The organism is Longimicrobium sp. (assembly GCF_036388275.1).
Lineage (GTDB): Bacteria > Gemmatimonadota > Gemmatimonadetes > Longimicrobiales > Longimicrobiaceae > Longimicrobium.
This window is the reverse complement of record NZ_DASVSF010000103.1, coordinates 1-97,150: the sequence shown is the minus strand read 5'-3', so window position 1 is coordinate 97,150 and position 97,150 is coordinate 1. Positions and strand designations below refer to the sequence as shown.

Genomic DNA, 97,150 nt, shown 5'->3' with positions numbered 1-97,150 from the left:
AGCCTTGTCGATGTTGTCGAAGCTGATGAAGTCGGCGAGCCCCTGGGCCGCCTGGATCCGCGTGATCGCGGCCGTCAGCGTGGTCTTGCCGTGGTCCACGTGCCCGATGGTGCCCACGTTCACGTGCGGCTTGTTGCGCTCGAACTTAGCCTTGGCCATTTCCCTTGTCGGTCCGATCCGGATGGTTGAATCGAGTGGGAGCGCGGCAGCGGGCTGCGCGAAGAGCTCCCCCGGTTTCGGGCCATCAGGGCCCGAACGCCGAACCGCGAGCCGTCGCGCTACTCCCCCCGCGAAGGCTCGCCAGTTGTCTCCTCCCGCCGTGCGCCCGCGCGACCCAAGGTCGTGCGAATACACTACTCCCGGCAGAAGGCAAGACGAGCAATGTATCGCAGGTGCCGCGGGGAGTCAACCCCCGGGCGCCCTCGCCGCCGCTGTTCCCCACCCCGCCCCCCATGGGCGGAGCGGACCCAATACTGCCCCGTCCGCCGCCAGCCGCAAGCCCCATTTTTCTCCCGCCACGGGCCGCACGAATGGGCACAACTGTCCAACGATACAACAGCGAGAGTACAGACATACAGAGAACAGCCAGAAACACAGAGGAAGACGGGTGTCCTCCGTATCTCTGGCTGTTCTCTGTTCCTCTGTACCCCTGCGCCGTTGACGAGCTTTCAGGGGCGCGGCATCGCGCCTGCCTGCGCCGCGGCCGAGGTGAGCAGCTGCATGATCTCCGTCTCGTTCGCGGCGATGAACTCCACGTTGGCCTCGTTGGCCTGCACCGGCGGGTTCATGCCGCGCTTGCGCATCTGGTGCACGATCACGCCCTGCATCAGCGCGCCCATGCCGATCGTGTAGTCGCGCGTGGACATCCCGGAGCGCTCCACCGCGGCGCGCGCCTGGGGAATGCTGTTCAGGCGTTCGTACATGCGGTTGGGGTCAGGCGGCCCCTCCATCTGCATCTGCCCGCGCAGTTCGGGATGCTCCCGCTGCAGCGCGGCCAGGTTGAGCCCCGCCTGCCGCATCTGCCGGATCTTGTCCATGCTCAGCCGGTAGCCGCTGATGGCCTCGGGGCTGACGGGCCCCTTCACCTCGACGTTGGGCGGCGGCGGGGCCGGCGCCTGGATGCGCTCCTTGGGCACAGCCTTGGGGGCCTCCGCCGCGGGCTGGGGCGCCGTGCCCGCGGGCGGCGCGCCGGACTGGGGCACGAACACCGGCGATGCACCGGTCGATCCGGTCGGCGCGCCGACGAGACCGCCGGCCGAGTCGGCGGTGATGGCGGGCGCGGGCGAGGTCACGGCTGGCGCCGCCGAGTCGGATGCGGGCTTCGCGGTGGCCTCGCCGCCGTCGCCGCCGCACGCGGCCAGCAGCAGCACGGCCGTCGCGGACAGCATCGGGTTGCGCATATGGGTCAGGTTCACGGGATTTCGCGGCGTTGGACGGTTCCTCGTCGCCAGGGACGGCGGCGGACTGGATGATAGCGGTCCGCCGAACGCGCTGAAAGGCGGCCGTAGGCTCGCGAAGGTACGCTGATGCAGGGAGGAAGGTTTCGGCCCGAGGGAACGCTCCCGCGTCCGCTCAGCGCGCCCGGGTCCAGATTGCGATCACGCCGCAGGCCGCGCCCATGGACGAGTTGAACTGCGCGGGGACGGCGCCGTTGGTGTAGATCTCGATCCCCTCGATCTCCGTGGGGTCCAGGTTCTGCACCGATTCCGACTCCACCCGCATTCCGTTCAGGTAGAAGATGCTCCAGCAGTCTCGAAAGCTGAGCGCCTGGCGAAGCCGCACCCGCATCAGCCGCGAGTCGCTGAAATTCGGCCGCGGGCCGATCTGCACCTCCAGGCCCGGCACCTGGCGCAGGATGTCCTGCACCTGCCCGTACCGCTGGCGCTCGATCTGCTCGTGGGTGATGAACCGGCCGCCCTGGTTCTCACCCCGCCGCTGGTGGAATCCCCCGTACCACAGCCGGTCCTCCACCCCCGGCGCCACGGCCGTCACCGTGTCCAGCCCGATCATCGGCCGCCCGATCATGAACCTCACCCGCGCGCCGGCCGCGCCGACGGCGAACACGTCCGTCTCCGACGCCTGGAATCCGGGTGCGGTTGCCAGCAGCCAGTAGTTTCCCGGGCGCGGTGCCTGCAGCGCGAACGCGCCCGCCGAGTCCGTTTGCGCCTGCGCCACCACCTGCGAATCCGCCATCAGGTGCACCGTCCCGCCGCGCACCGGCTCGTCCGTTTCGCGCGCGATCAGCCGCCCCTGCACTGGCTGGGCGGATGCCAGGGCGGGCGCCAGGAGGATCGCGGCGGCCACGAGAAGGGGTGAGAGCTTCATCTGCGCTCCTGTTCGCGAGGGAACGCGCGTGGGAACCCCGCGGTGGCGGGGTTCCCATCCCTGGCCTCAGTCGGCCAGGCGCTTCAGCAGGTAGGTGTAGGTGATGGCCAGGGTGCGCGCGCGCTGCTCGCTGGTGACCCCGGAGCCGTGGCCGCCCTCCGTGTTTTCGAAGTAGTACACGGGGTAGCCCATGGATTCCATCAGCGCGGCCATCTTGCGGGCATGTCCCGGGTGCACGCGGTCGTCGCGCGTGGTGGTGGTGAACAGCACGCGGGGGTAGCGCTGCCCGGCGCGCACGTTCTGGTAGGGCGAGTACCGGCTGATGTACGCCCACTCCTCCGGCACGTCGGGGTTGCCGTATTCCGCCATCCAGCTGGCGCCCGCCAGCAGCTTGTTGTAGCGCCGCATGTCGAGCAGCGGCACCTGCACCACGACGGCGTTGAACAGCTCGGGGCGCTGCGTGAGCGCCACGCCCACCAGGAGCCCGCCGTTGCTGCCGCCCATGATCCCCAGCCGCCGGGGCGTGGTGATGCGCCGCGTGACCAGGTCCTCGGCGACGGCGATGAAGTCGTCGTACACGCGCTGGCGGTTCTCCTTCAGCCCGGCGCGGTGCCACGCCGGCCCGAACTCGCCGCCGCCGCGGATGTTGGCCAGCACGTACACGCCCCCGCGCTCCAGCCAGGCCGCGCCCACCGTGGCGTTGTAGCTCGGCGTCTGCGCCGCCTCGAAGCCGCCGTACGCGTACAGCAGCGTGGGATTGGTGCCGTCCAGCGCCACGCCTTCCTTCCGGACCACGAAGTACGGAACGCGGGTGCCGTCCTTGGAGGTGGCCTCAAACTGCTCGGTCACCAGGCCGGCGGCGTTGAACATGGCCGGCAGGCGCCGCACCTCGCGCACGCCGCGCTCGTCGGAAAGGAAGAGCGTGGTGGGCTGGGTAAAGCCGGTGAAGGAAAAGAAGAAGCGGTTGTGGTCGGGCGACGTCGACGCCACGCCCACGCTTCCCACCCCCGACGCGGGCACCGTTTCGCCCGTCCAGCGGCCGTCGCGGAGCGAGAACTTGCGCAGCTCGCCGCGCACGTTGTTCAGCATGCTCACCAGCAGGAAGTCGCGCGTGGCAGAAACGTCCTGGATGGTGGAGCGCTCACCGGGCTGCACCACCACCTGGAAGTTGCGCTGCCCGGCGAGGAATCGGTCGATGGGCATGGCGATGAGCGACCCGGCGGGGTGGGTGGTGCCCCCCGCCTGCCAGGGCGAGCGCAGGTACACGGCCATCTGGTCGCGCACCAGCGACACGTCGGCGTCCAGCGGCAGGTCCAGCTTCACCAGCCGGTCGCCCTGCAGCAGGTGCATGGTTCCCTCGAAGAAGCTGGGCCGGTGCGAAACCGCGTACCAGGTGCGGTCGGCGGTGCGGATGGACGTGGCCCACACGCCCATGTCCGTGGCCGGCACCTCCATCAGCGTGGTGGCGGACTGCAGCGGCGTGCCGCGGCGCCACAGGCGTACGCTGCGCGGATAGCCGGAGGTGGTCATGGTTCCCTCGCCGAAGTCGCGCCCCACGATCAGCGCGTCGGCGCCGCGCCAGGCGATGCTCTGCTTGGCCTCGGGAAGGAAGAAGCCGCCCTCCACGAAGCGCCTGGCCTGCGTGTCGAACTCGCGCACCTGCACGGCGTCGGCACCGCCGCGCGACAGGCGCACCAGGCACAGGCGCTCCTGCGGCTCCAGGCAGCTGGCGCCGGCCCATGACCAGGCCACCGACTCGGCACGGGAGAGCGAGTCCACGTCCAGCACCGTTTCCCACTGCGGCGTGGCGCTCAGGTAGCTGTCCCAGCGGGTTCGGCGCCACACGCCGCGCGGCTTCTCCTGGTCCTGCCAAAAGTTGTAGATCCACTCGCCGCGCACGTCGGGAAAGGCGATGCGCTCGCGCGAGTTCAGGATCTGCAGCGTGCGGTCGTAGATGGGGCGGTAGGCGGGGTGCGCCTCCAGCTCGTCGGTCGTGGCGCGGTTGTGGGCCTGCACCCACTCCATCGAGCGTGCGCCCTCCACGTCTTCCAGCCACTGGAACGGGTCTTCGGGCTGCTGGGCCACAAGCGGGGCGGCGGGAAGCAGCAGGCCGAGCACGAGTGCGTTGCGCAACTTCATGATGCGATTCTCCGGGGTGACGGTCCCTGGTCCGGATGGGATCGCTCGCAATATGAAGCGGGCAGGCCCATGGGTGCCAGTGGTTACCGTCCAGGCGCGCGGACGCCACCGATGCGGGGATTGATTGACACCGGCTGGCGCGCCATCCTAACGTGCCGGACCGCCCCCCATCCTGGCCTGCAGACTCTCGCCACACCCCCGACGTGAATCTCTACATCTTCGTTCTGATGCTGGTCGCGGGCATCGCGGTCGCTGTTCGGATCGCCGGGTGGATTCGCGAGCGCCGCGCCCAGTCCAGGGTAGACGCGCAGAGAGCCCGGCACCACGCCAAACACGAGGCGGAGAACCCCGACCAGTCACCGGTGAGGCCCGAGGAAATCGAGGAATTCAAGGTTTGGTTCGCCTCGCTCGCTCTGCCGGCCGTGGAGCTGCTGCCTGCATCGGAGCGGCCGGTGAAGGCGGGGGGCACGCGCCTCGGCGGGCCCGTCTGGCTGAAGGACGACGAGGCGTGGCCGACGGATGAAAGCGGCGCTCCGCTGGAATTCGTGGCGCAGATGGATTTCGCGGAGCTGCCGCCGCTGCCCGACTTTCCGGAGGCGGGGCTGCTGCAGTTCTTCATCGGCGGTGACGACGTGTATGGCGCCGACTACGACGATCTCACCCGCGGCCGGGTTCGGGTCATCTGGCGCCCGGACGGGCTGGAGGGTGGGCGCCTCTGCCCTCCGCCAGCGCGGACCGACGATCTTGCCCCATGGCGGCGAATGGAGATCCGCGAATCGGGACTGCCGCTGGCCGGGCGAGCGGCGGTACACCGGCCGGATCCCACCGATTGGCGCATCGGCGAGCACCTGAAGGGCCAGCTTCGGCGGCCAGGGATCGACGAGATCGATGATCTCGCGTACGAACACAACCCGACACCGGAAGTGCACCACGTAGGCGGCCACCCGGTCTACACGCAATACGACTTCCGCGGACCCGGCCGGTTCGACGACTTCGATCGGACGCTGCTGCGGCTCACATCGGACCCCAACCTGATGTGGGGCGACCTCGGCGAGGCGGTGTTCATGATCCGCCGCCGCGATCTGCTGATGCGCGACTTCTCGAACGTCATCTTCCACTGGGACTGCACGTAGCCTCCGCTCTTTCTGCCACCCAGCGCTATGCCTCCCGATAGGGCTGCGACCTGATTGCTGCTGGCCTGCCCTTACGCCTCAATTGCAGTAGGAACGGTCTACGTACCGCTTGCGTCCGGAGGCGCTGTAGGTGTAGCAGCCGCCCCGCGGGCCGGTGTAGTAGCCGCGCGACTCGGCGCTCGATCGGCGGGAGTATCCGTTGGTTGCCGCGGACCGCACGGCGGGCGCCTGGGTTCGCACCAGGTCGCTGGCCCGGTAGACATATCCCGTCTGCCGGCCTGCGTAGTCGAACAGCGGCGCCCAGCCGTTCGCATCCTTGGCCCCAAGCGTAACCTGATCGCCCCGGGAGAGCGTGCGGACCACGGCGGCATGCTTGTTCGGCTGCGACCGTACGTTCATCGAGCCGTGGACGTAGAAGTCGTCGCGTGAGCCTGTGTATGCCCCTTCGTTGTCGCTGCCCGAGTAGGCCGAGGATGATTGGCGGTACGCGGGCGTGTAGCCGGGGTACGGCGCGTGGGGTGGAGTGGCGTCGCCGCACATGCCGGCGAGCACCAGCAGGAAGAACCCCGCGACGCCGGCTCCCACGCAGCCGCAGCCGCTCGCCTTGCCCTCGTCACCGCCGCCCGTGAGCGAGTCGCCGCCGCCGAGCCGGCCACGCGTGCTCACCCCAGTCCCCGGAATCCCCGCGTTCAGGAAGGTGCCGCGCTTTCCCTTGGTGACGCTCATCCCGCGGGGGCCCAGCGTGGTGCTCAGCCCCGACGTCGACACGTTGATGCGCACGCCCGGCGCGATCCTGAAGCTTTTTCTGAATCGGAATGCCATAAAGCCGCCGTGTTGGAAGGGGTGCTCCGATCCAACCGTACCGCGCCTGCCTCAGCCCATCTCCTCGACGCGGCGGCGGAACGTGGAGAGGAGGTGCGCGTCGATGTCGGCGAGGTTGTCGGTTTCGACGCTCACGTTGCCATCCGCAGCCGGGAACTCGAACCGGTATGGCGCGGGACCGCGGTTTTCCCAGAAGTTGAAGATCCGGCCCTTCCGCTCCTGCTTGTAGAAGACGCAGTAGACCGTCTTGTAATCCACGCTCGATATGTTGCCCAGCTTCGCGAACAGCTCTTCATCTCCCGCGATCAGGAACGGCAGGCGGGTGCGCACGTAGTCCCTCACCCGCACCTCCACGTCCGTGGTGACGACGCCAGTGCTGTTCGTGGCGGCTGGGGCAGGCTCCCCCGGTTCCGCCGCTGGCACGGGCGCGGCGACTACGTCGGGCACGCGCACCAGGTCCGTCCGTTCGGCGAAGCCCACGCGGGCGAGGATCTTCCGGTCCAGCAGGGCCTGCGCGGCTTCGCGGACGATTGGCGCGTGCTCCTCCACCATCTTCGTGGTGCGCCGGCCCTCGATGTTGGCCATGTCCAGCAGGGTGCGCACGAAGCGCTCGTCCGGGTCCGACAGCGCCTTGTCGAGCGCGTCCATGTACGCGCCCACGTAGATCTTGCGGCGAGCATCGGACCCCACGTTGGCGGGGTTGAAGGTGCCCTTCCGCACGCGGAGCAGCGCGTCGAGCTCGGTATCGCTCACCCGCTCTTCCGCCACGTCCGCCAGGTTCAGGATGGCGAACGGCTGGTCGTCCATCATGTTCTCCAGCCCCGTGTCGGTATAGAGCTGGTAGACCAAGCCATCCGTCAGGATCCCGAGCTTCACCGTAGGCACGGCGTTGAAGTAGCCCTTCAGCTCCCCGCGGTTGGCCTCGCTCAACGCGCCGACCTTCTTGCACTCGATCGCGATCACCGGCGTTCCGGCCTGGCAGATCGCGTAGTCCACCCGGTTCTTGAACTTGTCGGAGAACGACGCGTGCGACTCGGGCACCACCTCGTCGGGGTCCAGCGGATCGTATCCCAGGAACTGGATGAAGGGGAGGACGAGATACTGGTTCGTGGCGGCTTCTGTCGCCGCTCGGCCGGATCGATCGATGGCGATCCTGGCGTGGGCAATCAGCGAGGCGCGGAAATCATCAGACATGCGTTGTGCGGAGGGTTCGGGGGATCGCGATCAGACGGCGGAAGGCACCCGGGAGCGCCTCCATCTCTGCAACGTTGTCGGTCCCATCGCTCGAATTTCCCCGATCGCGATAGCCCAAGAGGTCCAGCCAGGCCAGATCGGATACGACGAAGCGCCGCCGCCCCCGCGAAGGGGGCGGCGGCGCCGTTGCATTCACGTCGCGCCCGCCAGGAGCGGGAGCAATCCTAGCGCTACCGCAGCAGGGGATGCGGGTTCTGGGGCACGCCACCCCAGTACTTCTTGGGATCCGCCGTGGTCGACACTTCGAAGTGCAGGTGATAGTTGCCGGGCACGGCGTCGCCGGTATCGCCCACGTACCCCAGCACCTCGCCGCGGCGCAGCGCCCTGCCCTCCGCCATCCCCGGCGCGTAGCGGTCCAGGTGCGCGTAGTAGTAGATGGTGCGCCGGTCGGGCGCCAGCTCGTAGAGCGTGATGCCGCCGCGGACGCTCCGGAACAGCTTCATCACCACTCCGTCCGACGACGCCAGGACCGGCGTGCCGCGCGGCGCCATGATGTCGATGGCGTCGTGGCGCCGGCCCTGTCCGCGTGCCTGGTCGTACGTATTTACCAGGCTCGCGGCCAGCACGCCCTGCACGGGGATCAGCAGTTCCAGCGCGTTCCCGGGAACGGCCGCGGGCAGCACTATTTCGGCTGGCGAGGGAGGCGGTCCGGCGGGTACGGCCGGCGGGACCGCGATGGCAACGCGAGGCTCGGCGACTGGCGGAGTCGCCGCGGGCACCTTGGAGGCGGCGGCAGACGGTGGGTGCTGGTAGCCGAGGGCCGCGTGAAGGCGGTCCAGCGTGTCGGGGGCGGACCAGGTGACGGCGAGCACCAGCCCGAGCATCGAGATCGCCCCGAGTGAAAAGGGCAGCAGGAACCGGGAGCTTCGCATGATGGCACCGACCGCACGAATGGCTTGCCGGAAAGGTTTCCGGCCGGCGGGGGCACATCGCGCGCCAGGGCCGCAATCAATCTAACGCGATGCCGGGCAATAACCTACACGTGCTTCCGCGCGGCGCGGCTCAGCCGGGGAGGCCGGGCGTGGCGCGCGCGCCGGAGCGGACGCGCTTGTCGGCGTACATCTGCTCATCCGCCTGCTGGAGAAGGGCCTCCAGCGTGGCCGGCGCCTCGGGATCGAAGTGGCTGGCCCCGACGCTCATCGACAGGGTGTAGGGCCGGCGCACGGTGGCGAGGTGGTGCTCGATGGCGTCGTACAGCCGCGCGATGGCGACCTCCGCGCCCCGCGGCGACGCGTCGCCGGGCGTGCGGCCGATCACCAGCACGGCGAACTCGTCGCCGCCCAGGCGCGCCACCACGTCGGACTTTCGGAAGGTGGAGCGAAGCAGCCCGGCGGCGTCGCGCAGCGCCTGGTCGCCCTGCGCGTGGCCCAGGGTGTCGTTGATGTGCTTGAGGTGGTCCAGGTCTACGAACAGCACGTGAAAACCCACGCGCAGCCGCACCGACGTATGGATCTGCTGCTCCGCCAGCGCCAGCAGGCCGCGGCGGTTGTAGAGGCCGGTCAGCTCGTCGCGTAGTGACATGGCGCGCAGCACCTCCTCCCGCGAGGCGAACTCCGCAGCCCGTACCCGCAGCCGGTGCAGCCCGAAGATGGCAGCCGCCAGCAGGAGGATGGCCAGGGCGTAGAACCACCGCGTCTGCCAGAAGTAGGGCCGAAGACGCAGCGACACCGATGCCGTGTTCCCGCTCCAGACACCGTCCTCGTTGCGCACCTGCACGCGAAAGCGGTAGCTGCCCGGCGGCACGTTGGTGTAGAACGCGGCGCGACGCGTGCCGCCGTCCACCCACCCGCCGTCGAACCCCTCCAGTCGGTAGCGGAACCGCAGCTCGTCCGGCGACACGAAGCTGGGCGCGGTGAAGTGGATCTCCAGCCGGTGCCGGCCGGGCGCGGCGACCACGTCCCGCGCGCCGCTGGACTCGCCGTCGCTGGTGACCACGCGCTCGATCAGCGCCTGCAGCGGCACCGCGTTGCGCAGCAGCCGGCGGGGATCGATCAGCGCCACGCCGGCCGGTGTCGGAAAGTAAAGCACGCCGTCCGGAGCGCGCCACGCCCCGCCGATGGACGAGACCTCCCGCGCCGCCAGCCCGTCGCTGATGCCGAAGGCATTGCCGTTCACCATCCGCGCCCGGCCCGCGCCCACGGCTTCCAGGTCGCGCCGCGGCACCCGGGCGATCCCCCACGGCCCCGTTAGCCAGAGCGCGCCCGCATCGTCGTCCAGCGCCTGGAACACGGTATTCCCGTGAAGCCCGTTGCGCGTGGTGAAGAGCGCCACCTGACCGCCTCGGAGGCGCGCCAGCCCGCGCGAGGTTCCCACCCACAGCGTGCCGTCCGCGTCGTCCATCATGCGGAAGACCGGCTGCGCGGCGAGCGCGGCGGGGCCGGGGACAAAGCGCGCGCCATCCAGCCGAAAGAGCCCGGCGGACTGTGTGCCCACCCAGAGCGTGCCGCCCCGGTCCTGGTGAAGGGAAAGCACGTAGCCGTCGGGCAGCCCCTGCCGCGGACCGAAGTGCGTCCATTTTCCGCCCGCCAGCCGCGCGAGGCCGTTGTACGTGCCCACCCACAGCGCGCCGGCGCGGTCCTCCAGCAGCACCCGCACGCGGTCGTCGGGAAGCCCCTCGCGCACGGTGTACGTGGTCGCGCCCCCGCCCCGCAGCCGCGTGAGGCCGCTGTTGGTGGCGACCCACACGTCGCCGGCCCGGTCGCGCAGGACGTCGCGCGCCACGTCATCGCGCAGCGCCCCGCTGGCCCGGGTGTACGCGACCGAGCCCGAGGCGGACCGATGGACGACGCCGCCGCGCGTAGCGATCCACGCCCCGCCCCCGCCGTCGCCGGTGATGGCGGCGGCGAAGTCGTGGGGCAGGCCCTCGCGGCTGGTGAGCATGCGTACGGTGGGCCTGCGCAGGCGGAAGAGTCCGCCCTGGCGCGAGCCGATCCACACGTTCCCCTCGCGGTCGGCGCTCAGCCCCTCCACCTGGGTGAACGCCTCGCCGTCCGGCCGCGGCACGGGGGTAATCCGGTCGCCTTGGAGGCGGAAGAGCCCATTGTCCGCCGCCAGCCACCAGGCGCCGTCCGGGTCCTGCAGCAGGTCGTTGACGGGGGATGGACGCGCGGTGCTCGCCGCCCCCGGACGGGTGACCCGGCCTTGGTGGATCTGCGCCACACCGGCGAAAGTCCCCACCCACACCGCGCCCTCGCCATCCGTGCGCAACGCCGTCACACGATCATCCCCCAGCCCGTCGCGGCGCGTGATCCGCGTCAGCGCGCCCCCGCGGTGCCGAAGCACGCCCGACGCGACCGTGCCGATCCACAGCCCGCCCTCGCCGTCCAGCGCCAGTGCGGTGGCCGCCGGCTCCGGCTCTCCCGCAGGGAGCGCCAGCCGTGTCACCCGGTCGCCGGCGATGCGGCTGACGCCGGCGCGCGTGCCCACCCACATCGACCCGTCGGGATCGGGGAGCAGCGCGGTCACCCGGTCACTCGTCAGCCCGTCGCGGGTGGTGAACACTTTCCACTCGCCCCCCGCCCACCGGACGACGCCGCCCGTTTCGCTCGCCGCCCACAGCGCGCCCCGCCGGTCCACGGCCAGGCGCCGGAAGCTGGCGCGGGCCAGCCCCGGGATCTCGGCCTCGGCAAAGGAACGGAACGCGACGCCATCGAAGCGCACCAGCCCCTCGAACGAGGCGAGCCACAGGTAGCCGTCCGGCGTCTGGCGGATGTCGCGGGCGACGTTTGAGGGAAGGCCGTGCTCCGTACTCCACCCCGTGATGGTGAAGCGGGGTGGAGCTTCCACGGGGGAACGTGAAGGCTGCGCGGCGGCGTGGGATGCGGCGAGCAGGGCCGCGGCGAACCCGCGCGACCACGATCCGGCGGGTGGCCTCATCCAAGCGAGGGGTTTGCGGACGCGGAGGGATGGCATCCGGAGGGGCACGGGACCAGGGGGAAGAAAGCTTTGTCGCGGGTCGCATCAAAGTAGCGGATCGCGGCGCCCCGCGACACGGCGTCCGCGCAGACGAAGAAGCCCCGGCACCTGAGCGGCACCGGGGCTTCGCGTTGCCGGCAGACGCGTGTCAGCGCGAGCCGGGCTGGGCCGCCGCCGGGTTCGCGCACGTGGCCACGAGCATCTCGCCGTGCCCCACGGCCTCGCTGCTGGGCCCGTACGTGCGCGTCGCTCCGTTGATCATCTTGTAGGCCGACACGGAAACGCGGAACATGTTGGCCGCGGTGCTCACCAGCACGTAGTCGCCATCCGTGGGTCGGCCCACGCCGGGGAGCGCGGCCGCGGCGCGCTGGCCGGTGTTCGATCCGCGGAACCGGTCGAACTTGATGTATCCGTCGGCCACTCCGCCCTGGATGGGGTTGTAGCCCAGGCCAGCCATGGTCCGCATGGCGCAGTCGAGGGCGCCTGCCTGGGCCGGGGCCGAGATCACGCGCGGCGAGTTCGAGGCGCAGGCGGCCAGCGCTCCACAAGCCGCGATCATCAGCAATTTTCGCATATCCGATGTCCTCCGTGACGGTAAATCGCGGCGAAGTGCCGTGGGATTCGTAGGCGGCTGTCGAACCGTGGATTATCGCTACGCGATCTCCGGGCCGAGGTCCGTAGCGGGTCCGCGCCGGACTGCATCGCGGCTGGAACGGTGCCTACCGCGCTAACCCATCGCTCCCGCGAAACCACTCGACGATCGCCGGCTGTTCGCTTGGAATCCGGCGGGCATCCTTCCCGCCATACACAGGCCGGCACGACGCTGGCGCAGGATAGCTGGCGCGCCTATGATTCGAAGATGCCTGCGATGGACCGGGTAACGGCGGAGCCGAAACGTCGATCAGCAAAGTAGGGCCTCCAGGCTCGGACTAATAAGCACACTGAGAGCGTGACGAATCGCGATTGGCGGTGTATGATCAGACGGCGTGACAGCCGAACCCCGTCGAGAGAATAGTACATGGCAGAGTACCGGGTAGAGTTGGAGAGCTCAACGGCCCGTCACTTCGGGCTTCCTGCGACCATTACGCAGCAGTTGATTCACGCTCTCTACACGAGCGCCAAAGGGGCCGTTCGGCTCCAAGTTGAGGGGCTGAGTGTGGCCCGGGGTACCCAGCCCGCCTGGTTGAATCAAGCCGCCGATTTCTCAGTGCTCATTGCTGAGGACTTCCCCGGATTGCGGATCGTGGCCCCTACACTGGGTGAGACGAGCCCTGATCGCTTCGGGCAGTACGGATTGGACCTGACTCAGGATGATCGCCCGATCGGTGATGAGACTGCCATGTCCCTTCTGAGCCGTGGATTGGACGACGCGCTTGAGGGGCGGGCAGACAGCGACGCATTCGACGCGCCGCTGCTCCGCGTTTTCGAACGGTTCGCGCCGCTGTTTACTGCGGGAGTAGAATCGGTCCGGATCACGAATGGCCGGTCAGACAGTCCTGTCGTGGTGATCGACCCGTCGGGCCTGCATCGAGTCGAGCGGCTGCACAACCGGACCCCGCCGCCCCGACAAGCTAGGCTCGCAGGGGTTCTCGACGCGATCCGCTACAGCGATCGGGCATTCACCTTGATACTTCAGGACGCTGGCGAGACGCGGCTTCGTGGTTTCCTCGCCGATGAGGTTTCCGCCACACGCCTACCCGAGTTATGGGGCCAGTCCGTTGTCCTTACCGGGCCAGTGCATTTCCGCCCTTCGGGCGTGCCGTTGCGCGTAGAGGCCGCGCACCTTGATCTCGCGACCGTGAACGATCTGGCGATGTTCTCAAAGATTCCTCGCCCCATGGACCGGAGGCTTGATCCACGCGACCTGTTCAGGTTGCAAGGAAGCCATTCCGGGATCAATGCTATATTTGGGCAGTGGCCAGGAGAAGAATCGGCAGATGATGTAATCGCAGCGCTGGAGCAGACATGACGCCGAGCGGCGCACTGCACATTCTGGATACGCGGTTAGTGGTTCATGTGGCAAAAGGAGATGCAATCGGACAAGCGGTTGTCGCGCGATACAATCTTCGCGATAGGCCGGACCGGCCGTTGATCGCCATTACTACAGTTGGTGAACTGCGACGACTCTCGATGAGTCGGCACGTCGTCTGGACGGACACACAACGTGCTCAACTGCAGTCGCTGCTGCGGGAATTCGTGGTCGTAGATATCAACAATGAATCAGTGCTTGCAGCGTACGCAGATATCGGCGCTGCGCTGGATAACGCGCTGAACGCGATAGCGGACCGGAAGCTGTGGGTCGCGGCAGTAGCTGTGGCGGCGGGGGCCACGTTGCTGACGTACGATACCGACTATCAACTCGTTGCACGCGATCGGCTCAAGCTGGTGTTTCACGACCGCGCGGAACTAGCCGGGGACGATCTGGCCTGAGGCGAGCAGGCGCTGCGTGAAGTGGTTCCCGTGCGTGACGATAGCGAGCCGCATATAGGTAGGCCGTCCGGCGGCGTCTGCTGCTATGTCCGCCGCTCCTCGATCTTCATCTGGCATCACCCGCACCACACGACAGGGGAGTTCCAGTTACGCCCGCTGTGGCTGGTTTCGTTCATGCGAGGTGGTGAGTCTCAAATGAGTGAAGGCCCCAGCACCTGAATGGTGCCGGGGCCTTCACTTACAAGAGCGGGAGACCGGGCTCGAACCGGCGACATTCAGCTTGGAAGGCTGACGCTCTACCAACTGAGCTACTCCCGCAAACACCGGCGCTGGGGCGCCGGCGAACACAAAACTAATGAAACCCCGGCTCGTCCGCAATCCGCGGCGTTCCGTCCAGAGAGCCACCTGTCGGGATCGAACCGACGACCTTTCGATTACAAATCGAGTGCTCTACCAACTGAGCTAAGGTGGCGGACAGCGGACGAAGTTAATCGAGCCGCGCTCTTTTGACTACCCCGCACCCCGGCTACTCGGCCCTCGCGATCACGTCCACCACCGCCCCCGCGCCGGCCAGCGCCTCCACGCGCGCAGCCCGCGCCGCCACCCCGTCCAGCAGCCGCCGCGCCAGCTTTGGACGGCGTGCCGGCACCTCCACGGCGGCGGCGTCCGCCCGATCCCCCGCTCCGAGCGCGTCCGACCAGGGCAACCCACGCCCCGTGCTCCTCCGTACGACGTTCACCAGCGAACCCGCGACGGTGCCCGGCCCGTGCCACGGGTCCCACGTGGTCGTCGACAGCGGCACAAAGCCCTCGCGCCGCAGCAGTGCGGCGAGCGTCCGCGGCGAGTAGAAGTACACGTGCTGCGGAAACATCACCGATGCCCATGCGGCGCCGGTCAGCCTGCGGGTGAGCGAGCCGTGGTTGGGCACCTGCAGGTGGACGATGCCTCCCGGAGCCACCATCCGCCTGAGCGCGCGCAGCCACGCGGCGGGGTGGTACACGTGCTCCAGGACGTGGTACGCCGCGACCACATCGAACGGCGCGCCTGCCGAGGTCCCGCCCACCACGTCGCCCGCAAAGAGCTCGATGCCGTGGCGCCGGCGGACCAGCTCCACCGTACCGGGATCGTACTCCGAGCCGTGCACCTGCCACCCCTGGCCGCGCAGGTACGCCAGAAAATTGCCGTCGCCGCATCCCACCTCGAAGATGCGGCGGCGCGCCGGGGGCGTCGCCGCCTCCAGCCTCGTGCGGCGGTGCGCGAAGGTGGGATTGGCGAGCTGGCTCCGCAGTTCCTCGGGCGACGGGTCCTCGCCCGGATAGTAGCCGGCGTACAGCCGGTGCAGCTGGCTGGCCGCCACGCGGTCGTACAGCCGCACAATGCCGCACGCCCCGCAGCGGGCGAAGCGCTTTCCGCACACCTGGCCCGCCGCGCGCCAGCGGTCCGACCCGCACGCGCCGCATTCGGGGACCTCTTCCCACGTGGGGGCTCGCTCCGCGACTGCGCTGGGAATTGTCATCGGGGAGCCGGATTTCGGGGCGGGGGCGTTCGGGGCATTTAGGTTTAACCTGCTGCCGGCGCTCGGCGCGGAGTGTGTGGCGGATCCTTCAGTCGCTGCACAGTTTGGAGCGGCCACGGGTTGGGCGTGGCCGCTCCTTCAGGATGACACTCCGGACGCCGCTCACGCACTCACGCACTCACGCACTCACGCACTCACGCACTCACGCACTCACGCACTCACGCACTCATCACGCGTCCACACGCCAGCGCGGGCCCTGCGGCGTGTCTTCGAGCACGATGCCGCGCGCGACGATCTCGTCGCGGATGGCGTCGGCCTGGGCGAAGTCGCGCGCCTTGCGGGCCGCCTGCCGCGCCGCGATCCGCTCCTCCACCCATGCGGACACGTCCTCCGCCACCGCGCTCTCCGCTTCGGAGAGGGCGATGAAGCCGAACACGGAATCGATGCGCTCGAACGCCCGCAGCGCCGCGTCGCGCTCCGCGTGGCTGATGGCGACCGTCCCCAACTCGTGCAGGCGCGCGTTGACCCGGTTCACCAGTTCGTGCAACGTCGCGAGCGCCACACTGGTGTTCAGGTCCTGGTCCATGGCTGACGTGAACGCCGCCTGCGCCTCGTCGGCGGCGGTGTGCAGCGACGGCGTGTCCATGGGGTCGGGGTCGCGCGCGGCCGGGTGCTCGCGCAGGCGGTCGCGCGCGTCGCGGATGCGGCGCACCGCCTCGGCCGCGGAAGCCAGCCCCTCGAAGGTGAAGTTGAGCTTGCTGCGGTAGTGCGCCGTCAGGAACAGGTAGCGGATGGAGGACGGGCGGATTCCCCGCTCCACCAGGTCGCTCAGGTTGAAGATGTTGCCGGTGGACTTGGCCATCTTCCCGCCGTCCAGCAGCAGGAACTCGCCGTGCAGCCAGTAGCGCACGAACTCCTTGCCCGTGGCGCCCTCCGACTGGGCGATCTCGTCCTCGTGGTGGGGAAACACCAGGTCCACGCCGCCCGCGTGGATGTCGAACGTTTCGCCCAGCTCGGCGAACGACATGGCCGAGCACTCGATGTGCCACCCGGGCCGCCCCCTGCCCCACGGCGTGTCCCACACCGCGCCGACTTCCTCGTCCTCGGGCTTCACCGACTTCCACAGCACGAAGTCGCGAACGTCGTCCTTGTCGTACTCGTCCGCGGCCACGCGCTCGCCCCGGCGGCCGGCGGAAACGTCGACCTTCGACAGCTTGCCGTAGCCGGCGAACTCCGAGATGTCGAAGTACACCGAGCCCTCCGACTCGTACGCCAGCCCGCGCTCCTCCAGCCGGCGGATGATGTCGACCATCCCATCGACGTAGTGCGTGGCGCGCGGGTGCACGTCGGCCTGGCGGATGCCCAGCTGCTCGAAGTCGCGGAACAGGCTGTCGATGAACGGCTGCGTGTAGTCGTTCAGCTTCACGCCCTTCTGCATCGCCCCGCGGATCGTCTTGTCGTCGACGTCCGTCAGGTTCATCACGAAGCGCACGTCGTAGCCGCGGTACTCCAGGTACTTCCGCAGGATGTCGGAAAAGAAGAACGTGCGCAGATTGCCGATGTGCGGCGCCGCGTACACGGTGGGGCCGCACACGTACATCCCCACCTTTCCTTCCTGCAGGGGGACGAACTCTTCTTCGCGGCGGGTGAGCGTATTGTAGAACGTCAGCGGCATGGCTCTGGTCTTTCGATGGACGGCGATTGCGGGCGCACCGGTGCGCCCGCGGCAAGAAACGGTGTTCAGCGCACCGCCTGCCTACATCGCCTGCTATGGTCCATCGTCGCCATCCGTGGAGGAAGGATCGTCCGTGTCGCCCGGCGCCGAGACGCCCGCGGCCGCGAGGGCGGGGGGATTCTGCCCCTCGCCCCAGTACACCGTCTGGTGCGGGATGGGGATCTCGATCCCCTCCCGGTCGAAGCGCAGCTTGATGCGCCGCCGGAGCTCGCGCGCCACGTCCCACTGCTTCAGCGGCAGCGTCTTGGCCATCACGCGGATGCTGAGGGCAGACTCGCCGAACGTTTCGATCCCCGGCACCACCACCGGCTCCACCATCAGCGGCTTCCACTGGGGATCTTCGTACAGCTCGCGGCCGATGTCGCGAAGCACGCCCATCACGCGGTCGGGGTCTTCGCGGTACGCGATGCTCACGTCCAGCACCGCCCGCGACCAGGTGCGGGTGAGGTTGCTGACCTTCTTGATCTCGCCGTTGGGGACGATGTGGACGACGCCGTGCACGTCGCGCAGCGTCACCACGCGCAGCGTGATGGTTTCCACCGCGCCGCTGACGCCCTCGATGCGGATGACGTCGCCCACGCCGAACTGGTTCTCGAACAGCATGAACAGGCCGGTGATCACGTCCTTCACCAGCGACTGCGCACCGAACGAGAACGCCAGGCCGATGACGCCGGCGCCGGCCAGCAGCGGGCCCACGTTCACGCCCAGCGCACCGAGCACCATGACGATGGTGGCCAGGACGATCAGCACCAGGCCCACGCTGCGCATCAGGCTCAGCAGGGTGCGGGCACGCTGCTCCTGGGCCGAGATGACGCCCGGCGTCGGGGTACCGATGGCCCGTTCGACGCGCCGCAGCACCAGCACGAGCAGCGCGTACGCCAGGAAACCCACCACCAGCGCGCCCAGCACCTGCAGCCCCGTCGCGGCCAGCGCGTCCCAGCTGAAGCGCTCGGCCCACCGCTCGCGAAGTTGGCTGAGCTCTACCAGGGCTACGGTATCGGCCTGGATCATCGGCGCGCGGCGCTGCGGTTCGGGCTGGGAACGAGGGTGCTCAGGAAAGGCGAACGTAGACGAGGCGCGGTTTGCGTGTCAACCCTCGGCGGCCGCTGCCCCCCGCCCTGCGCGGCCCCGCCCATGCCCGGCCTCCGCGACCAGCCCTGTCATCCTAGGGCCCAGGCGCACTGCACCTGCCCTCACACCATCCATCGCGGGCCGAAGGATCTAGCGGCGGCCACGTACAAGCCCGGGCGCGGCAGCGGTCACCGATACCTTGGCCTCGGCTTTTCCCTGGCGGGTCAGGGAGCGCTGCGGCCGGCTCCGGGGCATGCCTCGGCCGCCCCCCATCCCCAGCCCTTCCCCCGCAAACCCCGCGGGGGAAGGGAGTCAGTCCCGTGCGCGCCGACTCGTACCGTGCCGTCGCGGGCTATCTTCATGAGTTGTGGAGCGTTTCGACCGGCTCCGGCGCATGCCTCGGCCGCCCTCTCCCCCCGGCCCCCTCTCCCGCAAGCGGGAGAGGGGGAGAATTCGATTGCGTTCCGGCGGGCCCCTCACATTCGGATGGGATGGAGCGGCCTCGGCATGGGTGACCGCTGCCGCGCCCGGAGGGAGAAGCTTCCGCGGTTAGATCCTTCGCCCCGCAAGCCGTGGTATGCGGGGAAATGTGGCGCGCCTGGGGCTCAGGATGACAGGCTTTCGTGCGCCATTTTGCTGCCGGAGCACGCCCCAGCCCGGTGTGTACACCCTCTCCCGCTTGCGGGAGAGGGTGGCACGCGTGTCAGCGCGGCCGGGTGAGGGCCCCACGGCAGCCGAGACCCACGCAACGGTGACCGCGACCGCGCCCAAGCTGGTACGTGTCCGCAGCTAGATCCTTCGCCCCGCGAACGACGGTGTGCGGGCAAGTGCGGCGCCTGGGGCTCAGGATGACAAATGGGTGCGCAGCAAAAGTTTGCAGCGCACCCGGACGCGTGTCAGCGCGGCCAATGAAAAGCAGTCCGCGAAGGCGGACTTCGGGCAGTCGTTGCCGCGAATTCATTCGCCCCAGCAGAGCCAGGGCGAGTCGACCGACCAAAGGGCGCGAGCGGAGTTCGATCCGTGAACCGCCCCTACCGCAGCACGCGGAGTTCGCGCAGCCGCCACGCGCGCCCGTCCCACACGGCCCCGATGTAGACGACGGACGCCTCGGTGTCGGTGACGCCCTTAGGCCGAGCCACCCACGTCAGCTCGCCGAAGCCGCGGAGCGGGGTGCCGCCGGAGATGGCCACCTGCGTGGTGCGGGTAGACACCGTTTCGCGAGCGCTGAACAACCGCCGCAGGGCCGCTGCGGCGTTGCGTTCCTGCACCTCGCCGGGGCCTTCCCCCGCCAGGTCCAGCACGATGCGCCCGTTCGCCGCCAGCGCCACGATGTCCTCGGCGTTTCCGTCCGCCCACAGCCGGGCGACGGCCCCCACGAAGTTCTGCAGGGGCGCGGGCGACTGCTGCGCCGCGGCCGCACGGGGCGCGAGGAGCGCCAGCAGCAGCGCGAACGCGATCGGTATCCAGCGAATGATCTTCATCTATCCCGCAATCCCTTCCGATACGGCTTCGTTCAGCTCCCGGACCGCCCGGGCGAGCGCCCCGGCAGGGTCCACCGCGGCAATGACGGACCGGCCGAGCACCACGTAGTCCGCACCCAGTCGCGCAGCCTCCGCCGGGGTGGCGACCCGGGCCTGGTCGCCCGCGTCGTCGCCCGCCAGGCGAATGCCCGGCGTCAGCGCCAGGAATCCCTCCCCCGTCACGCCGCGGACGGTCGGCAGCTCGCGGACGGAGGCGACCACGCCGTCCATCCCCGCCCGTTCCGCCAGCCGGGCCAGGCGCCCCACCTCGGCGTCGGCCGAGAGCGCATCCCGCCCCCACGCCTCGGCCACGTCGGTGTCCGAGAGCGAGGTCAGCACGGTGACACCCAACAGTTTGGGACCACCCTCGCCCGCGGCGGACCGCGCGGCCCGCATCATCCCCCCGCCGCCCGATGCGTGCACCGTCAGCAGGTCCACACCCAGGCGCGCGGCGGATTCCACCGCGTGCGCCACCGTGTTGGGGATGTCGTGAAGCTTGAGGTCCAGGAACACCCGGCATCCGCGCCCCGTCATCGCCCGCACCACGTCCGGCCCCTCCGCCGTGAACAGCTGAAGCCCCACCTTCACGAAGTCCGCCGCGGGACCCAGCCGGTCCAGCAAGGCTTCCGCGTCGCGGCGCGAGGGCACGTCCAAGGCGATGATGGGAGTCGGCGCGGTCACGGCGGAAAGCGTTTGGGTGTAAGCGGTTCCGTACGTACACGCCGCCCCGCCGCGGGGTCCACGGCGGGGCGGCGCGGATCGGTCAGGCGGACGCGAGCGCCGGGTCAGCCGCCGCCTGATTCAGCGAAGTGGCCAGGACCTCGGCCAGCTTCGCCGCGTGCACGCGCAGCTCCGGCACGGCGGTGGCCTCCCAGTCGCGCGCCTTGAGGAACGGGCCCACGTAGAACAGGACCTCGGAGTCGCGCCCCTCCGCGTCGCGCACCGCGTATCCATCGCCCACCTCGATACCCAGGCCCAGCGGGTCGCGGGCCAGCAGCCCTCGCGCGCTCATCGCCTGCAGCAGCGGCTCTTCCAGCGTGCGCGGATCGCTCGCGGGACCCGTGCAGTTGATCACCGCGCCCACCGTCAGCGTCGTCGGCTCCGCCGCGCCGCGCGGATGGAAGGTGACGTCCACGCCGCCCTCCCGCTCGGCATAGGCCAGCACGCGACCCGCCTGGGGCTGCACCTGTCCCTCCGCCACCAGCCCCGCTAGGCGGGCGGACAGCTGGGGAGCGGCGCGATGGCGGTGCACGTCCCAGTACACGCCCACGTGCCGCAGGAAACGGCGTCGCTCCGCCACCGGCAGGCGCTTCCACAGGGCCACGGTCAGCGGCCTCAGCGCGGCGATCACCTCTCGCCAGTCCAGCGCCTGCGCCGCCACGGTGCGTACGTGCCTGCGCACCGACCGCAGGTAGGCACGGGCAGTCGCGGGGCCATCCGCCAGGTCTGGCGGCAGGTGCTCGCGGGTGGGATGGGCGGTGTGCTCGCGGTGCGCCAGCGGCATCAGCCCGCGCCGGGAGATGGCGGTGACAGGGCCGCGGTGGCCGCGCGCGCGCAGGTCCAGCAGCACGTCGATCATGGTGAGCCCCGTGCCCAGCAGCAGCACCGGGCAGTCCGGCGCCACGCCGTTCAGGGCCCCGGGCCGCCACGGATCGCGCACGTAACGCGGGCTGCGGGCATAGAACGACGAATCCGCCACGCGCGGATGCGCCGGCGCGAAATTGCCGAGGGCCAGCACCACCCGGTCGGCCACGATCGTCTCGCCGCCCGCCACCCGAACCCGCGCGCCGGTCCCGTCCGGCTGCACGTCGAGCACGTGGTCAACCCGGTGCTCCAGCGTGCTTCCCGGGGCGGCGCCCGCCTCGGCTTCCTCGAGCACGGCCTCCAGGTACTCGCCATACAGCCGCCGCGCCACGAACGTGCCGCCGGTCACGGACGGATCGCGCTCGCGCGCGAAGCGAAGGAAGTGCTCGTCATCACCGGCGTAAGCGCTCATCCGACCCGCGGGGACGTTCAGCACGTGCGCTTCCGTGCGCGTTCCATACGCCACGCCGCGCGCCATCCATCCCGAGCGGTTGACGAGGATCACCCGCACGCCGGTGGCCGCGCGCAACAAGTTTGCGGCGACCAGCGTTCCGCTGAAGCCGCCACCAATGACTACGATCGTACCGCTCATCGACTCTGATCTTAGGAAAGTTCAAGCACGGCCGGATGCGACGGCCGAACGGGTCAGCTGCCCTGGCGCCGCTCTGCCACCTGGAAGAAGTCGCGAACCCCGGCCGCCAGCTGCCGCGCGATCGTCTCCTGCTGCTGCGCATCCGCCAGCATCGACTCTTCTGCGCGGTTGGAGATGAAGCCGATCTCCACCAGCACGGCCGGCATGAAGGCGCCCACGAGCACCGCGAACCCTGCCTGCTTCACCCCGCGGTTGGGGCCGGGATGCACCTCGCGCAGCCGGTTCTGGATCATCTGCGCCCAGTCGCTGCTTTCGCGCAGGTACTGGTTCTGGCGCAGGTCGCTGAGGATGAAGTCCAGCCCCGTACCCCGCGGCCGCTCCTCGTACTGCGCCGCGGCGTCTTCCATCTGCTGCACCCGCCGCGCGTCGGCGGTGCGCGCCTCGGACAGGAAGTACGTCTCGTATCCCGTCTCCGCCCGGCTCGTGTGGGCGTTGCAGTGGATGGAAAGGAAGAGCGCGGGCTGTCCCTCGTCACGCCACTGGTTGGCGAAGCGGCCGCGGTCGCGCAGGGCGATCAGCGTGTCGCGGTCGCGCGTCATCCGCACCTCGAAGCGCGGATCGTCACGCAGCAGCTCGGCCACGCGGCGGGAGACGGCCAGCGTCACCATCTTCTCGCGCGTGCCGTTCGGCCCGACGGCGCCGGGATCCACCCCACCGTGCCCGGCGTCGATCACGACGAGACGGCGCGTTTGAGCCGGCGGCGCGGGAGCAGGCGTCGCTGGAATCGCAGCCGGAGCCGGTGTGGATGCGGCACTCGCGAGCGCCGCCGCGTCCACCCGGGCGACGTGCGTCTGTGGATCGACCGAAAGCAGTCCGCCGGACGCGCCAGCGAGGATGCGCAGGAACTCCGTCGGCACGTACACCACGCCACCACGCGAGTAGACGGGGCTGCCCATCAGCAAGGTGCGCCCCTCGGCCGTCACGCCGGGAGAATCCACGCGCAGCCCCACCTCGCGCCCGCCCAGGCGAACGACGATGTCGCCGCCCGCGTACGAAACGCGCGCGCCCAGACTCAGCAGCGCAGAGACGGGGATGGCGGGGTAGCCGGCGTCGGACACCTCGGCCACGGAGGTCACGTCGGCACCCGCCTGCAGCCGCCACGGGGCGGACTGCGCGGGGAGGAAGCCGGGAAGCGTGGCGAATGTGAGGATCAGGACGAGGAGCGCTCGCATGCGGGCTTCTCCGGGAAAGGTCATGAGCTGCCCTTGATCGCGCGCTGCATGTCGCGCTGGTCGTCGCGTTCCTTGAGCGTCTGGCGCTTGTCGTGAAGCTGCTTTCCGCGCACCAGCGCCAGGTTGATCTTGGCGATCCCGCGCGAAAAGTGGATGTCGAGCGGAACGATCGTCAGCCCCTTCTGCTCCACCTGGCCAACGAGCTTGCGAAGCTCGTTGCGGTGCATCAGCAGCTTGCGGGGGCGAAGCGGGTCGTGGTTGAAGCGGTTGCCCTGCTCGTACGGCGAGATGTGGAGGTTGTAAAGCCACATTTCACCCCCGTTGATCCGGGCGAACGAGTCCTGCAGGTTGGCGCGCCCCTGCCGCAGCGACTTTACCTCGGTGCCCTGCAGGGCGATGCCGGCTTCCCACGTGTCCAAAATATGGTACTCGTGGCGCGCCTTGCGATTCTTGACGACGGTCTTGGTGCCGGCTGCTTCTGGCATGAAGGGCAGTGCGTGAGAGCGTTAGTGCGTCAGTAGATGAAGACCGGCGTGCCGACTTCTACCTCGTGGTACAACTGGCGCGCCGCTTCGTTGGTCATGCGGATGCACCCGTGCGACACGTCCTGGCCCAGCAGCTCGGGCTTGTTGGTGCCGTGCAGCGCGATGCCCTCGCCCAGGAACAGCGCCGTGGTGCCCAGCATCCCCTCTTCCCAGCGCTCCTCGGAGCCGGGGTCCGGGATGGGAACGCCGCGCTCCAGGTAGGCCCAGTCGGGCACGTACCAGCGCGGGTCCTTTTCCTTGCGCTGCACGCGGAACATGCCGCGCGGGGTGCTGAACTCCCACTTCTGCCCCGCGCCCTCCAGCCGCGTGCCCGTGCCGGTGCCCACCAGCGCCGACCAGATCACCCGCTCCTCTTCCATCAGGTACAGCCGGTGCTCGGCGAGAGACACCACAATGTACCGCCCCTCGGCACCGACCGGGGGATCGCGATAGCGGGCCGCGCCCTCGCGTTCCACGCCGTGCGCCAGGGCCAGCGGGCTCCCGGGCAGCGTCTGCGCACCGGCCTCCACCCCGCCGAAGACGAGGGCGAGCACCAGCCCCAGCGCCACGCCAAAGCCATTCCCGCACTCACGCCCCAACGCACTCACGCACTTGATCATTCCAACAGCTCCCTCTGCTTGCGCCGGATGCGCATCAGGTCGTACACCTGGGCCACTTCGCCGCCCAGCACGAACACGATGGCCGAGTAATATATCCAAAACACGAGCAGGATCAGAGAGGCCAGCGTTCCGTACGTCGTCCGCCAGTCGCTGACGTAGGTGACGTACCACGCGAAGATCCCCTTCAGCAGCTCCCACGACACCGAGGTGAACACCGCCGCCACCAGCGCGATGCGCCACGGCGTCTTCCGCTTGGGAAGATAGCGGTACATCAGCACGAACATCAGCAGGATGAAGCAGAACGCCAGGATCCGCGCCAGCGCCCGCTGAACCGACTGCACCTCGGGATAGGCCGAAAGGCCCAGCCACCGCACCCCGTACGCCTGCGCCGCCTCGACGGCGACGGTGATGCCCGTGTTGAACACGAACAGCGTTCCCGCCACCAGCACCATCTGCAGGTCGAAGAACATCCCCGCGATGATCGGCCGCTCTTCCGGCAGGTCGAAAATGTGCTTGAGCACCGAGCGAAGGCTGGCTACCAGCCGCGTGGACGACCAGATGAACAGCACCAGGCCCAGGATGCCGAACCGAGTGCGCCCCGCCACCACCTCGCCCACGAGGGAACGGGTGAGCGTAACGATGCGCTGCGAGGGCGGCAGGATGGAGAGCACGTACTCCACCGCGGCCTGCTGCGGATCGTTCACCGCCGCCTTCAGCACGTAGCCGAAGATGGCGATGAGCATCAGCAGAAACGGAACGGCCGCCACCAGCACGTTGAAGGCGATGCCGCCGGCCAGGAAGAAGATGTCGTCCTCGCCGGCCTTGATGTACACCCGCCGCCCGAACTCCGCCCAGCCGCCGAGAACGCGCGAAAGGGCCGCACGGGCGGCCCTTCGCAGTATCGCGGCGCGACTGGGGGGAACGGTGGGTTCGGCCATGCAGCCAAGCTAGGTCCGGCCGCGCCACGCCGTCAACGAACTTCGCCGCCCGCCAGGTCTCCCACGTCGGCTTCGGTGGTCACCTCGGTGATCACCACCTCCTGTACGGGAGGCGCGGAAACCGCCAGCTGCAGCGCCGGGGCGCGGGGGGCATCGGGGCGCTGGCCGCCGCGGTACGAGGCCTTGGCCTCTTGCACCCGCCGCTGCAGCTCGGCGCGCGCCTGCGCGGCCGCCGACCGCCCCTCGTCCACCGCCGTCCGGGCTTGCTCGACACGCGTATCCACCGCGCCGCGGACCGCGTCTACGCGCCCGGTGACGAAGCCGCGGATCTCGCGCTGGGTCTCGCGCCCGCTACGCGGCGCCAGCAGCAGCGCGGCACCCGCGCCTACCAGCACGCCCAGCAGAAAGGAGCCGGCTCCCCCGCCCCGCTCCTCGATCACGATCCGCGGCTGCCCCAGGTCCTCACGCATGTCGCTCGATGGAGTATGTCAGTGAAGCGCGAGCGCGCCGTGGTGCTCCGCGTCGCCCTCGGCCTGCAGGACGTCGCGGAAGCGGCGCAGGTCCAGCGGCTTCTGGAAGAAGAAGTCGGCCTCGCGGCGCAGCGTGCTCTCGGCCTCTTCGCCGCCGCACCCGGCCGTGATGATGATCACGCGCACCCCGCTGTCGCCCGCCGAGCGGATGGCGCGCACCACCTGCAGCCCGTCGATGTCGGGGAGGTAGAAGTCGCACACCACCGTGTCCGGGCGAAAGTCCTCGAGCCGCTCCAGGCCGCGCCTGCCGCTTTCGGCCGTGCAGACGGTGTAGCCCTCCTCGTCGAGCAGGCTCTTCAGCGCCTCGCGCGCGGCTGCCTCGTCCTCGATGACGAGTATGCGTTGTGCCGCCATCCTCTGGTACCTCCGGTGCGGCGTCCCACCGAGACGCTGGCTCCCTGCCTTTGCTCCTCGGGAGGTGTTCAAGGGCAATCGCCATGCCACCGAAAGGGCCCCGAAAATGGGAGCCGCGCGTTCGAGCTGACGCGCGGCTTTGTCCAATGTTCGCGCGGGCTTGCGCTCACTTCTGCAAAGTGTGGCGAAACGTATGCTCCCCCGCCTCGGGGCTGATCTGAACGCCGCTCACCGTCTCCTGCGTCCACCCAGCAGGGCACCCACCAGTCCGCGGACCAGGGTGTTCACGGCAGACTTGGCGACGGGCGAACGAAGGATCTGCTCCACCGTCCCGCGCTCCTTGCGACCCCGGCGCGGCTCGGGGTCGCCATCGGCCGAGCGCGACGACTTTCGCGTGGCGGTGCGTGGAGCGCGGTCGTAGTCCGGCACCCGGCCGGAGCCCCGGGGAGCAGCCTCCGCCCCGTCCTCCGCCTCCTGCGCCTGCCCCGCACGCTCCTCCAGCATCTCGCGGGCGCTTTCACGGTCGATCTCCTGCGCGTACCTCCGCACCTGCTCCGAGGCGCCGATGCGGGCCTGCAGCTCGTCCGCGGTCAGCGGGCCCATCCGCGACGAGGGCGGCACCATGCGCACGGCGAACGGCTGGCTGGGCACGCCCGACGGGGACAGCGTCGTGACTAGCGCCTCGCCGATGCCCAGCGTGGTCAGCGTTTCCTCCACGTCGTAGAACGTCGTCTTCGGAAACGTGCGCGCGGCGGACTTCAGCGCCTTTTCGTCGTCCGGGGTAAAGGCGCGCAGGGCGTGCTGAACGCGGTGGCCCAGCTGGCCCAGGATTTCGGGCGGCACGTCGCGCGGGTTCTGGGTGATGAAGAACACGCCTACGCCCTTGGAGCGGATCAGCCGCACCACCTGCTCCACCTGGTCCACCAGCGCCTTGCTGGCGCCGTCGAACAGCAGGTGCGCCTCGTCGAAGAAGAACACCAGCTTGGGCTGGGCAACGTCGCCCATCTCCGGAAGGGTGTGGTACAGCGTGGCGAGCATCCACAGCATGAAGGTGCTGAACAGCGCGGGCGTTTCCTGCACGTCCTGCAGTTCCAGCACGCTCACGATCCCGCGCCCGTCCGGCGCCGTCTTCAGCAGGTCGTCCAGATCGAACTCCGGCTCGCCGAAGAACCGCTCGGCGTCCTGCGCCTCCAGCTCCACCAGTTCGCGAAGCAGCACGCCCACGGTCTGCTTCGACATCCCGCCGTACTCCTTCAGCTCGTCGGCGCCCTCTTCCGACAGGTAGCGGAGCGCCGCGCGCAGGTCCGACAAATCCAGCAGCAGCAGGCCTTTGTCGTCGCAGTACTTGAAGACCAGGGTCAGCACGCTGGACTGCGTTTCGTTCAGGCCCAGCACCTTGGCCAGCAGCAGCGGGCCGAAGGAAGACACGGTGGCCCGCAGCTGCGCGCCCAGCTTCCCCGAAAGGCTCAGGTACTCCACCGGCATCCCCGCGGGCTGCCAGGCGTAGCCGGTGTCGGAGGCACGCTGCTTCACGCGATCGCCCGCCTCGCCCGGGACGCCGATGCCACTCAGGTCGCCCTTCACGTCGGAAAGGAAGACGGGGACGCCGGCGTTCGACAGCTGCTCGGCGATCAGCTGCAGCGACTTGGTCTTGCCCGTGCCCGTGGCCCCGGCGATCAGCCCGTGGCGGTTCATCATCGACAGGGGCAGCGACACCAGCGGCTCCGGCGCGCAGGCACCCTCGTGCACCACGGCGCCAAGGGTGATGGTTCCGGTGGATGCGGGAAAGGCCGTGCGGGCCGCGTTCAGGACGTCGGAATTCATTGAGTCGTGCGCCAGGCGAGAGGTGGATCGCTGTGGGAAACGGCCGGCCCGGATACCCGGACCGGCCGCGCAGGGTTCATCGGCCGAACATGCCGCCCAGCTTGCCAGCCACGTCGCCCAGGTCGGGGATGCCACCACCGCCGGTGCCACCACCCTCGCCGGTCAGGCGCTTCAAGTTGCCACCGATGGGAGGCGGAAGGCGGCCGTCCAGGAACTCGATGGCGGCCTGCGCCGCCTGCATCGCCTTGTCCTGCGGCAGTCCCGTCCGCGTCGCGATCTGCTGCACCAACTCGTCCATCATCGCCATCGATTCACCCTCATTCAACGTGGCCCGCGTCACTGCTGATCGAGCGCAGATGCTCTAGCAAGACTCGGGCGAACACACCCAGCGCACACGCGTGCGCAGCACTGCTTCGCCTGTTCGCGGGAGACGCCGGGAAATCCGTCGAGGAAATCATCCAGGCTGTCACCTGCCTCGAGGTGAGCCCACAAGCTGTCCACCGGGACGCGGGTACCGGTGAAAACGGGAGTTCCGCCCAGGATGCCGGGATCAACGGTGATCACGCCTCCGGGGATCATGCCCATGGCCTTATTGGATTCCCGCATCACCTCGCGTGCGAGCTCATACAGATCCGCATCCAGTTCCGCGAACCCGGTGAGCGGAAAGCGGAGCGTATCCAGCTCCTCCTGCTGCCCAAGAAACGAGGAGTTGAAGAGCGTCAGCCCGACTACCTCTGACTGGTCGATCCGAAGGAGCACGTTGTCGCTCAACTCAATCCCGATGGCGTTGCGGCCCCGGAGGAACGCGATGTAGAGCGCGTCGCTGAGCGGATCGTAATGGACGGTAGTCATGAGGAGAAAGCTACGGTCCGATCCACTGTGGTCCAAGCCATATCTCCCGCCACGGACGGCACAGAAAAGCCGCGCACCGACTGGGTCGGTGCGCGGCCGTTCGCGTACGTAGGGCGAGGTGCCGGTCAGGCCGGGACGGTTTCGCCCGCGACCAGCTGGTTCAGGCGGTTGCGAAGCTCGTCTTCCTCGATTCCCAGCATCGAGGCGGCCCGGTTGTGGTCGCCCTCGACGAAGGAAAAGGTCTTGAGCACCAGCGTGCGCTCCGCCTGCTGAAGCGAGGTGCCCACGGGAACGCGCACCTCGCGGTCCTCCGAGCCGATCAGCTCGTGCGCCCGCAGGTCGCCCAGCGTGATCTCTTCCGTGCGGGCAAAGATCACCGCACGCTCCACGGCGTTCTTCAGCTCGCGGACGTTGCCCGGCCAGCGGTACGCGTTGATGAACTCCAGCGCCTCGGGCGAGAAGCTCTTCAGCTGCTTCTTGCCGTTCTCTTCCGAGAAGCGACGCAGGAAGCTTTCCGCCAGCAGCCGCACGTCGCCGCGGCGCTCGCGGAGCGGCGGCAGGAAGAGCGGGATGACGGCCAGGCGGTGGTACAGGTCCTCGCGCAGCTTGCCGTCGTCGATGGCCTTGCCGATCTGCTTGTTGGTGGCGGAAACCACGCGGATGTCCACGTGGATCTCCTTCTTGCCGCCCAAGCGCCGGAACGACCGCTGCTCCAGCGCGCGCAGGAACTTCACCTGGATGTCGGGCTCCATCTCGGCCACCTCGTCCAGGAACAGCGTTCCGCCGTCCGCAAGCTCGAAGCAGCCCTGCTTTTCGTTGATGGCCCCGGTGAACGCGCCCTTCTCGTGGCCGAACAGCTCGTTCTCCAGGATTTCCCGGGGGAACGCGGCGCAGTTGATGGCGATGAACGGCCCCTTGGCCCGGTTGCTCTTTTCATGGATGGCGCGCGCCACCAGCTCCTTGCCGGTGCCGCTCTCGCCCACGATGAGCATGCTGGCCGTGGTGGGCGCCGCCGCCTCGATGGTCGAGTAGATGGACCGCATCTCCTCGGACTGGCCGATCAGGTCCACGAACCGGGTGAGGTTGGCCAGGCGCTCCTCGAGCTGCTTGTTGGCCTGCTTCACCTGGAACTTCTCGAGCGCTTTGGGGATCAGCTCCTTGAGGCGGTCGATCTTCAGCGGCTTTTCGAGATAGTCGTAAGCCCCTTCACGCATGGCCTCCTTGGCCGTGTCGACGGAGCCCTCGCCGGTGATGATGATCATCTCCGACGGGATGCCGGCCTTGCGCATGCGCCCGAACAGCTCCAGCCCATCAACCTGCGGCATGCGCAGGTCCGCCAGCACTACGCCGTAGGCGTTTTCCTGAACCAGCTTCCAGGCCGCGTTGCCGTCCGTGGCGGTGTCGACTTCGTAGCCCTCGTCGGCAAGGAGCATCTGCAGCCCCTCGGCGATGTGGCGTTCGTCGTCGGCAACCAGGATCTTTTCAGGCATACCCGTGGGTCGTCGGGATGGAATCGCAACTTGTATGGAACGTTTCAAGATACCGACCGGTGGCGTGTGTGGTCAACCGCTTGGGATGGAACGAGGTAGCCCGTGTTTCAGGCCCGGCCCGACGGCAGGACGAACGTGCGCTTGCCGTCCTGCGCCCAGACCTGCCCGCCGACGCTTTCGGCCAGCAGCGACGCCACTCCGGTGCGGTCGCCCTGCGTGGCGCCCGGCGCCGTGGACGCCTGGATGGTCAGCGTGGAACGCCCGTCTTCGCCACGCACGGTGACGTGAAGGGTTTCGCCGCTGGGCAGCGCCTCGAGCGCGTCGAGCACCAGGTTCAGGATGATCTGCCGGGCGGGCTGACGTCCCACGCGCACGCGGGCCATGGCTCCCTCCGTATTGTACTCCACCCGGGCCTCCCTGTGCCGCGCCTCCAGCTGCACCAGCTCCATCACCTCTTCCACCAGCTCGGTGAGGGTGATTTCTTCGCTGCCGCGGTCGGGGCGGGAAAGGCGCAGCAGGAGTTCCACGCGGCGGCTCACCCGGTCCAGCTCTTCGCCCAGCACGTTGGTGTAGCGCAGCACCTCGTCGCCGCCGGGAATGCGGCCAAGCTTCCGCTTCAGCACTTCCAGGTTGATGACCATGGAGTGCAGCGGGTTCTTGATCTCGTGGGCCAGCGCGTCGGCCAGGCGCTCCAGGAGCTCGAGCTTGTTGGCCCGAACGGCGAGAGGGTCGGCCACCGCGATGGCTCCGGAGGTGTCGGTGCGAATGGTTTCGCTCACGTGAGTGACTGCCGTCGATTTGAACGCTCCGGGCTGGCCAGAACACGGCCGGAAAGCCGCCGCCGTCCAGGGACGGCGGGCGCGCGAAAGCTTGGAACGCAGGCCCGGAGGGGCGCGCGGGCGGTGGACAGAGCACGATTCGTTCCCACGCCCGCCGCCGATCCGCACCCCGGAACGCGAAGAAGGCGCCGAACCCCGGCGCCTCCTTCATCCCCACCGATCAGAACCAGCGGGTGGTCTCGCTGGTCCAGCGAACGTCCTCTACGTCGCGCGGATCGGGCCGCGCCAGGTACGAGCCGCCCATCGGCCTCCACGTGCCGCCGACCGGGCTGTACCGCGGGTGATCGCCCTCGGGGCGCCCCTCGTTCTGGAACTCGCGCCGGGCGCCGTGTTCGTCGTTGCGACCGCGGTTGGTCACGTTGAAGTCGCCCCCGTAGCCGCCCCGCGCCCCGAAGTCCCGCCCGTATCCGCCGCCCCGCCCGCCGAAGTCGCGGGCGTACCCGCCCCGTCCGCTGAAGCCAGTGCCGCTCCTCGGGTCGTCGTAGGTCCCGTGGCCGCCCGAGCCGGCGTGGAAATCGCCGCCGTAGCCCGCACGGCCACGGAAGAAGTAGGTGCCGTCGCGCCCGCCCCCGCCCTGCTGCCCCCGCGGGCGGCGGTACCCGTGCTCGTGGTCCGCGCGTCCACCGTTATCATCCAGGTAGCGCGGGCCGCCACCGATGGGGTAGCCGCCGCTTCCGCCCTGGTAGCCCTCGCGGTAGCCGCCCACCCAGGGCCGCTCGCCATTCCACGGGCCGCCGGCCTGGCGGTATCCCCGGTCGTAGCCCCGACCACCGGGGGGCATGCGGTACTCCCAGCCGTCGTGCCGCCCGTATCCGCGGCCGTAGCCCTCGTCGTAGCGCATACGATCTCTCTCCTTCTTGAAAGGCCGGTTTCTGCGCTCGCAACGCCTGTTCCACCTACCGGTACGGCACGCATGGAGAGATCGAACGCGCTGCATCTGCTCAGGGCACGAAGAAGCGGTCGAACCCCTTCAGCCGCAATCCGGCACGTAGACGCTTGTCACCGGTCCAAAGCACACCATCCAGATCGAGCGTCAGTGCGACGTGAGGAGCGTCCGCGGGATCGACTCCGTCGCACAACGCACGTGCCTGATCCCAATGTACCGCCGCGATTCGTGCTTCCTTATGGATGCTCAGGAGGGAGATGATCTCGTGATACAGGCGAGCGAGGGTGTCTTCGTCGAGCTCACTCGTACGCGCGATCTTCTCCTTCAGCCGAAACAATTCGCTGAGGACGCTTTCACAGATGTGGAAGCTGTGCTCCGATTCGAAGAGGATCTCCAAGAACCGTCCTTCACGACGCAGCAAGGCCGAGAAGATCACATTCGTGTCCGTGACGACCGGCGCCTCGTCAAGGTCCATGGCCGGAGAGACGATCGCGGTTTTTCTTCCAGACGGCTTGGTCGACCTCGTCCGCGAGTTCGGCTGCAGCTTCGGCGGTTAGCCGACTGCGGTCGCGGATCGATGCCAGTTCCAGGTAGGAGAGGAATCGCGAGACCCGCGCCTCGTTCACCTCGTTCCGGCGGAGCCGAACGACGATCTCATCCTCGTTCCTGTCGACCTGGTATGCAGGCTCGATTGCCATGTGGTTCTCCTCGGTGCAGGCCAGCGCGACGATTCGTATCGAGCTCCAGAATGGGGGAGCCCGCAACGTCGTTGCAGACCCAAATACATACGGACCGAGCAACGTCCGCAAGCCCCCTCCAGAACCGGCCACGGGCGGCACAGATCGGTTGCCTCGACGCTCACCCCATGGGCTCGATCCGGATCTCCTTGTCGGTTTGCGTGTCGAGGATGTAGAGCGCGTCCATCAGCCGGACGCGCAGGGTGCCCGGGCCGATGGAGCCGGACGCCGCCATCTCGCCCGCCAGCCCGAAGAAGGCGAGTGCGTAGGCGGCGGCATGCAGCGGGTCCGGCTCCACGGCCAGAAAGGCGCCCGTCACACCGGCCAGCGCGCACCCCAGCGCGGTGACGCGCGTCATCATCTCGTGGCCGTGGTGGATGGAGAGCGTGCGCGCGCCGTCCGTCACGTGGTCCACGGGACCGGTGACGGCGATCACGCAGCCCAGCGAGCGCGCCAGCTCCGACGCGGCCGCGCGCGCCTCGTCCGGGGTGCGCGTGCTGTCGACGCCCTTGGCCCCGCCCACCTCACCCGCCAGCGTGAGGATTTCCGACGCGTTGCCCCGGATCACCGTCGGCTTGCGGCGGGCGAGGTCGCCCGCGACGCCGGTGCGGTACGGCGTGGCCCCGGCGCCCACGGGGTCCAGCACCCACGGCGTGCCGAGCGCCACGGCGCGATCCACCGCCATCTCCATCGCCTCTACCCACGGCGGCGACAGCGTGCCGATGTTGATCACCAGCGCCCGTGAGATGCCTGCAAAGTCCGCGGCCTCCTCGCGCGCGTGCACCATCGCGGGCGAGGCGCCGATGGCCAGCAGCGCGTTGGCGGTGACGTCCATCGCCACGTAGTTGGTGATGCAGTGCACCAGCGGGCCGGCGTCACGGAGCCGGGCCAGCGCGCCCCAAGGGTCCAGGGAATCCGATGCGGTCTGGATCATTTGAGTGCGTGAGTGCGTAAATCGGGTGAAACGCAGAAGCCCCGCGAACCGCGCGGGGCTTCATGTGCGGTGCAGTGACCGTCGTTACCGTCGTTACCTTATTCGATCGTATGCGAGCCGTCGGCCTCGCTCTTGGGAGTGCCGGGGCGCGCCTTGCGGCGGTCCATCAGCGTCCACCAGAGCAGCACGAAGCCCAGCACCGTCCACATCGCACCCCACGCGGTGATGCCGCCCGGCAGCGTGCCCAGCCCGTAGCCCAGGAACAGGCCGCCCGCCACGGCGCCCACCACGTTGACCCAGGGAGAAAGCAGCAGGTCGCGCATCAGCGTTTCCGCATTCCGCGTCCGCGGACGACCAGCAGGTCGAACGCTACGCGCCGCCCCACCTTGTACGCCACGAATGCCAGCGCCGCCCCCAGGGCCAGAAAAAAGATCATCGCGGGCGATTCGATCAGCCCGAAGAAGATGATCATCCACAGGTACAGCGCCCCCATCACCACGGCCGGCACCAGCGCCCACTTGCCCGACTGCCGGATCAGCCCCTGGCGGCACGTCTCGCAGCGGCCCGCGTCGTCGGCCTTCTCGCCCTCCTTCGGCAGCCCGCACTGGGTGCAGATGAAGGGCGGAAACTCCTCTTCCAGCCCGGGCGGGAGGGTCGCGGTTTCCATCAGAGGCGCTTGATGATGGCGTCGGCCAGTGAATCGGTGGTGCCGGTGCCGCCCAGGTCCGGCGTCAGGCTGTCGCCCTCCACCACTGTGGCCACCAGCGCCTTGCGGATGCGGGCGGCCTCGTCGCGCATGTCCAGGTGGTCCAGCATCATGGCACCGGCCAGCAGCAGCGCCAGCGGGTTGGCGATGCCCTTTCCCGCGATGTCGGGCGCGGAGCCGTGCACCGCCTCGAAGATCGCGGCGTCCTTACCGATGTTGGCGCCCGGCGCCATCCCCAGCCCGCCGACGAGGCCCGCGATCAGGTCCGACAGGATGTCGCCGAACATGTTCTCGCAGACGATCACGTCGAACTTGTCCGGATCCATGACCAGCATCATGGCCGCCGCGTCGATGATGCGGTCCTCGAACTGCACGCGGCCCTCGTACTCCTTGGCCATCTCGCGGCCCACGTCCAGGAAGAGGCCCTGCGTGTACTTGAGGATGTTGGCCTTGTGGGCCAGCGTCACCTTCTTGCGCCCGTTCTTCAGCGCGTACTCGAAGGCGTAGCGAAGGATGCGCTCCACGCCGAAGCGGGTGACCAGCATCACGCTCTCCGCGGCCGCGCGGGGGTCGCCGCCGATGCCTACGTAGTGCTCGACGCCACTGTACAGCCCCTCGGTGTTTTCGCGGATCAGGACGATGTCCACGCCCTCGTACCGCCCGCCGCGCACGATGGTGTATGCGGGGCGAACGTTGGCGTACAGGTCGAACTCCTTGCGCAGCGCCACGTTGATGGAGCGGAAGCCCACACCCACGGGGGTGGTCAGCGGCCCCTTGAGCGCCACCCGGTTCGTGCGGATGGAGTCCAGCGTTTCCTGGGGAATGGGCGTGGTGTGCTTTTCGATGGCGCTCACGCCGGCGTCGCGGCGGTCCCACTGGATGTCGGCCCCGGTGGCCTCTATCACCCGCACCACGGCCTGGGTGATGTCCGGCCCGATCCCGTCGCCCGGGATCAGCGTAACGATCTGCGGCATCTGCTGCTCGGTATGGCGGGCCCGCGGCCCGCGTGCGTTCCCCTGAATGCGATCACGGCCTTGCGTGCCGTGCAAGACGGATGCGAGCGCCCCCGGACCCGTGCCGGACGCGCTCGCCGTGACAACCTACCGGGCGCCCCGCGTCACCGCGAGTATGCCACCACCATGCGGCGGGCGAGCGCCTGGGCGGCGCTGACGATCCCCGCCCGGTCGTCCGCGGCCGCGGGCTCCCCATCCGCGTCGCCCCACCACACGAGCAGCCCCGTCCGCGCGTCCACCACGGCCGCCGTCAGCCGCACGCGCGTTCCCGTGCTGTCGGAGATCGCGACGGCGCTTCGCGTGATGACCACCAGCCGCGCCCGGCTGAGCGCGGCGTAGCGGCGAATGGGGTCCGCTAGGGCGCCGGCCACGCGGCGCTCGCCATGGGACTGATAGGAGTCGTTGGGGAGCGCGGCGGGGTCGGGCGCATACCCCGGCGACTGACGCAGGAGATGGCGAAGCCGCTCGGGGGTGATCCACTGCGTAACCGAGTCGCGCGCCTGCAGCGCCGTCACGATCTCGGCCGTGATCTGCTCTCGATTGAAGCCCACGCCGGTGGCCTGCTGCACGGGAAGGATCACCACCTGCTGCCCGCCCAGGTCCATCGGCGCGACAGCGGTGGGCGGCGGCGGGCCGGCGGAAGCCGGCTTCTTTCCGCCGCACGCGGGCAGGGCGAGCGCAACGGCGAGCGCGACCAGCCGCCGGGCCGGGGCGCGGCGGAGAACATCGGACATCGATCGGATCAAAGCAGGTGTCCCCCGTCGACGGGAATGACGGTGCCGGTGATGTGGCGCGCGTACTCGGAGCAGAGAAAGACGACGACGTTCGCCACGTCCTGCGGATCGCCCAGGCGGCCCAGGACGGAGCGCTCGCGGGCCGTGTCCAGGATTTCCGCCGGCACGCCGTTGGTCAGGCGCGTGGTGCGGATGTACCCCGGCGCCACGGCGTTCACGTTCACGTTGCTGGGGCCCAGCTCCAGCGCGGCCGAGCGGGTGAGGCCCAGCAGCCCCGCCTTGGAGGCGCTGTAGTTGGCCAGGCCGAACTCGCTGCGGATGCCGTGCACCGACGACACGTTGACGATCTTGCCGTCGTGGTGGCGGCGAAAGGTGGGCGCCAGCGCCCGGATCATGTGGAACGCGCCCGTCAGGTTGGTGTCGAGCACCGAGCTCCACTGCTCGTCCGTCAGCCGCCACAGCGCGCGGTCGCGCGCGATCCCCGCGTTGTTCACCAGGAAGTGAACCCGCCCGAACTCTTCCTGGACGCCCTTGACGAACCGGTTCACCTCGTCGGAGTCGCGCACGTCGCAGGGCTCGCAGTGCACGCGCACCTCCAGCTGGCGCAGGTCGCGCTCGGTCTGCTCCGCCTCTTCCTCCATCCCCACGCCGCCGTCGTACGAATACCAGTTGAAGGCGACGTTCACCCCGTGCCGCGCAAACTCCAGCGCGATCGCCCGCCCGATGCCCGAGGCGCCGCCCGTGACGATGGCGGTGCGCCCGCGCATGCTCATCCCGTAGTTCAGCGACTTGGGCTGCGTTTCCTCGTTGAGGCCCTCGAGGAACTCGTCTACGGCCTCCGCTTCGGCGGGAACGCGGATGATGCCGCCCGGGATGCTGGGGAGTGACGGATACGACGCCTGAGCCGGCGGATCGTAGGGGTCGTCCTGGACGGGATGGGGAGGGTGCATCCGGCGACCGGGGTGGCGGGTGCAAAGGCGTGGAGTGCGTACGGATTCTACGCCTGCACTACCCCAGGGGGCAAGGCGCAGGCACTCTGCCCCGGGCAAAATCTGCGCCGGGTACAGCGTCCCGCAATCACGCCGAGAGCGGACACTTCGGCCCAGAGACAGATGCCGCCACACACGGCACCAAAGACGATCGCCCGCCCTCGCATCGAAGCGAAGGCGGGCGATCCTGTCAGGGGAAGGGACTCCCCCTGCCGTCAGTACGGCGACGCGTCGTAGTTGTCGATCTGCGCGCGCTGCAGCTTCCCGGAGTAGTCCAGGTAGCAGACCTTGGTCTCGGAGTAGAACTCGTACACTTCCCAGCCGCCCTCGCGGTGGCCGTTGCCGGTCTGCTTCACGCCACCGAACGGAAGGTGCGCCTCGGCGCCGATGGTGGGCGCGTTGACGTAGGTGATGCCGTTGTCCATCTCCTGGAACGCACGGAACGCCGAGACGGTGTCGCGCGTGTAGAGCGACGAGCTGAGGCCGTACTTCACCTCGTTGTTAATGTGGATCGCCTCGTCCAGGTCCGAGAAGCGGATCACCGACAGCACCGGCCCGAAGATCTCCTCCGTCGCCATCCGCGAGCCGGGCTTGATGTCGGTGAAGATGGTCGGCTGGAAGAAGAACCCGTCGTCCAGGCCGTTGCCCGTCGGGACCTCGCCGCCCAGCACGAGCGTGCCCTCCGTCTTCCCGATCTCCACGTACTCCTGCACCTTGGTGCGCGAGGCCTCGTGGATCAGCGGGCCCACGTCCACGCCCTCGTCCAGGCCGTAGCCCAGCTTCAGCTTCTTCGCGCGCTCGATCAGCCGCTCCAGCAGCTGGTCATGAATCCGGTCGTGAAGCAGCAGGCGCGACGTAGCCGTGCACCGCTGCCCCGTGGTGCCGAACGCGCCCCACAGCACGCCTTCCAGCGCCAGGTCCAGCTCGGCGTCGTCCATCACGATCTGCGCGTTCTTGCCGCCCATCTCCAGCGACAGGCGCTTGTGCATGCGCCCGCACGTCTGGCCGATGATGGAGCCGATGTCCGTCGACCCCGTGAACGAGATCACCGGGATGTCGGGGTGCTCCACGATGGCCGCGCCGATCTCCTCGCCCAGGCCGTGCACCAGGTTCACGACACCCGCGGGAATGCCGGCCTCCTCCAGCACCTCGACGAGCAGCTGCACCGTGTGCGGCGTGTCCTCGGCCGGCTTGATGATCACGCTGTTCCCGCACACCAGCGCCGGGAACATCTTCCACGTGGGGATGGCCAGCGGAAAGTTGAAGGGCGTGATCAGTCCGCACACGCCGATGGGGCGGCGGTAGCTCATCGCCCACTTGTTGCGCAGTTCCGAGGGCACCGTGTGGCCGAAGAGGCGGCGGCCCTCCACGCCGGCGTAGTAGGCCGTGTCGATGCCCTCCTGCACGTCACCGCGCGTCTCCGTGAGCGTCTTGCCCATCTCGCGCGTGGCGGCCCGGGCGATCTCGTCCTTCCGCGTGCTCAGCAGGTCGCCCACCTTGCGCAGCACGTCGCCGCGCGCGGGCGCCGGGGTGCGGCGCCACTCCTCGAAGCCCGACTTGGCGGCGCGGACGGCGCGGTCCAGGTCCTCGCGCGTGCTGCGCGGGAACAGGCCGATCAGGTCCGACTGCTTCGCGGGGTTGCGGTTCTCGAAGTAATCGCCCGAAGACGGCTCCACCCACTGGCCGCCGATGAAGTTCTTGTGCTGTTCCGCCATGCTGGTGATCGCGTGGAACGGGTTGAGCGGCTGCCTGCGAGCCGGGTGCTGGAAGCCGCCCAATCTAACGCTCCGCGGGTCAGGGGCAACGGAAGTGGGTGCCGCGACTCCCAGGGACCCGTTGAACTTGTGGCCTCACCCGCTTCTGTAGCCTGCTCCGTGGGGGGACGTGGACCGGGTCGACTTCCAGTCCAGGACCTCGGGTGGCAGGTGCTGCGGCGTACCGTGGGACGCCCCTATGTCCACTTGCAGCAAGATGACTGGAAAGGTATCATCCTGCGATGCGCCTTGAGCATCACGCACTCCGGAGAATACCGAATGCGCCCTGGTCAGAAATCCCCGAAGCTGCGTGACGTTACATGGGACCAACTGCTGAATTGCACACGCCTGGGTTGCGAAACCCACCCCGAGTGGTCTGATGATTCGGCGCGAAACGAGTACCAACGGGACTTCGATCGCATCGCCTTTTCCCGCGCGTTCAGACGGCTACAGGGTAAGACCCAGGTTTTCCCCATCCCTGAAAACGATGTCGTTCATAACCGCCTCACGCATAGCATCGAGAGTTCGTGCGTCGGCAGATACCTCGGCGGGATCGTGGCGCGTCAGATCGGCCAGCCAGTTGAACTTTTCTCTTCCGTCGTCAGTTCCGCGTGTCTCGCCCACGACATCGGCAATCCTCCGTTCGGTCATTCCGGAGAGGCGGCGATCGCCGGCTTCTTCGAACATGGCGATGGGGCAGCATACATGAAAGGGATGACGCAGGAGGAACGCTCGGACTTTACGTGCTTCGAAGGAAACGCAATGGCGCTACGGATGCTATGCCACAGCAAGCCGGCGAAGACATCGATGCTTGGCGGCGAACGCCTCACGTACACGACCCTGGCCGCTTTTGCGAAGTACCCGCGTGTGTCACACCTCAAAACCGTAGACCACCGCAGGGCGAGCCAGAAAAAATTCGGAGTGTTCCGCTCCGAGCTGCGGGATTTTCGCAATATCGCCGAGCAGCTTCATCTCTCGAAACCGGGGAGCGACGACTGCTGGTATCGACATCCGCTTGCATTCCTGGTAGAAGCGGCGGATGACATCTGCTACAAAGTAGCGGATGCGGAAGACGGTTTGAAGATGAACCTCATGGCGCGGGATGAAATCATGCCGATTCTCCGCCGAATCGCAGAAACGCACTTTCCGAAGAATGAAATCAGTCGGGACTTGGCCCAGATCACGGCTCCGGTCGAAACGATCGGGTATTTGCGCGCCAAGGCCATGAACAGCCTCATCTATCAATGCGCCGCGGAATTCTGCAAGAATGAAACCGACATCATGACCGCGGAGTATGACGCGCCCTTGCTCGAGTCCATCGAGTCGATGAGCGATCTCCAACAACTCACCACCCTTACAGCCGAGCGGCTTTACCTGGCTCCGATGGTTGTGCAGATCGAGGCCGCGGGATACAAGGTATTGCCTGGCCTGCTGGACGCTTTGCTGCAGGCGATCCTGAACGAATCCGGCACCACCCTGGGACAAAAAATCGCCCAGAACGTCCCACCGGAATATCGGCCTGCCAAAGACGCACAAGGTCACAGAGCAGCATCGATACACGAGACCATCATGGGGATCGTGGAATTCGTGTCGGGGATGACGGACAAACATGCCATCTGGCTGTTCCGCATTCTCAATGGCATTTCGCTCCCCGGTTACCCCTGATCGCTCGCGTGGGCACCCGCTCGTTATGATCTCGGAACTGGGGGGACCGGCTCTTTTCCGCAGGCCGCGAGAAGCCGTCGTGCGAGACAAGTTTTCCAGGGCAGCGATCCCCCGGGACTTCAGTGAGCAGTAGTCAGATTCGCACCACACCGAAGACGAAGAGCAGTGCTACGATGGCCGCCAGCAGGGCCGACCAGGTCGCCCATAGCTTGTAAAAGGCCAGATCGGGATGCAGGCGCTTGTACAGCCAGGCCAGCACCCATCCGCCTCCGAACGTGCCCACCATCCACGCAAGCGCCAGCAGCGCCCACGCGCCGAACCCGGCTTCCCTCATCCCTCGCGAACCAGCTCGTACCGCTCGATCTTCTTGTACAGGTTCGAGCGGGGCATGTCGAGAATGCGGGCCGTCTCCGACACGTTCCAGTCGTTCTCGCGCAGCTTCTGCACGATGAACGCGCGCTCGGCCGCTTCCTTGAACTCGGCGAAGGTGGCGCAGCCCAGCAGGTCGCCCGAGAGCGCGCCGCCCTTCATCTTGCCGCCGACGAGCAGCTCCACGTCGTCCGCCGTGATGGAGGCGCCGGAGGCCAGGATCAGCAGGCGCTCCACGGTGTTGCGCAGCTCGCGGACGTTGCCGGGCCAGTCCATGCGCTGCATGCGGTCCAGCGCGTCGTCGCTGATGGGCTTGGGGCGCAGGTTGGCCTCGCGGGAGTACGACTCCACGAAGTGCCGCACCAGCATGGAGATGTCTTCGCGCCGTTCGCGCAGTGGCGGAACGTGTAGCGGAATGACGTTCAGCCGGTAGTACAGGTCTTCACGGAACCTGCCGCCCTTGATCTCCTCTTCCAGGTCCTTGTTGGTGGCCGCCAGCACGCGGACGTCCACCTGGATGGGCTTGGCGCCGCCCACCCGCGTGACGATGCCCTCCTGGAGCGCGCGCAGCACCTTGGCCTGCGCCTGCAGCGACATGTCACCGATCTCGTCCAGGAACAGCGTGCCGCCGTCCGCCAGCTCGAACTTGCCCGCGCGGTCCTCGTGCGCGCCGGTGAACGAGCCCTTCATGTGGCCGAACAGCTCCGACTCGATCAGCTCGGAGGGGATGGCCGCGCAGTTCACCTCGATGAACGCCTTGTCGGCGCGGGGGCTCAGCCGGTGGATGGCGCGCGCCACCAGCTCCTTGCCCGTGCCGTTCTCGCCCGTCACCAGCACGCGCGCGTCCGTGGGCGCCACCTTCTCCACCCGGTCCAGCACCTGCCGCAGCGAAAAGCTGCGCCCCACGATCTGGTGGCGGCTCTCGATCTCCCCGCGAAGACGCGCGTTCTCCTGCACCAGCCCCTGCTGCTGAAGCGCGTTGCGCAGCACCAGCAGCAGGCGGTCGGTGTCCAGTGGCTTTTCCAGGAAGTCGAAGGCGCCGCGGCGGGTGGCCTCGACGGCGGTGTCGATGGTTCCGTGGCCGCTGATCATGATGACCACGGCCGCGGGGTCGTGCTCGCGGATTTTGGTCAGCGCCTCAAGGCCGTCCATCCGCGCCATCTTCACGTCGAGGAAGGTGACGTCGGGCTGGAACTCCTGGTAGATGGCGATGGCCTCCGCGCCGCCCCCCGCGGACCGCACCTCGTGGTCCTCGTACTCGAAGAGCTGGTGCAGGACGCGCCGGATGCCTTCTTCGTCGTCGACGACCAGAATGCGTGCCATGCGTATCGATCTGTGTCGGTGTGATGCTGCTCGATGCGAAGCGCTAGCGCGCCAGGACCAGCTGCCCGTTCTCCACCCGCGCCGAGCCTACGCCCGGCGGAAGCTGGAATGCCACCTCGTCCGCGCCCAGCCCGGGCTCGTCCAGCCCGCGCACGCGGTCGATCACCTGGTTCAGCCGGTCGCGCGGGATGGGGATTCGCGCGAACGAGGCGGAGCTCACCTTCAGCGCGGCACGGCCGGGCGCCAGGGTGCGCAGGGTGCCGTTCACCGCCACGTCGGCCGTGTCGGGCAGGTACGCCATCGCGCGCCCGACCTCTTTCGCGGGCAGGCGATCCTTGGGAAACCGACCCGCCACCTGGACGTCCTCGCCCGCGAACGTCACCGCCGGCAGCTCGATGTCGGAGGCGAAGCGGCCGGCCATACGATAGCGCAGGTAGCTGGTAAACTCCACCCCGCTCAGGTGCACGGTGTCGCCGTCCTGCCGCAGCCGCTTCAGCTTTTCCTCGGTGGCGACCGCGGCCTCTTCCGAGACCGCCATCGGCACCGGCGGACGATTCCACGGGCCGGGAATGAGGCCGCGGAAGAACCACGCTCCGCCGGCCAGCAGGGCCAGGAACACCAGCAGGAACAGCTTCCCCACCACACCTCGACGCGCCATCCGCTCTCCCGGTTCAATCCGTGATCTTCGTCGCGTTTCAGCTACCCGCCTGCGGCGCTTGCGGTTCCGCGCCGGCGATGCGCGCCACGGCCGCGGCGGCGCGATCCACCTCTTCTTCCGTGGTCGCCCAGCCGACGGAGAAGCGCACGGCGCCGACCGCTCCGGTCCCGATGGCGTCGTGCTGCTCCGGCGAGCAGTGGAGCCCGGCGCGCACCAGGACGCCGAAGTCGCGGTCCAACCGCCGCGCGAGATCCGCCGCGTCCACCCCCGCCAGGTTCATCGTCACGATTCCCACGCCGTCCTCGGCCGGCGGACTGAGCAGCGTCACGCCGTGGATCAGGTCCAGCGCATCCCACAGCCGCAGCTTCAGTTCGATCTCCCGCGCGTGGACGGCGGCGACTCCGCGCTCCGCCAGCCACTCCACGCCCGCGAGCAGCCCCGCGATCCCTGGCCCGTTCTGCGAGCCCGCTTCGAGCCGATCCGGGAACAACGCGGGCATGTCGGGCGCATCGGAATCGCCACCCGTACCTCCCAGGAACACGGGCGGAAGATCGACCCCGTCGCGCACCCACAAACCGCCCGTCCCCTGCGGCCCCAGCAGCCCCTTGTGGCCCGTGAACGCCAGCAGGTCGATGCCCATGGCCTGCACATCGATCGGGAGGTGCCCGGCGGACTGCGCCGCGTCCACCAGGACCAGCGCGCCGGCCGCATGCGCGCGTGCCGCCAGTTCGGTCACGGGAAGCGCGGTGCCGAGCACGTTGGTGGCGTGGGGGATCACCAGCAGCCGCGCGCCCCGCAGCGCACGTTCTGCCTCGTCCAGATCGACAGACCCGTCCGTCTGCCCCGCGAGCACCATCTCGTGCACGCCGCGGCCCGCCAGCGCACGCACGGGGCGGCGCACCGCATTGTGGTCGTACGCGGTGCGCACCACGCGGTCGCCCGGGCGCAGGACGCCCAGGATGGCGACGTTCAGCGCGTGCGTGGCGTTCAGGTGAAAGGTCAGCCGGCCGGGATCGCCCGGCGCGTTGAAGAGAGTGGCGAGCGCGCGCCGGCAGCGGAAGACGATGCGGCCCGCCTCCACGGCCCGCCGGTGCCCCGCCCTCCCCGGCGTGGCGCCGATGCCGCGCAGGTACTCGGTGACGGCGGCGATCACCGGCTCCGGGCGCACGGCGGAGGTCGCCGCGTAGTCCAGGTAGACCGCGCCGTCGTCCATCAGCCGATCGCGTCCGGATCGGCGTTGATGTCCAGGTCCAGCGCTACGTAGCGAAACCCGACCTGCTTGACGGCGGCCGCGATGCGCGGCCCCTCATCGCCCAGCAGCCGCTCCCATCCGTCGCCGGGAACGCGCACGGCGGCGATCTCCCGCTCGTGGCCTTCGACGGACACCTCGGCGCCGCCCACCCCGTGCTCCACCAGGACGCGAACGGCTTGGGCGATGCGCGGATCGTCGCTCATGCGAACGCCCCCAGCTGCACCAGCTGCCCGCCCGCCAGCCCCTCGTTCAGCGAGCCGCGGCGGTAGCCCTGCAGGTCGATCAGCACGCGCCCGAACCCGGCGCCGCGTACCGCGCGAGCAATGTCGACCCGATGATCGGCGACGCGGGCGATCTCGGACGGGTGCACCTCCAGCCGCGCGATCGTCCCGTGGTGGCGGACGCGAAAGTCGCGGAACCCCATCGCCCGCAGCCCGATCTCGGCCTGCTCGATCTGCCGCAGCCGCTCGGGGGTCACGGACAGGCCGTAGGGAATGCGCGAAGCCAGGCACGGCGCCGCAGGCTGGTCCCACGTGGGCAGCCCCAGCTCGCGCGACCACGCGCGGATCTCGTCCTTGGTGAGCCCCGCCTCCAGCAGCGGCGAGCGCACCGCGTTCTCCGTCGCCGCCACGGCCCCGGGCCTGTGATCCCCGACATCGTCGGCGTTGGAGCCGTCCAGCACCGCGCCGAACCCTCGCTCGGCCGCCAGCTCCGCCAGCCGCGTCCACAGCTCCGACTTGCAGAAGTAGCAGCGGTTGCTGGGGTTGGCCGCGTAGCGCGGATCGTCCATCTCCCGCGTTTCCAGCTCCAGCCAGGGAATGCCGAAGCGCTGGGCCACGTCGCGCGCGGTGTCCTCCATCCACGACGCGATGCTGTCGCTCTTTCCCGTCACCGCCAGCACGTGCTGCGGACCCAGCACGTCCACGGCGATGCGCGCCAGGAACACCGAATCCACCCCGCCGCTGTAGCCCACGACGACGGAGCCGCAGTCGCGGAGGATGGAGGAAAGGCGGTGACGCTTGTGCTCGGGTACCATCGGCAAGGGCTCGGGCCAGGAACGGACAAGGGCGCGCTGAAGATAGGCGCGCCCTCCAGTACCCCGCCAGCCGCCCGGCGGTCGCTCAGGACCGGGGGGAAGGCGCGGCGCGGCTGGACGGTTGCGGGTGGGCGCGGCCGCGCCGGCGCCGCCCCATCATCTCGAAAACGATCACCGGGACGGCCAGCGGAATGGCCGCGAACAGGGCGATGTCGGCCACGTTGCCAGGCGGCAGCCAGTACTCGCCCCAGCGGAACGACAGGTAGTCGGTGACGCCCCAGTGGATCACGCGCTCGCCCAGGTTGCCCACCATGCCGCCACAGATCAGCCCCACGAACAGCCACGCCCAGCGCTGGTGATTGCGCGCCAGGCGATGCGCCCGCCCCACGATCTGCACCAGCACCAGCACGGCGAGCAGCGCCGCCACCACCGCCAGCACCTTGCGCCCAGCCAGCGGCAGGTTGTCCCACAGCCCCAGGATCATGTAAGGGTTGCGCACGTGCCAGAACGCCACACGTCCGGGCACCACCTCGCGAAAGCCTTCGAGCGGGATGGTCGACGCGATTGCGAACTTGGTGGCCCAGTCCACCAGGGCCACGGCGCACGCCAGGATGAATGCGGGGCGCCAGCCGTGCATGGGCTGGTGGTCGGACGCGCGGCGGCCGCGGCTGGCGCCGGGACGGTGCACGGTCCGTCGCTCGCCCATCAGGCGGAGCACGATGTGCTGAAGGCGTGTCGGGGCTTCGCTCACGGGGGCTCCGGACGGCGTGTCGATTGGCCTGCGCACCCCGTTTTCAAGATGCGGGCCGCACGGAGTCTCGCGCGCGCCTTGACCGACTCGCCGCCCACGCCCGACATTGTGTGCCCTTGCGCCAACCTGGACCTTAAGGAGCCGACGTGCCCGCCGCGAACCTGTACGATGAACTGAAGTCGAGAGGGCTGCTCTTCGACGCCACCGAGGGCGCGCGCGCCGCGACCGAGTCGGAGAAGCTGACGGCGTACATCGGGTTCGATCCCACCGCGGCCAGCCTGCACGTGGGATCGCTGCTGCCGGTGATGGCGCTCGTTCACCTTCAGCGTCACGGGCACCGGCCCATTGCCATCGTGGGCGGCGGCACCGGGATGATCGGCGACCCCAGCGGCAAGACGGCCGAGCGCAAGCTGCAGACGCGCGAGCAGGTGGCCGAGAACATGGCCGGGCTCCGCGGGCAGCTGGAGCGGTTCCTGGACTTCACCGGTCCCGGCGCCGCCCGGGTGATCGACAACGGCGACTGGCTCACGGCCATCTCGTTCGTCGACTTCCTGCGCGACGTCGGCAAGCACTTCACCATCAACTACATGACGGCGAAGGAGTCGGTAAAGCGGCGGCTGGAGCAGGAGGACGGGCTTTCGTACACCGAGTTCAGCTACATGCTGCTGCAGTCGTACGATTACCTGGTGCTGAACGAGCGCGAGGGATGCCTGCTGCAGCTGGGCGGCAGCGACCAGTGGGGCAACATCACCGCGGGCATCGAGCTGATCCGTCGCGTGCGCGGCGTTCGGGCGCACGGGATGGTGATGCCGCTGGTGACGACGTCGGCCGGGGTGAAGTTCGGCAAGACCGAGGCGGGCACCATCTGGCTCGACGCGAACCTCACGTCGCCGTACCGCTTCTACCAGTTCTGGCTGAACACCGACGACCAGGACGTGGCCAGGTACCTGAAGTACTTCACCCTGCTGCCCGTGGAAGACATCGACGACGCGGTGCAGGCGCACACGGCCGAGCCGCACCGGCGTACGGCCCAGCGCCTGCTGGCCGCGGAGGTGACGCGCACGGTGCACGGCGCGGACGAGCTGGCGAAGGCGGAGCGGGCGTCGGCGCTGCTGTTCGGAGGCGGCAGCGTGCAGGGGCTGAGCGCCGCCGAGATCGTCGAGGTGCTGAACGAGGTGCCCTCGAGCGACGCGCCCGCGGGGATCGGCGACGGCGTGCTCCTTTCGGACCTGCTGATGCAGGCCGGCTTCGCGTCTTCGCGCGCCGAGGCCCGGCGGCTGATCGCGGGCGGCGGCGTGTACCTGAACGACGCGGCGCGCGCGGCGGACGACCGGGTCACGCGCGAGGACGCCATCGAGGGCCAGGTGATCGTGCTGCGAAAGGGCAAGCGCAGCTACCACGTGATCCGCTGCGGCTGAAGAGAGAAACGCCTCACGCAGAGCCGCGGAGGCGCGGAGCGAGTCCGCAGTTCTCTCCCTGCGTCTCTGCGGCTCTGCGTGATCCATCCTTTTTCTACGCGTTCAGACGAGCGCCGGCCGGGGCGCGCCCTCCGCCTGCGCCGCGCCGCTCAGGCGGGCAATGCGGTCCGGATCGGCGCCTTCCAGCACGTCTTCCTTGGCGGCGAGCAGAATTCCCCGCAGCAGCTCGGCGTCGGTGGGAATCCCCGCCTCGTGCGCCACCGCACGGGCCTCGGCCAGCAGCGCCTGCGGCATGCGCAGCGACAGGCGGGCGCGCGCGGGCGCCTGGGCCTGTTCTGACGACGCCAGCTCGCGCACCCGCTCGGCGAACGCCGCGTCGCTCGCCACCTCGCGGAGGTAGAAGCGCAGCAGGTCCGGGCGGAAGGCCGCCACCGCCGTGGAAAAACGGTCGGCCAGCAGGTGGATGACGTCTTCCAGGTGATACGGGATGCGCGCCTCCAAAGCGACATCCTTCTTGCGCTCCAGCGCCTCCTTGAGCTTGGGCGCCGACTGCGCCGGGAGCGCCACCACCCGGTCGCATACGTCGCACACCGCGGCAAGCACCCCCGGCACCTGCACGCCGCTGTCTTCCAGGGGCACGGTGCGCACCGCGAAGCGCGTGGACACCCGGCGCTTGCACTGCGGGCACATGGCCTCGGAGCGGTCGCCCTCCTTGTACAGATGCATGCTGCCTCCCTACCTGTGAACGCTGATGAACATGGCGTCGGCGGACAGGAAGTACGCTTTGACGTACCACCTGTGCCCCTCGTGCGCCGGCTTGAAGACGTGGCACGCCACCCGTTCGTCGAAGTGGTGCGGCGTGCACGAGTAGTCGCGCCCGGTACACCGCATTAGGAGCTGCGCCACGAACTCCGGGCCAACCTCGCCCACCGCCAGCAGGTTCCTGCTCACGTCGGCCCGGTGCTCGTGCTGAAAGCGCCCGGACTGCAGCGCGTCGACCAGCAGCGTGCGCACGTCCTTGAAGCCCATCTTCTCCCCGGCCCGTCCAATGTACGTCGTTCGTCGTACCCACGCAAGGGGCTCGCAACGAACGAAAGCAAACAAAGCGAACTGGGGAGAGTGCGTCCAAAAACGAGGAAAGATCAAGCCGGTCGAATGCGCCACAGGTGGGTCCGCGGTGCGCGGCTGTGGCGGGTACGGTGGGGTGGAAAAAGGAAGGGGCGGACCGGAAACCCCGGTCCGCCCCCCTGGCGCTGCTCCTGGTCGCGGCTCAGTGCGTCTCGAACACCGACACGCGCCCTTCCTTGCTGAACGCGATCACGTCGTAGGGATCGCTCGCGCCGCCGGGCACCTCCATTCCCGGGGAGCCGCGCGGCATTCCGGGCACCGCCAGGCCGGCGACGCCCTGCGGCTTTTCGCGCAGCAGGCGCACGACATCTGCGGCCGGCACGTGGCCCTCGATCACGAAGCCGTCCACCACGGCCGTGTGGCACGAGCCCAGGTGACCGGGAACGCCCTGCTCCCGCTTCACGGGATCGACGTTGGCGGTGTCTACCACCTGCACGTCGAACCCGGCGGCTTTTGCGTGGTCCACCCACGCGCGGCAGCACCCGCAGGTCGGCGTCTTGTACACCACCATCTTGACTCCCCCGGCGTTCACCGCGGGCGCGGCGGCCTGCGCGGCCTGCTGCGGGGCGGCGGCACCCTCGGCGGGGGGCGGCGCGGATTCGCCGCCGCGCGAGCCGCAGGCCCCGGCGGCGGAGAGCACGAGGAGCGCGGCGGCCCGGGCCAGCCGGCGCGGAGCGATGACGGATCTCATGGCGGAGACCTCTTCGAGGACGTGTTGGGCGGGCCCGCCGTTCGCGGGCGCACGTCGTAAGATGTCGCCCGTCGCGCGATGGGGTCAACCCCGCGCGGCTCCGATTCGCCTGCGGAGGAGGGCGGGCGGGAGCCCGGCGGTTGCAGAACGGCCATGCTCCTGCTATTATCTCCTGCTCCCCCGGAACCGTCCGGGGGAGATTTCGTTTTTTCACATCCCGAACCTGCTCCGCGCGCACCGGCGCGGGGCCACATGTCCAAAGGGAAAGGTGACCTTGAGGGACTACGAGATCGTGTACATCTTCGGGCCCGAGCTCGAAGAGGAGCAGGTGAACGAGAAGCTGGAACGCTTCCACGGCCTGCTGACGGGCGCCAACGGCGGCGAGATCACCGCCACCGACCATTGGGGCCGCCGCCAGCTTGCCTACGAGGTAGAGCGCCAGAACAGCGGCTACTACGTGGTGGAGCACTTCCGCGCGCCCGGCGAGGCGCTGCCGGAGTTCGAGCGTGCGCTCAAGCTGGATGAAACCGTTCTCCGCTACCTGGTGGTGGTGAACGAGGGCGACCTGCCCACCACGCCGGTGCCCCCCCGGGAGCGCCGCGATGACGAGTCCGAGGACGAGGCGGAGGGCTGATTATGCGCGGTGGACGCAAGGCGTGCCCCATGTGCGAGGGCGCCGTTCGGAATATCGACTACAAGGACGAGAGCACGCTCTCCCGCTTCATCACCGAGCGCGGCAAGATCCTGCCGCGGCGGATCAGCGGGATGTGCGCGCGGCACCAGCGGCAGGTGGGCACCGCCATCAAGCGCGGACGCTACCTGGCCCTGCTGCCGTACATCGCCGGCCACGAGGCGTAAGGAGATAAAGCCATGCAGGTGATTCTTCGGGACGGTCTCGAAAACCTGGGCGAGGTGGGCGACGTCGTAGACGTGCGGCCCGGCTATGCCCGCAACTACCTGATCCCCAAGGGGCTGGCGTACGAGGCCACCAAGGCCAACGTGCGCCGCATCGAGGCCGAGAAGGCCGCCCAGACCCGCCGCGAGGGCGAGACGCTGAACGAGGCGCGCCAGCGCGCTTCGGCCATCGAGGGCGTGTCGCTCACCTTCCACGCCCGCGCGGGCCAGGAAGGCAAGCTGTTCGGCTCCATCACGTCGGCCGACATCGCCGACAAGCTGGCCGAGCAGGGGGTTCAGATCGACCGCCGCACCATCGAGCTGGACGAGCCCATCAAGTCGCTGGGCGTCACCAGCGTCCCCGTGCGCCTGCACCCGCAGGTTCGCCCGGAGATCAAGGTGTGGGTGATCGCCGAGGACTGATCCAGTCCCTGGCGGCCACGAGCCGGAAGCGGCCTTCGCCCTGCGCGGAGGCCGCTTTGCTTTCCACTGTGCCGACGCGTGCGCCCCGCGTCGGCACCCGACTTGCCCCGCCGGAGGGCCGTGCCCAACTTGCCCCCTGGCTTGCAGATGAATCGCAGTACGAGATCGGACCCGTTCCGGAGACCGGATGACTGACATGCCCGCTAGCTCGACGCCGCCCAGCCTGCCCCGCGAGGTGGAGCGCGCGGTGGAGCTGCTGTTCGACCGCAAGGCCCAGGACGTCGTGGCGCTGGACCTGCGCAAGCTTTCCACGGCCACCGACTTCTTCTTGATCGCCACCGGCACCTCCGACACGCACGTGGCCTCCATCGCCGACCACGTGGTGACGGAGCTGAAGACCGAGGGTGTCCGCCCGCTGAACGTGGAGGGCGAGCGCGGCGGCCGCTGGGTGCTGGTGGACTACTTCGACTTCGTGGTGCACGTCTTCCACCCCGCTGCCCGCGAGTTCTACCAGCTGGAGCGGCTGTGGGGCGACGCGCCCCTGCACAAGATGGAGCCCCGCGCCGCGTAGGCCACGGCAGGGTTTCCACGGAGAAGCGAAGCAGAAGACGAGGCGCGGAGGAACCCCGGTTCCCCGCGCCTCGCGCCGTCTCCGCCGCTGGAAACGGGACCCGCCGCACCCCACTCCACCGCACTTCCGTACCGTCGCAAGCCCCAAACGCTTGCGGCGCAACGAATCAGGCCTGTACCTTTCCGCCCGGGCAGGGTCCGCGGCCCTCCCGCGCCCCGAGGGGCGCCATCCGACCGGCTACCTCCAGGCCCATGACCGATCCGCACGCGCTCGCCGGCACTCCAGACCGGGGCCCCTCCGCGCCCACGTTCTTCGACCCGTCGTTCGAGCGGCTTCCCGCTCCGGTGTCGGGCGATTCGGCCACGCCCGGGCCCGTGCTGCTGCTCTTCGACCGCGACGCCGACCGCGACTGGGTGGCCGACGCGGCGGTGGCGCTGGCCACCGGGTGGCACGCCGCCGGGCGCCGCACGGTGCTCGCCGACCTGTGCCTGGACGATCCCTTCCTGCACGAGCGGATCGGGATGCCCAACCAGGAGGGCGTCGTCGACATCTTTTTGTACGGCGCCTCCCTGGCCCGCAGCGCGCGCGCCGTCCCGGGGCGCGGCTTCTACCTGATCTCCAGCGGTACCTACACCCCCGACGCGGGCGAGGTGCTGCGCAGCCCCCGCTGGGAAAAGATCGTCGCCGGGTTCCGCGACGCGAACGCGGCCCTGCTGCTCTTTGCCCCCTCCGACGCGCCCGAGCTCGCCGCCATCGGCCGGTTCGCCGACGATGCCATCGTCCTCGGCGGCGGGGACGGCCCCGGCGCCCTCCCCGCCTCCGTCGCCGGCGTGGCGACGCGCGCCTGGCTGGCCCCGCCGCGCACGGACGGCGACCGCGCCCCCGCCGCCGCACCCGCCACCCCGGCCGACCGCTTTCCCGAGCCGGAGCCGGTGTCGCCGTGGAACGCGCCCCCCGGCAGCTACACGCCTCCGGCGCCCGCGTTCGAAGCCACGGGCATCCTGCCGACCGCCGCGGCGGCGGCGCACGTCCCCCCGGCCGGCATCCCCGCGCCCGAGGCGGACTGGCGCGAGCCCGAGGCACCGAAGAAGAAGCGTATCTCGCCCGTGCTGCTGGTGCTGCTGCTGATCGTGCTGCTGGCGGCGCTCGCCATGGTGCTGGCGCCGCGGCTGGGCATCTCCATTCCCTTCCTGGCTCCCGCGGCCGCCGACGAGGCCCCCGCCCCCGCGCCCAAGCAGGCCGCGGCGGTCCCGACCGCGCAGCGCGGGCCGCCGCAGCCGCAGGGCGCGGCGCTGCCGTATTCCGTGTACGTGGCCAACTACCAGAGCTTCGCCGAGGCGTCGCGCTTTGCGGCCCAGGCGTCGGGCAAGTTTTCCGAGGCCCGGTTCTTCGTCTTTCCCGAGCCCAAGGACGGGGTGGTCTGGTGGCGGGTGATGGCGGGGATGGCCGCCGACACCACGGCCGTCCTGGCGCTCCGCGACCGCCTGCTGGCTGCGGGCCTGGTGGACGAAGACGAGGTCGGCGGCCGGTACGACCTCATCCAGTCTCGTCCCCTGGCCTACGAGGTGGGCGAGTTCGCCACCATTCAGGAGGCCACCGCGCGCGGGGAGGAGCTGGCGAACCGCGAAATTCCCGTGTACGTGACGCCGGTTCCCTACTCGGATGGCACGGAGCGGTGGAAGGTGTACGCCGGGGCCTACCGCGACAGCGCCAGCGCGGCGCCCATGAAGTCCAAGCTGGAAAGCGCCCGGATCCCCGTTAAAATGGTGGAACGCACGGGACGCCCCCCCGCCTCCCCGAAATGAAGCTTCGCTCCCTTCGTCTCCACGGCTTCAAGTCCTTCCCCGACAAGACCACCATCGAGCTTCGCGACGGCGTGACCGCCATCGTGGGCTCCAACGGCTGCGGCAAGTCCAACACGGCCGATGCCGTGCGCTGGGTGCTGGGCGAAACCCGCGCGGGCGCCCTGCGTTCGGCCAAGATGGAAGAGGTGATCTTCCAGGGCAGCACCCGCCGCCGTCCCCTGAACTACGCCGAGGTTTCGCTCGTCTTCAGCAACGAGGACGGCAGCGTTCCCCTGCCCCGCAGCGAGATCGAGATCGCCCGCAAGGTGTTTCGGGAGGGCGGCAGCGAGTACTCGCTGAACCGCCAGGGCTGCCGCCTGCGCGACATCCACGACCTCCTTCGTGACACCGGCCTGGGCGCCAACGCCTATTCGATCATCGAGGGCGGAATGATCGACGCCATCCTCAGCGAGCGCCCCGACGAGCGCCGCGCGCTGTTTGAGGAGGCGGCGGGGATCGGCAAGTACAAGGACCGCCGCAAGGCCGCGCAGCGCCGGCTGGAGGCGGCGGAGGTAGACCTCGGGCGCCTGAACGACCTGGTGCTCGAGGTAGAGTCCAAGGTGCGCGCGCTGGCCCGGCAGCGCCGAAAAGCCCAGCGCCACGCCGAGCTGCTGGCCCGCCGGCTGGACCTGGAGATGGCGCTCGCCCGCGCGGAAACCAGCGCCCTCGCCGCGGCCCTGGCGCAGGGCGAGCGGCGGCGTGCGGCGTTGGAGCAGGCGGCGAGCGAGGCCGAAACGGAGCGGGTGACGGCCGAGGCCACCGTCGCGGAGCGCCGGCTGGAGGCGGCGGAGGTTTCGCGCCAGCGCACCGCCGTCGCCGCGCGGCTGGAGGACGTCCGCAAGCGGCTGGACACCCGCGAGCGCGAGATCCTGCTGGCGGACGAACGGCGCTCGCACGCCGAGATGCGCATCGCCCAGCTGGTGCGCGAGCGGAGCGAGCTGGCGGAACGGGCGGAGCGATGGGCGGCGGACGCGGCACGGCTGGAAGGGGACCGTGGCGTGGCGTCTACCCGGCTGGAGGGGCTGCGCGAGCGGCTGGAGGCGCGGCTGGAAGAGAACGAGGCCCTGCGCGCCACGCTCGCCTCGCACCGGCGCGCCAGCGACGCCGCCGCGGCGCGTGCGCGGGACCTGGCGCGCGAGATCGCCGCGACCGAGGGTGAGCGCGCCGCCGCCGAGCGTCGCCAGCACGACTCGGCGGAGCTCCTCACCCGGCTGGCCGCGCAGGAGGCGCAGCTGGGGGTGGAGCTGTCGGCGCTGGACGAGCAGACGGAGCTGTGGTCCGGCCAGGGTGACGCCCTCCGGGATAGGCTGGACGCCGCCATCGACGCCGCCGAGCGGGCACGGGAGGAAATTCGCGTGCTCCGCGGCCGCGAGGCCGCCGTGCGCGACCAGCTTCGCGCGGCCGACGATCGGCTGTCTCGACTAGCCTCGCAGGTGGCCGCGCGCGAGGCGCTGGAACGCAGCTACGAGGGATTCTCCCCCGCCGTGGCGGCCATCATGGGGCAGCGCGACCGCTTTCCCGGCGTGCTCGCCCCCCTCGCCGACTTCGTCCGGGCCACCACGGCCGACGCGGCGACGGCCACGGCGGTGGAGTCGTTCCTGGGCACGCTCCTCCAGGCGCTCGTCGTCGCCGACCTGGCCGCCGCCCGCCGGGTGCGCCGCTGGTTCCGCGACGAGTGGGACGGCGGGGGCACGCTCATGGTCCTTCCCCTGGACGCGCCGGGGGTCGGCGACGCGGTGCGCGAGGCGAGGGGCGCCGCGGGGCTGGGTGTTTCCGGGCACGGGGCCGCCGCGGCCTGGGCCGACACCTTTCTCCAGGGCCTGGTCGTCGTCCCGGGCGAAGACCCGCTAGACGGCTACGGCCCGGGCGCGCGGGTCGATACGCTCGGGGACACGGTGGATCCGCGCGGGGTCATCCGCCTGGGCCAGCCGGTCTCGGGCGAGGGAATCCTGGCCCGGCGCGAGGCCCTGGCGCGGCTGCGCAACGAGGTGGAGGACGCGCGCGTCGCCCACGACCGGCTGGCCGCGGACCGCGCCGCGCTCGCCGAGCAGGCCGCCATCGCCGAGGAGCACGCCCGCGAGGCCGAGGAGTTCGTCCGGCGCACGGAAAGCGAGCTGAGGCAGCTGGACGCGGAGGCCGCCGCGCACGGCCACCGCCAGACCCGGCTGCGGCGCGAGCGCGAGGAGGTGGGCGTGGCGATGGCGAACGCCCGCCGCCAGTCCGCCGAGGCGGCGGAGCGCATCGCCGCCCTCCACACGCGGCTGGCGGAACTGCAGCGCCAGGCGAACGAGGCGGCGGGCGAAACGCATCGCGCCACCTCCGCCCTTTCCGAGTTGGACTCGGCCTGGGAGGCCGCGCGCGACGAGGAGTCGGAACTCCGTGTCGCCGTCGCCCGGGCAGAGGGGGAGTTGCGTGAGCTGGATCGCGCCCTCGCGGACGCCGTGCGCGGAGCGGAGGGCGCACGGGGGCGCGGGCGCACGCTGGAGGCGGAGGCGACGGAGCTGCGCCGCTCGCTGGAAGGCCTTTCCGGCATCCGGGAGCGCGCCGGCGGCGAGGTGGAAGGCCTGTTCGCTGACCGGGATCGCGAGGCCTCCCTCCTCGCCGGCCTCGACACCCGCCTGGGGGAGCTGGAGGCGGAGATCTCCGGCGCGGACGAGCGCGCGCGCGCGGCGCGGCGGCGCGAGACCGAGTCGGGAGAGGAGCGGCACCGGCTGGAGCTGGAGCGCGCCGACCAGGAGAGCCGTCTCGTCCGCGCCCGCGAGCGGGTGGAGGTGGAGTGGGGCCGCCCGTGGGACACGCTGGTCACGCAGGCTGGCCCGGTGGAGGAGGGAGAGCCGGACGCGTGGCGTGCCGAGGTGCGCGAGCTGGCCCAGGCGGTGGACGCGCTGGGGCCCATCAACATGCTGGCCGTGCAGGAGCACGAAGAAGAAGACCGCCGGCTGAAGTTCCTGCTGGAGCAGCAGGCAGACCTGGCCAAGGCGCGCGACGACCTTTCGTCCGCCATCCGCCAGATCAACAAGACGGCCAAGGAAGTCTTCATGGGCACCTTCGACACCGTGCGCCAGAACTTCCACCGCACCTTCCAGTCGCTGTTCCAGGGCGGCGAGTGCGACGTGTGGCTGGCCGACCCCGACGACCCGCTGGAGTCGCCCATCGAGATCCACGCCTCTCCCCGGGGCAAGAAGACGCAGCGCATCCACCTGCTTTCCGGCGGTGAGCGAACGCTGACGGCGCTGTCTCTGCTCTTCGCCATCTATCTGGTGAAGCCGTCGCCCTTCTGCCTGTTCGACGAGGTGGACGCGCCGCTGGACGAGAGCAACGTGGGCCGCTTCATCCAGCTGCTGAACGACTTCAAGGAGCAGACGCAGTTCATCGTCATCACCCACAACCCGCGGACCATGGAGGCCGCGGACTGGATCTACGGCGTGACGATGGAAGAGCCGGGCGTGTCCACCGTGGTGGGAGTGGAACTGGAAGGCGCCTGGCCGTACGGCGAGAGAGTGGCCTGACGCGCACCTTATCCGCCACACGACGGACGATGCGATCTCCAGGCACGCTCCACCCGACGTAGCCATCGTGCGGCGCGGGGTTGCATCGGCACATCTTTTCAGACACGTTTACTGGCGAGTTTAGCCTGCAGCGCCTCCAATCCATGGACGCGGGACCGCTGGCCGAGTTACATTCAAGCATCCCAAATTCTTTCCCCCGTCTGGATCTGGACCATGCTGGTCGTCATGAGGCACGACGCGACGAAGCAGGACATCGACACCGTTGTCGCCACGATACGCGAGATGGGCTATGAGGCCCGTCCCATGCCTGGAAAGCAGCGCACCGCCATCGGTCTGGTGGGCAACGACGGCAAGGTGAACGCCGACCGGCTCGAGGCACAGAGCGGCGTGCTGGAGATCATCCACGTCTCTCAGCCGTACAAGCAGGTGTCGCGCGAGTGGAGGGACGACCCCACCGTGGTCACGCTTGGCAACGGCACGCGCATCGGCGCGGGTGAGGTGTCGGTGATGGCGGGTCCCTGCTCGGTAGAGGGCGAGGCGCAGATCATCGGCATCGCGCACCGGCTGCGCGAGCAGGGCGCCACCATCCTTCGCGGCGGCGCCTTCAAGCCCCGCACCTCGCCCTACTCGTTCCAGGGGATGGCCGAGGAGGGCCTGAAGCTGCTGGCCCGTGCCCGCGAAGAAACGGGGATGGCCATCGTCACCGAGGCCATCGACTCCGAGAGCCTGGACCTGGTGGCCCAGTACGCCGACATCGTACAGATCGGCGCGCGCAACATGCAGAACTTTTCGCTGCTGCGCCGCGCCGGGCGGGCGGGCAAGCCGGTGCTGCTGAAGCGCGGGATGGCGGCCACGGTGAAGGACCTGCTGCTTTCGGCCGAGTACATCCTGGCCGAGGGCAACCCCAACGTCATCCTGTGCGAGCGGGGGGTGCGCAGCTTCGACACCCACACCCGCAACCTGCTGGACCTGACGGCCATCCCGGTGGTCAAGTCGCTTTCGCACCTGCCCATCATCGCCGACCCCAGCCACGGCACCGGGCTCCGCGCCAAGGTGATCCCCATGGCGCGCGCCGCCGTCGCCGCCGGTGCCGACGGGCTGATGATCGAGGTGCACCCGGACCCGGAGCGCGCCATGAGCGACGGCGCGCAGTCGCTGTATCCCGACCAGTTCGGTGAGTTGATGGAACAGATCGCCGTGATCGCCACGGCCATCGGCACGCGGATGGTGCCGCCGTTGGCTGCCACGCATGGTGCCGGGGCCGCCGGGTAACGGCCGCCCCCCACGCCCGCCCGGCGGCAACAAGACGCTGGGCGACCGGGGGGAACAGCTGGCGGCCCGCCACCTGGCGGACCGGGGGTGGGTGATACTCCACCGCAATTACAGATTAGGACACCGAGAGATAGACCTCGTCGCACGCCGCGGCGAGGTCGTCGCGTTTGTGGAGGTAAAAACGCGTGGGGGAATGGGTTACGGGCACCCGCTGGAAGCCATCACCCGAAAAAAACGCAAAGAAATCCAGACCGTCGCGGCCGCGTGGATCAAGGAGTTCGGCCGGCCCCGCGACGTGTACCGCTTCGACGCCGTCGCCATCCTGCTCCCGGCCGGCGGCCAGCCCGTGATCGAGCACGTGGAGGATGCGTGGCGGATGTACTGAGCCGCGCGGCGCCTCACGCGCGCTCGGGCCGGGCTCCTCTGCCTTGACCAAAACCCAAGCCGATAGGTATACTCATGCCCGTCATCATCCGCGAAGGGAGCTGGCGCATCTGGATTCACACCGATGACCACGGCCGTCCACACGTGCACGTCTACCGCCGGGGCGCGAGAGCGAAGATTCTCCTGCCAACGGCGGGGGCCCCGGCGGGCGTGCTCAGCCGGCGTGCAATGACCGACCGCGACGCTGTCGCCGCTGTCGCCCTGGTAGAGGTGTATGCGGAGGAACTCATGAGCGCATGGAGAAGGATTCATGGACTTTCCGAGACTGACTGAAGCCGAGATTCTGGCCCAACTTCCGGCGGCGGACGACGCGGAGCGCATCGCCGATCTGACGGAGCCCCGGGCGAAGTCCGTGGCCTACGATGCCGCGAGCGGGCGGATTGTCGTGGAGTTGAAGCTCGGGAGTGCGTTCGCCTTTCCGCCTGATCTCTTCCCAGAACTCGCCAGCGAAAGTCCCGACGAACTCGCCAAGGTCTACACAACGGCTTCCGGCGATGGCATCTACTGGGATGATCTCGACGTAGGGATCGAAGTGTCGGGGATTCTCGCGCGAATCCTGGGCGACGCACTCTTGAAGTCCTTCGCCAGCAGAGGCGGATCCTCCACGAGCGAGCGGAAGGCCGCGGCGGCGCGGGCGAACGGACGCAAGGGCGGCCGGCCGCGGAAGAAGCGGCCCGCAAAGGAGCCGGCCGCGACCTGATCGGTGGCGGTCGCGGCGTCCCCAGACGCGAGCCGCCACGTTCCGCTTCACAGCGTCACTACCGTTGAGGCGAGGGGGGCGCGCGGCTATATTCGTCGTCGTCGCAGCCGATCCCCCGCGTTCCCCGGCAGTTCCGTGTCCCGCACCGCACTCGCACGCCGATACCGCCCGCGCCAGTTCAGCGAAGTGGCGACGCAGGAGCACGTTTCCGAGACGCTTCGCTCGGCCGTGCAGCGCGACCGCGTGGCGCACGCCTACCTGTTCTGCGGCCCTCGCGGCGTGGGCAAGACCACGCTGGCGCGCGTGCTGGCCATGGCGCTCAACTGCCCCGACCGCACGGCCGAGGGCGAGCCCTGCGGCGTCTGCGACAGCTGCGAGCGCATCTGGGCCGGGCGCACCTCGCTGGACGTGGTGGAGATCGACGCCGCCTCCAACCGCAGCGTCGACGACGCACGCGAGCTGCGCGAGCGGGCCATGTACGCCCCGTCGGAAGAAGACCGCTTCAAGGTCTACATCATCGACGAGGCGCACATGCTCACCCGCGAGGCATGGAACGCCCTCCTGAAGATCCTGGAGGAGCCGCCCGCCCGGGTGATCTTCGTCTTCGCGACCACCGAGCCGCAGAAGATCCAGCAGCTCGCGGCGCCCATCCTTTCGCGCTGCCAGCGCTTCGACTTCCATCGCATCTCCACCCCCGACCTGGTCGCCCGGCTGCGCACCGTGCTGGGGCACGAAGGCATCACCGTCGGCGACGAGGTGCTGGTGCCCATCGCGCAGAAGGCGGACGGGGGAATGCGCGACGGGCTGTCGCTGCTGGACCAGGTGCTCTCCTTCACCGAGGGCGCGCCCACGGCGGATGACGTGCGGCGCATCCTGGGCCTGGTGGGCTCCGAGGTGTTCCTGGAACTGTTCGCCATCATCGCCGACCGGCGGCCGGCGGACGTGTTCCGCTTCGTCGGCCGTCTGCTGGAGCAGGGGTACGACCTGTCGGAGTTCTATCGCGGCCTGGCGGACTTCCTTCGCTCGCTGCTGATCGCCCGGCTGGACGGCGGCGACCCCGAGGGCGTGCCGGCGCACCTGCACCCCGCCCTGCGCGAGTGTGCGTCGCGCTTCGCGCCCGGCGACCTGCTGCGCATGCTGGCACAGGTGGCGGAGCTCGACGCGGACGGCCGCTTCCGCAAGAGCGGCGAGCAGCGCATCCTCATCGAGCTCCTGCTCCTGCGCTTCGCCTACCTGGAAAGCACGGTAAGCCTCGAAGACGTGCTCGCCGCACTGGGCGGCGGCGGGCGCGGGGACGGGCAATCCCGGGGAAACTCCGGGGGCGGCCGGCCGGCGTCTGAATCGCCCGCCGGCCGCCTGACCGAGCCGTCCGCTTCCCCTTCCCCGCCCGCCGCTACGTCGGCCCCCCGGGAGCCGACGCCCGTAGCCCCGGCCGAACCAGTTTCGCCCGTCGTCGCGGCGGCCGTGGTTGCGGCACCCGATCCGGCGCAGCAGCTGGTGGTGCCGCCGCGAGCCGAAACGGCGGCCCCGGCCGCTCCTCCCCCGACGCCTGCGCCGATCGTCGACGCGCCGGTGCGGAAGATCGAGGCGCCGCCCGCAATGGTCCCGCGGCCGGAGTCGTTCCGCGCGCCCGAGCCGCCCGCGGACTTCGGCCCGCCGTCGTTCGACGACGCGCCCCCGCCGCCGGAGCCGGACGACGTCATAGTCGACGCACCCCGCTCGCGCGAGCCGTATGCGCCGCGCGACTTCGCGCCCCCTCCCCCGCCCGACGAGCGCGCGCCCGCCGCGGACGGCGATGCGGGTGATCTGGATGGCGCGCGGGTGCGGCGGGCGTGGGCCTCGCTGCTGCAGGACGGCGACGGCGTTCCCCGGGGCGCCAGCCTGTTCCTGAAGCCCGCCAAGCTGGTGCTCACCGGCCCCCGCGCCCTTCGCGTGGACCTGCCCCCCAACGCGCCCGTCGTCGAGCAGCTGTCCACCCCCGTCGCCAAACGCGCGTTGGAAGACGCGCTGGCGCGCCGCCTGGGCGGGCCGGTGACCGTTTCGTTCGGCGTGGGCGAGGCGCCGGCGCAGCAGGCGGGCGGCAACCGCATCACCGCCGAAAGCGCCCGTCGCGACCGGCTGCAGCGGCTGACGGAAGGGGAACCGGTCCTGGCGGCTGCGGTACAAGCATGGGACCTGGAACTCCTGGACTGAGCGCGGGATCTGCCCTGTTCACGGGCCGGATCTTGCGCCGTCTTGGACGCAGGCGCAGTTCACTGGGTGTCCGAATCTGACCGTACGGATAGATGAACAACCTTCAGCAGATCCTCCAGATGGGCCAGCAGGTGCAGGCCCGCATGTCGCAGCTCCAGACCGAGCTGTCGTCGAAGACCGTCACCTGCTCCAGCGGCGGCGGCATGGTGACCGTCACCGCCGATGGAAAGGGAAAGCTGCGCACCATCAAGATCGACCCGTCCGTCGTGCAGCCCGACGACGTGGAGATGCTGGAAGACCTGGTGCTGGCCGCCGTGAACGAGGCGCAGAACCGGGCCAACGCGCTGTACGAGGAGGAGATGCGCAAGGCGGCGGGCAGCTTCCAGCTTCCCTTCCCCGTCCCGGGGCTCTGAGCCTCGCTTGTCGGCCATCGACGAGCTGGTGGGCGAGTTCTCGCGCCTGCCGGGGATCGGAAGGAAGACGGCGCTCCGCCTGGCGTTCCACCTGCTGAAGGCGCCGGAGGAAGACGCGCGGCGGCTCGCGCGCAGCATCGTCGACGTGCGCGACAAGGTTCGCCCCTGCGAGCGATGCGGCAACCTGTCGGACGCCAGCCCCTGCGGCATCTGCCTGAGCTCGCGCCGCGACGTGGCGACGCTGTGCGTGGTCGAGGAAGCGTCGGACATCATGGCCATCGAGCGCACCGGCGAGTACCGGGGCTTGTACCACGTGCTGGGCGGCCGCCTGTCGCCGCTGGACGGCATCGGGCCGTCGGAATTGAACGTGGCGCCGCTGGTGCAGCGTGCGGGGGCCGGCGAAGTGCGCGAGGTGGTGCTGGCCACCAACCCCAGCGTGGAGGGCGAGGCCACGGCGCTGTACCTGGCCCGGCTGCTGGCCCCGCTGGGACTCCGCGTCACGCGCATCGCGCGCGGGCTGCCCGTGGGGGGCGACCTGGAGTACGCCGACGGGGTGACGATCGCCGAGGCGCTGGCGGGGCGGCGGGAGCTGTAGCGCGCGTCTAGCCCGGGAATTGCCCATTGGCCGCGGAGCAAACCGCGGCCTTTTGTTTTTTCGGGCCTTGCCCGTTACTTTGATGCCGCGTTCACCCCCATCGCAGATCCCCACCGCCTCCGGGTGATGGAAAGCAATCGAATCGTCCGCACCGCCGCCTTCGCCCTGCTGGCCATCGCCGCCGCGGCGGGGCTGGGCGCGCTGCTGCTGCGGGACCAAATCAGCCGCAGCCGCCGCGACCTGTTCAGCCCGCACCCGCTGCGCCGGCTGGCCGCGCTGGAGTACCTGGGCGGCGTTCCGGCGTCGGTCGACACGGTGCTGCTGCTGCGCGACTTTTTGGCGTGGGAGCAGCGCCCGCTGCTGCGCAAGCGGGCGCAGGGGGTGCTGGCGCGGGTGGAAGCCGGCGTGGCGGCCCGGCACCCCGCCGAGGTGGCCTGATGGCCGGCGGCGCGAGCAGCTGGAGCTTCGAGGAGCGCGACGTCCAGCGCATCGACCGCATCCTGCAGGACTTCCTGTACGACGCGGGCGCCCGCTGCGCGCTGCTGGTGGACCGCACGGGGCAGCTGGTGACCACCGCGGGTGAAAAGCCCGAGTTCGACTCGGTGGCGTTCGCGTCGCTGGCCGCGGCCGACTTTTCGGCCAACGACCAGCTGGCGTCGATGATCGGCGAAACGGAGTTTTCCTCGCTCTTTCACCAGGGCGAGAAGGAATCGATGTACCTTGCCGACGTGGTGCGGCGAGTGATCCTGGTGGTCCTGTTCGACAACCGGACCACCCTGGGGATGATCCGGATCAAGGTGAAGGCGGTAGTGCGCGAGCTTTCCGAGGTGTTCAGCGAGATGTTCTCACGGTCCGCCGCAGCCCCCCAGGGGCTGCGCGTGGAGGCCGGCTTCATGGACGAGGCGGAGGACGAGATCGACCGCCTTTTCGGCGATCTCTGAAAGGGCCACGTCCATGTCGATGATCAACTACGCCTCGCGCGAGATCAACTGCAAGATCGTGTACTACGGCCCGGGCCTGTGCGGCAAGACCACCAACCTCGAGTACATCTTCGAGAAGGTGGCGCCCAACACCCGCGGCAAGCTGATCTCGCTGGCGACGGAAACGGAACGAACGCTCTTCTTCGACTTCCTGCCGGTGGACCTGGGTTCCATCCGCGGGTTCAAGACGCGCTTTCACCTGTACACGGTTCCCGGACAGGTGTACTACAACGCGTCGCGGAAGCTGATCTTGAAGGGGGTGGACGGGGTGGTGTTCGTGGCCGACAGCCAGGTGGAGCGGCTGGACGCGAACATCGAGTCCATGCACAACCTGTACGATAACCTGACGGAGTACGGGCTGGACCTTCGCGAGATCCCGTTCGTCATCCAGTACAACAAGCGCGACCTGCCCAACATCTCCTCGCTCGAGGAGCTGCAGCGCGAGCTGAACCCCAGCAACGTGCCCACGTTCGAGGCGGTGGGCGTGCGGGGGATCGGCGTGTTCGACACGCTGAAGGCGGTAAGCAAGCTGGTGATCAAAGCCCTGAGCTGACCGGACACACCATGGCCTGGCGCAACCTTCCGAACGCGATCACGCTGGGGCGCATCGTCCTGGCGCTGGTGGTGGCGCCCATGATCGTGACCGACGCCTTCTCGTGGCGGCTCGCGGGGTTCATCGTCTTCCTGGCCGCCGCCTTCTCGGACCTGTGGGACGGCCACCTGGCCCGCTCGCGCAACCTTGTCAGCGACTTCGGCAAGCTGATGGACCCGCTGGCCGACAAGCTCCTGCTCGCGCTCACCTTCATCCCATTCTACCTGCTCTCGCACGGGTGGGAGCCGCACACGCGGTTTCCCTGGTTCGGCGGGGTGCTGCCCCTGTGGGTGCTGATCGTGATCTTCGGCCGGGAGATCTTCATCACCGTGTTCCGCGGCTATGCGGCCAGGCGCGGGGTGATCCTGGCGGCGGGCAAGGCGGGCAAGCTGAAGGCGGTGTTCCAGAACATCTTCGTGGGCGCGGCCATCTTCTGGTATGCCCTGCAGTCGGCCGCGCGCGAGAACGCGTGGGACACCGCCTTCTGGAGCTTCTGGCAGAAGTTCCACGCCGGGTTCACCATGGTGTCGCTGGCCATCGCGGTGGTGCTGACGGTGTACTCGCTGTACGTGTACCTGCGCGACTTCGGCATCCTGGGCCGCAAGCGGGACGCGTCGTGACCCGCCGCGCCGGCTGACCCGCGTGTCCGGCCTGGACGAGCGCTCCGGCGAATTGCGCGCGGCCGACGGGCTGCGCCTTTCCTATCGCTCCTGGCCGGTTCCGTCCCCCCGCTCCGTCCTGATCGTCTCCCACGGGCTGGGCGAGCACGCCGGCCGCTACGCCCCGCTGGCGGCCGACCTGGGACGCCGCGGCGTGGCCGTCCACGCGCTGGACCACCGCGGCCACGGCAGGTCGCAGGGCCGGCGCGGCTTCGTTTCCGAGTTCGGCGAGTTCGTCCGCGACTTCGAGGGGTTCCGCGCGCGCATCGCCGGGGAGACGCCGCCCGGCGTGCCGACCTTCCTCCTGGGCCACTCGCTGGGCGGCTTGATCGCCATCCGCTACCTGCAGGCCCATCCCGAGGCGCAGCTGCGCGGAGCCATCCTCTCCGCGCCGCTGCTGGGCGTGGCGGTGAAGGCGCCCCGGTGGAAGACGGCGATGGCGGGGGTCCTGTCGCGCATCGCGCCGTGGGTGCCCATCTCCAACGGGATCGATCCCGCGGAGCTGTCGATGGCCGAGGGCTATGCGCAGGCCTATCGAACCGACCCGCTGGTGCACCCCGTCGTCACGCCGCGGCTGTACACAGAGTTCCTGGGCGCCATCGAGGCGGCGTTCCGCGAGCGCGACACCATCAAGCTGCCCATGCTGGTGCTGTCGCCCACGGCGGACCGGGTGGTGATGCCCGAGGCGGTGGCGCGGTGGGCGGCGCAGCACCCGGCCGCGGTGCAGGTGCGAAGGTACGAGGGCTTCCGCCACGAGTCGCTGAACGAGCGCGACCGGCACCGCGCGGTGGCCGACGTGGCGGAGTGGATGGAGGCGCAAGGGGGCTGAACCTGCCATCCTGGCGGGTTTACGTGGAACGTGGCTTGCCACCTTCCGCACGGGTACGAGCAGGCGACGCGCGCCGGCTCCCGGTGGGGCCGGCGTTTGGATCATATGCACAGCACGTCTGGAGTTCGATGAGCGAACAGGACAGCACGGCCGCCGAGGGGCAGGCGGTGGAGAACGAGGTTCCCGCGGGCGCGGACGACGGCCAGGGGGCGAGCGACGGCGCCGCGGTCGGCGGAGACGCGTCGTTCAGCCAGGCCGAGACGCGGAGCGGCGGGGTGGACGAGCTTACGACCATGCGCGACCGGCACCTGCGGCTGGCGGCGGAGTTCGACAACTACCGCAAGCGCGTGGAGCGCGAGCGTTCCGAGAACATGGTGCGGGCGCAGGCGCAGATCCTGGAGCGGCTGCTGGAGCCGCTGGACGACCTCGCCCGCATCGCCGACTTCGACCCCGCCACCACCGCCGCGGGCGCGCTCCACGAGGGCGCCGAGATGGTGGAAAAGAAGTTCCTGCGGGTGATGGAGGCGGCCGGGCTGGAGGCCATCGACGCCGAGGGGAAGCCGTTCGACCCCACGGTGCACGAGGCGCTGACCACCGTGCCCGCCGACACCCCGGAGGAGGACAACACCGTGGCCCAGGTGTACCAGAAGGGCTACCGGTACAAGGGCGTGCTGCTGCGCCCCGCGCGCGTCGTCGTGAAGAAGCACCCGGGTTGAGCAAGGCCGCCCCGCCGGGGCGGCCGCTATCCATGGCGGACACACGATGGCGACACAGACCAAGGACTTCTACCGCATCCTCGACGTGGCCGAAAACGCCACGCCCGACGAGATCAAGAAGTCGTACCGCAAGCTGGCCAAACAGTACCACCCCGACGCCAACGCCAGCGACGCGGCGGCGGCGGAGCGCTTCAAGGAAATCTCCGAAGCGTACTCCGTGCTTTCGGACGACGAGAAGCGCAAGCAGTACGACCAGATGCGCAAGCTGGGCGCGTTCGGCGGGTTCGGCGGCGGCTTTCGCCCGGGGGGCGGCGGCGCGCGGCCGGGGCCTGGCGGCGCGCAGTCCATCAACCTCGACGACCTGGACCTGGGCGGCTCGCCGCTGGGCGACATCTTCGGCTCGTTCTTCGACTTCGGCGGAAAGAAGCGCGCCGGCGGGCGGCCGGGCGGGCCGGAGCGTGGCGAGAACATCGAGTACATGGTCGAGATCCCGTTCCGCACCGCGGTTCGGGGGGGCAAGGTGACGGTGCAGGTGCCGGTGACGGAGGAGTGCGGCAGCTGCCACGGCTCGGGCGCGGCGCCCGGCGCAACGGTGAACACCTGCCCGGAGTGCAAGGGCAGTGGCACGGTCACGTTCGGCGCGGGCGGGTTCGGCGTTTCGCGCCCCTGCCCCATGTGCGGCGCCAAGGGGCGCGTACCCAGCGAGCCGTGCCCCGCCTGCCGGGGCGCGGGCCAGGTGCGGCGCGAGCGCGCGGTGCAGGTGACGGTGCCGGCCGGCGTGGACACCGGCTCCAAGCTGCGCCTGGCCGGCCAGGGCGAGCGCGGCGCCTCGGGCGGGCAGCCGGGCGACCTGGTGCTCACCTTTCGCGTGGAGCCCGACCGCTTCTTTTCGCGCGACGCGCTGGACCTGAACTGCACCATCCACGTGAACCTGGCCCAGGCCGTGCTGGGCTCCAAGGTGAAGGTGCGGACGGTGGATGGCCCCATGGTGGTGCTGAAGGTGCCGCCCGGAACGCAGCCCGGGCGCCGCTTTCGCATCAAGGGGATGGGCGTGGAAAAGGCCGGCCGCCGCGGCGACCAGTTCGTAAAGGTGCAGGTGGACGTGCCCGAGACGCTGGACGAGCCGGCGCGCAAGGAATTCGAGGAGTTCGCCGCCGCCGCGGGGCTGCGGCACTGAACTGCAGTACCAGGTGCGAAGTACCAAGTGCCGGTTCCACGAACCGGCACGAAGCTGGCACCCTGGCTACCGCACTAGGTACTTGGCACTCGGCACTTGGTACTGAGAACTTGCAATGAGCCAGACGTTCACCGACGAGAACCTGCTGACCTGGGAAGCCTTTGCCTCGGGGGGACGCTTCGGCCTCTCCATCCGGCCCAAGGTGATCTTCCACTGCGTGTCGGACCGGGCCATGCGCGCGCGCTTCGTGGAGCTGCAGGGCGACGAGGCCGACGCCGAGGACATGATCCACGACAGCTCGGTAGACCAGCTCCGCCAGATGCTGGCACAGTCGAAAGAGCTGGACTGAGCTCAGCTTGAGGGAATGAAAATCGGGAGCGGCGCCACGTGCGCCGCTCCCGTTTCGTTACGCGACCGCGCCGCGCCGGCCTGCCTTCGCCCACGCGGGCGGACGTGCCTGCCTCATGCTCCGCCACGCGAGCACTACCATCGCCAGGCCGAATGCGTTCATGATCGTCTCGGCCCAAGGGAACGGCGGGAAGCAATTCTCTTTCACGATGTCCATCAGTTCCTCGCCCCAGTCAGCGTTCGTGCTGATGTGCAACGTGCTGCGACGTTCCGCTCTGACGCGACTCGGCAACGGCCAGATACTCGCGGATTGCATCGCGGATGTTATCCAGCGCCTCGTCCCGGGCGTCATCTTCTGACCAGCAGCCTGTCAATCCCGGGCAGTTGACGCTGTAGCCTTCGTTCGAGCGGTGCAGGACCACCTTGTAGATCATTGGCCCTCCGATCGGCTACATCGCGATTCGGCCGCCGCCAAGGACCACGTCCCCGCTGAACATCACGGCGGACTGGCCAGGGGTGATGGCGCGCTGCGGCTGGTCCAGCACCAGGTTCACCGTACCGTCCTCCACCGACACGACTCGCGCCGGCACGGCCGCGGCGCGGTGGCGCACCTGGACGCGAATGGCGTCGCCCGGCGCGGGGGGCGCGGCCAGCCAGTTCAGGTCGTCGATCCGCACGTCCTCGCGCACCAGCTCGTCCGCCGTGCCCACGACCACCTCGCGCGTCGCCGGCCGCGTGCCGATCACGTAGAGCGGCAGCGAGCGCCCGCCGCCCAGCCCCTTCCGCTGGCCCACCGTGTAGCGCGCATAGCCATCGTGCTCGCCCAGCACCTCTCCCGAAGACGTCACCAGCTTGCCGGGCGTGAGCGATGCGTGCTCGCTCCCCAGCTTCCGAGAGAGGAAGTCGGCGTAGTTGCCCGTGGGCACGAAGCAGATTTCCATGCTCTCCGGCTTTTCGGCCGTGGAGAGGCCCAGCTCGCGGGCCTTTTCGCGCACCTCGGGCTTGGTGAGCTCGCCCACGGGAAACAGCAGCAGGGGAAGCAGCTCCGGCGGCAGCGCCCACAGGAAGTACGACTGGTCCTTCTTTTCGTCCTGCCCGCGAAGCAGCACGGGGTTGCCGGCCTCGTCCGCGCCCATGCGGGCGTAGTGGCCGGTGGCGATGAAGTCGCAGCCCAGCATGCGGCCGCGCTTCAGCAGGTCGCGGAACTTGGTGTTGCCGTTGCAGCGCACGCACGGGTTCGGAGTTCTCCCCGCCGCGTACTCCGACACGAAGTCGTCGATCACGTCGCGCGTGAACTCCTTCTCCACGTCGAACACGTAGTGCGGAATGCCCAGCCGGTCCGCCACGCGCTTCGCGTCGAGGATGCCGTCGAGCCCGCAGCACGTCTTCGACGGGCCGTTCGCCTCCGACTCGGATTCCGAGTAGCAGAACGTCTTCATCGTGGCGCCGATGACGTTGTAGCCCTGCTCCACGAGCAGCGCCGCCGCCACCGACGAATCCACGCCGCCCGACATCGCCACGAGGACGGTCTTCTTCTCCATCGATTCCCTTCTCGTGAAACTGCGAGGCCCCTCCCCCAACCCCTCCCCGCACAAACAACGTGCGGAGAGGGGAGAACTTCAACTGCTTAGTGGCGGACGCGTTCGGCCAGCGCTGGAAAGACGTCCAGCACGCGATCGATTTCCGCTTCCGTCGTCTCGCGTCCCAGCGAGAAGCGCACGGACGGACCGGCGATCTCCGGCGCCACGCCCATCGCCGTCAGCACGTGCGACGGGGTGACCGCGCCGCTGCTGCAGGCCGAGCCCGATGACGCCGCGATGCCCTCCAGGTCCAGTCCCATCAGCAGCATCTCGGGATCGACGCCCGGGACGGAGACGTTGCTGATGGTCGGCAGGCGGGGAGCGGAGGCGGCGTTCACCACCAAGCCCGGCACGCGTGCGCGAAGCCCTGACTCCAGCCGGTCGCGAAATGCTCCGACCCGCTCCATCACTTCATCGCGCTCCGCCTCTGCGGCTTCCGCGGCCGCGGCGAAGGCGACGGCGCCCGCCACGTCCTCCGTCCCTGGCCTAAGTCCGCGCTCCTGACCTCCGCCATGCATCAGTGGCGTCAACTGCGTACCCCGGCGGACGAACAGCGCGCCCACACCCTTCGGCCCGCCGATCTTGTGCGCGCTGAAGGCCAGGAGCGCGGCCGCAACATCATCCACCCGGACCTTCAGCTTTCCCAGCGCCTGCACCGCGTCGGAGTGGAATACGACGCCCGCGTCCCGGCAGATCGCAGCGATCTCGTCCACCGGCTGGATGACGCCCACCTCATTGTTCGCCCACACGACCGAGAGGACGGACGGTGGATCGCTCGCCACGATCGCGCGGACCTTGTCGACGGAGATCCTGCCGTCGCCGTCGACCGCGATCTCGTGCAGCGAACTGGCGCGGGCCGCGCGCGTCGCCTGTAGCACGGCCTTGTGCTCGATCGCGGAGCAGGCAACGGATCTGCTCGGGTCCAGCCCAGCCCGACCGAGCACGGCCAGGTTGTCGGCCTCGGTGCCGCCGCGGGTGAAGACGATCTCCGCCGGGCTCGCGCCGATGACGGCGGCGAAGCGGGCGCGGGCGTCTTCGAGCGCGGCGCGTGCCTCGCGGCCCCAGCGGTGGATGCTGGACGCGTTGCCCCACCGCTCGGAAAGCACTGCCAGCATGGCGTCGCGCGCCTCGGGGCGCAGCGGCGCGGTGGCGGCATAGTCCAGGTACACGGGATCGGGCATCGGCTTCCGGGGCGTTCGGCTCGTCTTGATAAACGCCAGTGGCGCTTAGGTTTCGCTGGCGCCGTCGCCAGGGTTGAGAGCGGCGCCGGAGCGCACTACATTCCGCGCCAGGACGACCACTCCACCCGTGCGCTTTTCCGATGATTCCGCCGCTTCCCGAAGGCCAGCCGCCGACCTTTCGCACCACCGTGCACGGCACCCTTTTCGGCGAGCGCGCCGTGCACGTGGCCGCGGTGGTGCAGGGCGACGACCTGATCCTGATCCCCGATCCGCCGATGGAGGAGGATCCCGCGGTGTGGGTGCACGCGCGCGGCGGCGAGCCGCTGGGGCACCTGCCGCCTGAGATCAACAAGTGGCTGGCGCCGTGGCTTCAGCGCGGCGGCGGCGCCACCGCCACGGCCGTCCGCGTGCACGGAACCGACGTGCCGAGCTGGAAGCGGCTGGTCGTGGAAGTGCACTGCATTGAGGGGAGTGCGTGAGTGCGTTAGTGCGTTAGTGCGTTAGTGCGAAAGTAAGGGCTCCGAGGTCCTGGGACTCGCGCCGCTGCCGCGCCCAGGCTGAGGGGTTTCTCAGGTTAGATCCTTCGGCGCGCACAAGTTGAGGTACGGGATGGTGCCGTGCGCTTGCGCCTCTGGATGACAGATTGCGCGCTTTGCCTCGGCTTGGGAGCTTCCCCAGCTCAGCCGCCCCTTCCCCCGTCTGCCCCCCGCTCCACTCGCGATCCCCAGTCCGCCCAGGACCCCCCAACGCACTCACGCACTCACGCACTTCAAATGCTCCGCACCGGGAGCGCGACCACGTCATCCACCTGCATGGTTTCGACGACGTGGAAGGGTTCGCCGTATTCCGTGCGGATCAGCGAGCCGTAGCGGGCGGCGTGCATGCGCACCTGGTCGTACAGCGGGCGGTCGCCGCCCGGAAAGACTTCGCCGCCCCACGTCTTGCCATCGAACTGGCTGGAGTAGCAGTGCACGGCTTGCATCTTCGTCTCCATCTGGTCGGTGATGTCGACGACGAAGCTGGGCTTCACCGGGTCTTCGCGGTACGCCAGCGCGTAGAGGATCTTGTGCGGACGGTGCGGCTGGCCCGGCGCATCGAGCTTGGCGAGGCCCGCCAAGAAGCAGGCGTCGTACGCCAGCTGCGAGGCGATGCGGTGGTCGGGGTGACGCCCGGTGATGTACGGGATGATGACGACCCGCGGCCGGAACGCGCGGATGAACCCGGCCAGTAGCCGGCGCGTCTCGGGCGTGTTCTCCAGCCCAGCATCGGGCAGCCCGGCGTTGCGGCGCGCGGTGACGCCCAGGACGCGCGCTGCAGCGTCGGCCTCGGCACCGCGCAACTGCGCGCTGCCGTCCGTGCCCCGCTCGCCAGCGGTGAGGTCCAGGATGCCGGTGCGATATCCCTGCGCCGCCGTCTTCGCCATGGTGCCGCCGCAGAGCAGCTCCACGTCGTCACGGTGCGCGGCGATGGCCAGCAGGTCCACGGGCGGGGCGAGCGTCTCGTCGTCGGTCACGGGTCTGCTTGGTTGAGAGAACTTCGATCGGGGTTCGACCGGTTGCCTCGCATGCTGCGGTAGCCCCCTCCCCCTGGCCCCCGCTGCGCAGGGGAGGGGGGAGAATTCGATTGCGCTCCGGCTGGCCTCGCGCACTCGACTGGCTCCCTTCCCCCGCGCAGTTAGCGGGGGAAGGGCTGGGGATGGGGGGCGCCCGCCCGCGCACCGAACCCGAGTAGACCCACTCAATCCTGAAGTGTACACCCTCTCCCGCTTGCGGGAGAGGGTGGCACGCGTGTCAGCGCGGCCGGGTGAGGGCCTCACGGCAGCCGCGGCTCACGCACGGGTGACCGCTGCCGCGCCCCGGCTTGTACGTATCCGCGGCTGGATCCTCGGCGCGCTGTGTCCTGGCGTGCGGGCCGGTGCCGCGCGCTTGCGCCTCTGGATGACACACCACTCCCGTCGCACGCCGGCGCTCCCGCCGGTGCCGACGCCCCAAAATGGCGAACCCCCGGCACCCCGCGCAAACGCGAGGTGCCGGGGGGCTCTCCATCCATCGGCTTCCCTGCCCTACTCGTACCGCAGCGCATCCACCGGGTCCAGGCGCGCGGCCTTGAACGCGGGGTACAGGCCGAAGCCCATGCCGCCCACCGCCGCCACCAGCAGCGACGCCACGATCGCCCACAGCGGGATGGTCGCCGGGATCGGGCTGATGGCGCCGATCAGCCACGCCATGCACATAGCGATCGCCAGGCCGATGATGCCGCCCACCAGCGTCACCGTCATCGCCTCGACCAGGAACTGCCACAGGATCTCGCGCGGAGTGGCGCCCAGCGCCTTGCGCACGCCGATCTCGCGCGTCCGCTCGGTCACCGAGATCATCATGATCCCCACCACCCCCACACCGCCCACGATCAGGCCGATCCCCGCCAGCACCAGCATCACCAGGAAGAACACGCCCGTCATGCGGTCGAACATCTCGGTGAACGCCTGCTGGCGGATCAGGGCGAAGTTGTCTTCCGCCCCGGGCCGCAGCCCGCGCGAAACGCGGAGCGCCGCCGTCACGTCGTCCATGGCTTCCGCCTGCGTGTAGCCCGTCGCGGGCACCACCAGCAGGCTCATCCAGTCGCGGTCGGCGTCCAGCTTGGTGAGCGCCGTGCGCGTGGGGACGAACGCGAAGTTGCCGGCCGCCGCGGAAAAGATGTTCTCCGTCTCCTTGTACACGCCCACCACCAGGAACTGCTCGCCCCGCAGCCGGACGCGCTTGCCCACGGCCGGGGCGCCGTCGAACAGGGCTTTGGCCAGCCCCTCCGAAAGCACCACCACCGGCGCACCGCTCCGCTCATCGGACGCCACGAAGTTGCGGCCTTCGACGAAGTCGCCCTTGCTGTACTCGGGCCAGGAGACGCTGCGGCCCGCGATGTTCACGCTGGCGACCGTGTTGTTGCGGTACTTGGCGCTTCCCCCCGCATCCGCCACCGTGACCACGGACCGAATGGAGGACAGCGCCTCCAGCATGTCGGCCTCGGCGAAGGTGATGGCGGGCTTGCCGTCCCACGGTGCGCCCTGGTCGGTGTCGACTAACAACAGCTTCGTCTGGTCGAAGCGGTTGACGATGAAGTTGTTGGGGCCCAGCGACTCCATCGCGGACATCACCGACCCGCGAAGGCCCGTGATGGCGGCTGCCATCGTCATCACCGTCGCCACGCCGATGACGATGCCCAGGATGGTCAGCGAGGCGCGCACCTTGTTGCTGCGCAGCGACTCCAGGGCGATCAGCACCCCGTCGCGCACGGATGTCACGTTCATCATGAGCGCGCTCCTATTCCGACCGCAGGGCCACGATGGGGTCCAGCCGCGAGGCGCGCCACGCGGGGTACACCCCGGCGACGAGGCCCACGCCGATCCCCAGGAACATCGCCAGCCCGATCGCCCCACCCGACACCCGCGCGGGCAGCGGCGACACGGCCGACACCAGCTGCGCCAGGCCGATCCCCAGCGCGATCCCCAGCAGCCCCCCGAAGCCGGAAAGGGTTCCCGCCTCGATCATGAACTGCGTGAGGATGTCGACGCGGCGCGCGCCCAGCGACTTGCGGATGCCGATCTCGCGCGTGCGCTCGCTGACCGATACCAGCATCAGGTTCATGATGACCACGGCGCCCACGATCAGCGACACGCCCACGAGCATGGGCAGCGCCATCATCAGGAACCCGTTGATCTTTTCCCAGAACCCCAGCGACCCCTTCGCCGTCTCGACCGAGAAGTTGTTCTCTTCGCGCGGGCGCAGCCGGCGAAGCGTGCGCGCCAGGCCGGTGATCTCCGACTCCGCCCGCGGAATCAGCTCTCCGCGGGGCACCTGGAACGAGATGTCCTCCACCTTCCCCGCCTGCTCCCAGACGCCGCCGTTCACCGGGCTCTTCGCAGGGACGATGGCCATGCGGTCCATCGTGAACCCAAAGATGGAGCCCTGCTTTTCCAGCAGCCCGATCACGCGGTACGGAAACCCCGCGACCCTCACCGTCTGGCCGACGGGGTTCAGTCCGGAAAACAGCGCGTCGGCCACCTCCACGCCCAGGATGATGACGGGCACCCCGCGCTGCGCCTCCTGGCGAGAGAAGGGCCGCCCCGCCTGGATGTCCATCTCGCGGACGCGAAAGAAGTTCTCGTTGGCGCCGATGATGTTGACGGCCGAGAGCTCCTTGCCCCGCCCGTTGCCCACGCGCGCCGACTCGTCGTAGCTGTACGACAGCAGTCCCGGGGTGGTGACGTTGGCCGCCAGCCACTCGGCCTCGTTCTGGCTGAAGAGCGGGCGCCGCATCCACTCGCGCCACTGGTCCTCGGTGTTGGGCCCCTCGCCCAACTCGGGCACTCGCCGCAGCAGCACCGTGTTGTGCCCCACGATGCGGCCGGCGAACTCTTCCTGCATGTACGCATCCATCCCCTTGAGCAGGGTGATGACGGCGATCAGGAAGGTGACGCCCACCACCGTGCCCAGCACGGTGAAGAAGGCGCGCATCTTGTTGGCGCGGATCATCGCCAGGGCGATCCTCACCGCTTCGCGGATGCCCATGGCTCAGGCTCCCGCGCCGACGGGCTCTTGTACGCGCTGGCGATGAGGCTCGGGAACGACGGGCGTCTGGCGCCGGTCGCTGGCGATCACGCCGTCCTTGAGCGTCACCACGCGCTCGGCGTGCGCCGCGATGTCGGGCTCGTGGGTGACCATGATGATGGTCTGCCCCTGCGCGTGGAGGTCGGCGAAGAGCGCCATGATCTCCTCCGACGTCACCGAGTCCAGGTTGCCCGTGGGCTCGTCGGCCAGGATGATGCTGGGGCGCGTCACCAGCGCCCGCGCGATCGCCACGCGCTGGCGCTGCCCGCCGGACAGCTGGCTGGGCCGGTGGTCCATGCGGTCGCCCAGCCCCACGTGCTCCAGGGCCTGCACCGCGCGCGCGCGCCGCTCCTTCTTGGCGAACCCGCCGTAGACCAGCGGCAGCTCCACGTTTTCGAGCGCGGTGCTGCGCGGCAGCAGGTTGAAGGTCTGGAAGACGAACCCGATCTCGCGGTTGCGGACCCGCGCCAGGTCGTCTTCCTTCATCCCCGCCACCTTCTGGCCGTTCAGCACGTACTCGCCGCCGGTGGGCGTGTCCAGGCAGCCGATCAGGTTCATGAAGGTGGACTTGCCCGAGCCCGACGGGCCCATGATGGCCACGTACTCGTTGCGATGGATCTCCAGGTCTACCCCGCGCAGGGCGCGCACCGTCTCCGCGCCCAGGTCGTAGTGCTTCTGAAGGTCCCGCGCCTGGATGATGATGGGCGCCGTGCTCATCCCTTCCTCCGTTCCGCCCCCTTGGCCTTGCCCTTTTCGTCCTCCTCCGGCTCCGGCAGGCGCACCTTGTTGCCGGCCTCGAGCTCGCGTATGGCCTGGTAGCTTCCTGCCACCACCATCTCGCCGCCGCGCAGGCCGCTGACCACCTCGAAGTAGCGGTCGCCCGCGATGCCGATCTTCACCGGCACCCACACGGCGCTGTCGCCGCGGATGACGAAGACGCCCTCGACCTCTTCCTCCTCCTTGCGCTCGCCGCGCACCGCCTCGGGGCCGTCCTCCTCCTCGTCGGCCGCCTTGAACTTTTTCCCCTGCGCGTCGCGGACGGTAAGGGCGATAATGGGCACCGAGAGCGAGTTCTCGCGCGTCTCGGTGACGATCTCGGCCGTGGCCGACAGGTCGGGACGCAGCCCCGCCGGCGGGTTGTCGAGGGTGATGATCACCTCGTAGTCCACCGACTGCTGCTGGGTGCTGCCGCCCGCCGAGGGGAGCTGGATGGAGCTGTTGCCGATGGCCGTCACCCGCCCGCTGAAGGCCTGGCCCGGGAAGGCGTCCACCTTCACCGAGGCGCTGTCGCCCAGCGTCAGCCCGGGAACGTCGGTCTCGTCCACCTGCACCTTGGCCTCCATCACCGACAGGTCGGCGATGGTCAGCAGCAGGCTGCCGGGGTTGTTCATCGTCCCCACCACGGCCGTTTCGCCCTGCTCGATGTTCAGCCGGGTGACGCGCCCGCTCATGGGGGCCACGATCGTGGTCTTGCTCAGCTGGTCGCGCGCCTCGCTGACGGCGGCCTGCGCCTGGTTGATGGCGAAGCGCATGGCCTGGAACTCCTGCTCGGCCACCTGCACCTGGGTGCGGGCCTGCTCCACGTCCGCCGCCGAGACCAGCTCGTTGGTGCGCGACAGCTGCTCGGCGCGGTTCAGGTCGCTCTGCGCCTTGGTGAGCTGCGCGCGCTGCTGGGCGGCGCGGGCCTGGCTCTGCGACACGGCGGCCTCGGCGCGGCGCACGGCGGCCACGTACTGCGTGGGCTCGATGCGCAGCAGCAGGTCGCCCGCGTTCACCCACTGCCCCTCCTCCACCGCCACCTGCACCACCCGGCCGGAGATGTCGGCCGAGATGTCGACCTTGCGCTTGGGCTCGATCTTTCCGCTGGCCTGCACCACCGACACCAGCCCGCGGCGGGCAACCTGCTCGCCACGCACCTCCACGCCCGCGTCGCCGCCGCTCATCGCCATGGCGGCGCCGGCGGACACGATGGCCAGCACTCCCGCGACGATCGCGACCTTCTTCTTCTTCGACATGGTTCTATGTCCTTGGTCCGGGGGGGCCGGAAATCAGCGAAGGGGGCGGCCGACCAGCGCCTCGAGCGCGGCCAGCGACTTGTGGTACATGTACACCGCGTCGATCACGGCGCGCTCGGCCTCGGAAAGCCGCGTCTGCGCGTCGGTCACCTCCAGCGAGTTGGCGGCGCCCAGGCGAAAGCGCTCGCGGGCCAGGCGCAGCTCCTCGGCGGCGTTCTCGGCCACCTGGCGCTGAAGCTCGGCGGTGCGGAAGGCGGTCTGCGCGTTGAGCACGCCCGTTCGTACGTCCAGCTCCAGCCGCTGCTGCTGCGCGCGCACGGCCAGTTCGGCGTCGCTGGCCTGCACGCGCGCTTCCACGATCCTGCGCTCGCGGGCCAGGCCGTCGAAGATGGGCAGCGAAATGCTCAGCGAGGCCTGCAGGGGCTGGCGCGTGTAGCCGAAGGGAAAGGTGGGGTTCCCGGCGGCGATCTCGTCGCGCACGGCGGCCTGGACGGCGGGGTTGGCGGCGTTCAGCGGCGAGCAGTCGGCCGCCGCCACCCCGGCGGCGGTGCGGATGACGTTGATTTCCTGGCACGACGAGTACGCGCCCGCCAACCCGCGCAGCTGCTGCTGCACCAGCGGATCGATGTTGCCGGCGCTGTACACCGAGCCCACCAGCCCCACCTGCATGCTCACGCTGGGCAGGTACTGCGAGCGGGCCGCCGTTACCTGGGTGCGCGCGGCGCCGCTGCTGGCGCGCGCGGCCTGGATGACGGGGTTGGCCTCCTGGGCCTCGCGCACCAGATCGTCGGCGTTCCACGTGAGCGCGAAGAGCTCGAACCGGCTGGTGAGCGGCGTATCGGGCGCCAGGCTCACGCCCATCAGCTGCCCCAGGCGAAGAATCTCGGTGGCGTGCGTGTTCTGCCGCTGCACCAGCGCCACCTCGGCTTGGCCGCGCTGCACCTGCGCGCGGCGCACCTCCAGCGGCGTTCCCGAGCCCACCTCCAGCCGGGCGCCGGCGAGCCGCTCGTGCTCGCGGGTGCGCTCGACCTCGCGGACGGCCTGCTGCACCTGGTCGCCGGCCTGCAGCGCCGTCAGGTACTGCTGGCGCACCTGCATTACCAGGCTCCACTCATAGCCGGCGATGCGGCTTTCCGTGGCCGCGTGCTGCGCCCGGGCGATGCTGGGTTGAAGCAGCTTGGCCCGGCTGATGTCGTACTGCAGGCCCAGGTTCCAGTTGGACGAGTAGTACTCGGGCTTCGCGCCGAACGTCTGCGCGCCGAAGCGCTGCTCACCCGGCGCCGTGTAGCCGAAGCCGGCGCTGGCGTTGGCGGACGGCAGGAAGTCGGCGCGGGCGGCGCGCATGCCGGCGCGGGTGGCGCCCACGTCGTTGCGCTGCGCCAGCATGTCGGGGTTGTTCTCGCGGGCCGATGCCACGGCCTGCTCGATGGTGAGCCCGGGCTGCTGCGCGGTCGCGGGCAGGGCGAACAGGAGCGCGGCGAGCGCCGAAAGGCCGGCGGCTCGGCGAATGATGATGGTCGACATGGGTCGATTTCTGTTGTCGGGGTCCTGCAGAGGGGCGGCCTGGTACCGCCTCGTGGTGCCCTACGGGAACGGTGCTGGTGGAGTTTCAGACAAGTTCGGGAGGGATGCGCCAAATCTAATCACGTGCCGCTGAAATCCCAAGGACGTGGAGTGGCGCGGGACGGAGAGGATCGGTGGCGGCACGCTCTCCCGGCTTTGATTGGCACGCCAAGGCGTTTGATGGCACGCTCGCCCTTTAATGGCACGCTTTAAGGCTTAATGGCACGCTTCTGTACTTTAATGGCACGCTTTCCTATGTTTGATGGCGCGCTAACGGACGAACCTCCCTCAGCGTGCCACGACCAGCCGACGAGTTCCCACTTTGGCAAAAACCAACCCCTCGGTCATCCAGCAGGAACTCGACAGGATCGTCGCACTGATCGCGGATTACCCCGAGGGGATTCGGATCAGGGACGTCTCTGAAGAATATGGGCGGCGCTACCCCGCGCGACTCTCGAAAAGAACGTTGAACCGGCGTCTCGACGTCCTGGTGCGAGAGGAGCGGATACTCACTCGCGGCGAGAGCGTGGGCCGCGTGTACCTGCCAAAAGAGCCCGGAGAGCCGGCGCCCGGCGGCGATCGCGTAACGACCGCCCCGGCCGCAGTGGAAACGTCGGCTCCCGCGGAGGAGGATTATGTTCCTGTCTCTCCCGCGGGAGAAGAGGTGCGCACGCTGGTCCTCCGGCCGATGATGTATCGCGAGCCCGTGGGATACGATCGCGGGTTCCTAGAGGCGTACGAGCCCGGCACGACCTGGTACCTGCAGGAAGATACCCGCCGGCAGCTGCACGAGATGGGCGTCACTCCCGATCCGCAACGCCCTGCGGGAACGTTCGCGCGCGACGTCTTCGACCGCCTTCTCATCGACCTTGCCTGGGCATCGAGCCGGCTGGAAGGAAATACCTACACCCGGCTGGATACGCAGAACCTGCTTCAGTTCGGGCAGCGTGCGGAAGGCAAGGATGCCGAGAACGCGCAGATGATCCTCAATCACAAGAACGCGATCGAGTTCATCGTAGAGAGCGCGGAGAGCATCGGGTTCGACCGCCGGACGCTCACCACCCTGCACAGTGCACTCTCCGAAAACCTGCTCGGCGATCCCAGCGACGAAGGAAGCCTGCGGCAGCGTCCGGTGCAGATCACGGGAACGCGCTACGTGCCCATCGCCATTCCCCAGGTGATCGAGGACACCTTCGACCTGCTGCTCCAGAAAGCGGCGGCCATTCCCGATCCCTTCGAGCAGGCGTTCTTCGGAATGGTCCACATCCCGTACCTGCAGCCGTTCTCCGACGTCAACAAGCGGACCTCGCGGCTGGCCGCGAACATCCCCCTGATCCGGGCGAACCTGTGCCCCCTGTCGTTCGTGGACGTACCGGAACGCGCGTACGTCGAGGGCACCCTGGGCGTGTACGAGCTGACCCGGGTGGAACTGCTCCGCGACGTCTTCGTCTGGGCGTACGCCCGGTCCTGCGCCCAGTACAAGGTCGTACGTGATTCGCTGGTGCAGCCGGATCCCATGCGGCTGAAGTACCGGAACGAACTGGCCGCCGTCGTCCGTGAAATCGTCCTGACGATGCAGCCGCCGCGTGAAAACCTGGTCCGCGCACAGGCGGAGGCGCAAGACATTCCCGCGGACGACCTGGAGGGGTTCAGCGAACGCGCGATTGCGTTGCTCAACGCACTCAACGAGGGGAGTGCGAGCCGCTATTCCCTGCGGCAGAGCGACTTCCGCGCGTGGTACGACCGATACCGCGTACGTGCATGAGATGACGCGTTCCGGGGCTGAAAAAAAGAAGCACCGGGCGATGGACCCGGTGCTTCTTCGTACAGCCTTGGCGCATCAGCGCGGGATTTCGGTGCGCTCGGCGCGGTAGCCGCGGGCGGGCACCTCCACCCGGAGCACGCGGTTCAGCGCATCCACCCACACGTGGTGCTCGTCGCCGCCCTGCGGCTGAACGACCAGGTGGAACAGGGTGATGGAGGTGCCGCCCACCTGCACGCGTTCTTCGCCGCGGCTGCTGATGGTGGCCATCACCTGCCGGTTCTCGCGCGGAACGATGACGGGGAGGCGGCCGTTGTGGGTGCGCTGGGCCAGGAAGTGGTAGTGGTGCGCCACGCCCTCGTCCAGCACCACGGCGCCGCGGCTAGCCACGTACTCGCGCAGCTGCTCGCCCGACGCGGTGACGATCTTGGCGCTGAAGCGCCCGCCGCCCACCGTGCCGACGATCTTGCGCGGCGAGGTGCCGCCCACGTCCACCTGGTACTCCACGGGATCACCCTCGATGCCGCGGGTGCGAAGCCGGGGATCCAGCTCCAGGCTGCCTTCGGGCAGGCGCACGCGCACCCGGCCGGTGGCGAACACCTCCTGCCCGGTGCCGCTGCCGGTCTGCCGGATGGTGAACTCTTCCGTGCCCACGTCCTGGTCCTGCGCGTAGACGCGAAACGTTCCCTGGTCGATCTGCGCGGCCGCCGGGGCAGCCGTCGCCAGCCCCGCGAGCAGGGCCAGCTTGATGGAAATCTTCATTTCTCCTCACGTGATCGGCGGCGCGTCCGGTTGCAGCGGCAGGCGCCGGTCCGCAAGAGCATACCCCGCGGCGACGCAGGGGTTTCTCCGCCCTACAGCTCGGGCTCGTCGGCCGGGGGGGCGATGAATACTTTGAGGCGGATCTTCTGCAGGATATGTTCGTAGATCCGGGCGCCCTTTTCCGCGGTGCCCAGCGTGGGCCTGCCCACCGCGCCCTCGCACTTCGAGGGGATGCGCTTCAACCGTCCCCCGACGAACTTTCGCGCCTTTTCGGGGTCCATCCGGTAGTCGCGCGCCGCGTACATCCGCACCGCGTCGGGGCGCAGGTGAAGGAGCAGCGAGGTGAGCACCTCGCCCGCGTGCTCCGGCTCGCCGCCCGCGTGGAGCAGCTCGCGCAGATCCACCGAAAGCGCCTCCACGACACGCACGCGGGCGCCCGCGGCCCGGATGGTGGCGATGGCCTCGGCGTGGGGGGCGTGCACGTTGGCGGTGATGGCGATGAACTCGTCGAAGCCCTGCAGCGCCCACGAGGCCAGCAGCTCCATGAAGGCGCGGTGAAGCGTCTTGGGATGGAGCGCGGCGGTGCCGGCGTAGGTGGCCTCGCCGGGCAGGTTTACCCCGTACGGAAACGCGGGCGCGCGCAGCACGCCGAATTCCTGCGACAGGTCGCGCGACAGCGCCTCGGCTACGCAGGTGCCCGCGCCCACGGGCAGGTGGGGCCCCGACTGGTCGCAGGCCCCCACGGGAATGATCAGCCGGCGGTCGCGCCGCAGGTGCAGGGCGACGTCGGTCCACGGCAGGTCCGAAAGTGCGTAGGAGCGCTGGGGTTTGAGCATCGAGACGATGGCGGTTGCGGATGACGCCGCGAGCACGCAAGAAGCGGCCCCCGCCCCGCCCGCCCGCGACGTTGCGGCGCGCGCCGGGTGGGCCGCGGGATGGGCGTCGCTCCTGCTGCTGGCGGTGTGGATGGGCCAGCTCACGCCCGGCTGGCTTCCCGCGGCCGCCGCCTGCGCCGTCGCCTGGGCGGTGCTCGCGCGCACCGTCCCCTGGCCATGGCGGGCGGCCACGCTCGGCGCGCTGGCGGTTACCCTGGGCCTGGCCGCGCACACCCAGCGGCAGCTGTGGAGCGTGGCCCACGACTGGTCGCGAGTGCGCGCCGCCGTGGACAGGACCGCCGGCGAGCGGGTGAACGAGGGCCTGGACCAGCTCTTCGACCGCGGCGGCCGCGCCGTGCTGGGCGCCGCCGACCTGGCGGGCGGGGCCACGCGGCCCAGTGCCGGCCTTTTCGCGGAGATGAGCCGCATCCGCCACGAGACGGGGATGACGGCGCTGGGCATCTACCGCCCCGACGGCTCGCCCCTGGTGTGGGCGGGCGAGCACCGGGGCGCGGTGCCCGACTCGGTGAAGCGCGGCATGGTGGAATCGTCGTTTTCCGCCGGCCCCCTCTTCGGCTACGTCTACTTTTCCGAGCGCCTGCAGACGGGGAACGTGGCCGTGGCCGCCAAGCTGCTGCAGGCCCACGTGAAGCTGGGCGAGGGGGTGCAGCCGTACGCGGAGCGTTTCGCCGAGCGAAACGGCATCGTCCCGCTCTTCACCACCCCCGAGCTGGCACAGGGCGACCGCATCTGGGACTGGGCCACCGACTCCGTTACCATCCTCAGCGGCGTCTTCGAAACGCTCACCCAGCAGGGGTGGCGCGACCGCGTCATTCAGCGCGGGCGCGAAGACGTGACCAAGGCCCTGGCCATCGCTGCCCTGCTGATGGCGATCGCCTGGTACCGCGGCCCGTCGCGCGACCCCGCCCTTCCCGTCGCCGTCTTCACCGCCGGGCTCCTGCTCCTTCCCCTGGCGGACGCCTCGGCTGCGGCGGGGCTGTTCTCGCCCGTGCGCTTCGTGCTTCCCCTGCCGGTGGACGTAACGCTGGGGCAGCTGCTCGTCGTACTGGGCGGCGCCTCCATCTGGATGCTCGCGCGGCAGAAGGCGGGTCGCCTGCTGGGCCGCCTGCCGCTGGCCCTGCGCGTGGTCCTGGCCGCGGTCGTCCTGGTGACGGCGTTCTGGATGGTGCGGCACTCCGTGGCGGCCTCGGTGCTGGCCGAGCGCGAGGGCGGCGGCGCGCCGCTGATCGTGGGCTTCGCGCTGGGGATGGCGCTGCCGCTGTACCTGCTCTTCGGCCGCCGGAGCGACGGGCCGGTGAGGACGCACCTGGTGGTGGCGGCGCTGGCCGTTTCGACCGCGCTGGGTCTTCTGCTGGCCGCGTGGTGGGGGCCGGGGCGGTATGTGCCGGTGTGGGCCGCCGCCGCCTGGGCCTTTCCCTTCGCCCTGGCCGCCGCGGGGGTGCCGCGCAGCGAAAGCCGGCGCGGCGCGCTGCTGCCGTGGGCGTGCGTGGCCTGGATGGCGGCCACCCTGGCGCTGCCCACCCTGTGGACGATGCACCTGGACGAGCGGCTGCGCGACTCCGAGCGCGAGCTGGTGAAGCTGGGCACCCAGGCAGACCCGTTCCTGGACTACCTGCTGCGCCAGTTCGCCGAAGAGGTGCTGCGGCTGGACGCCGAGGGGCGGCAGGGAGTCAGCCTGCTGTACCAGGCCTGGGTGGAGGCGGGGCTGGCGCGCGAGGGATACGAAGCGCGCATCACGCACTGGAACGGCGGCCGCGCCGGGAGCGAGCTGCGCCTGGCCGACGCCGCCCTGCCGCCCGAGCGCGTCGCCGCGCTGCTGGAATTGGCGCGCCGGGAGGAGGAGCCCAAGCTGGAGCGGCTGACCAGCGTCCCCGGCCTCCACTACCTCCTCCTCGTTCCCCTGGCCGGGGGGCAGAGCGTGACCGTCGCCGTTCCCCCGCGCGCCTACCTGGGCCGCTCGCACTCGCTCGCCCGCTTCCTGGACCCCGAAGACAGCGACGCGACGGACGCCGCGGCCACGCTGTCGCTGGTTCCCGCGCCCCCCGGCGCGGCGGAGGCGGGGGGCGCCGTCCGCTGGGTGCGGGCCGAGAACGGCTGGCGCAGCGAGGCGACGGTCGCCTTCCCCGGCGCACGGATGCACGCCCACCTGCTGGTGCCCACCCCCACGCGGCTCATCCTCTTCGCCCGCGGCGTGGTTTCGCTGGCGCTGGTGCTGGGGGCACTGGCAGGGCTGTGGGCGCTGGGCCGCACCCTGTGCGGCGAACCCCTGGGGGTGGAGCCGGCGCGCTGGGGATGGATCTTCACCTTCCGCGGCCGGCTGACAGGCGCGCTGTTCATCTTCTTCCTGCTGCCGATGGCCGCGTTCGGCGCCACGGCGTACCGCGCCCTTTCGCGCGAGGTGGAGCGCACCGCCGCCGCCGTCGCCGACCGCGCGTTGACGCAGGCGGCTTCCGAGGCGCGCGGGCAGAGCCTGTCGGCGCTGGCCCGCCACGTGGATGCCGACCTGCTGCTGTACGAGCGCGGCGTGCTGCGCCAGGCGGCCGCGCCGGAGGTGATCGACCTGGGGCTGTACCACGCCTGGCTTCCCGCCTCCGTGTACCTGGACTTCGCGCAGAGCGAGGCCACGGAGCGAGTGGAGAACCGCCAGCTGGCCGGGCACGAGTACCTGGTGGCCTACCGCCGGCTCCCGGACGGGCAGGTGCTGGCGTCGCCCACGCCGCTGGCCACGGGCGAAATCGCCCGGCGCCGGCGAGAGCTGGCGGACCTGGTGGCGCTGGCCGGCCTGGCCGGCGCGGTGCTTTCCATCGTCCTTTCGCTCTTCGTCGCCCGGGCGTTCTCGCGGCCCATCGAGGCGCTGAGCGGGGCCGCGGAAAGCGTGGGTGCCGGCAACCTTTCCGTGCGCCTTCCCTCCGGCCGCCGCGACGAATTCGGGCGCGTGTACAGCGCCTTCAACCGCATGGTGCGGGGGCTTCGGCAGACGCAGGCGGCGCTGGTGCAGGAAACGCGGCGCACCGAGGCCATCGTGGCCGAGGCGGGCACCGGTGTGGTGGCGCTGGACGGGGCCGGGCGCGTGGCGCTGATCAACCCGCGCGCGGAGCAGATCCTGGGCGGCGAGGTGCCCGTGGGCGCGCGCATCCCCGAGGACCGGCCCCTTCCCGGCGCGGTCGCGGCCACGGTGCGCGACTTCCTGGCCTCGGGCGCGCGCGAGCGGGTGGACGAGCGCGAGGTGGACGGCCGCGTAATCCGCCTGCGCATGCGGGGGCTTAGCGTGGACAAGGCGCGGCGCGGCGCCGTGCTGGTGCTGGAGGACGTGACGAACGAGATCCGCTCGGCGCGGGTGCTGGCGTGGGGCGAGATGGCGAGGCAGGTGGCGCACGAGATCAAGAACCCGCTGACGCCCATCAAGCTGGCCGTGCAGCACGTGCGCCGCGCATGGGCCGACGGGCGCGACGACTTCGGCACCATCCTGGACCGCAACGTCGAGGCGGTGCTCCGCGAGATCGACCACCTGGGCGAGATCAGCCGCGCCTTCGCCCGCTTCGGCACGCCGGCCGAGGCCGCCGCGCCGGTGGAGCGGGTAGACGTGCGCCGCGTGGCGGAAGAAACGCTGGCCCTGTACCACGGTGGGCGCGACGGCATCCGCTACGAGCTGGAGGTGCCGGTGGATGCGCCCCGCGTGAGTGCCCGCCCGGGCGAGCTGAAGGAGGTGCTGGTGAACCTGCTGGAGAACGCGCGCGGCGCGCTGGACGGCGACGGCGAGGTGAGGATCTCGGCGGCGCTTTCCGGAGGCGGCGAGTGGCTGCGGGTGGACGTGGCCGACACGGGCGAGGGGATTCCGCCCGAGTCGCTGCCGCGCGTCTTCGAGCCGCAGTTCTCCACCCGCACCAGCGGCACGGGGCTGGGCCTGGCCATCGTCAAGCGCCTGGTGGAGTCGTGGGGCGGCGAGGTGACCGTCGATTCCACCCCCGGCGAGGGCACCACGGTGCACCTGCGGCTGCGCGTGGCCGAGGCCGGGGCGGAGGCGCCGTAGACGTCGCGGCCGCGCCGGTCCAGCGATCGGGCGCCGGCGCGGCAGGACCGCTTCGGCCCACGGCACCGGGCGTGGGCTTGTGCAAATCGTGGAATACGTTGAGATTAGAGAGTATGGGATCCCGCGGCATCGCCCGGGCGGCTCCCGCTTCCCTGCTGCGCTCCCTCCCGTGGTAGAAATCCGTATGCGACGCATCCTCGCCGTTTCCGCCGCCGCCCTGCTCCTCGCGGGCTGCTCCGATTCCACCGCGCCCTCGGTGGCTACCACCGTAACGATCGCCCCCGGCTCGGTGTCGCTCGACGCGCTCGGCGCCACGCAGGTGGTCCGCGCGTCCGTCGCCGACCAGAAGGGCAAGGCGATGACGGGCGTGGCCCTCACCTGGACGTCCAGCTCCACCGCCGCGAGCATCGTGGCCTCCGGCGGCGACAGCGCCGTGGTGCTGGCCATCGGCAACGGCGCGGCCACGCTGACCGCCCGTGCCGGCGAGGCCACCGGCACGGGGCAGGTGCAGGTGGCACAGGTTGCCACCAGCCTGCAGAAGGTGGGCGGCGACGGCCAGTCCGGCGGGATCGGCGCGCCGCTCGGCGGGCAGGTGCAGGTACAGGCGCGCGACCGGCTGGGCGCGGCGGTCGCGGGGCAGGCGGTAACCTTTACCATATCCACCGGCGGCGGCTCCGTTTCGTCGGCCACGGTGGTCACCGGCAGCGACGGGACGGCATCCACCACGTGGACGCTGGGCGCCGCGGGGGCCAACACGCTCACCGCCACCCTGGCCGGCACCCCCGCCTCGCAGGTGGTCTTCAACGCCACCGCGGTGACGACGCTGGCGGGCAGGATATTGATCGCCGCAGGCGGGTTCCAGGCCGCCATGGGAGGCGCGGCCGTGCCCGTCGCGCCGTCCGTGCGCGTCGAGAACCAGTCCGGCAGCGCGATGCCCGGCGTCACCGTGAACTTCAGCGTCACGGCGGGCGGCGGACAGGTGACGGGAGGCTCAGTCATCACCAATGCGTCCGGCGTTGCCACCGTCACCCGGTGGACCCTGGGCCCGGCGGCGGACCTCAACACCCTCTCGGCCACGGTCCCCGGGATGGCGGCGCCGCCGGTGGTCTTCCGTGGTGCGGGGTGCTCGGGGGCGGGCGCGGGCTTCGAGATCACCGTCTGCATCACCACTCCCATGACAGCGTCGCAGCGGCAGGTGTTCCAGGCGTCGGGGGCCCGGTGGAGCACGATCATCAAGGGTGATCTGCCCGATGCCGCCGGGGCGATCCCGGAGAACGCCTGCGGCGACGGAACGCCCAGCGCCAACCAGACGTACGACGACCTGCTGATCTTCGCGGCAGTCACCGACATCGACGGCCCCGGCCAGGTGCTGGGCCAGGCGGGCCCGTGCTTCATCCGCAACCCCGGCAGCCTGCCGGTGATCGGGAGGATGCAGTTCGACGTGGCCGACCTGAACACGCTGGAAACCAGCGGGCGGCTGAGCGCGGTGATCCTGCACGAGATGGGGCACGTGCTGGGGATCGGAACCCTGTGGTCGCAGCTTGGCCTCCTGAAGGACCCCAGCACGGCCGGCGCCCCGCTGGACACCTACTTCACCGGCGCCGGGGCGATCGCGGGCTTCAACGCCATCGGTGGCAGCACCTACACTGGCGGGCAGAAGGTGCCGGTGGAGAACACCGGCGGAGCGGGAACGATGAACGGACACTGGCGCGAGTCGGTGCTGCAGAACGAGCTGATGACCGGCTTCCTGAACAACAACGTCGCCAACCCGCTGAGCGTGCTGACGGCGCGCTCGCTGGCGGACCTTGGCTACGCCGTCGATCCCGCGGCGGCCGACCCGTTCTTCCTGACGCTCTCGGTGAGGGCCGACGGGGGTGCGCCGCAACCCGGGCTGCGGCTTCACAACGACCTCTACACCGGCCCGCTGTACACGCTTTCGCGCACCGGTACGCGTACGAGGATCCGGTGACGCTCAGGCATCGCCTGGCTCCGGCGCTGGTCCTGGGGACGGCCCTGGCGCTCTCCGGGGCCACCTGCGCCGGCCGTGGGCCCGCGCCCGCCGCCGTGCCGTGCGGCCCCGTGGAAGGCGAGCTGGCCGCCGGTGCGCAGGCCGAGCCGCTGGAGGGGGAGTTCCGGCTGACCCTTGCGGCGGTGAGCGGTCAGCGGGCAGGGAGTTCGGCGGCGGGAATGCTGCGGCTGCACTCCTTCGGAAACAGGCCGGCACCCGTGCCGGCGACGGCGGGCGTCTCCCACCCGCTGTTCGGCGCCACCGACGTTCGCCTGGCCGACGTGGGCGCCGCGGCTCACGGCGACGCGACCCGCGACGATCTCGCCGCGCCGGGGGTGCTCGTCATCGAGTGGCAGCGGTCGGGGCCGCCCGCACGGAACGAGATCACCCTGCGCCTGGGTGCCGACGCCAATCACGGCGACCAGGTTCGGTTCGACGGCTCGCACATGGCGCTCTTCGTGACGTCGCTCTCGCCCGAGCGCTTCACGGGCCGCTGGCGAAGCGGTGGCGGTGACCAGCAGGCCGAGGGCTATTTCTGCGCGGAGCGGACGGCACGACGCTGAGTCGCCCCCCGAGCGCTGACGGTCGACGAAAGAGAGGCACGGAGAACGGTCACGTTCTCCGTGCCTCTTTTTTCACGTCCGGCCAGGACGGTCTCACACGGAGGGCACGGGGGACACGGGGGAGGGCACAGGAGGGCGGACTGATCCGGACCGGTATCGGTGCATGCATTCCGAATGGGCGGGCCGTTGCGGCCACGAATGAGGCGCAGATCGCGTTCCGGCCGAAGCCCCGCGCGCCGCGAGACGCACCGTCCGCCGATGCGGATCGGCCTTCCACTTCCGCCCCGCGGCGGTATCTGTGTCCAGCCGCTTCGGGCCAGCGCGGGACCGAAGTGCTTGGTGGCGGATTGTGAAAGTTGACGGAAGAAACAGCGCGCGGGTAATTTTCGGGGGTCCGCCTTGCCCGCCGAACCGCCCCCGTGGAGGCCCGCTTTGCTCGCCCGAGTCCTGTCCGGCGCCGTGCTCGGAATCGACGCCTACCTCGTCACCGTCGAAGCCGACGTAGCCAGCGGGCTTCCCGCCTTCTTCACCGTCGGGCTACCGCAAGGCGCGGTAAAAGAGGGCCGCGAGCGGGTGATCGCGGCCATCCAGAACAGCGGCTACCTGATCCCGCCGAAGCGGGTGACGATCAATCTGGCGCCTGCCGACATCGCCAAATCGGGCAGCGGGTTCGATCTGCCGATCGCGCTCGGGATCCTGGCCGGGACGGGGCAGCTGGACTCGCTCGACCGGCTGGAGCGGTACCTCCTGCTGGGGGAACTGGCACTCGACGGCGCGCTGCGCCCCATTCGCGGCGCGCTGTCCATCGCCATCACCGCCCGGGCGGCGGGGCTCACGGGGGTCGTTCTTCCCCACGAGAACGTGCCCGAGGCGGCTGTCGTGGACGGGGTGGAGGTGCGCGGCGCCACCACGCTCACCGAGGTCATCCACTTCATGGAGGGCTCGGGAGACCTGCCGCTCGCCTGCGTGGACCGCGACGAGCTGTTCCGCACCGCCTCCACCTACGACGCCGACTTCGCGGACGTGAAGGGGCAGGACCACGTCAAGCGCGCCCTGGAGGTGGCCGCCGCCGGCTCGCACAACATCCTCATGCTTGGCCCGCCGGGTTCGGGGAAGACCATGCTGGCCCAGCGCATCCCCAGCATCCTGCCGCCCCTCACCTTCGAGGAGGCACTGGAAACCACGAAGATCCACTCCGTCGCCGGGCTGCTGACCGGGGGCAAGGCGCTGCTGAACGTCCGTCCGTTCCGCAACCCGCACACGACCATCTCCGACGCCGGGCTCATCGGCGGGGGCAGCAATCCCCGGCCCGGCGAGGCATCCCTCGCCCACAACGGCGTGCTCTTCCTGGACGAACTCCCCGAGTTCCGCCGCAACGTCCTGGAGCAGCTCCGGCAGCCACTGGAGGACGCGCGCATCACCATCTCCCGCGCCGCCATCTCACTGACCTATCCCTCGCGTTTCATGATGGTCGCTTCGATGAACCCGTGCCCGTGCGGCTTTCACGGCGACAGCCAGCGCCGCTGCACGTGCAGCCCCCTGGCCGTGCAGAAGTACATGGGCCGCGTTTCGGGGCCGCTGCTGGACCGCATCGACCTGCACGTGGAAGTGCCCGCGGTTCGGTACCGCGAACTGGCCGACCAACGGATGGGGGAGACGTCGGAAGCGATCCGCGCGAGGGTCACGCAGGCGCGCGAGATCCAGCGAAGCCGGTTCGGCAGCCGGCCCGACATGCACGCCAACGCGCACATGGGCGCGCGCGAGCTGCGGCAGTTCTGCACCATCGGCGAGGGAAGCGACGCGCTGCTGCGCACCGCCATCTCGCGCCTGGGCCTGTCCGCGCGCGCCTACCACCGCGTCCTGAAGATCGCTCGAACCATCGCGGACCTGGACGGGGGCGGGGAGATCACTACTGCCCATGTCGGTGAAGCCATCCAGTACCGCTCGCTGGACAGGGCCGCATCCCCCGCCTGAGTACCAGTCCGGCGACGGGACACGTCGCCAATATGTCCTATCGGTTGACAAGCCACCCGATAGGACATATACTCACCTCAACCCGCCGCGATGCAGGTCGCGGGGGAGGGAACCGTGGCGTACACAGCCTACCTCGCAGAGCCGTGGAGAAGCCGAGGTTGGAAGATCAAGATCTTCGATCGCGAGCGGAACGAGGAGCCGCACATCACGATCATCCGCGGAACCGCGTACTGGCGATGGGGACTTCGGTCCCAGCGCTTCCTGGACCGGGAGCCGGATTCGCGCGAGGTGCCCAGGGCCCTTGTAGAGTTCGCATGCGAGAACATCCTGCTGCTGTCGAACGCGTGGAACATGCTGCATCCCCACAACCCCGTGGTTTCGAAGGAGGTGCTCGATGAATGAGGAATTCGTACTGCTGGGAACGGGATGGGGCAACACCGCGGCACTCGCGGACCTCCCGGCGCGGCGGGCGGGCACTGGAAGCGAGCTCCAGCAGTGGGGCGGCCCGTCATCGGCGGATCTGTTGTGCATCGCGCACACCCCCGCCGACCTCACCCAGTTCGTGGGCGCCGCCTTGCAGCACAGGGCGAGGAGGCCCCGAGCCAGGCTACACAAGGTGCTCGTACTGCACCCACTGAGCGCGGGGCAGCGCACCATCTACCAGGACCTGTTTGCGCGCGTGCTGGCGCCGGGAGACGGGATTCAGATGCTTTCGACGAACGACCTGCTGGAGGCACTGACCAGTGAAGATCGAGCGGACCGCGTAATCGGGGCTGCCGTGGACGGCGCGAGCGAACTGGTCATGCTGTACCGCGGCAACCTGGACACGGTCATGGTGCCGTTCGCGTGGTTCGGTTCCCCGCACGCGAGCACGCGGCCGGACTTCTCGGATTTCGAGCCCGTGGATCACGGGATCGGCGTGCGGTTCGGCGAGTACGAGGCGGCGGTAGACGCCATCCTCTACGAGTTCGATCCCGCGTACCGGCGCCGCGTGAAGAACGCGGAAGTCGGCCGGGACGACAGCGTCGGAGGGTCTGTGCGCCGGCTGCGCAATCTGCGCGGCCTCAAGCAGTCGGACATTCCGGGGATTTCTGTCAAGGAGATCGGCAGGATCGAGCGGGGCGAGGTCAAGGCGCCGCATCGGGCGACGCTCGACCGGATCGCCCAGACCTTTGGAGTCACCGTCGAACAGCTGCGCACGTACTGATTGGGCGGGCTTCAGGCCAGTGTGGCCAGATGTTCGTAGAGTCCGATGGCGCCGCGATGCGAGAGCTTGCGAAGTGCGGCCGCCTGGGCGCGGGACACGGCCGCGGGGACCGTGCAGCCGGCGAGGAGGGAGGCGAAGCAGGTGATGCCCCACACGTCGCCACAGCCCGTGGGGTCTCCCTCCGCGGGACTGACGGGGTGGTTCTCGATCGAGGCGGGATCAGCCAGGGAGGAAGAGCCCCGGTGCGCGGGCCAGGCTAGCGGGTCCGCGGGAAAATTCGGCCGCGAGGCCGTTGAGGCGCCCTGGTTGCCGAGGGTAACGAGCACCAGCCCCGGTCCGGCGCCCAGGATGCGGCCGATCCGCGACTCAACCGGCTCGCCAGGATCGCCGATTTCTCCAAGCTCGTCGGCGTTGAGCTGGATGGTGTCGAAGCAGGCGGCCCAGCGCTCCCACTCCGGCAGCTTCCGCGGCTGCCGCTCGCCCTTGCCGGGGCAGCCCAGGAAGAGCGAGTGGAGGTCGCAGTACAGCGGCCCCTGGAAGGACGCCCGCAGCCGCTCCGCGGTCTCCAGCTCCATCTCGAAGCCGGAGAGAAAGTTGACGTACAGAGCGTCGAGCCCGGCGATGCGCGGCTCCAGTTCGTCCCACGTCCACGCGCCGACGCCGCCCATCAGCCGTTCGCCCCGGCGGGCGGCGTCGGTGTAGCGCAGTTCCACCCGGTTGTTGGGCTCGGGGACGGTGAGGATGCCCGGGCCGGCGGACAGGCCGGGGAGCGCGGCCATGAACGCGTGCGCCTCGTCAGACAGGTCGGCGCCCACGCGGGCCAGCGGCACGATCTCCCACCCGGGCGGTCGTGCCGCAGCGACCGCGGCGAGCGAGTACGCCACGCCGCCCCACGTTTCGAACGCCCGCCCGGCCTGCACGTCGGCCAGGGTCCAGATGGTGTCCCACACGAACGTGCCGAGCACGCCGAGCTTTCGGGTGCGGGAGTGCGGGGATGCGGGGGTGCCGTGGGAATGGGTCATCCCACCTTCGCCGCCCCGAACACGTCCCGTTCGTCGATCGTCCAGATGCGGGGGGTGCCCAGTTCCAGGCTGTTGCCGACCGGATCGCGGAAGTACAACGAGAAGCCGCCGCTTGGCCACCGGTGCTCCGTCTCGATGGGCACGCCGGCGGCCTGCAGGCGCTCGCGCCATGCATCGATCTCCTGCTCGCGAATGGCGAAGCATACGTGTCCCGGGCCCTCGCCACCGTGGCCGGGAATCACCCCGCCTTCGCGCGTGCGCTCGGGGTTGAAGACCAGCAGCACCCGTGCGCCGCAGCGAAAGAACACGTGGCGCCCCTCCACCCGCTGCATTACCTCCAACCCCAGCACGCTCGTGTAGAAGCGCTCCGCCGCGTCCAGGTCCGACGCGTAGACACTCGCCTCCAGAATTTCTTCAGCCCGCATCGCCTTCTCCGGGTTCAGGCCAGGCGCGACAGGGCATCCACCGCGTCGGGCCACAGGCGCGGGCCGGCATCCTTTCGCAGGATGGCGAGCGCGGCGTCCGGCGTCATCCCGGCGCGGTACGGGCGGTCGGCGGTGAGCGCTTCGTAGATGTCGGCCACGGCCAGGATGCGCGCCGCCGGCTCGAGTTCGTCCGCGCCCACGCCCCAGGGATAGCCGCTGCCGTCCAGCTTTTCATGGTGAAGCGCCGACATCCGGGCGAATCCCTGGAAGGCGCCCACGCGCGACAGGATGGCCCACGTGTGTAGCGGGTGGCGCTCGATTTCCTTGCGCTCGTCGTCGTCGAGCCGCCCGGGCTTTTCCAGGATGCGGCTGCTGACGCCCAGCTTGCCGATGTCGTGAAGCAGTCCGCCCAGGTGCAGTCGGCGCACGTCCGCGTCGTCCAGCCCCATCTCCTCCGCCATCCGCACCGCGTACATGGCGACGTTCGTGGAGTGGCGGAACGTGTAGGGCGATTTGGCGTCGACGATGTCGGCGAAGGCGCCGGCGACCGTGTTCAGCATCTCCTCGTCGGCACCCCGCCTGCGGTCGCGCGGCTCCTCGGCCACCACGCGCTCCAGGATGTGCGGCTGGCGAAGCTCGTTCCACCACGCCTCGTCGCGGCCCCAGCCCAGCAGCACGTCGACGAGGTCGGGATCGAACCACGTGCCGCGCCGCTGGCGGGCGACACGAAGCGCGCCGCGCCGGCCGTCGCGGGCATGGAAGATCTCCACGCACTGCGCCAGGTTGGCGATGCGCGCCAGGAGCGGGATCTCGTGCTCGCGTTTGCCCTCCGGGTAGCCCTTGCCGCACCAGTGCTCGTCGAGCGAGCGGATGGCCTCGGCCGTTTGCGACGGAAAACCGAGCTGCAGCGCGATGTTGGCCCCGCGGTCGCAGCGGATCTGGATGAGGTCGCGCGTGAGGTCGTCTTCCTGGGCGATTCGGGCAAAGTGCTTCACCCGCGCCCAGAGCGGCCGCCCAGCGCCCGCCGTGGCCGCCGTCCGCAGCGCCAGCCGGCCGCGGTGGTGCCAGTCGGTGAGCTTCATCTGGTACTTGCCGCGCTGGTCGGCCGTGCCGAACAGCGAGGCGAAGCGCTGGGCGTTGCTGGAGCAGCCGGCATCCTTCAGCAGCAGGGCATAGTACAAAGCCGAGCGGGCCTCGGCATCCAGCCCCGCCTCTTCGCCCAGCCGCATGCCGATGGCGCAGGTGCGCAGGGTGTGGCCCTGCGGCTGCCCCTCCGTCAGGTCCAGCGCGTGCGACAGCGCCGAAAGCACCTCCGAGAGGCTTACCGCGGGTTCGCGGGTGTCCACGGCAGCCTCCTGATCAGCCACTCGACGTGAGCCCTGGAACTGAGATCCACGTCTACTTCAGCCCTGCGGGAGAGTGCCGCCGGCAATGGACGTAGGAGTATGGCGCCGGGACGCGGTTCCATCTCCCAGTTGCCCGGACGAGTTCTCGCCCCAGCACTGGACGGCGTAGGTGCTGGTTATGGCGCAGGTGTGGAACTGGCCCGTGTCGATGTCCTCGAACGGCTGTGGGTGGGCTACGGCCATTGCGGTCGCGCTGCTGGCGCTCCCCGTCCCCAACTGCCCCAGCGTGTTGTCGCCCCAGCACCAGGCTGCTCCCACTGGGGTCAGCGCACATACGTGAACGAAGCCCGGCGCGAGGACCCCAAAGCTGATCGCCGGCTGCACGGCAACCGGGGTTGTGGAGCAGCGATGCCGGAACTCCTTGATCATGCACGGGTTCTCGCCGTTCCCGTTGCCCAGCTGTTCGAAATTGTCTTCACCCCAGCAATAGCTTACCCCGCCCGTCGCCGTTGCACAGCTCACGGCGCTCCCCGCCGAGATCGTGGACATGGCTGGCCCTGTTACGGACACCGGGGAACCCCGGTCGGCTTGGGTGCCGTCGCCCAGCTGGCCCAAACCGTTGTAGCCCCAGCAGTAAATCGCACCCGACATCGTTCGTCCGCAGGTATGCATGCCCCCACCGGCGAGTTGAGAAAAGGGTGCCGGGCCCTGCATCTGCCGGGGCACGCCGCTGCCCCCGACCCCGCCGATCTCGCCGTACGTGTTGCGTCCCCAGCACCATGCTTCGCCCGAGGCCGTCAGTGCGCAGGTGTGAAGCGCGCCGGCCACCACCTTCGTGAACCGGGTACTCCCGGCTACGGGCTTGGGCGTGGGTGATAGTTCCATACCGTTTCCAAGCTGGCCGTCGAAGCCGTTACCCCAGCAGAAGACTCGATGGTCGACGGCCACCCCACAGGTGTGGGCCGAGCCAGCCGAGATGGACCAGAACGCGCGCGCCTCTCCACCGACGCGCGTGGGCACATGCCGGCCTGCGAGCGCGCTATCATTCCCGAGCTGGCCGTTCTCGTCGGAGCCCCAGCAGTACGGGGTACCTCTCCGGTTCAGAGCGCACGTGTGCCGAAGGCCGGTGGACACCTGCGCGCGAACGGGGGCTCCCCGGGTCGTAAACGTCACCTCGCCCCCAGTGATGGCCGCGCGAACGACCTGTGTACCGGGTTGCGCCCCGAGCGTCCAGAGTACCTCCGCTACGCCTGCGTCGTTCGTCTGTACGCTGTCGGATGAAAGCTGCCCTCCCCCTTGCACAACGGCGAACTTGACCCAGGCACCCCGCACCGCATTGCTCCCGTTGCGGGTAACGACGACCGCTACGCTGCCGAGAGGGGCGCCAGCAATCGCGGAGTCCGGGACCGGGGCCACGACGGCGATGGCGGGGGCCACCTCCGGGCCGGTGCCGTCGCCGTCGCCGTCGCCGCACGCGGCGGTGAAAAGGAGAATCAAAAGAGTAGAACGTACACGCATCGGGAGTCAATCCGAAGGGAAAAGGAGACGCAACGCGCGGCCAACGATCGACGCTGCGTCGGCCACAGGTGAGCGGACAGCCTGGCCGCGGAAGGCAGCGCCGATCACTCGGCGCCGCAAATGGATTCCAGCTGCGCGAAGTCCACCAGCACGTCGCGGGGCTTGGAGCCGTCGGGCGGGCCCAGGATGCCGGCTTTTTCCAGCTGGTCCATGATGCGCGCGGCGCGGCCGTAGCCGATCCGCATCCGCCGCTGCAGGAGCGACGTGCTGCCGCCCTGGTGCTGGATGCACAGCTCCGCTGCGGTGCGGAACAGCTTGTCGCGCTCGCCCGGCTCCTCGTCTGCCTCCAGCTCGCCCGTGTCTTCCTGCGCGCGCACCTCGTCCAGGATGTTGGCCTCCACCACGTGCGACGGGTCCATCCCGCGCTCCAGCGCCTCCTGCCGGCGAAGCTGGGCCTGCTCGCGGTACCAGGCCATCAGCGCCTCGGTCTCGTCCGTCGACAGGTACGCGCCCTGGATGCGGACGGGCTCGTTGCTGGCCGGCGGCATCAGCAGCATGTCGCCGTTGCCGAGCAGCGCGTCGGCGCCGTTCTGGTCCAGGATGGTGCGGCTATCGACCTTGCTCGACACGCGGAAGGCGATGCGGCTGGGAAAGTTCGCCTTGATCAGCCCCGTGATCACGTTCACCGACGGGCGCTGCGTGGCCAGGATCAGGTGGATGCCAATCGCGCGCGCCTTCTGCGCCAGCAGCGCCAGCGGCTTCTCCACCTCGCCCTGCACGGTCATCATCAGATCGGCCAGCTCGTCGATGATCACCACGATGTAGGGGAGCCGCCCGCCGCGGTACAGCCAGCGGTCGGGGTCGCCCTCCTCGCCCTCGGGGTCGGGCGAGCGCAGGAGCTGCCCGCCGTCCACCTTGGTGTTGAAGTCGGTCAGGTTGCGCACCCCGTTCACCGACAGGAGCTGGTAGCGGCGCTCCATCTCGATCACCGCCCACTTGAGCACCGCGGCGGCCTCGCTGTTGTCGGTCACCACCGGGTGCCGCAGGTGGGGGAGGTCGTTGTACATGCTGAGCTCCACCATCTTCGGGTCCACCATCAGGAAGCGGAGCGCCTGCGGCGGGTGGCGGTAGATCAGCGAGGTGATGATGGTGTTGACGCACACCGACTTCCCCGAGCCCGTGGCGCCGGCGATCAGCAGGTGCGGCATGCGGGCGAGGTCGGCCACCAGGGGCTTGCCGCTGATGTCCTTGCCCA

97 protein-coding genes, 2 tRNA genes and 1 pseudogene are annotated in these 97,150 nt (G+C 69.6%); 34 read left to right on the top strand and 66 right to left on the bottom strand.

The features are described 5' to 3' along the window. The 4 genes from VF632_RS23355 to VF632_RS23340 form a co-directional block, all read right to left on the bottom strand. Positions 1-159, bottom strand: a 159-nt coding sequence (locus tag VF632_RS23355) for a GTP-binding protein (RefSeq protein ID WP_331020782.1), incomplete at its 3' end; no start/stop codon positions are given. Between the two features lie 509 nt (positions 160-668). After that, the gene (locus VF632_RS23350; protein WP_331025346.1) at positions 669-1,415 is read right to left on the bottom strand and encodes a hypothetical protein; all 747 of its coding nucleotides are present in this window, start codon (positions 1,413-1,415) and stop codon (positions 669-671) included. 157 nt (positions 1,416-1,572) lie between these two features. Then, positions 1,573-2,325, bottom strand: coding sequence for a carboxypeptidase regulatory-like domain-containing protein (locus VF632_RS23345; RefSeq protein WP_331025345.1), 753 nt, complete (start codon positions 2,323-2,325; stop codon positions 1,573-1,575). Positions 2,326-2,391: 66 nt separating this feature from the next. Continuing rightward, a complete protein-coding gene (locus VF632_RS23340; RefSeq protein WP_331025344.1) occupies positions 2,392-4,464 on the bottom strand; it encodes a prolyl oligopeptidase family serine peptidase in 2,073 nt (690 codons plus the stop codon). Between the two features lie 203 nt (positions 4,465-4,667). On the opposite strand from VF632_RS23340, the gene VF632_RS23335 reads away from it, so the two are divergent. Next, a complete protein-coding gene (locus VF632_RS23335) occupies positions 4,668-5,597 on the top strand; it encodes a YwqG family protein (protein ID WP_331025343.1) in 930 nt (309 codons plus the stop codon). A 78-nt stretch (positions 5,598-5,675) separates the two neighbouring features. Here VF632_RS23335 and VF632_RS23330 read toward each other — a convergent pair whose 3' ends face one another. The 5 genes from VF632_RS23330 to VF632_RS23310 all read right to left on the bottom strand — a co-directional run bounded on the left by VF632_RS23330 (position 5,676) and on the right by VF632_RS23310 (position 12,162). Further along, positions 5,676-6,419, bottom strand: coding sequence for a DUF4236 domain-containing protein (locus tag VF632_RS23330; protein WP_331025342.1), 744 nt, complete (start codon positions 6,417-6,419; stop codon positions 5,676-5,678). 51 nt (positions 6,420-6,470) lie between these two features. Next, complete coding sequence (locus VF632_RS23325; RefSeq protein ID WP_331025341.1) at positions 6,471-7,613, bottom strand: type I restriction endonuclease; 1,143 nt, start codon at positions 7,611-7,613, stop codon at positions 6,471-6,473. A 230-nt stretch (positions 7,614-7,843) separates the two neighbouring features. Then, positions 7,844-8,545 carry a M23 family metallopeptidase gene (locus VF632_RS23320; protein WP_331025340.1) on the bottom strand — a complete coding sequence of 234 codons (702 nt, stop codon included), beginning with the start codon at positions 8,543-8,545 and terminating at the stop codon, positions 7,844-7,846. A gap of 130 nt (positions 8,546-8,675) precedes the next feature. Beyond that, positions 8,676-11,459: a two-component regulator propeller domain-containing protein gene (locus tag VF632_RS23315; RefSeq protein WP_331025339.1), complete on the bottom strand. Its 2,784-nt coding sequence runs from the start codon at positions 11,457-11,459 to the stop codon at positions 8,676-8,678. Positions 11,460-11,736: 277 nt separating this feature from the next. Continuing rightward, positions 11,737-12,162, bottom strand: a complete 426-nt coding sequence (locus VF632_RS23310) for a hypothetical protein (RefSeq protein ID WP_331025338.1) — start codon at positions 12,160-12,162, stop codon at positions 11,737-11,739. 444 nt (positions 12,163-12,606) lie between these two features. Between VF632_RS23310 and VF632_RS23305 the strand changes: the two genes are divergently transcribed. Both VF632_RS23305 and VF632_RS23300 read left to right on the top strand, forming a co-directional pair. Then, positions 12,607-13,557: a hypothetical protein gene (locus VF632_RS23305; RefSeq protein WP_331025337.1), complete on the top strand. Its 951-nt coding sequence runs from the start codon at positions 12,607-12,609 to the stop codon at positions 13,555-13,557. Further along, complete coding sequence (locus VF632_RS23300; protein WP_331025336.1) at positions 13,554-14,018, top strand: PIN domain-containing protein; 465 nt, start codon at positions 13,554-13,556, stop codon at positions 14,016-14,018. Before VF632_RS23305 ends, VF632_RS23300 begins: the two co-directional genes overlap by 4 nt. A 245-nt stretch (positions 14,019-14,263) precedes the next feature. Here the strand turns inward: VF632_RS23300 and VF632_RS23295 are convergent. The 30 genes and pseudogenes from VF632_RS23295 to VF632_RS23155 all read right to left on the bottom strand — a co-directional run bounded on the left by VF632_RS23295 (position 14,264) and on the right by VF632_RS23155 (position 38,953). Continuing rightward, a tRNA-Gly gene (locus VF632_RS23295) sits at positions 14,264-14,336 on the bottom strand. A gap of 81 nt (positions 14,337-14,417) precedes the next feature. Beyond that, positions 14,418-14,490: transfer RNA gene (locus VF632_RS23290), tRNA-Thr, on the bottom strand. A 54-nt stretch (positions 14,491-14,544) separates the two neighbouring features. Continuing rightward, positions 14,545-15,534, bottom strand: coding sequence for a class I SAM-dependent methyltransferase (locus VF632_RS23285; RefSeq protein WP_331025335.1), 990 nt, complete (start codon positions 15,532-15,534; stop codon positions 14,545-14,547). Positions 15,535-15,763: 229 nt separating this feature from the next. Next, positions 15,764-17,209 (bottom strand): cysteine--tRNA ligase, encoded by a 1,446-nt coding sequence (cysS, locus tag VF632_RS23280; protein WP_331025334.1) that lies wholly within the window; start codon positions 17,207-17,209, stop codon positions 15,764-15,766. Between the two features lie 93 nt (positions 17,210-17,302). Further along, a complete protein-coding gene (locus VF632_RS23275) occupies positions 17,303-18,280 on the bottom strand; it encodes a mechanosensitive ion channel family protein (RefSeq protein WP_331025333.1) in 978 nt (325 codons plus the stop codon). A 1,091-nt stretch (positions 18,281-19,371) separates the two neighbouring features. After that, positions 19,372-19,821 (bottom strand): hypothetical protein, encoded by a 450-nt coding sequence (locus VF632_RS23270; RefSeq protein WP_331025332.1) that lies wholly within the window; start codon positions 19,819-19,821, stop codon positions 19,372-19,374. Then, complete coding sequence (gene pyrF, locus VF632_RS23265; RefSeq protein WP_331025331.1) at positions 19,822-20,541, bottom strand: orotidine-5'-phosphate decarboxylase; 720 nt, start codon at positions 20,539-20,541, stop codon at positions 19,822-19,824. An 82-nt stretch (positions 20,542-20,623) separates the two neighbouring features. Then, positions 20,624-22,036, bottom strand: coding sequence for an FAD/NAD(P)-binding protein (locus VF632_RS23260; protein ID WP_331025330.1), 1,413 nt, complete (start codon positions 22,034-22,036; stop codon positions 20,624-20,626). 53 nt (positions 22,037-22,089) lie between these two features. Continuing rightward, positions 22,090-23,268, bottom strand: a complete 1,179-nt coding sequence (locus tag VF632_RS23255; protein WP_331025329.1) for an N-acetylmuramoyl-L-alanine amidase family protein — start codon at positions 23,266-23,268, stop codon at positions 22,090-22,092. Between the two features lie 20 nt (positions 23,269-23,288). Further along, the gene (smpB, locus tag VF632_RS23250; RefSeq protein WP_331025328.1) at positions 23,289-23,753 is read right to left on the bottom strand and encodes an SsrA-binding protein SmpB; all 465 of its coding nucleotides are present in this window, start codon (positions 23,751-23,753) and stop codon (positions 23,289-23,291) included. A gap of 29 nt (positions 23,754-23,782) precedes the next feature. Next, positions 23,783-24,412: a L,D-transpeptidase gene (locus VF632_RS23245; protein ID WP_331025327.1), complete on the bottom strand. Its 630-nt coding sequence runs from the start codon at positions 24,410-24,412 to the stop codon at positions 23,783-23,785. Next, the gene (locus VF632_RS23240; RefSeq protein WP_331025326.1) at positions 24,409-25,350 is read right to left on the bottom strand and encodes a YihY/virulence factor BrkB family protein; all 942 of its coding nucleotides are present in this window, start codon (positions 25,348-25,350) and stop codon (positions 24,409-24,411) included. The genes VF632_RS23245 and VF632_RS23240 overlap by 4 nt, the downstream gene beginning before the upstream one ends. A gap of 32 nt (positions 25,351-25,382) precedes the next feature. Further along, positions 25,383-25,820: a YtxH domain-containing protein gene (locus VF632_RS23235; RefSeq protein ID WP_331025325.1), complete on the bottom strand. Its 438-nt coding sequence runs from the start codon at positions 25,818-25,820 to the stop codon at positions 25,383-25,385. 18 nt (positions 25,821-25,838) lie between these two features. Further along, on the bottom strand, positions 25,839-26,234 hold the full coding sequence (locus VF632_RS23230) for a response regulator (RefSeq protein ID WP_331025324.1): 396 nt from the start codon (positions 26,232-26,234) through the stop codon (positions 25,839-25,841). 228 nt (positions 26,235-26,462) lie between these two features. Beyond that, positions 26,463-28,058 (bottom strand): helicase HerA-like domain-containing protein, encoded by a 1,596-nt coding sequence (locus tag VF632_RS23225; protein ID WP_331025323.1) that lies wholly within the window; start codon positions 28,056-28,058, stop codon positions 26,463-26,465. A gap of 76 nt (positions 28,059-28,134) precedes the next feature. Further along, complete coding sequence (locus VF632_RS23220; RefSeq protein ID WP_331025322.1) at positions 28,135-28,365, bottom strand: hypothetical protein; 231 nt, start codon at positions 28,363-28,365, stop codon at positions 28,135-28,137. Positions 28,366-28,394: 29 nt separating this feature from the next. After that, positions 28,395-28,637: a DUF433 domain-containing protein gene (locus VF632_RS28125; RefSeq protein WP_349264032.1), complete on the bottom strand. Its 243-nt coding sequence runs from the start codon at positions 28,635-28,637 to the stop codon at positions 28,395-28,397. Between the two features lie 141 nt (positions 28,638-28,778). Further along, positions 28,779-28,910, bottom strand: a pseudogene (locus VF632_RS28120) (DUF2283 domain-containing protein); the annotation flags it as partial. Between the two features lie 125 nt (positions 28,911-29,035). Continuing rightward, positions 29,036-30,400, bottom strand: a complete 1,365-nt coding sequence (locus VF632_RS23210) for a sigma-54 dependent transcriptional regulator (protein WP_331025320.1) — start codon at positions 30,398-30,400, stop codon at positions 29,036-29,038. Between the two features lie 107 nt (positions 30,401-30,507). Continuing rightward, positions 30,508-31,179: a histidine kinase dimerization/phospho-acceptor domain-containing protein gene (locus VF632_RS23205; protein WP_331025319.1), complete on the bottom strand. Its 672-nt coding sequence runs from the start codon at positions 31,177-31,179 to the stop codon at positions 30,508-30,510. Between the two features lie 220 nt (positions 31,180-31,399). Then, positions 31,400-32,080, bottom strand: coding sequence for a hypothetical protein (locus VF632_RS23200; RefSeq protein WP_331025318.1), 681 nt, complete (start codon positions 32,078-32,080; stop codon positions 31,400-31,402). A gap of 100 nt (positions 32,081-32,180) precedes the next feature. Continuing rightward, positions 32,181-32,600 carry a PIN domain-containing protein gene (locus VF632_RS23195; RefSeq protein WP_331025317.1) on the bottom strand — a complete coding sequence of 140 codons (420 nt, stop codon included), beginning with the start codon at positions 32,598-32,600 and terminating at the stop codon, positions 32,181-32,183. Then, complete coding sequence (locus tag VF632_RS23190) at positions 32,590-32,823, bottom strand: hypothetical protein (protein ID WP_331025316.1); 234 nt, start codon at positions 32,821-32,823, stop codon at positions 32,590-32,592. Before VF632_RS23190 ends, VF632_RS23195 begins: the two co-directional genes overlap by 11 nt. Before the next feature lie 160 nt (positions 32,824-32,983). Continuing rightward, the gene (thiM, locus tag VF632_RS23185) at positions 32,984-33,796 is read right to left on the bottom strand and encodes a hydroxyethylthiazole kinase (RefSeq protein WP_331025315.1); all 813 of its coding nucleotides are present in this window, start codon (positions 33,794-33,796) and stop codon (positions 32,984-32,986) included. 98 nt (positions 33,797-33,894) lie between these two features. Then, positions 33,895-34,119 carry a hypothetical protein gene (locus VF632_RS23180; RefSeq protein ID WP_331025314.1) on the bottom strand — a complete coding sequence of 75 codons (225 nt, stop codon included), beginning with the start codon at positions 34,117-34,119 and terminating at the stop codon, positions 33,895-33,897. Then, positions 34,119-34,463: a hypothetical protein gene (locus VF632_RS23175; RefSeq protein ID WP_331025313.1), complete on the bottom strand. Its 345-nt coding sequence runs from the start codon at positions 34,461-34,463 to the stop codon at positions 34,119-34,121. Before VF632_RS23175 ends, VF632_RS23180 begins: the two co-directional genes overlap by 1 nt. Further along, positions 34,463-35,476 (bottom strand): isocitrate/isopropylmalate dehydrogenase family protein, encoded by a 1,014-nt coding sequence (locus VF632_RS23170; RefSeq protein ID WP_331025312.1) that lies wholly within the window; start codon positions 35,474-35,476, stop codon positions 34,463-34,465. Before VF632_RS23170 ends, VF632_RS23175 begins: the two co-directional genes overlap by 1 nt. A 143-nt stretch (positions 35,477-35,619) precedes the next feature. Further along, on the bottom strand, positions 35,620-36,249 hold the full coding sequence (locus VF632_RS23165) for a hypothetical protein (RefSeq protein ID WP_331025311.1): 630 nt from the start codon (positions 36,247-36,249) through the stop codon (positions 35,620-35,622). Between the two features lie 8 nt (positions 36,250-36,257). Next, on the bottom strand, positions 36,258-37,199 hold the full coding sequence (locus VF632_RS23160) for an SDR family NAD(P)-dependent oxidoreductase (protein ID WP_331025310.1): 942 nt from the start codon (positions 37,197-37,199) through the stop codon (positions 36,258-36,260). 254 nt (positions 37,200-37,453) lie between these two features. Next, the gene (locus VF632_RS23155; protein WP_331025309.1) at positions 37,454-38,953 is read right to left on the bottom strand and encodes an aldehyde dehydrogenase family protein; all 1,500 of its coding nucleotides are present in this window, start codon (positions 38,951-38,953) and stop codon (positions 37,454-37,456) included. A 318-nt stretch (positions 38,954-39,271) separates the two neighbouring features. Between VF632_RS23155 and dgt the strand changes: the two genes are divergently transcribed. Next, complete coding sequence (dgt, locus tag VF632_RS23150; RefSeq protein ID WP_331025308.1) at positions 39,272-40,657, top strand: dGTP triphosphohydrolase; 1,386 nt, start codon at positions 39,272-39,274, stop codon at positions 40,655-40,657. Positions 40,658-40,790: 133 nt separating this feature from the next. Here dgt and VF632_RS23145 read toward each other — a convergent pair whose 3' ends face one another. The 7 genes from VF632_RS23145 to VF632_RS23115 all read right to left on the bottom strand — a co-directional run bounded on the left by VF632_RS23145 (position 40,791) and on the right by VF632_RS23115 (position 46,046). Next, positions 40,791-40,991 carry a hypothetical protein gene (locus VF632_RS23145; RefSeq protein ID WP_331025307.1) on the bottom strand — a complete coding sequence of 67 codons (201 nt, stop codon included), beginning with the start codon at positions 40,989-40,991 and terminating at the stop codon, positions 40,791-40,793. Then, positions 40,988-42,349, bottom strand: a complete 1,362-nt coding sequence (locus VF632_RS23140) for a sigma-54 dependent transcriptional regulator (protein ID WP_331025306.1) — start codon at positions 42,347-42,349, stop codon at positions 40,988-40,990. The genes VF632_RS23145 and VF632_RS23140 overlap by 4 nt, the downstream gene beginning before the upstream one ends. A gap of 43 nt (positions 42,350-42,392) precedes the next feature. Next, positions 42,393-43,007, bottom strand: a complete 615-nt coding sequence (locus VF632_RS23135; RefSeq protein ID WP_331025305.1) for a hypothetical protein — start codon at positions 43,005-43,007, stop codon at positions 42,393-42,395. A 37-nt stretch (positions 43,008-43,044) separates the two neighbouring features. Beyond that, positions 43,045-44,220 (bottom strand): aminotransferase class V-fold PLP-dependent enzyme, encoded by a 1,176-nt coding sequence (locus VF632_RS23130; protein ID WP_331025304.1) that lies wholly within the window; start codon positions 44,218-44,220, stop codon positions 43,045-43,047. After that, positions 44,220-44,462: a hypothetical protein gene (locus tag VF632_RS23125; RefSeq protein ID WP_331025303.1), complete on the bottom strand. Its 243-nt coding sequence runs from the start codon at positions 44,460-44,462 to the stop codon at positions 44,220-44,222. Before VF632_RS23125 ends, VF632_RS23130 begins: the two co-directional genes overlap by 1 nt. Next, positions 44,459-45,295, bottom strand: a complete 837-nt coding sequence (larE, locus tag VF632_RS23120; RefSeq protein WP_331025347.1) for an ATP-dependent sacrificial sulfur transferase LarE — start codon at positions 45,293-45,295, stop codon at positions 44,459-44,461. Before larE ends, VF632_RS23125 begins: the two co-directional genes overlap by 4 nt. An 85-nt stretch (positions 45,296-45,380) precedes the next feature. Then, complete coding sequence (locus tag VF632_RS23115; RefSeq protein WP_331025302.1) at positions 45,381-46,046, bottom strand: signal peptidase II; 666 nt, start codon at positions 46,044-46,046, stop codon at positions 45,381-45,383. A gap of 146 nt (positions 46,047-46,192) precedes the next feature. Here VF632_RS23115 and tyrS point away from each other — a divergent pair, with 146 nt between their 5' ends. Further along, positions 46,193-47,464, top strand: coding sequence for a tyrosine--tRNA ligase (tyrS, locus tag VF632_RS23110; RefSeq protein ID WP_331025301.1), 1,272 nt, complete (start codon positions 46,193-46,195; stop codon positions 47,462-47,464). 102 nt (positions 47,465-47,566) lie between these two features. Here the strand turns inward: tyrS and VF632_RS23105 are convergent, their stop codons facing one another. The 3 genes from VF632_RS23105 to VF632_RS23095 form a co-directional block, all read right to left on the bottom strand. Next, a complete protein-coding gene (locus VF632_RS23105) occupies positions 47,567-48,190 on the bottom strand; it encodes a hypothetical protein (protein ID WP_331025300.1) in 624 nt (207 codons plus the stop codon). 9 nt (positions 48,191-48,199) lie between these two features. Further along, on the bottom strand, positions 48,200-48,493 hold the full coding sequence (locus VF632_RS23100; protein WP_331025299.1) for a hypothetical protein: 294 nt from the start codon (positions 48,491-48,493) through the stop codon (positions 48,200-48,202). A gap of 241 nt (positions 48,494-48,734) precedes the next feature. Further along, on the bottom strand, positions 48,735-49,283 hold the full coding sequence (locus VF632_RS23095) for a DUF411 domain-containing protein (protein WP_331025298.1): 549 nt from the start codon (positions 49,281-49,283) through the stop codon (positions 48,735-48,737). Between the two features lie 274 nt (positions 49,284-49,557). On the opposite strand from VF632_RS23095, the gene rpsF reads away from it, so the two are divergent. The 21 genes from rpsF to VF632_RS22990 all read left to right on the top strand — a co-directional run bounded on the left by rpsF (position 49,558) and on the right by VF632_RS22990 (position 67,443). After that, positions 49,558-49,917, top strand: a complete 360-nt coding sequence (gene rpsF, locus VF632_RS23090; RefSeq protein ID WP_331025297.1) for a 30S ribosomal protein S6 — start codon at positions 49,558-49,560, stop codon at positions 49,915-49,917. Positions 49,918-49,919: 2 nt separating this feature from the next. Further along, entirely contained in the window at positions 49,920-50,141 is a 222-nt protein-coding gene (gene rpsR / locus VF632_RS23085; protein WP_331025296.1) for a 30S ribosomal protein S18, read from the top strand. Positions 50,142-50,153: 12 nt separating this feature from the next. Further along, positions 50,154-50,600 carry a 50S ribosomal protein L9 gene (gene rplI, locus VF632_RS23080; RefSeq protein ID WP_331025295.1) on the top strand — a complete coding sequence of 149 codons (447 nt, stop codon included), beginning with the start codon at positions 50,154-50,156 and terminating at the stop codon, positions 50,598-50,600. Between the two features lie 196 nt (positions 50,601-50,796). Continuing rightward, positions 50,797-51,171 carry a ribosome silencing factor gene (gene rsfS / locus VF632_RS23075; protein WP_331025294.1) on the top strand — a complete coding sequence of 125 codons (375 nt, stop codon included), beginning with the start codon at positions 50,797-50,799 and terminating at the stop codon, positions 51,169-51,171. 251 nt (positions 51,172-51,422) lie between these two features. After that, on the top strand, positions 51,423-52,976 hold the full coding sequence (locus VF632_RS23070; protein ID WP_331025293.1) for an SPOR domain-containing protein: 1,554 nt from the start codon (positions 51,423-51,425) through the stop codon (positions 52,974-52,976). After that, the gene (gene smc, locus VF632_RS23065; protein ID WP_331025292.1) at positions 52,973-56,524 is read left to right on the top strand and encodes a chromosome segregation protein SMC; all 3,552 of its coding nucleotides are present in this window, start codon (positions 52,973-52,975) and stop codon (positions 56,522-56,524) included. Before VF632_RS23070 ends, smc begins: the two co-directional genes overlap by 4 nt. 213 nt (positions 56,525-56,737) lie before the next feature. After that, a complete protein-coding gene (gene aroF / locus VF632_RS23060; RefSeq protein WP_331025291.1) occupies positions 56,738-57,796 on the top strand; it encodes a 3-deoxy-7-phosphoheptulonate synthase in 1,059 nt (352 codons plus the stop codon). Further along, entirely contained in the window at positions 57,774-58,181 is a 408-nt protein-coding gene (locus tag VF632_RS23055) for a YraN family protein (RefSeq protein WP_331025290.1), read from the top strand. The genes aroF and VF632_RS23055 overlap by 23 nt, the downstream gene beginning before the upstream one ends. A gap of 74 nt (positions 58,182-58,255) precedes the next feature. Continuing rightward, positions 58,256-58,513 carry a DUF4160 domain-containing protein gene (locus VF632_RS23050; RefSeq protein ID WP_331025289.1) on the top strand — a complete coding sequence of 86 codons (258 nt, stop codon included), beginning with the start codon at positions 58,256-58,258 and terminating at the stop codon, positions 58,511-58,513. Next, on the top strand, positions 58,491-58,940 hold the full coding sequence (locus VF632_RS23045; RefSeq protein WP_331025288.1) for a DUF2442 domain-containing protein: 450 nt from the start codon (positions 58,491-58,493) through the stop codon (positions 58,938-58,940). The genes VF632_RS23050 and VF632_RS23045 overlap by 23 nt, the downstream gene beginning before the upstream one ends. Before the next feature lie 135 nt (positions 58,941-59,075). Continuing rightward, positions 59,076-61,133, top strand: coding sequence for a DNA polymerase III subunit gamma/tau (gene dnaX, locus VF632_RS23040; protein ID WP_331025287.1), 2,058 nt, complete (start codon positions 59,076-59,078; stop codon positions 61,131-61,133). 92 nt (positions 61,134-61,225) lie between these two features. Then, complete coding sequence (locus VF632_RS23035) at positions 61,226-61,546, top strand: YbaB/EbfC family nucleoid-associated protein (protein WP_331025286.1); 321 nt, start codon at positions 61,226-61,228, stop codon at positions 61,544-61,546. 7 nt (positions 61,547-61,553) lie between these two features. Then, positions 61,554-62,141, top strand: coding sequence for a recombination mediator RecR (recR, locus tag VF632_RS23030; protein WP_331025285.1), 588 nt, complete (start codon positions 61,554-61,556; stop codon positions 62,139-62,141). Between the two features lie 126 nt (positions 62,142-62,267). Next, the gene (locus VF632_RS23025) at positions 62,268-62,579 is read left to right on the top strand and encodes a hypothetical protein (protein WP_331025284.1); all 312 of its coding nucleotides are present in this window, start codon (positions 62,268-62,270) and stop codon (positions 62,577-62,579) included. Then, positions 62,579-63,082: a roadblock/LC7 domain-containing protein gene (locus tag VF632_RS23020; RefSeq protein WP_331025283.1), complete on the top strand. Its 504-nt coding sequence runs from the start codon at positions 62,579-62,581 to the stop codon at positions 63,080-63,082. The genes VF632_RS23025 and VF632_RS23020 overlap by 1 nt, the downstream gene beginning before the upstream one ends. A gap of 13 nt (positions 63,083-63,095) precedes the next feature. Continuing rightward, entirely contained in the window at positions 63,096-63,674 is a 579-nt protein-coding gene (locus VF632_RS23015) for a GTP-binding protein (RefSeq protein WP_331025282.1), read from the top strand. 11 nt (positions 63,675-63,685) lie between these two features. Then, positions 63,686-64,333, top strand: coding sequence for a CDP-alcohol phosphatidyltransferase family protein (locus VF632_RS23010; RefSeq protein ID WP_331025281.1), 648 nt, complete (start codon positions 63,686-63,688; stop codon positions 64,331-64,333). Between the two features lie 22 nt (positions 64,334-64,355). Then, the gene (locus VF632_RS23005; RefSeq protein ID WP_331025280.1) at positions 64,356-65,201 is read left to right on the top strand and encodes a lysophospholipase; all 846 of its coding nucleotides are present in this window, start codon (positions 64,356-64,358) and stop codon (positions 65,199-65,201) included. Positions 65,202-65,329: 128 nt separating this feature from the next. After that, a complete protein-coding gene (locus VF632_RS23000; protein WP_331025279.1) occupies positions 65,330-65,917 on the top strand; it encodes a nucleotide exchange factor GrpE in 588 nt (195 codons plus the stop codon). Positions 65,918-65,963: 46 nt separating this feature from the next. After that, positions 65,964-67,094: a J domain-containing protein gene (locus tag VF632_RS22995; RefSeq protein WP_331025278.1), complete on the top strand. Its 1,131-nt coding sequence runs from the start codon at positions 65,964-65,966 to the stop codon at positions 67,092-67,094. Positions 67,095-67,209: 115 nt separating this feature from the next. Continuing rightward, entirely contained in the window at positions 67,210-67,443 is a 234-nt protein-coding gene (locus VF632_RS22990; RefSeq protein WP_331025277.1) for a hypothetical protein, read from the top strand. A gap of 57 nt (positions 67,444-67,500) precedes the next feature. Here the strand turns inward: VF632_RS22990 and VF632_RS22985 are convergent, their stop codons facing one another. From VF632_RS22985 to VF632_RS22970, 4 genes are all read right to left on the bottom strand, one after another. Further along, positions 67,501-67,659 carry a hypothetical protein gene (locus tag VF632_RS22985; RefSeq protein WP_331025276.1) on the bottom strand — a complete coding sequence of 53 codons (159 nt, stop codon included), beginning with the start codon at positions 67,657-67,659 and terminating at the stop codon, positions 67,501-67,503. Positions 67,660-67,675: 16 nt separating this feature from the next. After that, positions 67,676-67,876, bottom strand: a complete 201-nt coding sequence (locus VF632_RS22980) for a type II toxin-antitoxin system HicB family antitoxin (protein ID WP_331025275.1) — start codon at positions 67,874-67,876, stop codon at positions 67,676-67,678. A gap of 15 nt (positions 67,877-67,891) precedes the next feature. Next, the gene (mnmA, locus tag VF632_RS22975) at positions 67,892-68,983 is read right to left on the bottom strand and encodes a tRNA 2-thiouridine(34) synthase MnmA (RefSeq protein WP_331025274.1); all 1,092 of its coding nucleotides are present in this window, start codon (positions 68,981-68,983) and stop codon (positions 67,892-67,894) included. An 86-nt stretch (positions 68,984-69,069) separates the two neighbouring features. Next, a complete protein-coding gene (locus VF632_RS22970) occupies positions 69,070-70,203 on the bottom strand; it encodes a cysteine desulfurase family protein (RefSeq protein WP_331025273.1) in 1,134 nt (377 codons plus the stop codon). A 140-nt stretch (positions 70,204-70,343) separates the two neighbouring features. Between VF632_RS22970 and VF632_RS22965 the strand changes: the two genes are divergently transcribed. After that, entirely contained in the window at positions 70,344-70,682 is a 339-nt protein-coding gene (locus VF632_RS22965) for a hypothetical protein (protein ID WP_331025272.1), read from the top strand. A gap of 290 nt (positions 70,683-70,972) precedes the next feature. Here the strand turns inward: VF632_RS22965 and bshB1 are convergent, their stop codons facing one another. The 6 genes from bshB1 to VF632_RS22935 all read right to left on the bottom strand — a co-directional run bounded on the left by bshB1 (position 70,973) and on the right by VF632_RS22935 (position 78,343). After that, the gene (gene bshB1, locus VF632_RS22960; protein ID WP_331025271.1) at positions 70,973-71,716 is read right to left on the bottom strand and encodes a bacillithiol biosynthesis deacetylase BshB1; all 744 of its coding nucleotides are present in this window, start codon (positions 71,714-71,716) and stop codon (positions 70,973-70,975) included. Between the two features lie 549 nt (positions 71,717-72,265). Further along, positions 72,266-73,507 carry an ABC transporter permease gene (locus VF632_RS22955; protein WP_331025270.1) on the bottom strand — a complete coding sequence of 414 codons (1,242 nt, stop codon included), beginning with the start codon at positions 73,505-73,507 and terminating at the stop codon, positions 72,266-72,268. A 10-nt stretch (positions 73,508-73,517) separates the two neighbouring features. Then, positions 73,518-74,765 (bottom strand): ABC transporter permease, encoded by a 1,248-nt coding sequence (locus VF632_RS22950; RefSeq protein ID WP_331025269.1) that lies wholly within the window; start codon positions 74,763-74,765, stop codon positions 73,518-73,520. Positions 74,766-74,768: 3 nt separating this feature from the next. Next, on the bottom strand, positions 74,769-75,521 hold the full coding sequence (locus tag VF632_RS22945; RefSeq protein ID WP_331025268.1) for an ABC transporter ATP-binding protein: 753 nt from the start codon (positions 75,519-75,521) through the stop codon (positions 74,769-74,771). Further along, complete coding sequence (locus tag VF632_RS22940) at positions 75,518-76,819, bottom strand: efflux RND transporter periplasmic adaptor subunit (protein WP_331025267.1); 1,302 nt, start codon at positions 76,817-76,819, stop codon at positions 75,518-75,520. Before VF632_RS22940 ends, VF632_RS22945 begins: the two co-directional genes overlap by 4 nt. Positions 76,820-76,852: 33 nt before the next feature. After that, positions 76,853-78,343: a TolC family protein gene (locus tag VF632_RS22935; protein ID WP_331025266.1), complete on the bottom strand. Its 1,491-nt coding sequence runs from the start codon at positions 78,341-78,343 to the stop codon at positions 76,853-76,855. Positions 78,344-79,046: 703 nt separating this feature from the next. On the opposite strand from VF632_RS22935, the gene VF632_RS22930 reads away from it, so the two are divergent. Then, positions 79,047-80,147: a Fic family protein gene (locus VF632_RS22930; protein WP_331025265.1), complete on the top strand. Its 1,101-nt coding sequence runs from the start codon at positions 79,047-79,049 to the stop codon at positions 80,145-80,147. Between the two features lie 75 nt (positions 80,148-80,222). Here VF632_RS22930 and VF632_RS22925 read toward each other — a convergent pair whose 3' ends face one another. Further along, positions 80,223-80,906, bottom strand: coding sequence for a hypothetical protein (locus VF632_RS22925; protein ID WP_331025264.1), 684 nt, complete (start codon positions 80,904-80,906; stop codon positions 80,223-80,225). A gap of 92 nt (positions 80,907-80,998) precedes the next feature. Beyond that, positions 80,999-81,742, bottom strand: a complete 744-nt coding sequence (locus VF632_RS22920; RefSeq protein WP_331025263.1) for a creatininase family protein — start codon at positions 81,740-81,742, stop codon at positions 80,999-81,001. Between VF632_RS22920 and VF632_RS22915 the strand changes: the two genes are divergently transcribed. From VF632_RS22915 to VF632_RS22890, 6 genes are all read left to right on the top strand, one after another. Continuing rightward, positions 81,735-85,832, top strand: a complete 4,098-nt coding sequence (locus tag VF632_RS22915; protein WP_331025262.1) for an ATP-binding protein — start codon at positions 81,735-81,737, stop codon at positions 85,830-85,832. The two genes, VF632_RS22920 and VF632_RS22915, sit on opposite strands and share 8 nt — an antisense overlap. A gap of 184 nt (positions 85,833-86,016) precedes the next feature. Then, positions 86,017-87,801, top strand: a complete 1,785-nt coding sequence (locus VF632_RS22910) for an Ig-like domain-containing protein (RefSeq protein ID WP_331025261.1) — start codon at positions 86,017-86,019, stop codon at positions 87,799-87,801. After that, positions 87,798-88,403 carry a hypothetical protein gene (locus VF632_RS22905; RefSeq protein ID WP_331025260.1) on the top strand — a complete coding sequence of 202 codons (606 nt, stop codon included), beginning with the start codon at positions 87,798-87,800 and terminating at the stop codon, positions 88,401-88,403. The genes VF632_RS22910 and VF632_RS22905 overlap by 4 nt, the downstream gene beginning before the upstream one ends. A gap of 432 nt (positions 88,404-88,835) precedes the next feature. Beyond that, entirely contained in the window at positions 88,836-90,377 is a 1,542-nt protein-coding gene (locus VF632_RS22900) for a YifB family Mg chelatase-like AAA ATPase (RefSeq protein WP_331025259.1), read from the top strand. Positions 90,378-90,491: 114 nt separating this feature from the next. Further along, positions 90,492-90,779 (top strand): hypothetical protein, encoded by a 288-nt coding sequence (locus VF632_RS22895; RefSeq protein ID WP_331025258.1) that lies wholly within the window; start codon positions 90,492-90,494, stop codon positions 90,777-90,779. Further along, positions 90,772-91,584, top strand: a complete 813-nt coding sequence (locus VF632_RS22890) for a helix-turn-helix domain-containing protein (protein WP_331025257.1) — start codon at positions 90,772-90,774, stop codon at positions 91,582-91,584. The genes VF632_RS22895 and VF632_RS22890 overlap by 8 nt, the downstream gene beginning before the upstream one ends. An 11-nt stretch (positions 91,585-91,595) precedes the next feature. Here VF632_RS22890 and VF632_RS22885 read toward each other — a convergent pair whose 3' ends face one another. The 5 genes from VF632_RS22885 to VF632_RS22865 form a co-directional block, all read right to left on the bottom strand. Then, complete coding sequence (locus VF632_RS22885) at positions 91,596-92,606, bottom strand: hypothetical protein (RefSeq protein WP_331025256.1); 1,011 nt, start codon at positions 92,604-92,606, stop codon at positions 91,596-91,598. After that, positions 92,603-93,031 (bottom strand): VOC family protein, encoded by a 429-nt coding sequence (locus VF632_RS22880; protein ID WP_331025255.1) that lies wholly within the window; start codon positions 93,029-93,031, stop codon positions 92,603-92,605. The genes VF632_RS22885 and VF632_RS22880 overlap by 4 nt, the downstream gene beginning before the upstream one ends. Positions 93,032-93,045: 14 nt before the next feature. Beyond that, a complete protein-coding gene (locus tag VF632_RS22875; protein WP_331025254.1) occupies positions 93,046-94,377 on the bottom strand; it encodes an HD-GYP domain-containing protein in 1,332 nt (443 codons plus the stop codon). A 57-nt stretch (positions 94,378-94,434) separates the two neighbouring features. Next, the gene (locus VF632_RS22870; protein WP_331025253.1) at positions 94,435-95,895 is read right to left on the bottom strand and encodes a hypothetical protein; all 1,461 of its coding nucleotides are present in this window, start codon (positions 95,893-95,895) and stop codon (positions 94,435-94,437) included. Positions 95,896-95,999: 104 nt separating this feature from the next. Beyond that, positions 96,000-97,150, bottom strand: a 1,151-nt coding sequence (locus tag VF632_RS22865; protein WP_331025252.1) for a DNA translocase FtsK, incomplete at its 5' end; no start/stop codon positions are given.

Coding starts and splice junctions, on each gene's coding strand:
- VF632_RS23345 (WP_331025345.1), bottom strand. CDS start 2,325: ATGAAGCTCTCACCCCTTCTCGTGGCCGCCGCGATCCTCCTGGCGCCC.
- VF632_RS23340 (WP_331025344.1), bottom strand. CDS start 4,464: ATGAAGTTGCGCAACGCACTCGTGCTCGGCCTGCTGCTTCCCGCCGCC.
- VF632_RS23330 (WP_331025342.1), bottom strand. CDS start 6,419: ATGGCATTCCGATTCAGAAAAAGCTTCAGGATCGCGCCGGGCGTGCGC.
- VF632_RS23325 (WP_331025341.1), bottom strand. CDS start 7,613: ATGTCTGATGATTTCCGCGCCTCGCTGATTGCCCACGCCAGGATCGCC.
- VF632_RS23320 (WP_331025340.1), bottom strand. CDS start 8,545: ATGCGAAGCTCCCGGTTCCTGCTGCCCTTTTCACTCGGGGCGATCTCG.
- VF632_RS23310 (WP_331025338.1), bottom strand. CDS start 12,162: ATGCGAAAATTGCTGATGATCGCGGCTTGTGGAGCGCTGGCCGCCTGC.
- VF632_RS23305 (WP_331025337.1), top strand. CDS start 12,607: ATGGCAGAGTACCGGGTAGAGTTGGAGAGCTCAACGGCCCGTCACTTC.
- VF632_RS23300 (WP_331025336.1), top strand. CDS start 13,554: ATGACGCCGAGCGGCGCACTGCACATTCTGGATACGCGGTTAGTGGTT.
- VF632_RS23285 (WP_331025335.1), bottom strand. CDS start 15,534: ATGACAATTCCCAGCGCAGTCGCGGAGCGAGCCCCCACGTGGGAAGAG.
- cysS (WP_331025334.1), bottom strand. CDS start 17,209: ATGCCGCTGACGTTCTACAATACGCTCACCCGCCGCGAAGAAGAGTTC.
- VF632_RS23275 (WP_331025333.1), bottom strand. CDS start 18,280: ATGATCCAGGCCGATACCGTAGCCCTGGTAGAGCTCAGCCAACTTCGC.
- VF632_RS23270 (WP_331025332.1), bottom strand. CDS start 19,821: ATGAAGATCATTCGCTGGATACCGATCGCGTTCGCGCTGCTGCTGGCG.
- VF632_RS23260 (WP_331025330.1), bottom strand. CDS start 22,036: ATGAGCGGTACGATCGTAGTCATTGGTGGCGGCTTCAGCGGAACGCTG.
- VF632_RS23255 (WP_331025329.1), bottom strand. CDS start 23,268: ATGCGAGCGCTCCTCGTCCTGATCCTCACATTCGCCACGCTTCCCGGC.
- smpB (WP_331025328.1), bottom strand. CDS start 23,753: ATGCCAGAAGCAGCCGGCACCAAGACCGTCGTCAAGAATCGCAAGGCG.
- VF632_RS23245 (WP_331025327.1), bottom strand. CDS start 24,412: ATGATCAAGTGCGTGAGTGCGTTGGGGCGTGAGTGCGGGAATGGCTTT.
- VF632_RS23240 (WP_331025326.1), bottom strand. CDS start 25,350: ATGGCCGAACCCACCGTTCCCCCCAGTCGCGCCGCGATACTGCGAAGG.
- VF632_RS23235 (WP_331025325.1), bottom strand. CDS start 25,820: ATGCGTGAGGACCTGGGGCAGCCGCGGATCGTGATCGAGGAGCGGGGC.
- VF632_RS23230 (WP_331025324.1), bottom strand. CDS start 26,234: ATGGCGGCACAACGCATACTCGTCATCGAGGACGAGGCAGCCGCGCGC.
- VF632_RS23225 (WP_331025323.1), bottom strand. CDS start 28,058: ATGAATTCCGACGTCCTGAACGCGGCCCGCACGGCCTTTCCCGCATCC.
- VF632_RS23220 (WP_331025322.1), bottom strand. CDS start 28,365: ATGGCGATGATGGACGAGTTGGTGCAGCAGATCGCGACGCGGACGGGA.
- VF632_RS28125 (WP_349264032.1), bottom strand. CDS start 28,637: ATGATCCCCGGAGGCGTGATCACCGTTGATCCCGGCATCCTGGGCGGA.
- VF632_RS23210 (WP_331025320.1), bottom strand. CDS start 30,400: ATGCCTGAAAAGATCCTGGTTGCCGACGACGAACGCCACATCGCCGAG.
- VF632_RS23200 (WP_331025318.1), bottom strand. CDS start 32,080: ATGCGCTACGACGAGGGCTACGGCCGCGGATACGGGCGGCACGACGGC.
- VF632_RS23195 (WP_331025317.1), bottom strand. CDS start 32,600: ATGGACCTTGACGAGGCGCCGGTCGTCACGGACACGAATGTGATCTTC.
- VF632_RS23190 (WP_331025316.1), bottom strand. CDS start 32,823: ATGGCAATCGAGCCTGCATACCAGGTCGACAGGAACGAGGATGAGATC.
- thiM (WP_331025315.1), bottom strand. CDS start 33,796: ATGATCCAGACCGCATCGGATTCCCTGGACCCTTGGGGCGCGCTGGCC.
- VF632_RS23180 (WP_331025314.1), bottom strand. CDS start 34,119: ATGCGCGACCTGCTGCTTTCTCCCTGGGTCAACGTGGTGGGCGCCGTG.
- VF632_RS23175 (WP_331025313.1), bottom strand. CDS start 34,463: ATGGAAACCGCGACCCTCCCGCCCGGGCTGGAAGAGGAGTTTCCGCCC.
- VF632_RS23170 (WP_331025312.1), bottom strand. CDS start 35,476: ATGCCGCAGATCGTTACGCTGATCCCGGGCGACGGGATCGGGCCGGAC.
- VF632_RS23165 (WP_331025311.1), bottom strand. CDS start 36,249: ATGTCCGATGTTCTCCGCCGCGCCCCGGCCCGGCGGCTGGTCGCGCTC.
- VF632_RS23160 (WP_331025310.1), bottom strand. CDS start 37,199: ATGCACCCTCCCCATCCCGTCCAGGACGACCCCTACGATCCGCCGGCT.
- VF632_RS23155 (WP_331025309.1), bottom strand. CDS start 38,953: ATGGCGGAACAGCACAAGAACTTCATCGGCGGCCAGTGGGTGGAGCCG.
- dgt (WP_331025308.1), top strand. CDS start 39,272: ATGCGCCCTGGTCAGAAATCCCCGAAGCTGCGTGACGTTACATGGGAC.
- VF632_RS23145 (WP_331025307.1), bottom strand. CDS start 40,991: ATGAGGGAAGCCGGGTTCGGCGCGTGGGCGCTGCTGGCGCTTGCGTGG.
- VF632_RS23140 (WP_331025306.1), bottom strand. CDS start 42,349: ATGGCACGCATTCTGGTCGTCGACGACGAAGAAGGCATCCGGCGCGTC.
- VF632_RS23135 (WP_331025305.1), bottom strand. CDS start 43,007: ATGGCGCGTCGAGGTGTGGTGGGGAAGCTGTTCCTGCTGGTGTTCCTG.
- VF632_RS23130 (WP_331025304.1), bottom strand. CDS start 44,220: ATGGACGACGGCGCGGTCTACCTGGACTACGCGGCGACCTCCGCCGTG.
- VF632_RS23125 (WP_331025303.1), bottom strand. CDS start 44,462: ATGAGCGACGATCCGCGCATCGCCCAAGCCGTTCGCGTCCTGGTGGAG.
- larE (WP_331025347.1), bottom strand. CDS start 45,295: ATGGTACCCGAGCACAAGCGTCACCGCCTTTCCTCCATCCTCCGCGAC.
- VF632_RS23105 (WP_331025300.1), bottom strand. CDS start 48,190: ATGCATCTGTACAAGGAGGGCGACCGCTCCGAGGCCATGTGCCCGCAG.
- VF632_RS23100 (WP_331025299.1), bottom strand. CDS start 48,493: ATGGGCTTCAAGGACGTGCGCACGCTGCTGGTCGACGCGCTGCAGTCC.
- VF632_RS23095 (WP_331025298.1), bottom strand. CDS start 49,283: ATGAGATCCGTCATCGCTCCGCGCCGGCTGGCCCGGGCCGCCGCGCTC.
- rpsR (WP_331025296.1), top strand. CDS start 49,920: ATGCGCGGTGGACGCAAGGCGTGCCCCATGTGCGAGGGCGCCGTTCGG.
- rplI (WP_331025295.1), top strand. CDS start 50,154: ATGCAGGTGATTCTTCGGGACGGTCTCGAAAACCTGGGCGAGGTGGGC.
- rsfS (WP_331025294.1), top strand. CDS start 50,797: ATGCCCGCTAGCTCGACGCCGCCCAGCCTGCCCCGCGAGGTGGAGCGC.
- VF632_RS23070 (WP_331025293.1), top strand. CDS start 51,423: ATGACCGATCCGCACGCGCTCGCCGGCACTCCAGACCGGGGCCCCTCC.
- smc (WP_331025292.1), top strand. CDS start 52,973: ATGAAGCTTCGCTCCCTTCGTCTCCACGGCTTCAAGTCCTTCCCCGAC.
- aroF (WP_331025291.1), top strand. CDS start 56,738: ATGCTGGTCGTCATGAGGCACGACGCGACGAAGCAGGACATCGACACC.
- VF632_RS23055 (WP_331025290.1), top strand. CDS start 57,774: ATGGTGCCGGGGCCGCCGGGTAACGGCCGCCCCCCACGCCCGCCCGGC.
- VF632_RS23050 (WP_331025289.1), top strand. CDS start 58,256: ATGCCCGTCATCATCCGCGAAGGGAGCTGGCGCATCTGGATTCACACC.
- VF632_RS23045 (WP_331025288.1), top strand. CDS start 58,491: ATGGACTTTCCGAGACTGACTGAAGCCGAGATTCTGGCCCAACTTCCG.
- VF632_RS23035 (WP_331025286.1), top strand. CDS start 61,226: ATGAACAACCTTCAGCAGATCCTCCAGATGGGCCAGCAGGTGCAGGCC.
- VF632_RS23025 (WP_331025284.1), top strand. CDS start 62,268: ATGGAAAGCAATCGAATCGTCCGCACCGCCGCCTTCGCCCTGCTGGCC.
- VF632_RS23020 (WP_331025283.1), top strand. CDS start 62,579: ATGGCCGGCGGCGCGAGCAGCTGGAGCTTCGAGGAGCGCGACGTCCAG.
- VF632_RS23015 (WP_331025282.1), top strand. CDS start 63,096: ATGTCGATGATCAACTACGCCTCGCGCGAGATCAACTGCAAGATCGTG.
- VF632_RS23010 (WP_331025281.1), top strand. CDS start 63,686: ATGGCCTGGCGCAACCTTCCGAACGCGATCACGCTGGGGCGCATCGTC.
- VF632_RS23000 (WP_331025279.1), top strand. CDS start 65,330: ATGAGCGAACAGGACAGCACGGCCGCCGAGGGGCAGGCGGTGGAGAAC.
- VF632_RS22995 (WP_331025278.1), top strand. CDS start 65,964: ATGGCGACACAGACCAAGGACTTCTACCGCATCCTCGACGTGGCCGAA.
- VF632_RS22990 (WP_331025277.1), top strand. CDS start 67,210: ATGAGCCAGACGTTCACCGACGAGAACCTGCTGACCTGGGAAGCCTTT.
- VF632_RS22985 (WP_331025276.1), bottom strand. CDS start 67,659: ATGGACATCGTGAAAGAGAATTGCTTCCCGCCGTTCCCTTGGGCCGAG.
- VF632_RS22980 (WP_331025275.1), bottom strand. CDS start 67,876: ATGATCTACAAGGTGGTCCTGCACCGCTCGAACGAAGGCTACAGCGTC.
- mnmA (WP_331025274.1), bottom strand. CDS start 68,983: ATGGAGAAGAAGACCGTCCTCGTGGCGATGTCGGGCGGCGTGGATTCG.
- VF632_RS22970 (WP_331025273.1), bottom strand. CDS start 70,203: ATGCCCGATCCCGTGTACCTGGACTATGCCGCCACCGCGCCGCTGCGC.
- VF632_RS22965 (WP_331025272.1), top strand. CDS start 70,344: ATGATTCCGCCGCTTCCCGAAGGCCAGCCGCCGACCTTTCGCACCACC.
- VF632_RS22955 (WP_331025270.1), bottom strand. CDS start 73,507: ATGATGAACGTGACATCCGTGCGCGACGGGGTGCTGATCGCCCTGGAG.
- VF632_RS22950 (WP_331025269.1), bottom strand. CDS start 74,765: ATGGGCATCCGCGAAGCGGTGAGGATCGCCCTGGCGATGATCCGCGCC.
- VF632_RS22945 (WP_331025268.1), bottom strand. CDS start 75,521: ATGAGCACGGCGCCCATCATCATCCAGGCGCGGGACCTTCAGAAGCAC.
- VF632_RS22940 (WP_331025267.1), bottom strand. CDS start 76,819: ATGTCGAAGAAGAAGAAGGTCGCGATCGTCGCGGGAGTGCTGGCCATC.
- VF632_RS22935 (WP_331025266.1), bottom strand. CDS start 78,343: ATGTCGACCATCATCATTCGCCGAGCCGCCGGCCTTTCGGCGCTCGCC.
- VF632_RS22925 (WP_331025264.1), bottom strand. CDS start 80,906: ATGAAGATTTCCATCAAGCTGGCCCTGCTCGCGGGGCTGGCGACGGCT.
- VF632_RS22920 (WP_331025263.1), bottom strand. CDS start 81,742: ATGCTCAAACCCCAGCGCTCCTACGCACTTTCGGACCTGCCGTGGACC.
- VF632_RS22910 (WP_331025261.1), top strand. CDS start 86,017: ATGCGACGCATCCTCGCCGTTTCCGCCGCCGCCCTGCTCCTCGCGGGC.
- VF632_RS22890 (WP_331025257.1), top strand. CDS start 90,772: ATGAATGAGGAATTCGTACTGCTGGGAACGGGATGGGGCAACACCGCG.
- VF632_RS22885 (WP_331025256.1), bottom strand. CDS start 92,606: ATGACCCATTCCCACGGCACCCCCGCATCCCCGCACTCCCGCACCCGA.
- VF632_RS22880 (WP_331025255.1), bottom strand. CDS start 93,031: ATGCGGGCTGAAGAAATTCTGGAGGCGAGTGTCTACGCGTCGGACCTG.
- VF632_RS22870 (WP_331025253.1), bottom strand. CDS start 95,895: ATGCGTGTACGTTCTACTCTTTTGATTCTCCTTTTCACCGCCGCGTGC.